This is a genomic window from Streptomyces sp. NPDC048825 (assembly GCF_043198355.1).
GTDB classification, from domain to species: Bacteria; Actinomycetota; Actinomycetes; order Streptomycetales; family Streptomycetaceae; genus Streptomyces; species Streptomyces xiangluensis.
Map to the genome: position 1 here is coordinate 6,196 of NZ_JBICUR010000026.1, position 111,191 is coordinate 117,386.

Here is a 111,191-nt window from a genome sequence, read left to right on the forward strand (position 1 = left end):
GACGGCGTATCGCCGTAACCACCCGGCGTGTCCGAATCGCCGCCGTCGTCGCCGTAGCCGCTTTCGACGTCCTCGCCGCCATAGCCACCTTCGTCGCCATAGCCACCCTCGTCAGTGGCCGGCGACGACGGCTTCGTCACCGGCGGTGCGGTGGAAGGCTGCGTCGACGGCGTATCGCCGTAACCACCCGGCGTGTCCGAATCGCCGCCGTCGTCGCCGTAGCCGCTTTCGACGTCCTCGCCGCCATAGCCACCTTCGTCAGTGGCGGGCAACGACGGCTTCGTCACCGGCGGCGCGGTGGAAGGCTGCGTCGACGGCGTATCGCCGTAACCACCCGGCGTGTCCGAGTCACCGCCGTAGCCGCTCTCGTCGTCGCCGAGCTCGCGGTCATCGCCGGAGGCGGAGCCGTGGGGAGCACCGTGCGATCCCTGCGTGCTCGCACGACTGGTGTTCACGGGAACCTCGGCGAGCGGGTCCGCCAACGCCGGAATGCCATACAGGGGCATGATGCCCGTCGCGGCGACGGCCACGACCAATCCCCTGCTCAGTTTCTGTCGCAATCTCGTAGTCTTCCTGCTCGTAGATGGGGTAAAAGCCGCCCGGAGTCGAAGGAACTGGTCCAGGACCGGACCGGGCCACAGCCCGTCGGCCGGTGCACTGACAACGGCTGATCGCTGCCGGACCGGCAGGTGCTGTGCGGAATCTGTACGTGTTGCGCGCCAGGGATCGAGTGGAAGCGCCTGCCGCAGGAGTTGGGCCTCGGGTCGTGCATCACATGCCCGCGCCGGCTGCAGGTTCCTCGTCAGCTCTTTCCCCTTCTCTTACGGCTCTGTCTCGAAATGGCTTCCCTTCTCCCATAGCCCGCCCTCCGCTTGATCTTCTGACTGGTCCAGTGATGGGTCCGGTGAAGTGCCGGTACCGGCAGGACGTGCAGCGGTAGATACGGTTCGGGATTTTCTCCAGCAATGGCTGCTTGACCAGCCAGAACCTCGCCTCGAATTCAGCACGGAACGACGCTTTACCTGTCTCAGAGCATCGCGGCAGGATGATCGTATCAGCCACATTCCCTACGAGGTGCTATTAGAATCACATTCTCTCTTCACCAGATGGGGGCAGTCTGATAGTGCATCAGCAGGAATACCATCAAACAGGTGACACCCTTACGGATGAGTAATCATCGGCTTTCATCCGCATGACGCCGGGCGGCGACTGACATGAATTGCGCCGATCGGGTGATCGTCGCGCACTTGGTCCGTGGCGTCCCCGTTGGAGGAGTTGAGGTTCCCCCGGTATGCGGGGGGTGCTGATCAGCCGGTCAGGGCGGTTTAACGGGGTTTCAGGTTCGCTCGTTCGGCCGCTGCCTGGTCGGCGTAGTACTTCTCCTCGAACTCGACAGGGCTGAGGAAGCCGAGCCGCTTCTGGATGCACCGGCTGTTGTAGAAGCCGTCGATGTACTCGGTCTTGACCAGCATTCACAAATTCTCGGCGAGGGCGTTGACATTCACCGCGAATGCGCTCGTTCCCCGCGTTGACGATGGATGTGTGCGGTTGATCCATCCGTTTCATCCCCGGTGCGGTGAGGCTTTCGAGTTCCTCTAGCGGCTTACTGCAGTTCCAGCCGTCGCCATGCCTCGCTGCCTCGTCTTCTGCCGCTTGACGCAACATAGGGGCATCTGGACCTGCGCATTCTCAAGCCGACCTGGCAACGGGTGAGATCAGCTCGGTGAACCGCCGGATGCGGGCCCGCATGTCCGGTGGTGTGCGAGGAGTGCCGGGCGACCCGGCCCTTCTACTCGATTTCGGGTCAGTTGTGGTAGCCCAGGTTCACGGCCAGGGCGGCCACGGTGGTGACGAAGAAGACGGTCCAGCCGACGAGGTCGCGGGACCCCACGCGCAGGTGGGCGATGAGCGGCAGATCAGCGACGCCTTCCGCACCCATCCGCAGGCCGCCATCATCGAGTCGATGCCCGGCATCGGCCCCATCCTGGGCGCCGAATTCTTTGTCTCGGCAGGCGACCTGGCCGCCTCCCCGGACGCTGGCCACCTCGCCTCCGCCGCCGGTCTCGTTCCCGTCGCCAAAGACTCCGGACGCCGCACCGGCAACCTCCACCGGCCCCAGCGCTACAGCCGCCGCCTGCGCAGAGTGTTCTACCTCTCCGCGCAGACCAGCATTATCCGCGACGGCCCCAACCGCACCTAGTACCTCAAGAAACGAGCCCAGGGCCACAAACACATCCCCGCCGTCATCGCCCTCGCCCGCCGCCGCGTCGACGTCCTCTGGGCTCTGTTGCGCGACAACCGCCCCTTCACCACGAGCCCATCGGCAAGGACGCGCACTGCCACAGCAGCTTGACTGGTCATGAAGACTGCGCCGACCTCAGCGCAGCATCTGCCCGTATGTCTCCCGGTTCCTGAGGGAGGAGGTACAGCCCCAAGTGCTGGCGTAGAAAGCTCTCCAACCGTGGAAGCTCGATCGCGTCGGCCGGAAGGTCACCGCGACGGGGACGGTAGAGCTCGACCAGTCGGGCCATCAGCTCTTCGTTGAGCAACGGCACCTGATAGCGATCAATCGTTCCGATGTAGAACAGCCAGCTGAACAGCCGGTTGGCCGGGCAGTGCCCTTGACCCGCGTGCAGGTTCTCCGGCTCGTGATCGTCACCCCACGAACCGACGTACAGGTAGGAGGCGCAACGCAAGCCCTCGTCCAGAGTCGGCGTCGGATCGTCCTTACAGTTCCAATGGATCCGAGCCTCGTCCTCGGGTATGGCGCTCGGCACGGCTGCCAACCACAGTCGGTAGATCTCCTCCACGGCCGCAGTCTGGCATGCCCAGTCAAGGAGATGGTGCGCCTTCCTCACTGATGGGCGGCGCACCGTCGGCTTGACTCAGTCGCGTTGGCGGCATCGGTCCAGCGCATCGCCGGCCAGGGCGACAACATGAAACGGGTCCATCACCGCGACCGCGTCGGGGACTTCTTCAGCTGCGGCGGTCTTGAAGCCGGTGAAGCCGTCCATGGTGACGATCTCGATCCCGTCGCGGAACGCTGGTGTCTGGGCCTCGAGCCAGGTCTTGAACACCTGCTTGGATCGGCCTTCGACCATGTCCAGCAGTCTCGACGGTCCGGTGCCATCGCGGACCGGGGTGAGATACGGCGGGTGTGGCGCCACGCATGCCCATCCACGCCTGAGACCTGAGCAACACAGCGTGGTCGGGATGCAACTGTTGGCCGACCACTTCCAAGCCGAGGTCATCCAGCCGGCAGAACGTCGTCAGGTCAGCAGGCAGAAGGTAGCGGCACGCGCGAGCCTAGGGCGCAACCGCTGATGATCGCCTGGTGGCGTATGTCGATCAAGCGCGGTCGTGGAGCGTGACCTGGTAGCCGTCGGGGTCGGCGAAGGTGAAGGTCCGACCGAAGGGACCGTCGATCGGTGCGGAGACGATGGTGTGACCGTCGGCGACGAGCGCGTCGTGGATGGCCTGGACGTCGGTGGCGTGGAGCCAGATCGCGGCACCGATGCCGGGCTGAGCGACGGATGCGAGATCGGTGCCGGGAATGACGTCGCGGAGTGCGAACGCGATCGGCTTCGTCTCGAAGACGACGGCGTGCGGAGGTCCGGCCGGCGAGCGGACGAGGCCCAGGTACTGCTCGTAGAACGCCTGCGAAGCGTCGAGGTCGCGTACTTGGAGCGAGATGAAGTCGGGGCCGGTGGCGGGCATGATGACGCTCCTTCTTTGCGTGTCAGCTTTCTGACATGCAGCAACCTATGTCAGAATGCTGACATGAGGCAAGAAGGTGTCGGCGTCGACCTGGAGACGTCACTGGGCTACCTGCTCAAAGAAGCGTCGAGCGCCCTCCGCGCGGCCATGGAGGAAGTGCTGCGGCCGCTCGGGATGAGCGTGACGCACTACTCCTGCCTCGAGCTGCTGGCGCAACGACCGGGCTTGTCGAACTCCGAGCTCGCGCGGGGCGCGTTCGTGACGCGGCAGACGATGAACGTGCTACTCCAGGCCCTGGAACGAGACGGCTACGTGACCAGGCCTGCGGAGGCACCCGTCGGGAAGGTGCTTCCCACGCGGCTCACGCCTCGCGGCCGACGAAGCCTCGAGAAGGCGAGCGCGGCCGTCCGGTCCGTCGAGGCCAGAATGCTGGCCGGCCTGACCGAGACCGAGCAGTCAGACGCGTTCCGGATCCTGCAGAGCATGATCCATTCCCTGCGCGGTAACAACGAGGGTTCATAGCTCGTTCCGCGGCGCACGTCTCGTCGCGCTCGGACAGGAGTGCAGCCGAGCCTGAAATCCGTGTCGGCGACCTCGAAAACCGACAGACCCCGACTACACCCTCTACTGCGATGAGCCGCCCAGATCTGAGGCACGGGTCACCTCCGCCAACTCGTCGTCACACATCGACCCCGCAGACGACCTCGCTGACGTTGTCCTACGCAGCGATCGAGTCCGCGTATCCCAATTAGCGGTCGAGTCGTCGCGGGGCACCGGGCGGCCAAGTGCTTTGAGCCATCCAACGGCGACAAGCTCACAGCCATACCCAGAACCCCTGGGCCCGACGATCTTACGAACGACCGTCTCAGACCCACGCTTGGAAGGTAGGACAAGCTAAGGCTGACGGAGAGAAACCTGAAAACTTATAGGTTGCCTGGTCTGACGAGGTACCGCAGGCTGAGGGCTCATTCCGAGAGTCTGGCAATATCCCCTCCTGTCATGGTGACAGCCTCTCTCACCGGGACCGCACTGACCGCGGGCCGACAGGGGAACCAGTGACCGGGCTCGCCACTGCATCTCAGACTGGGGGTATATGAAGATCGGTCGATCGGCACTTGCCAAGCTAGCTGCTGTGCTCGCGGGTGCCAGCCTGTTCCTTCTCGCTTCTGCCCTCCCGGCCCAAGCGGCGAGTTACTGGAGGATGTCCGTGTTCAGCAACTACGCGGGCGTCGGGGCGGACCGCCACTGGGTTGAGGTTTGCGACATGGAGGCGGACGGGGTCGGGGTCTCCGCGACGTTCTATTTCAGGACCGGATCTCCGCGCACAATCGGCGACGGAAATGGATCAGCCGGCGGGTGCGGGAACGCGACGTTCTCCGGCACCGTCATCGGGGTGGAACTGTGTTGGAACGGTTCGGATCTCGTATGTGATTACCGCTCAGTTCCTTCCTGAGGGCTGTCCCGTAATCCCCCGTGGATCAGCGCGCGGCGTCAGATGCGGTGCATCGCAATGCGGAGGGGCGTCCCCCACTGGGCGTATCCGGGCGATCCGACAACGCGGCGAAGTGCCGTTGCTGTCGTCGTGCGCCCGCCGGGGATTACAGAACAGCTCTTAGCCTCGATCTTTCGTGAGGGTCCGTCGACGGAGCCGGCGGGCCTTTTCGTTTCCGAGGCGGGTGGCGAGCAGGCCGTCTCCTTGGGGGGCTTTGTCGAGGCAGAGAAAACCGAAGGCGCTCGCCCCTCTTAAGGAGTTCAAGTTCCTTGTAGTACGCGGCGAGTTGCTCAGGGCTGCGCAATATGTACGAAGAGCACGTCGGCGAACGCCCCAGCGAGCAGGAACGGTCCGAACAGGATCCGGCTGGGCGGGCCAGCCCGGCCCGCGAGGAGAGCGAGGCCGTACAGCGCGCCGAGCAAGTACCCCACGAAGGTCCCGATCAGGACGATGGCCCAGCCGTACCAGCCCAGGACAGCGCCCAGGGCGAGGGCGAGTTTCACATCGCCGAATCCGAAGCTCCTGGGGGCGAGCAGGAACAGCACCTAGTAGCTGGCCCCAAGGGCAAGGGAGCCCAACAGTGCGGTCGTCCAGCGCCCCTCGGCACCGGGCAGCAGCGTGGCCGCGCCCAGTAGGACGAGCGTGATCACCGCGAACGGCAGGGTGACGACGTCGGGCAGCCGGTGCACTGGGACGTCGACGACGGCGAGCAGCACCCCGACCGGGACAAGTAGCAGCCAAACCACCAACTCGGGGCGAGCGCCGATGGCGGCCGCCAGAACGGCGCAGGCCACGGTTGAGACAGCGGCGAGGACGGGCGTGCCCGGGCCGTACGAGTCGCCGTCGGCGCAGCGGGCCCGCCCCAGCCATCCGTTCCCGGCACCGGCGAAGGGGTGTCCGGCAGGGCAGGCCGTTCGCCACGGTTCCCCAGGCAGCACGGAGAGTCGGTACGCGGCGCGGGGTATGAGCAGGCCCATGCTGCCGCCCCACAGGACCGCCGCTGCGGTGATCCAGAACGTCTCCACCGGACGGAGCTTAAGCAACCGTCCGGTGTTGCGGACAGTCCGTACCGTGAGGAGCACGTGCGTGCTGTTGAGGCCCGGAACGACCTGTGTTGAGGCGATCGGGCTGCTGGACCGCCTTACCGATCAGGGGCTCACGACCTCCAGCACGCAGTACCCCACCGCTTCGACGGCATCAGGGACGGCCTGCCCGGCAACTGGGAGCAGAAGTACAAGATCGAGCGGCTGAGTGCTGTGAAGAAGGCTGAGAACGAGCAGACCATCACGCTCGAGGTGCCCGACGACGGGGGCGAGTAGACCCGGCTCCGGCCGGGGCCTCAGCCGGTGGACCAGGCGTGCAGCTGCGCGGCGACCTGCTGGACGCGGGCGCTCTTGCGCTTGGCGCGCATGACGAGCGCGAGGGCTTCCTCCGGCTGTAGCGCAGGATCTGGCCGTTGGTGACGGGCAGCCGCGACCGCGCGGGGCCGCACGGCGCAGGTGGTATGGAAGGCGAGCAGCCGGGATCTCGACCTCGCACGGCTGCCGCGCGCCTTACCGCATCGCGGCCGGCCAGGGGGGTACCCGTGCCAGGTCCCAGGAGTGCCGGGCCGTGAAGGGGCGTCGCGATGGGTGTGCACGACCGGATCGCCGAGCTGCGCCGCGTCGCCCGGGAACGGTTCCGGTGGAGCGACCTGGCCGCCGAGCAGACGGAGGCGATGGAGGCACTGCTCGACGGCCGCGACGTGCTGGTCGTCATGCCCACCGGTTCCGGCAAGTCGGCGATCTATCAGGTGCCGACCGTCATGCTCGGTGGCCCCGCCGTCGTGGTGTCGCCGCTGATCGCCCTGCAGCGCGACCAGGTCGCCGGCCTGCGGGAGAGTGCGGCACCGGACGCCGTGGCTGTGAACTCCGCACAGCCGCAGTCGGCCACCGACAGGGGCTGGCGGGCGATCCGGGACGGTGATGCCGAATACCTGTTCCTGTCCCCCGAGCAGCTGACCAAAGACAGTGTCGTGGAACAGCTACGGGAACTGGGCCCCTCACTGTTCGTCGTCGACGAGGCCCACTGCGTCTCCGCCTGGGGACACGACTTCCGCCCCGACTACCTGAACCTGGGCGAGGCCGCCGAACGGCTGGGCCGCCCGCCGGTACTCGCTCTGACGGCGACGGCCGCGGCCCCGGTCAGGGCGGACATCGTCGAGCACCTGCACATGCGCGAGGCCCACGTCGTGACGACCGGGACCGACCGGCCCACCATCCATCTGGCGGTGCGCACCTTCACCGACGACCCCGCCAAACGCGAGGCCGTCACACGCTGGACGGCCCGAGCGTGCGCCCCGGGCATCCTCTACACCGCCACCCGCAAGGACGCCGAGACGTACGCGGGGCGACTTCGGCAGGACGGCGTGGACGCCGAGGCGTACCACGCGGGCATGAAGGCAGCCGACCGCCGCCGTATCCACGACGGCTTCATGGCTGGCGCTCTCGCCGTGGTGGTGGCCACCTCCGCGTTCGGGATGGGCATCGACAAGTCGGACGTGCGGTTCGTCGCCCACGCGTCCGTCCCGGAGTCGCTGGACTCCTACTACCAGGAGATCGGGCGCGCCGGCCGGGACGGGGAGCCGGCCCGCGCGGTGCTGTTCTACCGCCCCGAGGACCTGGGACTGCAGAAGTTCCTCACGGCCCGGGCCCTGGACGCCGAAGCACTGCGCCGGATCACGACCACGCTGCTCGGCCAGGACGCCCCGCAGAGCCGTAGCCGCACCGCGCAGCTGTGCGGCCTGTCGCGCCGGAAGACCAGCGATCTGCTGAACCTGCTGGAAGAGGCCGGAGCGGTGACCGTCGAGGGCAGGCGCCGCGCGGTCCGGGCTCTGCCCAGCCGCACGGCGGACGAGGCCGCCGAAGAGGCGGCACGGGTGTTCGAGCGGCGGCGCCGCGTCGACCGCTCGCGCATCGAGATGATGCGCGGCTACGCGGAGACGCCGACCTGCCGCCGCCAGTACCTTCTGGGTTACTTCGGCGAGCAGCTAGACGCACCATGCGGGCGGTGCGACGTGTGCGACCGCGAGGACGAGCACCCCGCCACTGGGGCCGGGCACCGGGACGCCGCTCCCCCGCCCGGGCACGGCGGGCTCTATGAGCCGGACGACCGGGTGCGCCACGCGGAGTGGGGTGCGGGCACGGTGATGCGCACGGAGGAGGACCGCCTCGTCGTGCTGTTCGAGCAGGTCGGCTACAAGACGCTGTCCCTGACAGCCGTACAGGAGGGCGACTTGCTGACCGGCGCCTGATGCGCCCGGCGACCGGGCCGAGCAGCAGGTGCAAACATCACAGGCGGTGTGCCCCGCCGCGTCGGGGTACCCGCGCACCGAACACTGCCGGCAGCCGCTGGGGCGGACGGACGCTGCGGCCGGTCTGCGCAGAGGAGAGCTCCATGCCCGAGACGATCAAAGAGCAGACGGTTGAGCAACTGGGCGGCCCGAGCAGCGTGCTGGCCCGGCAACGCCGTGATCATGCCGAGATGGACAGGTTGATGGACGACTGCCAGACCCTGGCGGACGGCGAGGACCGCGAACGGGTCCTGCAGGAGACCGTCCAGCTGGTCTTCAGCCATGCCTTCGCCGAGGAGACCGTGCTGTGGCCGGCCGTCCGGCGCTCGGTCGAGGACGGGCACGAGTTGACCTTGCGGGTCGAGGAGGAACACCAGCAGATCAACGATCTTGCCGCCGACATCGAACGCCTGAGTCCGGCTTCGCCGAAGCGTGGGGAGAAAGTACAGCGGGTCTTCGCACTGATAAGGCAGGACATCCGCGACGAGGAGGACCTCGTCCCTCCCCGGCTGCAGGAATCCCTGCCCGCCGCGCAGCTGCGCCGACTCGACACGGCATGGGACACGGTGCGACGGAGCGCGCCACCCCGTCATCCCGCGGCGCCCGCCCGGCAACGCGGTCCTGGGTGTGCCGCTCGGTCTCTACGACCGGATGCGCGACGCCTTCGGACTGAGCACGTCCATGGCTGCAGCCAAGAAAGTCCTCACCGGTCACGCCGGGGTCCTGGTGCTGGTCGCGGCCGTCGCGATGCGCCGCAAACGACGTGGAACCAACCGGGTGCGGCGCCGAGTGCCGAGGGCACCGCGGGCAGGCCGTCGACGTCGGCACACATCTCCTGATCGGGAGGCAGCATGTCCGTATGGTCATGGGTCCACGCACACCTCCTGGGGGGTCGCACGACCGAGCCCTCCGCAGAGGTCCGCTCGGGTCGGTCGGAGGACACGGGCGGTAAGCCGGACACCGAGGCGGCGGACCCGCACAGCACGACGGGGACGACGCCCAACGACGTCTTCGTGGGCCGGGTCGCGGGCGACGACTCCGGCTACCTGGAGACGGGCGCCGACAAGCGCGCCGAAACGGACACCGGAGAGGGCGACGAGTCCACGACATCGACATAGGGAAGGCACCACCCGGCTTCGGTGATCGCCCAGCAGGCGCCCCGGCCGATGTGGGTTGCTGCCTGTCCTGGTCGGGCCCGTGCACCGGGCTGTCGCCGTGCGCCTGAGAGCCGGCCCCTCGGGGTGCCAGTTTCTGCGTTCTCAGCCGTGCAGGCTCACCACCATCGCGTCGTACAGCGGCGCGTCCGCGAACGGCTGCACCTAGCCGAACCACTCGTAGCCCCATGCCTCGTACAGGCCGCGCACCTTCGGGTGGTCCCGCTCGACGAGGAGCCTGACCCGCTGCTCGGGCCGGCCGCGCAGCAGCTCGTCGTGTATCTGCCGCGCGGCCCCGGTACCGCGGACCTTGTCGACGACCATCGGCTCAGACAGCGCGAACGTGCGCGCCCCGTCCTCGACCGTCGCGATGATCGGTACGGGGGTGCGCAGCCCGTTCCACCATCGGTTGCCGTCCGGCAGGGTGCAGCCGTAGGCGTGGAATGGTCTTCAGTGGGCGGGCTGGCGCTGCTGCCGATGGGCACCCTCTTCTCCGCCGTCCGGATCCCCGAGCGTCTGGTGCACGCCGTTGCCGGCAGCCAGGACCGTGCCGGTAGACGCGTTCCTCGCCGCCGCCCTCCGCGGCGGCCCGGTGATCTGCGATCCGCGAGGGCGCCGCACTACGCGCTCGTACTTGCGAGCACGGCCACGAGGTGGCGCCATGCAGCCGCGGAGTGCCTCGGACGAGACACGTATCTAGGGGTGCCGCGGCTGGACGCTGTGGAGCTGTCCCTTCAGGCGTGGGCCTCGTACTGGTCGGTGCCGATGCCGTCAGCCGCCGAGCTGTGTTCGCCGGAGGCCGTGGCACAGCTCGTCGTGCTCGGGTCCTTCCGGACCGCCGAGGAGGGGCCGGAGTGAGCGGCGGCGAAGGGGTGCCGCAGGACTCCGGCAGCACCTTCGGGCGCATCCAGCACGCCGTCAACCGCGCGTACATGCGATCACAGAAGGCGTACCGCGCCTACTTCGACCACTCCGTCGGATGCGACGACTGCGACCACGGTGGGACCCGGTGCGAGAAGGCCGAGGAATTGTGGCGTGCGTACAAGGACGTACAGAGGAACCGGCGATGACGAAGCAACAGACGACGTATTGGCGCTTGTCGCAGCCCACGGCATGCTTGCCGTGGGCTGCGCCACAGGCCACTTTCTACTGCGCATGGCATGAGCATCCACGGAGACGAAGGCGGCCGACCGTCTCACTTCAACCCGTAACAGCCGGCACCCACGGATCACCTTCTGCGCGACTGCCGCCTCAAAGGCGACGGCGTCCACCACCGCGGGCATGCTGCTCCAGGCCGCCGCCATCGCGCTCCTCGCCGCCGCGACCACGTTCCCCGCCTGGGCCGTCGCCTAGATCCTGCTCGGCATCGGCATCGGCACCGCACTCGTCTACCCGACCGTGCTCGCCGTCATCGGCGACGTCGCCCACCCCGCCTGGTGCGCCCGCGCCGTCGGCGTCTACCGCCTGTGGCCGCGACGGCGGCTTCGCCTCCAGCGCCCTCCTCGCCGGGATCTCGCCGACGCCAACGGCATCGCCACCGCCTCCGGCCCGATCGTCGCGGTCCGCATGTACGAGACACGCCCTCGAACGCCCTGAGTCAGACGGAGACGCGGACGCTTCGTCTGAGAACTGTCTCCCGGATATTTTTGCGGCCATCTGTGCGGCTATTCGCGGGTGCCGACGAGCTGCACCGTCCCGGCGCGCAGGGCCGCGCTGACGGGCAGCACGGTTCCGGCCACGGCGAGCAGCGTGGACATGACGGCGATGCCGGTGATCACTGCGTATGGCACCGTGATGGGTGCCGTGCCGAACAGCTGGTGCAATGCCCCCCACAGACCTATGAGGTTGAGCGCGGTCGCGATCAGTGCCAGGCCCACCCCGATGGCGGCCACCAGGAGCGATTCAGCAATGAAGAACCGCATGACCTGTTTCGGGGTGGCTCCGGCCATCCGGAGCGCTGCCAGATCGCGTCGCCGGTCCGCGTTCGCCATGAGCAGGGTGTTGAGGATCGCGATGAAGCAGAACATCACGACGATCACGGTGGTGGAGCGCTGCCGCACCTCGGTCAGGTGGCGTGCGTACGCGCTGTCCGAGGCGACCAGCTGGTCCCTGGTGACGAAGCGGGCTCCGTTTCCGGCGACCGCCTTGCGGATTGCCGTGGTCGCGGCGGCGCGGTCGGTGCCGGACTCCAGTGAGATGTAGGCGCGCCGCGCGAGTCCGTCGCGGGCGTAGACGGCGGTCTTGGCGAACCGCTGGGGCAGATAGGCGACGTCCTCACCGCGCAGCGCATGGTAGGTGGCCGCGATGCGCAGGTTGGCCTCTTCGCCGTCGGCCATCAGGACCTTGAGCGTCGAGCCGACGTCCATGCCCCACAGATCGGCCACGACCGTGCTGTTGTCGTCCAGGGCGTCCAACGAGCCGTCGACCACCTTCAGATCCATCATCCGCTTCAGCGCGGCACTGTCCACGACGAGCCCGTCGTTGACCTCCAGCCGGCCTTCGTCGTGGGTGTAGACGGTGGTGAGGATGGGGGCCGCGACCTGCACGCCGTCGATACGGGAGACCTTCTCGATGACTTGCGGGCTGATGCCCGGCGTGCGGTCGGGGGCGAGCGCATACTCCGACTTCACCTGGTTCTGCAGCCCGTTTTCGCGTGCCGCGCCGAGCGCGTCGGTGGCGGCCAGCAGGGAAAATGTCAGGCCGACGGTGAGCAGGATGGGCGCGGCTGTAGCAGCGGTGCGCCGCCGTGAGGTCAGCACGCTCTCCCGTACGAGCATCGCGATGGGTCCCGAGAAGCGGCACAGCGGCCACATCAGCAGCCGGGTGAACGGTCCGACGGCGAGCGGTGCGAGCACGGCGGCGGCCAGTACCGGTACCAGCAGCGAGATAGCGTAGGCACTGGGCGACAGGACCATGGCCGGGCCGCCGAGCGCGATCCAGGCAGCCAGCCCGGCTCCGCAGACCAGCCCAATGGCACCGAGCAGCAGTCGCCCCGGGGTCATCCCGGAGTCGTCGACCGCCGCCTCGCGCAACGCCTCGACAGGACGGATGTTGCCGGCCCGCCGTGCGGCGACGGTCACACCGCAGAGCGCCACCAGGACGCCGACCAGGAACGCGGCGGCGAGTGGCGCCAGTACTGTCCAGTGCAGCGAGGGTTCGATACGGAACCAGGGTGGAGAGACACCCATCCCGATGAGCATATCGGCGAGCAACTGCGCGCCGAACAGGCCGAGTACCGTGCCCACCACCGACGCGAAGCCGCTGACCAGTAGCGCCTCGTTCCGTATCATCCGGCGCACCTGACGGGGGGTGGCACCCACGGTGCGGATCAGGGCGACCTCGCGGCGTCGCTGAATCACTGCGAAGGCGAAGGTGGAGGCCACCACGAACACCGCTGTGGTGCCCGCCACACTGGCCATCACCGGCACCAGGGTGACGGTGTTGTCCAGCGCCTCGCGGTCACGGTCCTCGCTGGCATCGGCCTGGTGACGGTCCTGCCCGGTGAGCACGTCGGCTTCCTTGCCGACTGCCTCGCGCACCTTGCCGATCGCACCGAGTGCCACCAGAGCGTCGATCCGTGGGGCGAGGCGGGCCGCTTCGGCGTCGGTGAAGAAGACCGCGTCCTCCCAGTCGACCGGACAGACGGTGCCGCTCACCGTGTACGATCCGACGCCCGCGGCGGTCAGCACGGTCACCTTGTCGCCGGTCCGCGCCTGGCCCGAGGCGACGACGATCTCCATGTCGGAGGCGGGCGCGCGGCCGTCCTGCAACGTGTACCTGCCGAACCGTGCCACCGGCCAGGGATGCCCGACCTGGTCTTTGGGGCCGCCTTCGAGTTGGGCGTAGAAGGCCCGGTCCGCCACGGTGCCGCCGGCGGCGGAGACCTTCCGCAACAGCTCCTGCGATACGCCCTTGGCCTGCGGCAACGAGCGGATGCCGAGGTCGTGGTGGGCGGGATCCCACGTCGGGTCGGAGGGCATCACCACGGCCGGGGCGTTGGCGAACCGTTCCACGGGCCGGTCCGGCAGATCGAGCGTCGTCATCAGCAGTAGGCCCATGGCCGCGACCTGGGCGACACCGAGTACCAATGCCACAACGGTGCCGAGGAACGACACCCAGCGACCCCGCAGGGTCTGGAAAGCCACTGCTAGCACGTCGGCACCGCCAGCTCGGTCATCCGCGCGGCGACCGCTTCGGAGGTGGGTGAGACCAGTTCGCCGACCAGGCTGCCGTCGGCGAGGAACAGCACCCGGTCCGCAAACGAGGCCACGTGCGGATCGTGCGTGACCATCACCACCGTGGTCAGTCCGTCGTCCGCCGGGCTGTCGACCAGTTTCCGCAGTACTTCCAGCAGTTCGCGTCCTGTGGTGAGGTCGAGCGCACCGGTGGGTTCGTCGGCGAAGAGCACGGCCGGGCGGGTCACCAGTGCGCGGGCGATGGCGACGCGCTGCTGCTGGCCGCCGGAGAGCTGACTGGGACGGCTCCCCGCCTTCTTCTCCAGCCCCACCTGGGCGAGTGCCTGCTGCACCGTCCGCCGATCGGGCTTGCGCCCGGCCAGCCGCACCGGCAGCGCCACATTCTGCTCGGCGGTCAGCGAGGGCAGCAGGTTGAACGCCTGGAAGACGAAGCCGGTCGACTCCCGGCGAAATTCGGTGAGTTGGGTCTCGCTCAGCCCCGCGATATCGGTCCCGTCGATGAGTACCCGGCCCGAGGAGGGCCGGTCCAGGGCGGCGGCACACTGCAGCAGTGTCGACTTGCCCGAGCCGGACGGCCCCATGACGGCGGTGAAGCTCCCCTTCGGAAGGGAGACCTGGATATCGCGCAGCGCGGTCACCGCACTGTCGCCCGATCCGTAGGTCTTGGCCAGCGACTCCAGCCGTACTGCATCGTCCATGGCTTCCTCGTCATTGAAGTGTGATGGCGGGATCAGTGCCGGGTCCGCACAGTGCTGCGGGAGGGACGATCCAGGCTGCTCAACGCACATTGTGTACGATGTCCACATTGCCGCGCCGCAATGGCACCACAATGTGAGGGCGGACGCTTCGCAGGTTACACAGCTATGTGGACGCCGTCCACAAAAGGAGGGCCGATGACTGCCAATGCCGGCGCAAGGAAGCGCGACACCTACCGGCACGGCGATCTGCGGAACGCACTGATTCAGGCCGGACTCGAGCTGGTCCGCGACGGCGGACCGGACGCGGTGGTCCTGCGCGAGGCCACCCGGCGGGTAGGCGTGGTCCCCAACGCCGCGTACCGCCACTTCGCTGACCGTAACGCCCTTCTGCGCGCCATCCGCCAGGCCGCGCTGGGCCAACTGGCCGCAGCCATGGAGACAGAGCTGGCGGCCCTGCCGCCGGCCGACGACCCGGTCGAGTCCGCCCGCGCCCGCATCCGCGCCCTCGCCACCGGCTACCTGCGCTTCGCCCAGGCCGAACAGGGGCTGTTCCGCGCCGCGTTCTCCACCACCGACATGGCCAACACCGAGAACGAATCCGCCCACGGCCCCGGAGGCTCGACCGCCTTCCAGCTTCTGGACGCGGCCCTGGATGACCTCGTCGAGACCGGAGCCCTGCCCCCCGACCGCCGCCCCGGCGCCGAATACTTCGTCTGGTCCGCCGTGCACGGCATGGCCGTACTTCTCATCGACGGTCCCCTGCGCGGCCTGCTTCCTGTACAAGCCCACGAAGCGGGACAGCGGCTCATGGACTCGATCGAACGAGGCATTTGATCCGGACCCGCAGGACACCTTCTACGACCTGGGTCTGGAACTCTTCGGACCTGCGCACCTTCAAGGTTCCAGCACCGGCTTCCCTACGTTCTCCTTCGGAACCGCGCAGCGAGGACGGGGCGCTGTGCAGGCACGTTGATCCTTGCAGTGAGGTGAAAGGCGCGGGAGACACCCGGCCGGGAGGTGCGCAGGGGGCGACGATCGCCCCGGCTCGGAACCGGGCTCACAACCGGACTCACAAGGACTGCCCCGGCCGCCCCCTCTGGAGAGGTGTCGCTCACCCGCCCGCGCCTCCACCGGTTCACGGCAGGGTTCAGGTTCACAGCCCGTGCCGGTCGGTCGGGCGCGTCTCGCGCGAGAGGTCGGCGAGCTGCTGCCACTGCTGGTCGTCGGCGCGGCCGTCCGCCTACTGCCAAGCGGTGTCCAGGTCGCCGTCGTCGAGAAGCGCGTCGATCAGTACGGGCCCGCGGTACCAGCCGCTGCGCTCCTGGAAGTCTCGTCGCGCAGAGTGGCAGGATCCGTCGAACTGCCCGCCCTGCAGGGCGCCGCCGAGCAGCTGCACGAGCACCCGGGCGGCGTGGTCGGGAACTCCATCCGCGAGACGCTGGGCCGAGTCGTCGAAGACATCATCCCGAACGGGTCCACAGAGCGTCGAAGGCACGCCAAAAGCACTTCGCCGGACGTGGTGATGAGGCGGTCCCGGGTCGACTGAGAGGTGGTGTCCCCTCCACCCGTTTCGATCACGGAGCACCAGATGGCTGAAGCGATGCGCGGCGGTGAACGCCCGGCATCCCCCGAGCTAGTAGTGGAGGCGGCGCCTTCCGCGGGCCAGCTCACCACTTCCGAGGCCGATGCCTCCAGACACTGTGCGTGTCCTCTCGGACCAGGCGCGCGAGCAGTTGGCTCGGGCCATAGACCAAGGAGGCCTTCACATCGGGCGGACGGCCAAGAAGGCCGGCCGCACGCAGGCGGAGGACATGTGGCAGAAGATCGCGAGGATGCGCTGCACGACGCGGGCGATGACACCGCAGGGGTGCGCCCTCGGTGCTTTTCGAGGTCGAATTGAGCCTTTGGATCACTCAGCCGGCTGGTGCTTGCCAGCCGCTCACAGATCCGGGTGGCCGAGGTCACCGCATTGTCGGCACTCCCGATGGCGCGCTGACCCGGTCCTGATGGCAACTACCCGGAGGGACCAGGGGCAGAGGTACGGAACCTGGCACAGCTCTTCCAGCTGATCGCGCTCGGCCGTGCCACTGTGATCATCCCCGAGTCCGCCAGCACCGACCTGCGCCGGGATCTCGCCGCCGTGCCGGTCCTGGATGCTCCGCCCGTGACAACGGTGCTCGCTTGGCCCTCGCAGAGCAGACTCCGCGCGGTCGCCGACCTGGTCCGCGTAGCAACCCGTCTTTGACTGGCTGTTCTGCATTCGCTCGCGTGGAATGCGGCCGACTGCTTGTGCAACTTGCCCGGATGCCAGCGACCACCGACACGCACCTCGACACCACGGGGTGGCCAGTAGTTGGTGATGTCGCCGTCAAAGCAGTCCAGCATCTCGCCGGTCGCGATTACGGCAGCGTCGCCGTCGTGCGGATCGGCCTCTGCCGTCGCCCGCACACCTCAGCCCACGTACAGCAGGCTCATGCGGTTCGGATTCCAGACGACCCACACCATGCGGATAGCCGACGTTGGCCAGTTGACGATCGTGAGTATGCCGCACCTGCCGTCTGGCAGGTCGCGGTACTCCAAGACGTGAGTCTTCTGCCATCGACCGTCCCATTGGAGTGTGAGCTGGAGGCCTGTGCGATTGAACTCGATCTCTCGTCCTCGCGGCACCCTCTCCGGGATCGGCAGGGGGCCACTTCCCCGCGCCACTCGCTCAAATGGTCGAAAACAGCGCGACGGGGCAAACTGGCAACACTCCCGGGCGTGGTCGGACGCTCAGCGATAGCCGAATCTCACCGCGGGTCAGTCCTAGGAAGCAGCATACCCAGGAGTCCCGTGTCGTCCATTCTCACCATTCCGGACATGAACATGAATGGGATTATGCCATGAGCCGGGAGTCGTGGACTCCTGGAATTCTTGTTTGGCGGCGGTCCAGCCTGCCTCCGTAAGCACGGCGGCTATAGCTCCAAAGATTGCAATCCCTAGCACAATGAGTGCGACAATTACTGTCAGCGGACCCAAGACCGCTAGGAGCGGCATTGCTGCTACTGAACTTGAATTCGTGATGTCGGCGGTGTCGCGGAGCCCGCTGGGCGCTGGTCGTTCGGGATCAAGTGCGTGGCTGCAGCCAGTGACGCGCGGCGACCAGTGTCACTTCGATGTCGTCGCTCCATGAACAGACTTCCAGCCACGACAGGTAGCCGCCCTGAGTGAAGACCAGGACCTCACCTGGGCACTCGCCGGCTTCGGTGGCGAGCTGCGCTTCGGCCGCCACTACCGTACCGGGGCCGGTGGGTGCAGGGTCCACCTTGCTGGTGTCGAGCTCGAAGTAGGCGGTGCCACACCCACATGCGCAGCGCGCTCGCACGCTGAGGCGCGGAACCTGCCTTCGGAGCGCGATATGAACGGGGGTGTCCCCGTTCAGGACTGCCGCAAGCACGTCCGCTACGTCGGCAGGCAGGCTCTCGTTCATCTCGTCACTGTATCTGACCAGCGACTTTAGACTCCGACCGTGCAGGACCCATCGCCGATCGGCCAGCCAGCGTGCTCACGCTTCCAGCACCAGGCCGGTGCCAGCGAGGCAGCCATTGATGACCTCCGGTCGGTACTGCAGCATCTTGAGCTTGCGCTTCACGGCGCGCGTGATCTGGCTGAGGTCGGCTGCGGCGAGGTTGCCGATCACGCCGCATTTCGTCGGTTCTCCAGACACCAGATGTGTCTCACCCACTGGTGCCGTCGTTTCAGGAGCCTGCGCGCGAGGGTGGCCACGGGAGTTTGGGCGCGTTCTTCGTCGTACACATGACGATGCGCGACCCGTTCCAGGTGAAGGCGATCGGTACGTTGCGCGAGGCTCCGTCCTTGGCGACGTAGGCCAGGCGGGGCACGTCACGGGCCGGCAACTCCTCGCTGATCGGGCGGTTCAGAACCTGGATGATCTCGTTCGGCTGCATGGTTCGGTTCCTCCTTCTCAGCGCAGTTGCTCGGCCAGTCCGACGATGATGCCCTCCGGGCCGCGGACGTAGCAGAGCAGATAGCTGTCCTCGAACCGGGCGATCTCGCCGACGAGTTCGGCGCCGTGCGGGCGCAGGCGGGCAACGGTGTCCTCGATGTCGTCGACGGCGAACATGACGCGGTGCGTGCCCAGAATGTTGTGCGGCCGGTTGCGCGGCCCGGCGCTGATCACCGCGGGGCTGCGGTACTTCGCCAGCTCAAGCCGGCTGTGACCATCCGGGGTCCGGACCATCGCGATGTCACAGCGGACGCCGTCGAGTCCGGTGCACTGGTCGGCGACGAGGCCCTCGACCTCCGCCCTGCCCTCCAGCTCCATACCGAGTTCCACAAAGAACGCGATGGCGGCATCCATGTCCTCGACGACGATGCCGACGTTGTCCATCCGCTGAATCGCCATACTGGATTCTCCTTCTTCCTCGTGCGGCCGGTGGTGGCCGCTGATGTCCCTGGGACGGAGCCGGTGGCACGTTCTCGACATCCGCAGACCGCCGAACGCCGAAAAATCTGCGGCGGGGTGACCGATGCGTCGGCACCTGATGTCTCATGAGACATCAGGAAGTCTGGAGAAGGACGGTTGCCGTACGGTGGCGCGATGGCAGCGAACGATTACGACCGCGTACGCCTCGGCGTCGAGGCCATGACCGCCTACATCTCCGGCAACGACCTCATGACGCAGTTCATGGCCCAGCGGCGCGCGTCCGACGGCAGCCTCGACCAAGTCGCAGACGGCGCGACAGCCCTGTGCGCCCTGCTCCTGGCGCAGATGTCCCGCATGACTGGGAAGCCGGAGCAGGAGATCCTCCAGGAGATCGCCCACAGCCTGAACCGCACAGAGCAGCGGGAGCAGCGGGAGCAGTAAGCGCACAACTCGGACAGCACGAGCCCTCTGCCGGACCACATCCGGCAGAGGGCTTCGCCACGGCAGGCTTTGGCCAAACGACGTCGACGAGGAGTTGGGAGGCGCCTGTAATCCAGCCGTAGTTGTGGATCTTGGTGGGCCGCCAACGACAAGCAGCCGAGTACGGGAAAGTGAGCGGAGTGAGGACTCACTCATTGACGGAGTGAGTCCTCACTCCGTAGTCTCGCGGTCATGACAGCACCTAAGGAGAACCAGACCACCCGCCGCCGCGCCCCCGGCATGTCGCCGGAGCAGCGGCGCGCGATGATCATCCAGACCGCGATCCCGCTGATCGCCGAGTACGGCGCCGCGGTGACGACCGCGAAGATCGCCCGCGCCGCGGGCATCGGCGAGGGCACGATCTTCCGGGTCTTCGCCGACAAGGACGAGCTGCTGCAGGCCTGCATTGCCGAGGCGCTCTCCCCCGAGCACGCGGTCCGCGAGCTCGACGCGATCGACGTATCCCAGCCGCTGCCCGACCGACTCGCGGAGGCGGCCGAGGCGCTGCAGGCGCACATGTCCAGGATGGGCGCGATCGTCGGCTCGCTGGGGCATCGCGGCGGCAAGCACCCCGGCACGGTGCGCGGCGCGGGCCGCGACGAGTCGACGACCCGTATCCACGCGGCCCTCGCGGAGCTGCTGGAGCCCGACAAGGCCGCCCTGCGCCGGCCTCCGGAGCAGATCGCGGCCCTCTTCTTCGGGCTGCTCTTCACCCAGCCGCGTACGGAGGACGAGCCCGACCTGACCCCGCAGGAGCTGGTGGAGGTCTTCCTGCACGGGGCGCTCTCGGGGGGCGCCAAGTGAGCGCGCGGAGAAGGCGCCTGGGGGTTACGGCCCTGGCCGTCCTGGCCCCCGTCCTGGTGTGGCTGGTCGCGGACCCCCTGCTGGGGCACCGGCTGCGGATCGCCGACGGCGAGCAGACGCTCGACATCGGCGCCGTGCCCGTGGCGGTCGTCGCACTGCTCGCGTCGCTCTGCGGCTGGGGACTGCTGGCCGCCCTGGAGCGGTTCGGGGCGCGGCGCGCCCGCGCCATCTGGACCGGGGTGGCCGGCGCCGTCCTGGCCGTGTCCTTCCTGCCGTTCATCGGCGACGGCATGGACAGCGGTACCCGGGTCTCCCTCGCTCTGATGCATCTGGCAGTGGCGGCGGTGCTGGTCCCGGGGCTGGGCGGCAGATCCCCCGGGGCGGGAGCCGGTGCCGCCAGGGGGTGACCGCCAGCACCAAGTACGCCGCGACCAGCACCAGATGGAGGCAGCCTGCCAGAGCGTCGCGCGGCCGGGGATGACCGTCACAGTGCCCACCACGACCAAGATGAAGAGCGATACCTGGTGGGTCGGGCCGAGGCCCAGCAGGAGCGGACGACCCGCGTGCCAAATCGCTGCGATGGCCACCCCCGGGAGGGTCAGGCCGGTGGCTAGGTGGGTCTTCCCGGTCCCGGGCGGCCCCAGGAAGATGACGTTCGCCTTGCCCGCGACGAAGTCGAGGGTTCCCAGCTGAGAGAGAGTCTCCGCTTGATCGACCGCTGGTGGTCGAAGTCGAAGTCCTCGATTGACTTCCGCGAGGGGAAACGGGCCGCCCGGATCCGGCCCTCGGCGCCGTGACTGTCCCGGGCAGCGACCTCCCGTTGCAGGCAGGCGGCCAGATACCTCTCGTGGTTCCACTCCTCTGCGCGGGCCGCTCGGCCAGCCGGCCTGCCGCGTCCCGCAGGGCCGGAGCCTTCAACGCCTTGGTCAGACAGATCAGTTCGGAGGTGACGTCGCGGCCGCTGCCGGCCGCCTTGCCGGTCTTGCTGGTCGGGGCCATCACGCGACTCCTTCACCGCTGCTGAGGCCACCGTCGATGACGCCGAAGATCCGGTCGTAGGTCTCCAACGGCCCTTGCTCGACCTCGAGTTCGTCGGCGGGCACGAACCTTGTCCGGGCTACCGCCCGGCCGGCCGCAGCGGCGGCTGCATGGGCCGGGTCGGTCAGGGCCTGGCGGCGGGCCCAGCAACGGGCATGCCGGGCGTCCTCCATGCCCTCGCAGAAGGCGAGAACCTGGTCCAGGTCGGCCTTGACCTCGATGCGGCGGCCGATGGCCAAGGGGCGGATGGAGTAGTCGTTGGAGTCCAGGCGTAGTGGTCGCGCGGAAGTCGCAGGCTGGATCCGCCACCAGCCGGGCGGATCGACGGGCGGGATGGACAGCATGCGGGCGGTGTCGGCGTCGATCCGGTCGGCCGGGCGGGCGGGCCTGCAGGGTGCGGTGGATGCGTCGGTTGGCCTTGGCCAGCCAGTCGGCCAGCTGGATGTTGAAGTCGGTCGGCGAGGCGAACACCCGGCCAGGCAGAAACGAGGTCTCCAGACAGCCGTTGGCCCGCTCGACCAGCCCCTTCGCCTCCGGGTCGCCCGGGCGGCACTGGATGATCCGGATGCCCAGCAGACCGGCGAACTGCGCAGTCCGGCGTCGTCGCTCAGCCTCACCGAGACGTTGTTGCCCGGGTTGTCTCCGTGTTGCCCGGCTTGTGCTCCGTCCCTGACGGCACGTCAGCGCACTTCGGCGTGAGGTCGCGCAGACCCGGATCGGGTGATCGTCGGGTCCGCGCGAACCGCGCCCGGCCGAGAGCGACCGGGCTCAGTGCGTGTTCCGGTCCTGCAGGGCGCGCGGTTCCCCGCCGTGTCCCTATCCCCCGGCGCACGCGGGCGCGTCCGCGTCGACGGACAGCGGGCTGCCCTCGGGCACGAGATAGGTGACGTACAACTCGACCGGCTCGGTGCCGAGGTTGCGGCCGATGTGGACGTGACGGGCTCCGGCCGGCTCGATGAACGATGTGCCCGTCGGTGTGACTTCCACTGAGCAGTCCTGCAACGTGCGGGTGAGTGTGCCCGACTTGACGACCGCGATGAGCTGGCCCGAGTGGTAGTGCCAGCCTGTGGAGCCGCCCGGTGCGATGGTGATGGACCGCACGATGACGTCCGTACGCCCCTTGGCCTTGACCTTCAGCGTTCCGGCCGACGTGCCCTTGGCGAGGATCGTACCGGTGACCCCGCTGCCGGGAGTGGCGAGCGCGGACGTCGACCCGAAAGCCAGTGCGGCCGCACAGCCGGTCATGACGAACGCTCTGCGGACCTTGCCTATCCGAGACGTACTGCTCACGGAAATCCCCCTCCGGATCGGTCAACTCGTCGGCTCTCCTGACGGCTTGAGCCCGACAGACTCACTGCCCCCACACCTCGCCGTCCACACCCCGGCGGTCCGGATCGCTCCGAGCCACGGGTGAGGGGCCAGGCCTCCGCGATACGCGAAGGCCTGGCCGTCCGTTTCCCCAGTTACCTTCTTCGTGGCCCCGCAACGGGGCTCCCGGCCTCCGGGACCGGCATGGCCGCGTCGGGTGACGAAATCGTCCGCCGTGCACGCGCGGCGTGGCGAACTGCGGATCCGGCAGTGCCATGACCCTGCGCAGCAGGTCATCCGCCCGGCTCCCACACCCAGTTGGGCAGCCAGACGGGAACCGGCCCGTCCTGCCGGCGCGAGCCCGACACGCTCCAGCATGTGGTTCAACCGGGTGGTGAAGCGCGCATAGGGCGCGGTCAGCTGCGCGAACCGTTCAGCCAAGATGCGGCGCGGACAGTTCGCGTCACCGCAGATGAACCGCCGAACCCGCAGCAGGATCACGACGCTCTGCCCACCGAGCGGGAGATCCCTCAACCTGCGCCGGCAGGAGACGTGCACTCGGCCCGAGAACTGACCACACTCACCGTCACCGGCCACAGTCGGTGACGGCGGAGGTCCACAGAGACCTGACGGGGCATCACTATCCGCTGTCCTGTGGTGAGGCGTACGCCGTCTCACGCGAGGCCAACCGTCCGCCGGATGGCATGCGCGCCGAGCCGTCCGTCGGGCGGCTCCGCGTATGGCGCGCCACCGCCCCGTCGGGCACTCGAACCGCAACTCGGCATACTTGTCCTGCAGTTCCGCCGCCGCTTCCGAAGGAAAGCCTTGTCGTCCTCCGGGGATGACAGCACGGTTGTCCCTCAGCTCCTGCGTGTCGAAGGGTTGAACGAGGGCAGCTCAAGGGGCAGGCACCTTTAAGGAGTGCAGTCCCGCAAGATGCCCCAACTCCCCGTAAGTTGCCATCCGGTCGCCCTCAACGATCAGATTCCAGAACGTCACCGGACGACACCGATCAAGAGCGGTTGCTCAAGATCCTCAACGATGCGAGCAGCGGGAACGCTTCACGGCTGAAGCCGATCTCAAGCTTCTTCAGCCAATGCGGCCGCTCCACGTGCCGCGAAAGCGGCGAAGACGCCGGCAAGGATGTATCCGGCACCAGGCAGCCATGCGTAGCCAGTCACCTGCACATCAGAGTGCAGTGTGGCTGCGAAGAGGCCGATCGCAGCGAGGTGAAGGGCCCCAAGCCCAACGAGGAACGCAACGACGAACCAGTGATAGACCCGGTACACGCGGCGCAGCAGGGCAACCACCGCGGCCAGGAGCAACGCCAGCAGCACGGCGATCGCAGCCGCACATATCCATTGCGACCGCACCTCGTACGGCTCGGCGTAAGGCCCCGGATCGGAGGCGATCATTATCCCTAGGCACAGCAGGGCCGTGGGCAACAACGCGACGGCAGCAGCCACAAACCGAGCCCACGACGCCCGTACTCCCGCTGTCGTTGCCAGCAGGAATGCGACGAACGACCACGCGAACACGGGAACCAGGTAGAACTGCACGACCGGGTGAATCACATCGCTGACGTAAGACTCCAGGCTATCCCCGGCATCCACGCCAGGGAAGGAGCGCTCTCCGCCCCTCGCCCACGGCAGCACCACGCTGAACGCCCCGGCCAGCGACACCCCCACCGCGCCGACCAGCCCCGCCCACCGCATCCCCCGACCTGTCATGGCGGTTACGGTAACCATCGAGGGATGTGTACACAACAAACGGTTGAACTTGTTCTCGGAGTGACACCGAATGACTGATGCTGTACGCGAGTCGGAGACGAAGCCGTCGTCGAAGCCGGGGGCTATACGGCCGTGGATGACCAGTTGGTCGCCCTGGTCCACAAGATGGCACTGGTGCGCCCACTGGCGTCGGTCATCGTCGAACCGGGGTAGGAGTGCCGCCGCGAGAGACGATCACCACACCGGCATGAGCAGGGCATGACGAGTACTGGCACTTGACGATAGTGCACCCGGACTCCTGGTAGGACTGGCAAGCCTGGACAGCCCCTCTCCTGCCAGGAGTCCGCCACCTTCCCGGCGAACCGCCCACCGATCGAGCGCGTGGGGGCCATTCGCATCGCGCGGAGGTTCCGCCCGGCATCTACACCGTTTGCCGACGCCGTCGACGAAGGTGCGTCAGTGGTGGTGGCCGTGTCGGCTGAGGGTCTTCACGGGGGTGGCGCTGGGGCGGGTCCACTGCGGCACGGGGCGGCTGGTCGGGCCCCAGGTGGCGTTCCCGTCCGCGTCCGAGCGCCAGGACCAGCACGGGCTGCGCCCCTCGGGCCAGCCCTTGGGGTAGGGGGTTGAGGAACTATGGGCGGTACACGTCGTACGCGGGGCCGACCTACGTCTACGGCAAGGCCCACTGCGTTGGCTGGGGCGGCAGCATCAACAACGTGCAGGTAACGGGCTCCAACTGCGGCGCCCTGAAGGAGCACCGGCTCGCCTTCACTCATTGACCCGCCGCTGATCACCGCGTTCTCGTGCGGCTCCCGTGGCCTGCACCATGCCGACGTCAGCTGACGGTCATCTGGACGGCACCCAAGTCCCACCGGCCGCGCGGGAGCCCCTGGTGGTCCGCTCGCCCTGGCCGAAAGTCGTGCGGTTCCGGCCCGGGTCAGCATCCCTGCAGGCCCTGTGTCACGCAGCGCTACTTGGTCGGGCGAACCTCCCCGCACCAAGTGAACCGGCGTCGGGCCCTTCGGCATCGATCAAGGTGAGCTGCTGACCTGATCTTCCCGACCACGGCCACCGCTGGCCCTCGATGAACCCTGCCAACCCGAGACCGGTGGTGGGCCTCAAGCGGCGACGTGGTCGGTCAGCCAGCTGATCAGTGGTCTGAGTTCCTCGTGCGTGGCCAGCACGCGGTCGACGACCTCCGGCGTCTGCAGCCATTCGTCATAGCCGAGGTACCGCACGGCGAGCAGCGATCGGTGGCGCAACAACGATGCTCGAGGATGGTCGGTGGGGTACTCCCGGGGCGCGCGCTTCAGAAGGTCCCCTGTGATCTCGAACCCCTTGCCACGTAGTTCCGCCACCACATCGCCCAATACGGAACCGCTTGCCTCAGCGGCGACCGCTGCCCTGAACCTGCGGATCTGATCGGAGTCGGCGTACCACCACGCACCCTGCACTTGCAGGCCGTCCAGATTGAAGCGCAGCCCGATCTCGACGTTCCGGGCGATGCGTGCCACGGCGGACTGGTTCTGCCACCACCACGGTGTCTTCCCGTACCGCCACACAGAATGGTCCTCGAACGCGGGATCCGCCCATGCCAAGTCATGGAGCAGCGAGACCATCGGCTGCCGCACGAGACGTTCGCGATCCTTGCGGATCTCGCGCATCACCTCTTGTGACGGCTCACCTTCAAGACGCAACAACACGTCGAACGCTGACTCGTCCCAACCGGCGAACTGCCTCGGCATATCCGTCAACTCTAGCCCTCTGATCTTTCCATGCCGCCAAGTCTCCACGGGGCGGCCACCAGGACTCGCGGCGTACGCAGGATGCGATGCTACGCAACCGGCAGAACGTGCCAGGTTCGCGTCCCCGCAAACGTGGCGAACCGACTGGGCGGGCGCCCTGGACGGAGTGATCCGCGTCGGCGACAAGACCAACGAAATCACCTTGTTCCAGCCACTGCTGGAGACCGTCGCCGACCTGGCGGGCACCGTCGTGACCAGCGATGCGGTGCACACCAGCGGGCGAGCACGCCGAGTACCTGCTCGGCCGGGGCGCGCACTACATCGTGATCGTCAAGGGGAACCAGAAGAAGCTCCGCAAGCAGCTGAAGTCCCGGTCGCGGAATGGCTCCAAGTACGTGTCGATCGTGGTGGACACCTCCGCATGCGCCAACAGGGCCTGCGCCAGGTGCCAGGTGCCGCCGAACTGGGCCCGGAAGTCCCGCAGTTCCTCGCCGTCCAGATGGGCGAAGCGGCGTTCACGGAGCAGCCGCCCGACCGAGAACCAGTGCAGAGCCATCGAATGGCGCAGCATGTGAGCGGTTGCCGTCATCCCGTCCAGCCCGCGCGGGCCACCCGCTCGTTGGCGGTGTCGAAGGCTCACGGGCCCACGCCTGGGCGGTCACGGTCTCGTGCAACTGCTTCTCAGTCGCCGCGTGCCGTTCCGCCGCGGAGGCATACGGCATCGCAGCGTCGACGGCGGCCGCCACCGCGTGGCGCTGATCGCGCCGGGCGTCCCGTGCTCCGTCGCAGGTCGCTCAGGAACCGCCGGTGTCCAGCCGCAGGCCTTCGTCACAGCGCACGTCGCCGCAGTCCTGCCTCTGGGGCAACCCACGGCCTACCAACCAGCCCACCGGGTCCTGGATCGGACCGCTCAGCCGCATCTGGTCCTCCAGGCGCCGGGCCAACCGGTCGGCAAGGACCTTCGGTGCGTCGGTTCGGCCGACCAGACCGCTCACCTGGACGACTTCATCGACAGCCAGTACGCCGACAAGACCGGCGCTCTGGTCTTCGGCTGCCTGCTGCACCTGGCCGGCGACAGCAGCGGCGCCCGCTTTGGTCGGGCCGCGCGCCGTCCCGAGCTGCCGGGCGAAGGCTTCGATCAGGCGGCGGGTGACGCTGGGGGCGGAGAGGGCGTCGCCGCCGTCGACCGCGACCACCGCGGCGAGCAGCCGTTCGGGCCCGGAGTCCTTGAGCAGGAAACCGCAGTCCCCGGCCTGCAGGGCCCCGTACACGTGCTCGTCGAGGTCGAAGCTGGTCAGGATCAGGATACGGGGCGCCCGGTCGGGGGCCTGCGCGAGGATGTGCTCGGTGGCCTCGATAGCGTTCACACCGGGCATCCGGATGTCCATGAGGATCACATCATGACGGCGTCGTGGAACTGTGAATCCGCAGGGCCGGCCTCCCGCGGGAAGCCGGCCCTGCTTCGTTAGCCGGCCGACAAGTGGCGCCGACTCAGCTGGGCAGTGCGTCTTCCAACTGCGTCTGCTCCGCCTCGCTCAGCTCAAGCTCGGCCGCCTTGGCAGAGTCCTGGATCGATGCCGGGCGGCTGGCGCCCGGTACCGGGATCACCGCCGGGGAGCGGGTCAGCAGCCAGGCCAGGGCGATCTGCTGAGGGCTGACGCCGTGCTCGGCCGCGATGCAGTGGAAGGCGGTGCTCGCAGCGGTCGGGCCGGAGGGTCCATCGAGGGAGCTTCGGGAGATGCCGCCCAGTGGGCTCCAGGGCAGGAAGGCCAGCCCGAGCTGCGTACTCAGCAGCAGCTCGGGCTCGCTGTCGCGGACTGCAGGGGAGTACTGGTTCTGTACGGAGACGAGGCCGTCGCCGAGGATCGCGTGCGCCTCGCGGATCTGGCCGGTGGTGACGTTGGAGATCCCGGCGGCGCGGATGGTGCCGGTGTCGAGCAGCTCGCGCAGCGCACCCACGGACTCCGCCCAGGGCACGGCCGGGTCCGGCTTGTGCAGCTGATACAGGCCGATGGCCTCAACGCCCAGGCGCTTCAGGGAAGCTTCGGCGGCGCGCTTGAGGTGGCCGGGGGTGGCGGTGACGGTCCAGCTGCCGTCGCCGGGGCGGCCGCGGCCGCCCTTGGTGGCGACGAGGAGGTGGGAGGTGTCGCCGCCGTAGCGGGCCAGGGCGCGAGCGATGAGGAGTTCGTTGTGGCCGTCTTCGCCGGCGTGCCAGTAGTAGCTGTCGGCGGTGTCGATGAGCGTGACCCCGGCGTCCAGGGCGGCGTGGATGGTGGCGATGGCCCGCTGTTCGTCCGGGCGGTGCTCGATGGACAGCGGCATGGCGCCCAGGCCGATGGCGCTGACGGTGGTGTTTGCGATGGTGCGGTACTGCATGGCGTGTCTGTTCCTCAGGCGGTGGGGGCGGCGGATGCGTCGAGGGTTTCGGCGACGGCACCGGGGAGCCAGTCGGTGGTGTGAGAGAAGGAGAAACCCAGCTCTTTCGCGCGGGCATTGCTCATGGCGTAGTGGCGGTCGAAGGAGAACGGTGAGGTCGGCTCGCCCGCGGGGGCGCTCCGGTACACGGCCTTCCTGCCGACCTGTGCGGCGATGACAGCACCCAGGTCGTAAACGTCGAGTGGACCGTCGGAGCAGGCGTTGATCGGGCCGGTGACGTCGGTGAGCGTGGCCGCCCACAGCAGCAGGTCCGCCAGCTCCTCGTAGTGGATGAAGACCGTGGGCAGCGCCTCGGCGTGCACGGTGATCTGCGTGCCCTGGGCGACGTGCTCGACGTAGTGCGCCAGTCGGCCGGTGAACTCCGCCGCGCCGCCACCGAGCACGTGGGCGCTGCGCACGGCGGCGAAAGCGAACCCGTGATGCTGAGCGAAGACGGCCTCCGCCTGGCGCTTACCTTCGGCGTAGTGCGCCTCCAGGTACGCCGCGTCGTGCCACGGCAGGTCCATGGCCACCAGCCACGTGGACGGGTCCACGAGCTCCTCCGGCAGCGGTGTGCCAGGGGGGACGGCCGGCAGTGCGACGGTCGCCGGGTCGTAGACCTCGATGGTGGAGGTCATGACGTAGCGCCGTGTGCGGCCGCCAAAGGCGCGGGCGGCGATCGCGGCCTGCACGGGGGTGTAGCAGACCTGGTCGACGACCACGTCGAAGGTGCGCGAGCCGAGTGCAGCGGTCAGGGCGGCTTCGTCGTTGCGGTCGACGACGAGGTGCTCGGCCCCGGCAGGCGGCGGGGTGGAGCCGCGATTGATCACTGTGACCTGGTGGCCGGTGGCTTGCAGGCGCTGGACCAGGAGCTTGCCGAAGTACCGGCTTCCGCCGATGACGCAGATCTTTTGCATGCCCCCATCCTGGACATCTACCGTCATCAGCAGAAGTGCCTGCTTACTGGAAACGTATTAAGGAATACTGTTGATCGATGTGCAGCGGTTGCGTGTCCTGCGAGCGGTGGCGGAGCTCGGCAGCTTCAACCAGGCCGCGGCAGCCCTCCACCTCACCCCGTCAGCCGTGTCCCAGCACGTCGCTGCATTGGAGCGCAGCCTCGGCGCCCAGGTCGTGGTGCGTAGCACACGCGGAGTCACGCTCACCCCGGCCGGCCGGATCATGGTCGGGGCCGCCGAGTCGGTCGCCGCGGAGCTCGAATACGCCAGACAGCAGGTCGACCGGCTCGGCAGCGGCCGCACTCAGCTCACCATCGCCACCTTCACCAGCGGCGGCAGGCTCCTGCTACCCGGCGCACTCGCCCGCCTCGCCACCGCCCATCCCGAGACTGTGGTCCACGTCAGGGAAAGCGAGCCCGAAGACAGCCTGCCACTGGTCCGCCAAGGCGCCGTAGACCTCGCCCTCGCCTACCACTTCGACGGCCCGCTGCCCGGTCGGCCGGGCCCGAACTCCAGCCTGGCGTGGACTGCACTCATGGAAGACCCCCTGCATGTCGTCCTGCCCGACGTCCATCCCCTGGCCGGCCGCGAGACACTCGACATCGCCGAGTTGGCCGCCGAGCCCTGGGTACTCGGCTGCCTCAAGACCGAGACGTACCTGCGCCGCTACGCCGAACGTGCCGGCTTCGACCCGGAGGTGCGCGGCACGACATCGGACTACTTCTTCGCCCGCTCGCTCGTCGCTGCGGGCATGGGGATCTCGCTGATCCCCTCCATCGCGCAGACCCCGCAGGTAGCAGGACTACGCACCGTCCCAATCGCGCCGCCGACTCCGACCCGGCACATCGGCGTTGCCACGATCCTCCGCCGCAACCACGCCCAGGTCAGGACACTGATACAGGCACTCCAGGGACAGGCAGCAACGCTGGATGAAACCTGACCCACACAGCACTATTACGGGGTGAACGTGCGGTCGCGGGCGGGCGGAGACGCACGTCCACTGCGCCGTACCGTCGATGCGGCTCTCGACTCGCTCCGGGCCCCGGGCTGAGACCGCCGGGGGACTCACCTCGCGGTGGTCGCGCCCGGCTGTCGCGGAGAGCGCCCGTTTGCGCGACGAAGGAATCCTCGCCCAGCTCAACTACGACCTGAACCTGGCCCGCGTCAAGGAAGGGCGCAAGCCCGAACCGACCGCCTCCGTGATCGACACCCAGAGCGTGAAGACCTCCACCAACGCGCCCCTGACCAGCCAGGCAACCAATGCAGGAAAGAAGATCGTCGGCCGGAAGCAGGGCATCATCACAACACGCTCGGCCTGCTCCTCGCCATCACCGTCACCGCCGCAAGCCTGTAGGAAAACGCCGGGAATACGACTCGTCGTGGGCTTCGGACTTTGTCAGTCGTGCACCGCCTCAAGTTGACGCTGCATCAGGCGAGGGTCACCTTGCGGGTGAGGTTATGCGCGACCGCCATGGCCGGTGTCGGCCCCGTACGACGGGCACAGTAGCCCGGCCCGGTCGCTGAGTGTGCCGGTCGTTTGCCCCACAAGGAACGGCCGCCGCGCACACCGGAATACGGGCAAGGCGGCGGTCGAGACCGCCTCTGGTTTACAGCCGCGACTTTGTTGAGCTCGACTGCCGCTACCGCTGGGACCACGAGAAGCCGCCCTACGGGTCCGTCAGATCCGTGGCTCGCAGCGAAGGCGCGGGTCATCGCGGAGGGCGGAGGGCTGGGGTATTGGGGGTGTTGGTTCGACAACTTTCCGACGGCATCGCGCAGCTTCTCCACGATCTGCTCGTACCGCTGGACGCTGACGTTGCCGATCTTCTCCGTACTGGGCACTGTGCCAACCCCCTGCCGGGCCCGGCTACCCCACCTAGAGTGAAGCCGTGCTCGCCTCCATGTCCGCCATTGCGGACGACGTTGGCCGCGTCGGCCTTGACGCCGCCTTGGTAGGTCAGAACCGGTCCGTGGCCGCCTTCACCGCCGCGCGCTGACCCTGGGAGGTTCAGTCACAACGTAGACACCGGAGTCGGCGGACGTCTCCTGGACCTCCCCCGTAGTTCCTCCATGTCTGTGTCGCGTGGCCAGCGGGTGCCGTCCAGCGACCAGAAGATGCCGACCAGATCGGTTCCGGTGAGGTCGACTTCGCTCAGGTCATCGTCGGTGAAGTCGTCCAGGGCGCCGGAGAGGAATGCGTCGACAAGGCCGGTGCTGATGGCCAGGCCGAGCAGGGCGGCGATGGCGCGGGCGAGATCGCGGCTGCGGGTGCGGGCGCGCAGAAGGTCGCGCACCCGGTCTTGGTCCCGGGTGCGGACCACCGGTCGAGGTCGTCGGCCAGGGTGGCGTCGACGCCACCCGCGAGGGTGTGGGCGAGCGTCAGGGCCTTGTCGCCGGCAATGCTGCGGGCGAGACCGGCACCGAGTCTTACCGCCTAGCTCGCTCCAAAGCCAAGCAGAACGGCGCGGGAAAGTAGACCATCGCGACGCATCGCGGCTTCGTCAGCGCGCGGAAGACGATGCCCTCTTGCCCGCGCACAAGGGTCCGAACGGCCCTCCCGCTATTGTCGCGCGATGGCTTTGAGCCAGTCCCCGACGGCGACGACATCTGCCCACTGCGGGAACAGCTTTTCGGTGAGCATCCGGTGCACCTCGGGGTCGGTGTCGAGGCAGGCATCCGCCAGCACGGTGAGACCGAAGTCCAGGTCGATGGCGTGGCACAGGGTGGACAGCACTACACCGCTGGTGGCAATGCCGGTGAGAACAAGGCTGTCGATTGCGCGAGCCCTGAGTACCAAGTCGAAGTCGCTGCCCGAGAACGCGCTCCCCCGCCTCTTGGTGACCACCACGTCAGCCCTGCTGGGGCGCGATGTCGTGATGGATCTCGGTGCTGGGGTCACCTTCGGTGAACAGGCCGGCCCGCACAGCGTTTGTGATCACCTTGTTGCGGGGGCTGACCTCTGGATGGCCCGGCCGTAACCCGATGACCACGTAGATCACGGGGATGCCCGCGGCGCGGGCACCGTCGATCGCCCGGCGCAGACGCGGCAGATATCCGGAGCCGTCGTCGGCGACGTCCACCATGTGCTGTTGGACGTCCATCACCAGGAGCGCGCTGTTCGCCATGCTTGCCGTCCCTTCGTCACTGGGGAACGAGAGCAAGTCTGGTGGATCAACCGAGCCGCGGTGGAGACTTCCGAGATCCTCATCGCCGAGTGATCCCGGCTCAAGCCACTCCCCCGGGGCCAATTCAGGACGTCAGGAACCCCATGGAATCATCACCAACTGCGGCCGCTCGAAGCCGTCATACCGGGACCGCTGAACAACGTCACAGCCAGCGCACCGCCCGGTCCCCTCATGAGATGGCTGCGGCAGCGGGGTGGCGAGGCGCCCGGAACGTCCGTGGCGGACGGCTAGGCAGGCACGGCCTCCACAGCCCAATACCTGAAGTTGTCTGCGGTCAATGTCCAGAACGCGCAGGGTTTGCCCTCATCCTCAGGTTACTCACCGATGATCCGCGGTCGAAGCGTCGGGCCAGGGAGAAAGTGCCATCAGCCCGGCGAATACCTGGCGCGCTTGGGAACTACGGGCGATGGACTGGGGGCTCCGCCACGGCCGGGGCAGCTCACCGGCGTGGGCCAAGCCCACAAGAGTGGTGACGGCGAAGGAGGGATGGGTACTCAGGTTGAACTCGTGGAGTCCGCGTGCCCCGTGACGGTTCTTGATCGTTGCGGTACGGCGTCGTCATGCGGTACGCGCATGGGGCCGGGCTGACGCCCAGGGGCAGGAGAAGCCGGCCCCGGTTCTTTTCTTCAAGCTGCATCTGGCACGGGCGCCGGGGGTGACTCCCTACATCACGCTGCGGGTCTCCCGGCATGATGGGTGGACCTTGGGACCGCGGGAGACCTACCGGCCAGGGCGCGACGCCGCACCGATGGAGCCGACCTGGCAGTACAGGCCGTGTGGTACCCGAGGTGCAGTTACGCAAAGTGACTCTGGTGGATGGACGAGTGCCTGGTGCGAGTGAGTGAGCAAGGTGAGATGTGCCATGCCGAAAATCGGTAGGCGTCAGATTCCCGGACTTCTGCTTCGCATGGTCCCGGAGTCCCGGGCCGCCATCGAGGCCATGTCGGGACTTCCCGTCGAACGGGCCGTGACCGGGAACGTGGAGTGGTTCGACCTCTATGACTTCCTGCGCGAGGTCGTCTTCTGGGGCGTGGTCCGCCCGGCGCTCCAGGCGAGAGAACAGGACGCCGGACTGCTCAGTCGCTGTGCCGAATTCACGGAGGCCCTCCTTCTGAACTCCACTGAATCCGTCAGTGCCGCCGCGTACTTCCAGCTGGTGGAACCTCTCTATGGCAGTGAGGAATTCCTCACCGCCGCGGTTCCCTTGATGAGGCCGGAGACCCTGCGGATCACCCTCGGCGAGCTGGACCCCGACCGTCTCTCCGCGCAGACGCGGGCCGAGCTGGCGGATTTCCTGCCCTGACTCGTGGGTTACTCAGGTTGAACCGTGGAGTCCGATGATCTGATCGCGTCGTAGTCCATGGTCAGGCAGGTGGGCGGCAGGCAACCGTCGATCAGGTGGGGCCGGTACTGGATCTTCTTCAGCTTCCGTTTGATCACGCGGGTCAGGTGGGCGAGGTCGGCCGCGGCGAAGTCGGCCAGGTGCCGCTTCAGGAGCGACCAGATCGCGTCCCTGGAAGCGGGCGATGGCGTGGCGGATCCGGGTGGTGATGTCCGCCGCGCTGTGGATCGGCGTATGGGAGAGCCCCGGGATGTCGGGGACGGTGAGCGCACCGTGCTCAGGCCCCTGCCGGAGCTGGAAGTGCTACGGAACTGGCGATGGTCCGGGCGCAGCAATCCGGAACTGGGCGACCGGCGCAGGCGCTACCGCGACGACGTCTCCCTGAGCTTCAACGCCGACGGCACCCGCCTCGCCGGCGCCGACGCCGACGGCACCATCTCCCCTGGAACATCACCTGACCGTCGCCCCGGTTCCGGCATCCACGATCAACAGCCGGTCATGGTCGTGCTGTTGGGGACAGGGACTGGGCGTGGCCCGATACGACACCTCGGTGTGCTCCCGTACGACGCAGTGGGTGCTCTCCATCAGCAGAACCCGGTCCCCGCAAGGCGTCACTGGCACCAGCGAACAGTGCGGCCGCCGCCACAGCACCCGTCCCTCGGCCAGGGCGACAAGCGTCCGCTCCCGGTCGTTCTCGACGCGGGCGTACACATGGTCGTCCCCCGACACGAGCCGGGGTTCGTAGCGCATGGTCCGCCAATCGGGCCGTAACGCCTCAAGCGCGCCCGCCCGGAACAGCGGGCGTGGCACACGGGGCAGACGGCGGATGTCGGTGCGGTGGGTCCAGACCCGCTGCCGGCGGTCGACCGCGTACAGCCAGCCTCCCGCCGTGGCCAGGAGGCCCCGGTCGGAGGAACCGGCGACGAGGTCATCGGTCGGGGAAAAGAAGCGTCGCCTGGGGCCGCCGGGCAGGGTCGGGAAGCGGTGCACCCAACGCCGTGGGGACGGCCCGTGCGGGGGTCGTACGCGTGAAAGCGCAGTTTCTCAATGGCCATTTCAACCTGCGGGAGCGTGTCGCTGTGCACGACGAGCGCGCCGTCCACCAGCCGCAGGTACTGGGTGTCGGACGGCATCGGGCGCGTCCACAACGCGTCCCCACCAAAGACGTCGTAGCCGCTCAGCGCCCAGTTGGGGTCCGTGAAGTGCGCCGCGATCACGGTCCGCCCGTCGCTCACGCAGCTGAGCATCCTCGGTACGGCGATGTGGCGCAGTACGGTACCGGACTCGGTCTCCAGGACGGTGACCGTGACCCCCTCGGGGAGGGACGGTCGCGGTGTCCACTCCCACGGCACCACGACACAGCCACCCGCCACGGTGAACGTCCACTCGCGGCGCGGCGCGGTGTCGCGGTACGGGCTGCGCCACCGTTCCTCGCCGGTGTCCAGGTCAAACGCGGTGATCCGCCCACCGACCGACAGGTACACCCGGTCCCCCACGACCACGGGCCGCGACAGGCTGTCCGCGGGTGCCGTGAGGGTCCACAGCCGCGATCCGGGTTCCTGTTCCAGGCGCGTGACGACCTCGTCCTCGAAGTCCCCGACATCCTCCGGCACGGTTCGGCCCCCCTTCCCACCGTCATGGTGCCGCGCGCGCCAGCAACCCGTCGACCACCGCGGCCAGTTGCTCAGCGAGGTCGTACCGCGCCGCCACCTCGCCCTAAGGGCACCTTCGGCGGCGCTCCGCGCCGGCCTTGCGGCCACCCGGGACAGCCCTGACCAGCTTGAACGACGGTTGGGTATCGGGCGGCCCGGGAACCTCTCGCGCCCTGGGGATCCCGACGCACGGTCATCGTCCCCATGTCCACGACGATCGCGACGTCACCGTCCCCCTGACCCATTACGTGACGTTCGGGGCGGGGAATTGGCTGGCTGACCGTCGACAACCGGGAAGACGCCGCCAGCATGGTCGAGCAGTACGAGGCGGACAGCCGCAAGTACCGGCGGATCCACAACCGCCTGCAGACCCTCATCATGGTCGGCTCGGCTGCCACAACCACGATCGCCGCGCTGGACACCGGCCGACAGCTGACCTGGCAGAGCATGTGCCTGACGTTCATCAGCTTCGTGGTTTTGTATGTGGGAGCCGGCTCTGGTCCACTTCTTGTGGAATTGACCTGCCTCAGGTAACTGCCGGCAAGGTGAGGTTCTGACCTGCGAGCCTGCGCCTGGGCAGACCATGTAGGTGGTCGTTTTCTTACTCAGCCGTAAGTGGCCGTCTCTAGGGTGTGCATCAGGAAAGTCCACTGATCCTCCGGAGGCGTCATGCCCTTACCGATGAAGTTGAGCGCGATAACCCTCGACTGCCCGGATCCGCTGGCTTTGGCGGCGTTCTATCAGCAGGCCACCGGTCTGGAACTCCACCCCAAGTCGAACGCTGACTTCGCCGGTCTCGACTGTGAGGACCAAGTCTTCATCGGCTTTCAACGAGTCGATGGCTACCGCGCTCCGCGCTGGCCTGAACAGACCGTTCCTCAGCAGCTTCACATGTGCTTCAAGGTCAAGCAGGACTTGGACCAGGTCGAAGCCCGGTTGCTGGAGCTGGGTGCGGGCAAACCGGATCATCAACCGCATGGGGCCAGGGCGCGCGTCCTCACCGACCCGGTTGGGCACCCCTTTTGCATCGTCGAGGAGGCTGATTGAGGAGTTCACGACGGCTGCGGGCCCAGCCATGCATGCTTACGGAAGAGCGGGGCTCTATCCAGCCGCCCCGCCAGCTGCCGGCCGATGCCGAGGGCACGGAGATGGCATGGCCAGCATCATGGCGAGAGTGACGAGCAGCCGATCCCTGGAGGCCGATCATTCAGGTCGTACGGCTGCTACTGCTCCTTGACGGAGGGCCGTCGCACCTCGAAGTGGAAGCATCCGTATTCCAGTGCCCTGACGTGTACGAGCATCACGTCCGGATCGTTGAACGCATCGTCGAAGGCTGCATCGAAGCCAGTCGTGGCGTCGGCCGGAATCTCCAGAAGGCGGCCACCTGCGATACGGCCCCGGGTGTCATAGCGGCGCACGGTACGCAGTGCGCCCGGCCGAGCGAGGGGATAGTTCTCGCCGGGGGTGAACCCGCCGCAGTCATCGGCATGGATAAAGACGGGACCCTGTTCGTCGTACGCGCCCGGATCTGCACCCCTCGTTGCGGCCCAGCGACGCAACGGGGCGTACGAAACAAGGGCAATCCGCTCGCCGAGCGTGATGGGGCGCAGGCAGCAGCGCGTCGGAGAGCCCACGTCGTCGCCGGTCGCGACGTACGGGGCGCAGGGACGGCCTGCGTCGTCGACAACCCGCAGTTCCTTCAGGACGGCTGTGTCAACGGGGAGCACGGTGTATCTGGTCATGTGCCCATGCTTGATCGACGCACGGGCGGTTGCTGGCAGGAAACGGACGTCACGTTGGGCGCGCCCACGCAGAAGGCTGGCCGGAAACGTCACACCCGCTGAACGCAGGCCGCCTACGATCGCCGACCCCTTGGAATCGATCATCTAGGGTCTCTTGCGAGGCCCGCAGCGCCGTGGGCCTCATGTACAAGTTCCAGTTCCCGGCGCCTGGTCGATTCCCCGCTGGGGTGTCCGACCTGTCTCTGAGCAGGAATCATCACGGCGGCTGTGGTTGGTGTGCGCGGCGGCTGCGGCCGCGCAGGGACGGCCCCATGCACATGGCGCCGTGTCCGACCACGGTAGGGCCAGTCGGCGAGGAGTACGGATAGTACGAGCGAGTACCACCCGTACTCCTCGATGCGTACGGGTTCCAGCGCCGGAGGCAGTCCTGGCTCCGAGCCAAACGTCGCGGACACCTGGCCGTTGGCCACCTCGTATTCGGAAGCGATCCATTCGGTTGTCGGTGACGGCCGTCGATGCGCGGATGATTGCGGTCTCCTCGTGGGCGGTGGCGAGTTCACCCTGGAGGGTGTTCAGCGTCGAGGTGAGCTTCTCGCATTCGGCGAGCGAGGAGTCGAGGGAGCTCTGCAGGCGTGCGGCGTGTTCGTGGGCGGAGGCGGGCCGTCTTGGCCGCGCGCGCGGTCGTCACGCTCGGTCTGCAGACTCTCCGCCTTCACTTCGGCAGCGCCAGCGTCGGCGCGGGCACGTGTGGTCTCTTCGCGTCCAGCGGCCACATCGACGGCGGCCGACGGATCCGGTCGCGACCGCGGAGGGTCGGCGAGTACTTCGCCGCAGAACAGCCGCTGGAAGCCCTACTCACTGCCAGGGGGACGTCGTTGTGCCGTCCGGATCCAGCCCGTAGGGCCACCAGTGCTCGGGCATGAACCTCTCATCGCCCATCACCCGCCTCAGGTCGGCCTTGCTGAGGATGATGAAAGTGCCTCCGGCGTCGGCGACTTGCCGAGCCAGGGCCTCCGCGCTCGCCCGCTGACCAGCGCTCTCTCGCATCGCGGCCAGGCCGTGCAAAACGTTGGTGTAGCCCTGGTCGGCGGCTTGTTGAGCCAGAGTCTCGGCACCCGCCTTGTCCCCGGCCTCTTCCCGGGACCATGCCAGCTCCTTCAGGGCGCCGGTGTCACCCGCGGCAGTCGCGCACCGGTACAGAGCTTCAGAGGCCTCTCGGTCTCCTTCGCTCTCCCGCATCCAAGCCAGCCGCATCAAGGGCCCGGTGTTGCCGTCGTCGGCCGCTCGCCGGGCAAGAGCCTCAGCGCCCTCGCCGTCTCCCGCCCTCTCGCGCAACGCAACGAGGCTGGTCAGCGCGTAGGTGTCGCCGGCATCATACGCTTTCCGATAGAGGGCCTCAGCAGCCGCGAAGCCCCCGTTCTTCTCCAGCAGCACGGCCAGACTGCTCAAAACGCTGGTGTCGCCGGCTTCATGTGCCTTCCGATAGAGGGCCTCAGCAGCCGCCAAGTCCCCAGCTTGCTGTCGCAGTGACGCCAGACGCTGCAGGGCATTGGTTTCGCCCGCGGCAACCGCGCGCCGGTACAAGGCCTCAGCGTCCGTCGGGTTCCCGACCCGCTCCTGGCTCCGCGCCAGGTTGTACAGCACGTCGGCGTATCCGTGGTCTTCGGCATGCTGGGTCAGAGCTTCGGCGCCCGCCTCGTCCCCCGCATCCACACGCATCTCGGCCAGGCTGTGAAGGAGGCTGGTGTAGCCGTGTTCGGCAGCCTGCTTGGCCAGAGCTTCGGCGCCTGCCTTGTCTCCCGCCTCTTCCCGCATCTCGGCCAGCTGGAAGAGCTCATAGCCGTGTTCGGCCTGCTTGGCCAGAGCTTCGGCGCCCGCCTTGTCCCCCGCCTCTTCCCGCATCCGGATCAGCGGCCATTGGGCAAGAGTGACGCCCGCATCGAAGGCTTGCTGGTAGAGGGCTGTGGCAGCGTCGCTTTCCCCGGTTTGGTCCCGTACGAGCGCCAGTTGATACAAGGCGTGGAGATGGCCTGCATCGGCGGCCTGCTGGTAGAGGGCTGCAGCGCTCTCACGGTCCCCGTTCCTCTCCTGCAGCTGGGCCAGACTGGTGAGGGCGCTGGTGTCACCGGCATCCAGTGCTTTCCGGAACAGCGCCTCCGCAGCTTCGCAGTCCCCCTGCGCCTCCCTCGCTCGAGCAAGAGCATGCAGGAGGCCGGCGTCTCCGATATCGGCTGCTTGCTGGGCCAGAGCCTCGGCCCCCTCCCAGTCCCCGGTTCTCTGGCGTGCGTCCATCAGACGGCTCAGGGCGTAGATGCCGCCGGCCTCGGCTGCGCGGAGGAGCAGATGATGGCCCCACTCAAGACGCCGCCGCTGCTCGGCCGCGAGGGCGAGGCTGAGGAGGTCGTCGGGGTTGTCGAGATGGGTGTGGGCCGCCTGCCAGAAGGAGGCGGGCGGGCAGGTGCGGCGGCGGATCGTGCGGCCGTGCTGTTCAAGGTAGTCGGCGAGCCGGAAGAGCGGTACCGCTGCCGGAAGAGGCGTGGTGGTCGGTGCCGAGCTGCCGGGTGGACGGCGCTGGGGACGGCTGGTGGCGCGGCGCAGGGCGGCTTGCTTGCCGTGGACAGGGCGGGCGAGTTCGGCGAAGGCCGCCTCCGCCCAGTCCTCGCGCAGATGAGCGAGGTCGTAGTCGCTGAGGTAGTCGATCGCTGCGTCGGTGAGAAAGCCCTGCGGGAGGCGGAGGCCGACGTCGAGGCGGCGTGCGTCCATCGCTGCCTCGAGTATGGCCCTGGCGGCCGGAGTGCTGCGTTCGTAACGGCGCAGAAGCTCGGGGGCACCCGCCAGGTCCTGTGTCACCTGCCCGTCGGCGCGGGCGCGGGTCAGAGTGTCGGCCAGCAGCCGGTCCCCGCCCTCGGCCAGGGCGATCGCCATGGACATTGCCTGTTCGTCGAATGTCTCGGGGACCGTGAGGGTGCGTCCGGCGAGCAGTTCCCGCACCCGGCTGTGCGGGTCCGGGCTGCTGGGGGCGGGCAGTGCGGTGTATGTCTCGGCGAACTCCGGCCAGAGAGTGCCCAGGACCAGGACCGGTTGACGATCGGGGCGTATGAGCAGGCTGTGGACGGCGGCCGCGATCTTTTCGCCGGCTCCGGGGGCGCCGAGGTAGTGCTGGGCGTCGTTCATCCAGACAACGGTGCGTGGCTGGACGCGGTGCAGGTCTTCCAGGGCGGCCTCTGCTCTGGTCGGAGCGAAGGGGTGCCACAGCCGCCACCCTTTCTCGGTGAGCGGCTGGACGGCCTCCCAACAGGCGCGTGTCTTTCCGGTTGATGACGTACCGACGAGGATGACCATCCGGCTGCTGCCCTCGGCGGCCTCGCGCACCGCCTCCGCCAGCACGCGGTCGTGCGCGCGGGGGACATAACCGGGCAGCCTCCGCCTCTCCATCGTGCCTGAGTGCCGCCCGCCCGGAGCAGATGTCGCAGGGTGGACCTCCAGATCGTGCGGATCCCACTGGTTGATCGGCCTGCCCGGCCCTGACTCGCCCCCTACAAAGGGTCCGGCTTCTGCTGCGGCGGACCGCCGCAGTCGCAGCATCTCCTGCTCCGGCAGTTTCAGCGCGCGGGCCAGTGCCGATACCGTCCTCGCGGACGGAGTAGAGGCGTCGTCCTGGAACGCCAGCTGCACGGTCGTGCGGCTCAGCCCCGTCCGGCGGGCGAGTTGTGTTTTGTCCAGCGGTGAGCGAGCCAGACCGTCGTGCAGACTCCTGCGCAACTCGTTGAGTGCCGCCGCCTGCTCGGTCTGCTCGTCCTGCACCTGAACGCCCCCGGCACGTGGTGTGTACGCCTGTGTTCATCTTCGTCCGGCCGTACCCCGGCGCGCTCCCCTTTCGTGACCTTTGGCCATGTCAACTCTCCATAACTCTGCGCAGGGAGCCTGTCGTGCCCGTCTTCGCCGCTGTTCTACTCACCACTGGCCTGGTCGTCGTGTTCGCGCTGCTGGCCGCTGCTGGAGCAGCCAAGCTGGCCCGGTTGGACGGTGCCGGCTACCCCGCTGCCCTCAGGCAGGCCGCCACTGCCTTTGCCGCAGTACTCACCGTCGCCGCCGCCGTGACCGCCGCCCTTGCCGCGATCTGCTCCTGAAGCGCTTGGTACGCCCACCGCACCATGTCGGCGATCGGGGTGGTGATGGGCAGGTTGGTCATCCGGGAACGGGTTGGCTCCGCCGATCCTCGACCACGCCGGTGACCGGGCAGGAACTTGGAACTCGCCTCCCTGCTGATGGCCCAGATGCCCCGCGTCGACCTCGCCGCGCTGCACGACGACTACGCCGCGGCACTTGAGCAGGTGGCCGCGGCGAAGGAATCCGGAGGCCTCCCCGGCCCGGTGGGCGAGCGCCTGCGCAGCAACGCCATCCGGCTGCGCGACCTCGCCGACAGCCACCACCGCACCCGCGCCACCCTCCAGGACGACACCGCATGAGCCCCGCACCCGACGAACGCGACCCGTATCCGCGGCCATGGACCGCATCCTGCACGGAACCGCGCAGCACTCCAACGGCGCGCTGACGATCGTGGCCCGATCTGCGGCGGTACGACCTGGGACAGCGCCCGGGAAGGGATCGGCGCCGATGGCGCCGTCGAGGCATGGATCCGGCACCTCAGCGAGGGGCCGGGGCCACCGTGCCTTGTGCGCGCAGCACGGCGATGTCGTCCTCGGTGACGCCGAGTTCGGTGAGCAGGGCGTCGGTGTGCTGACCGAGTGCGGGGATCCCACCCATCGGTGGCTCGTAGCCGGCGATGACCGGAGGTGGAAGCAGAGCGGGTACCTGACCGTGAGGTGTGTCGATCCGGCGCCAGCGGTCGCGGGCCATCAGATGCGGATGGGCTATGACCTCGCTCGGTGTGTTGAACCGGGCATTCCCGATCCCTGCGGCATCCGCGTCGCTCTGCACCTGCGTCAGGTCATGGCGTGCGCACCAGTCGGCGATCTCCGCGTCCAGGAACTCACGGTGCTCGGCCCGGCCCGAGGTGGTACGAAAGCGTTCGTCGTCGGCCAGATCGGGCCGGCCGAGAAGGTCACGCGCGAAGCGCCGCCATTCGCGGTCGTTCGTCGTACCCAGGACGACGGTCTGGCCGTCCGCTGTGCGGTAGGCGCCGTACGGCGCCACCGCGGGCGAGCCCATGCCGACCGGCTGCTGGTCCACACCCGTGTGCAGTGTGTAGGTGAGCTGATACCCCATCAACTCCGTCATCGTGTCGAACAGGCTCACCGCGACCGCGGCGGCGCCGTGACCATGGCCGCGCTCCTTGCCGCAGAGCAGTGCCAGAACCGACAACGCGGCATACAGGCCGGTGCACACGTCGGCCATCGGCGGACCGGGCTTGGCCGGTGCACCGGGAAAGCCCGTCATCGCGCATGCGCCCGACTCCGCCTGGGCCAGCAGATCGTAAGCACGCTTGTGGGACAGCGGGCCTCCCGGCCCGTAGCCGTCGATCTCCACGGCGATGAGTTCCGGGTGGCTGACGGCCAGGTCGGCCGGCGCGATACCGAGCCTCGCCGTGGCACCGGGAGCAAGATTGGAGACCATCACATCGGCGCGGTCGAGCAACCGGTGGAGTACCGCCATCCCGGCCGGATCCTTCAGGTTCAGTGTGACCGACTCCTTGCCTCGGTTGACCCATACGAAGTGCGCCGCCATGCCGCCCACCACGTCGTCGTAGTGCCGGGCGAAGTCACCGCCTTCCGGGTTCTCCACCTTGATCACCCGAGCGCCGAAGTCACCGAGGGTGCGGGTGCAGATGGGAGCCGCCACCGCCTGCTCCAGGGACACCACCGTGATGCCCGCCAGTGGTCCGGCCGGCTTGGCCGCGTCACGAGCGGTTCGCCTCGGGTCGGAGCGTTCCGCCCGCTCGGTGTCTGCCATCCGCTCGGTGTCTGCCCCGTTCACCCGATCACCCTTCGGGGTCCGGGAAGGAAAGCCGGGCCTCGCCATAGGTTTCTCCTCGACCTTGTCGTGCCTGCTGTGCCGGGCGCGTCGGTGCTGTGGCCCCTGCCGCCCGCCTCATGCCCGCTCCGTCGTGGTCGGTCCGGTGAACCGCGGAGCGCGTCCGACCTAGAACGCGCTGCTGCCCTCGGCGAAGTCCGCACCGGCCGGCAGTTGCGGCTGTGCCCGTACCTCCTCGGCGAGTTCGGCGTCGAGTTCGGCAGGCCAGGACGCCAGGATCCGCTTGGTCTCCGCGAATCGAGGATGGAGCGCCTTCGGCGAGCCGCCCGGCCGGCCGTACCGCTTTCTGCCGTGCGGATCCGGGCTCGCAGAGGACGTCGGCCAGACCGAGAGCGGCCGCCTCCCCCGCGTCCAGGACGTCGCCGAACAGCAGCAGGCGCTTCGCCGTGCCCAGCCCGGCCCGCGCCGGCAGCGACCAGAGCAGTCCAGCGTCCGCGATCAGCCCGATCCTGCCGAAGGCGCACCCGTACCGGCCCGTCGTCCTCCACGAGCAGGGCGGCGCCTGGGGTCCGGTCGCTCATGGCGGCCCCGTTGCCGGCCCACGACCGCGCAGCGACGGCCGGTCGCCTTCCCCGTACGGCCCGGTGGCCTCGCGCGCCTCGCTCATGGGGCCGCCCGCGCCGCCTGTCACGCGTGCTCCCGCAGCAACTGCCTGCCCACGATGAGCTTCTGGATCTCGCTCGTCCCCTCGTAGATGCGGAACAGTCGCACGTCCCGGTAGAAGCGCTCGACGGGAACGTTGCGCATGTATCCCATGCCCCCGTGTATCTGGACGGCACGGTCGGCCACCCGGCCCACCATCTCGCTGCAGAACAGTTTCGTGGAGGACGGCGCCAGCCTGCGGTCCTCGCCCGAGTCGTACGCGCGGGCCGCCTCCAGCACCATCGCGCGGGCCGCGTACATCTCGGCGTGCGACTCGGCGAGCATGGCCTGGACGAGCTGGAACTCGCCGATGGGACGTCCGCCCTGCCGGGTGACCGAGGCGTGCGCGACGCTTTCGTCCAGGATGCGCCCGGCCAGCCCCACACACATCGCCGCGACGCTCAGACGTCCCCTGGCCAGCGACCGCATGGCGGTGCGGAATCCCTCTTCCTCGCGTTCTCCGACGAGGGCACTCGCCTCAAGGCGTACGTCGTCGAAGAAGACCTCCGCGCTCAAGGCCCCCGACTGGCCCATCTTGTGGTCCCTCGGTCCCACGGTGACGCCGGGGCTGTCCGCGTCGACGGCGAAGACGGAGATCCCCTCGGCGCCCGTGCTCTGCGGCCCGGTGCGGGCGAACACCATGAAGACACCGGCGAGCGGGGCATTGGTGATGAACCGTTTGCTGCCGTTCAGGACGTAGCCGTCCCCGTCGCGTACGGCACGGGTCCTGATACCGCTGGGGTCCGAGCCCGCCTCCGCCTCCGTGAGCGTGAACGCCGCGATCAACTCCCCGGCGGCCATCCGCGGCAGATAGCGCCGCTTCTGCTCCTCGGTGCCGGAACTCGCCACGAGCTGGCCGGCGACCCCGTTGTTGATGCTGAACATCGAGCGGAACGCGGGCGTGGTGTAGCCGATCTCCAGGGAGAGGCGTACGTCCTCCGTCATGGAGAAGCCCAGCCCGCCGTACTCCTGGGGCAGTGCGTAGCCGAACAGGCCCATGGCCGCGGCCTTCTCGCGGAGGTCCGCCGGGATCTCGTCCTTCTCCTCGATCTCGTTCTCGCGCGGGACGACCTTCTCGCGCACGAAGGCCCGCACCGCCGCCAGAACGGCGTCGAACTCGTCTGGTTCCATTGGCTTTTCGCACTCCTCGGTTGTGGGCGCCTTGTCGAGCGGGACCCAGGGCTCGGGCTGCTTGGGCCGCTTGGCCGCTCCGGCTGCTCGGGCTCAGCGGGGAAGGAGTTCCAGGACGGTGGCGTTCGCCATGCCGCCGCCCTCGCACATCGACTGCAGGCCGTAGCGGGTGCCGGTGGCTCGCATGTGGTGGAGCAGCGTCGTGGTCAGCCGGGCGCCGGAGGCTCCCAGGGGATGGCCGAGGGCGATGGCGCCGCCGTCGGAATTGAGCCGGTCCGGATTGGCGCCGGTCTCGGCGAGCCAGGCGCAGGTCACGCTGGCGAACGCCTCGTTGATCTCGAAGGCTCCGATGTCCTCGATGCCCAGACCGGCGCGCTTCAGGACCTTCTCGGTGGCCGGGATGGGGCCGGTCAGCATCGTCACGGGGTCGACTCCGACAACGGCGAAGGAGTGGAAGCGGGCGATCGGGCGCAGACCGAGTTCACGCGCCTTCTCGCCGCTCATGACCAGCAGCGCCGAGGCACCGTCCGATATCTGCGAGGAGTTGCCGGCCGTGACCACGCCGTCCTCGGTGAAAGCGGGCTTCAGACCCGCCATCGTGGCGGCCGTGCCGCCCCGCCGTACTCCCTCGTCCGTGTCGACGGTGCGTACGGAACCGTCCTCATCCGTCACGTCCACCGGCACGATCTGGGACTTGAACCGCCCCTCGTCGATCGCTGCCGCCGCGTTGGCGTGCGACCGGAGGCTGTGCGCGTCGAGTTGCTCCCGGCTCAGCCGCCAGCGCCGCGCGATCTCCTCCGCGCCCAGCCCCTGGCTGAACCGCGAGACGCCGTACCGGGCCCGCACGGCAGGGCCGAAGGGCTCGCCGGGGCCCCGCTCGCGGCCGGAGCCCAGCGGTACGCGGCTCATCGACTCCACGCCGCCCGCGACCACGATGTCGTACTGGCCGCTCATCACTCCCGCGGCGGCGAACTGCGCCGCCTGCTGCGAGGATCCGCACTGCCGGTCGATGGTGACGCCCGGCACCTCCTCCGGCCATCCGGCGGCCAGGACGGCGAAACGGCCGACGCAGCCGCCCTGCTCACCGGTCTGCGAGACGCAGCCCCACAGCACGTCCTCGACCAACGCCGGGTCCAGGTCGTTGCGTTCGGCGAGGGCGCGCAGCACCACGGCGGACAGGTCTACTGGGTGCACAGTGCTCAACGAGCCGTTCCGCTTGCCCACGGGAGTACGGACGGCGTCCACGATGACCGCGTCACGCATGTCAGACCTGCCTTTCCGCCGTGTCCGGCGCGCTGGTTTCCTGTGTGCCCGAGGGGGGTTCGCCCGGGCCCCGAGTCGTCCGGGCCAGGCGGCGGAGCTCGGTTTTCAGCACCTTTCCGGCCGGGGACAGGGGAAGTTCGTCGACGAAACGGACCTCTCTGATCCGCTTGTACGGCGTCACGCGCTCCGCGACGTACTCCATCAGCTCCTCGGCCATCGCGCGCGGCTCGGCGGCGGGGACCACGAAGGCGACGGGGACCTCGCCGACGGCAGGCACCGCCCTCCCGACGACCGACGCCTGGAGCACTGCCGGGTGTCCGCCGAGGATGTCCTCCAGCTCGCGCGGGTACACGTTGTAGCCCTTGTAGATGAGCATGTCCTTCGACCTGCCGGAGACGTACAGGAAGCCGTCCGCGTCGAGGTGGCCGGTGTCGCCGGTGCGCAGCCAGCCGTCGACGAACTGCGCGGCGGTCTCGTCCGGGCGGCCGAGGTAGCCCGAGGCCACCTGAGGGCCCCGCATCCAGATCTCGCCGCGCTCGCCCCGCGGCACCTTCCGGCCGGGATGCAGCGGGTCCCGGATCTCCACCTCGGTGTCGAACAGGGGGACCCCCTGGCTGCCCGGCTTGCGCAGCCCGGCCTTCGCGATCGGGCCGCTGGACACGGTTGCTGTCGCCTCCGTCAGGCCGTAACCCTCGATGACGGCGGCGTTGGGGAAGACCTCGGTCAGCTTCTCCAACGAGTCCGTGTCTATGGGGGCGCCGCCCGACACCACGGCCTTGACCGAGCTGAGGTCCCGCGTGCGGATGCCCGGTGTCGCCAGCAGGGCGTGATAGAGCGCCGGGGCGCCCGGGATGTACGCGATCCGGTGCCGTTCCACCTGCTCCAGGTACGACTCCGCATGGAAGCGTCCGCTCAGGATGGTGGTGGCGCCGCACAGGAGGAAGAAGTTGAGGCTGATCAGGCCAAGGGCGTGGAACAAGGGCGAGATACACAGCGTGGCGTAGCTGCCCGGTGCCAGGGCGTAGTCGGCGGAGGTCTCCAAGGGGTCCAGCACCACACCGCCTTCGCTGTCGAGCCCGGGGAGCGCCCCGGAGCGCCAGCAGGCGACCTGGATGGTGTTGGCGACGATGTTGCGGTGCAGTATGCGCACTCCCTTGGGTGCTCCGGTGGTTCCGCCGGTGTACCCGTACTGGGCGACGGAGTCGGTGGGGACCAGCACCTCTGGCGGGTGGGTGCTCTGGCCTGCGACGAGGTCCGCCAGGGCGGTGCCCGCCTTCCCGAAGAGCTTTGCGCAGTCATCCGGCCTGTCGGCCGGGGCCGATGCGCTGGGCGGCACGATGACGACCAGCCGGACCGGCAGCCCGTCGATCGCCTCGGCCAGCACCGGTGCCGGCTCCGGATGGGTCACCACGGCTGCCGCGGAGCAGTCGGCGAGCTGGGCGCGCAGGGCCCTGGCCGGCTGGGCGGGGTTGGCCGGGCATGCTGTCGCGCCGGCGAGCGTGATGCCGTAGTAGGCGACGGCGAACCACAGGGTGTTGGGCAGGTGAAGGGCGACCACGTCACCCTGCCGTATGCCGTGCGCCCTGAGGCCGTGTGCGAACGCGGCAGCCTGTTCGTACAGGCCGGTGAAGGTGAGAACCTGGTCGCCGTCGCGTATGGCCGCCCGGTCGCGGTAGCGGCGGGCCGAGCCGGCGAGCACCGCGCCGAGCGGGACATCGGGGTAGTCGAGGCGGCGAGGCAGTCCCGCGGGCCAGTAGTCGGTCATGTGCCGCTCCCTTCACGCGCTGGCCTGCGTCCGGCCATGCAGGGCTTTCGCGCTTCACGCCGGCTCATCGCACGACCTCCGCATCGAAAAGCTTCTTGATCTGCTCGGGGTTCCGGCCTGTCTCGGCGAGGACCTGCGCTGTGTGCTCGCCCGGAAGGGGGGCCGGCCGGGTATGCCGGCGAGGGGTGGAGGAGCCGAACCGGGGGGCCGGGGCGGGCTGGAGGACTCCGGTGCCGTCGGTGAGGAAGGTGCCGCGTGCGGCGTTGTGAGGATGGCGCGGTGCCTCCACCAGCGACAGCACGGGGGTGACGCACGCGTCGGCGTCGGCGAACACGGCGGCCCAGTCGTCGCGGGTCCGGGCGGCGAAGACCTCCGCCAGGCGCCGCCGCATGACCGGCCAGCGGGAACGGTCCCACTGCCCGGTGAAGTCGGCGTCCGCGGCCAGGCCGAGCCGTTCCAGGAGGGTGACGAAGAAGGGCGCCTCGATCGCGCCGACCGCGATGTACTCGCCGTCGCGGCAGCGGTAGACGCCGTAGAACGGGGCTGTGCCGTCCAGGTAGTTGACGCCCCGGTGGTCGGTCCATCGCTCCTGGTGCAGGCGGCCGTAGATCATGGCCAGCAGCTGAGCCGACCCGTCCACCATGGCGGCGTCCACGACCTGACCTTTTCCGGTGGCGCGTGCCTGGACGACCGCGCACAGCACACCGAAGGCGAGCAGTGCGCCACCGCCGCCGAAGTCGCCGAGCAGGTTGAGCGGCAGGACCGGCGGGCCGTCGGCCGGTCCGATGGCCCCCAGGGCTCCCGACAGGGCGATGTAGTTGATGTCGTGCCCGGCCCGCGGCGCGAGCGGCCCGTCCTGCCCGAATCCCGTCATCCGTCCGTAGACCAGGCGCGGGTTGCGGTCCAGGCACGGGCCGGGGCCCACGCCGAGCCGTTCGGCCACCCCCGGCCGGAAGCCCTCCAGGAGGACATCGGCATCCGCCACCAGGTCGAGGACGGAGCCGACGCCTTCCGGGTGCTTGAGGTCGATGGCGACCGAGCGCCGGCCCCGGTGCAGGACGGGATCGGGCTTGCCGCCCACGTCCGACGGGCGCTCGACACGGATCACGTCCGCACCGGCGTCGGCGAGGAGCATCGCACAGAACGGCCCCGGCCCGATGCCCCCGAGCTCGACGACCCGCAGCCCGGTGAGCGGCCCCGGGGCCGCATCGGGTACGGCGCCGTTCGCACGTTCCTGGTCTTGTTCTTCGTTCACCGGCGGCTCACCGGCCTCGCCAGACGGGAGCGCGCTTCTCGGTGAAGGCCGACGCGCCTTCCCGAGCGTCATCCGAGTTGAACACCAGCTCGACGATCGGCTTCTGACGGTCGAACAGCTCGTCGCGTGGCCAGCCGGGAGACTCCACGAGGATACGTTTGGTGACCCGTACGGCGAGCGGACCGTTGGCGGCGATGGCGGAGGCCAGCAGCCTCGCCTCCTTCAGCGCGCCGCCGGGCGGGGTGAGCCGGTTGACCAGCCCGTAGTGGTAGGCCCGGTCCGCGGTGAGGGCATCGCCGGTGAGGGCGAGTTCCATCGCGATCTGGTACGGGATCCGGCCTGGCAGTCGCAGCAGTCCCCCGGCCACCGCCACCAGACCGCGCTTGACCTCGGGCAGCCCGAACTTGGCGTCCTCGGCGGCGACGACCAGATCACTCGCGAGGGCGATCTCGCATCCGCCCGCCACGGCGTAGCCCTCGACGGCGGCGATCAGCGGCTTGCGCGGCGGGGTCTCGGTGAGGCCGGCGAAACCGCGCCCCGGCACGTGGGGGCGCTCGCCCCGCAGGAACGCCTTGAGGTCCATGCCCGCGCAGAAGGTGCCGCCGGCGCCGGTGATGATGCCGACCGCGAGGTCGTCACGCTCGTCCAGCTCGTCCAGCGCGGATGCGATCGCCTGCGCGACGGCTCGGGTGACCGCATTGCGGGATTCGGGCCGGTTGATGGTGATGACGGCGATGCCGTCGTCGCCGTACTCGACCAGTACTTCGTCTGCCACGGAAGCTCCTTTGCGGTGGCCAAGCGGTGGTCGCGGTTGGGGAGTAGCGGTTGAGCGCCGGCCTTCAGCGTGGGGCCAGGCGGATCGCGCCGTCGAGGCGGATGGTCTCTCCGTTGAGCATCGGGTTGTCGATGATGTGCAGGGCGAGTTGTGCGTACTCGTCCGCCGCGCCGAGGCGCGGCGGGTGCGGCACCGCGGCAGCGAGCGCGTCGAGCTTCTCCTTCGGCCTCCTGCCGAGCATCGGTGTGTCGAACAAGCCGGGCGCGATGGTGACGACCCGGATGCTCCTGCTCGCCAGATCCCGGGCCGCACACACGGTGAGGCCGGCCACTCCGGCTTTCGACGCCGCGTACGGGGTCTGTCCGATCTGCCCCTCGAACGCCGCGACCGACGCTGTCATAACCACCACTCCGCGGTCGCCGTTGAGTGGTTCGTTGCGGGCCATGCGGGCGGCGGCGAGCCGGAGCACGTTGAAGGTGCCGATCAGGTTGACGTCGACCACGGCGCGGAAATGGTCGAGATCACCGGCGGTGCCGTCCTTGTTGACCACGCGGAGCGGACCGCCGCGGCCCGCGCAGTGGACGACCGCGCGCAGCGCTCCTGTGCCCTCGGCGGTGTCGAGGACGGCGGTCATGTCCTCGGTGCTCGTCACGTCGGCGGGGACGAAGACGGCCTCGGGGCCGAGGTCGCGGACGGCGCGGTCGCCGTCCGAGGAGGGCAGGTCCGCGATGGTGACGCGGGCGCCGGCCTTGAGCAGGCGCCGTGCCGTCGCCAGGCCGAGCCCCGACGCGCCGCCGGTCACCACTGCGGATATTCCGCTGGTCTGCATGGACGCTCCAGTCGGTCGAGTCGGTGTCGGATCTGCCGCCGCCCGGCGCCGCGAAGGCTCGGCGACTGCCGTCGTACGCCGGGCTGCGGGCCCGGCCGTTGCGGCCGGGACCGCAGCCGATACAGAGAAGGTACTTGTCGAACGATCGTTAAGTTAGGTCGCCGTCTCACCCACTGTCAATGACCGCGACGAAAGTGCGGGCGACCTACCGGGCCGGCGCCTCGCCGTGCCCGACCAGTGCGAACGCCAGCCGCACGTACCGGTCGCACAGCTCCGTCGTCCCGAGGTCGCCGGACGGGTCGTACCACTGGGCGACGGCGTTGCACATGGCCATGACCGCCCGGCGGGCGTCGTCCGGGTGCGGGGTCCGGAAGACTCCGCCGGCCATGCCGTCGTCTATGGCCTTCTGGAAGAGTCCCGATACGGCGTGCCGCCTTTCGATGATGGGGTTGCGGTACTCGGGCTCCAGGTAACGGAGTTCCTGAAGGGTCAGCAGACTTTCCACCCGCCGCCGGACCCGGTAGTCGACCGTCACCCTGACCAGGGCGGCCAGCCGCGCGGCGGGGTCGTCACCGGCCTGGGCCAGTTCCTTCTCGCAGTGACGGAAGTAGTCGTCGAGCGAGTCCTCGATCAGGGCGTGGAAGAGCTCCGCCTTGCCGGAGTAGTAGTAATAGAGGGCGGACAGACTCATGTCGGCCCGCTTGGCGATGTCACGAATGGAGGCGCCGAAGTAGCCGCGCTCCGCGAAGACATCTCGTGCCGCGTCCATGATGGCCTCCCGGCCGTTTCCCCGGGAGCTGGAGGGACCGTTGTCCGCCGCCTTGCCGCTCTTGCCCGCTGCCTTGCCGCTCTTGCCCGCCGCTTTGCCGCTCGTCGTTTCCATGGCCCCAGCCTCCCAGAATGAACGAACGATCGACAAAGCCGGCTCTCCTGCCATGCGGAGCCGAAGGCCGGCGCACCGCCACCGCCGGCCCGCCGGGCACAGTCCCCAGTGTCATCCGGCCGACGGAACCTTGTACTCCTTCGCCAGGTCCGATGCGAAGAAGTCACCGCGTGCTTTGACTCCGGCGAAGACACCCTTGTCCACACCCAGCACCTGGGCCTCGCGCGAACTGGGCTCAGCGGGATCGGAGAAGTCCTGAGGCGGGAGCAGGCCGGGTAGCGAGAAGTCGGTGACAGAGCTGCGGGCCTTGAGCACACCCGGGCGGGTGAGGTCCTCGCAGCTCTTGCCGAGTATCTCGGCGTACAGCTTGGTCATGGCATAGGCGTGGACGACTCCGCTGCTGGCCTCCGGCGCCTTACCGTACTGGTCCGTCCAGGCAGCGGCCAGCTTGCGAGCGGCGGCGTTGTCCGCGCCGAGTGCCCCCAGCCCGGAGAGCCTGGAGTAGTGCTCGGTGAGCGCGGGCGCCGCAGACGTCCTGAGCAGGCTGGTGGCGAAGGTCGACACCCCGCCCATGATCGGCACCTCCATGCCGGCCGCCTGCGCCACTGCCGCCACCGAAGCCGCCTGCTTGGGCGTCGAGTCGACCAGAATCGCCTTGACCTTCGCCGACTTGAGCGCGTTGACCTGGCTGGTGAGGTCGGTCGCAGTGGGGTCGATCTGCTGGCCGACGATCTTCAACCCCAGCTTCCCCGCAGCGAACTTGCTGCCCCGCAGGCTGTTCTCGCCGATCTCTCCCTGGAGGTAGATATGCCCGACGGAATCGCCGCTGCGCAGTTCACCCTTCCTCACGAGCCAGTCCAGGCCGTTGATCGTCTGGATGTCGTACGTGGCACCCAGGACGATCAGGTGCTCGTCCCCGAGCAGGGTCGACGCGAACGTGGTCAGGCCGGCGAGTTCGTCCTTCGCCTCGATCTTCTCCCGCAGCGCCGTGACGACCGGTGAGCCGAGGATGTTCAGATAGCCGAGGACCTGCGGATCCATCTCGTCGTACGCGGCGACGGCCTTCTGCGGGTCGTAGCCGTGGTCGCGGGTGACCAGTGCCAGCTTCCGGTCGCAGACACCGCCTGCCGCGTTGATCTCCTTCACGGCGACGTTGCTCGCGTCGAGGATCGTCTTGCCGGTGCCCGCGAACGGGCCCGACAGATCCATCAGGACCCCGAGCTTGATGGTGGAGTCGCTGACCCCGGGCGCGGCGGTCCCGGCCGTTTCGGCCTTGGTGGAGCAGCCGGCAACCGCCAGCGTGAACGCCAGGGCCGCGGCCGCCAGGCCGACTGTGCGCGATTTGTGCATCGGTGTGTCTCCTCGCTGAGAAGCGGATGAGGTGGTTGACAGCACACGTCCGGCAAGGTGGGGGGCGGGTCTGGAGTGTCTGAGGCGTCGGACGGCTGGGGGGCGGGGGTTCAGGGAGTGGCGGCCGGGGCCGGGCGGCGGCTTCGTAGAGGTCGTACGGCGCCGGCCAGCGCCGCCAGACCGCCCGGCTGGACGATCACGGCAACGATGACGACCGCGCCGTACACGAACTGGGCCGCTGTCGACGCGTCCAGTCCCTGCCCGCCGGCTCCGGTGACGAACGGCAGGGAATCCGCGTAGCGGGAGAACAGCAGGGGCAGCGTCACGACGAAGACCGCACCGGCGATCGCGCCACCCACGGATCCGAGGCCGCCCAGGATGACCATCACCAGATAGCTGACCGACAGGTGGAGGCTGAAGTAGTCGGGGACGGTGCGCTGGAAGGCCAGTGCCGTGAGCACACCGGCAGCGCCGGCATACATCGACGACAGTACGAAGACGGCCGCCTTGGTGCGTCGTATGTCGACGCCCATGGCGCTCGCGCCGATCTCGCTGTCTTTCATGAGCCTCATCGCCCTGCCGGGCCGGCCGCGCAGGACGTTGCGGCCGAGCAGCGCCGCCCCGACGGTGACGACGAGGAACAGATACCACTGGCTCTCGGCGGCACCGAACGGAACGCCCAGGACGGTGACGTCCGCCTGGTCGGAGAAGGAGAACCCGCCGATCGACAGCGGCACGACGGTCCGGCCCTCGAAGCCGCCGGTCACCGGCTTCATGTTCTGCAGCAGATGGTGGCCGAGGAACACCAGGCCCAGGGAGGCGATGCCCAGGTAGATGCCGCGCAGGCGGCTGGAGACCGGGCTGAACAGCAGGCCGCAGACGCCCGCCAGCAGGACTGCCAGGACCGCGGCAAGAAGCGGGGGGAGGCCGAGACCGGACACCCCGCCGCCGCTTTCTCCGGCCAGGAAGGCATAGCCGTATGCGCCGACGGCGACGAAGAAGGCGTGTCCCAGGGACAACTGTCCCGCCGCGCCGAGCAGGATGGTGAGGCCGATCGCGCCGACCGCCGCCGCCATCGCGAACAGGCCCATGTTCAGCCAGAACGCGGAGACATACAGGGGCAGCGCCAGGAGGACCACCAGGGCGGCGGTCAGCGCGCACAGGGCCGGCAGGCGCCCTGCCGTGGGGAGCCGGGACGTCTCAGGCACGGCTGACCTCCTTCGCGCCGAACAGGCCCGAGGGCCGGCACAGCAGAATGCAGATCATGATCACGTAGGCCACGACGTCCCCCAGCCCTCGCCCGAGGAAGGAGAGGGCGTCCTGGTACTCGGCGACGGTCACCTCGGCGATGCCGATGACCAGGCCGCCCACGATCGCCCCGCCGAGCGAGTCGAGGCCGCCGATGATCGCGGCGGGGAGCGCCTTGATGGCCGCGGTCCCAGTACTCACGGCCACGCCAGGGCTGGGGAACGACGCGAGACCGATGCCGGCCGCGACGGCGAGGATGCCGGCCGTGATCCAGGCACCTGCCGAGACCCGCTTCAGCCGGACACCGGCGAGCGCCGCGCCCTCGCGGTCCTCGATCGAGGCGCGCATGGCCAGGCCCCAGCCGGTGTGGCGGAGGACCGCGGCGAGACCGGCGATCAGCAGCGGCACGGTGAGGATGGTGATGATCACGGACAAGGGCAGTACCACTGAGCCGAAGTGGACCACGTGTCCGTCCCAGGGAGCGCCGAGTGGCAGCACGCTCTCCCCGATGCGCCAGCTGAGTTCCGCGGTGAGCACCACGTTGACCCCGATGGTGAGGATCGCCAGCGCGTCATGCTTGCGGCCGTCGACCCGGGACAGCAGCAGTCGCTCCACCGCCAGTCCCAGCGTCCCGGCCGCGACCAGGCCGAGCACCACGGCGGCCGCGAAGCCGATGTGCGGGCTGGTCTGCGCCACCACCCACACACCGAAGAGCAGAAACGAGGCGTGCGCGAAGTTCACCGTGCGGGTCGCCTTGAAGACGATGACGAAGCCCAGTGCGATCAGGGCGTACAACAATCCCAAAGACACACCGCTCAGCAGGATTTCGACTCCGCGGGTCATCACGACAACCTCTCCGCCACCTGGTCGTTTCCGGATTCCATGGGCGCTCCCAGATAGGCGCTGATCACTTCCGGATGCTGCCTTACGTGTTCCGGCGTGCCGTCCGTGACGACCTTGCCGAAGTCGAGGACGGTGATGCGGTCGGCGATCGACATGACCACTCCCATGTCGTGCTCGACGAACACCACGGTCAGACCGAGCGCGTCACGTGCCGCGGAGACCAGCCGGGCGAGTTCCGCGCTCTCCGCGGTGTTCATCCCGGCGACCGGTTCGTCGAGGATGAGCAACCGCGGCTCCAGGCACAGAGCCCGCGCGAACTCCAGGCGCTTGAGATCCCCGTAGGCGAGGCTCGCCGCCGGGCGGTCCAGAACGCCGGACAAGCCGGCGAACTCCGCGATGTCGCGCACCCGCGCTTCGTGGACACGCTGTTCACCGCGGCCCAGTCCCAGGGCGGTCGCGGCGATGCCGGACCGGGTCAGCCGATGCCGGCCGACCATGAGGTTGTCGAGTGTGGACTCGACCGGTGACACGACGATGTTCTGGAAGGTACGGGCGACTCCCCTGCGTGCCACCCGGTCCGGACGCAGGCCCGTCACCTCCTGACCGTCCACCATGATGCGGCCCGAGGCAACACGGTAGATCCCCGACAGGGCATTGAGCAGCGTTGTCTTCCCGGCACCGTTGGGACCGATGACGGCATGGATCGTTCCGGGCCGCACGGTGAATGACACACCGTCAAGGGCGCGCAGTCCGCTGAACACCACGCTCACGTCCTCGACGCGCAGTTCCGCTGCCGTTTGCGTTTGAGTCGTCGTCATCCGGACCACCTGCTCAGCGTCGGCGTGTTTCCGGTTCCGGGCCCGGGCCCCGGTGCGGATCCGCCGGCGCTCTGGCCGGCGTCCGCGTCCGCGCCCAGGTAGAGGCGTCGCACGTCGTCGCTCTGCGCCAGTTCGTCCGTCGGTCCGCTCAGTACGACCCGGCCGAGGTCGAGCACACAGGCCGAGTCGGCGACCGAAAGCGCCATCGCCGCGTTCTGCTCCACCAGCAGGACGGGCACCCCCTCCCGGCTGATCTCGCGGATGGTCTCGCCCACGAGATGCACCAGCCGCGGCGCGAGGCCGAGGGACGGCTCGTCGAGAAGCAGGAGTCTTGGCTGCGCCATCAACGCCCGGGCGATGGCGAGCATTTGCTGCTCGCCGCCGGACAGCGTCCCGCCACGGGCGCGTCGCCGCTCGGCGAGCTGTGGGAAGAGTTCGTACATCCGACGGCGTGTGCGCTCACGCACCGCCGACGACCGCACGGTGAGCGCACCGGCGTTCAGATTTTCCTCCACCGTCAGACCGGCGAAGATGTGCCGTCCTTCCGGTACCTGTACGAGCCCGTGCAGCACGGTGCGGGCCGTGTCCGCACCGGTGATCCGTTCGCCGCGGAACCGGACGGAGCCTTCGGTGACCCCGCCGCCGTACAGGCCGAGCGTGCCGGAGACGGCGCGCATGAGCGTCGTCTTGCCGGCGCCGTTACTGCCGAGGAGCGCGACGACGCCGCTGCCGCCGACGTCCAAGGACACCCCCCGCAGAACGGGTGCGCGAGCGCCGTACCGGACGACGAGTCCATCGATTTCGAGCACTTCGGCCTCCCTTGCCACCCTGAAGCGACGCCATGCGTCACTCATCGATCGTTCGTTAAGGCCAGCGCGAACGTAGGGTGAGCCACGTCACTCGGTCAAGGTCTCTGCACATGATCGCTTGAAACAACACGGGGTGAAGGGCTGTGAGGTCGCCCGGTTCCGCCTGGGCAGGAAGGCCGGTACGGTGTTAAACGATCGTTCGATAAAATGTCAGTCGGTCAGAAGACGAGGGGCCTTCGCATGCGTATCGGTATGACAATGGATTACAGCGGCGACTTCATCGAATCGGTCCGTGCCGTAAGGGATTTCGAGGCGGCAGGCGTCGAGATCGCCTTCGTGCCGGAGGCCTACTCGTTCGACGCCGTCAGCCGACTGGGCTACCTCGCGGCTCGTACCGAACGCCTGGAGATCGCCTCCGGGATCCTCCCGGTCTTCACCCGTACGCCGTCGCTCCTGGCGATGACCGCCGCCGGTCTGGACGATCTCTCCGGCGGCCGGTTCACGCTGGGCCTGGGAGCGTCGGGACCGCAGGTGATCGAGGGCTTCCACGGGGTGCCGTACGACGCGCCACTCAGCCGCACCCGCGAGGTGGTGGAGATCTGCCGTCAGGTGTGGCGGGGCGAACCGGTGGTGCACCCGGGGCCGAAGTACCCGCTTCCGCTTCCCGCCGAGCGGGGCACCGGGCTCGGCAAGCCCCTGAAAATCCTCAACAAGCCGGTCCGCTCCCGCATCCCCATCACCCTGGCGGCGATCGGACCGAAGAACGTCGAGCTGACGGCCGAGCTCGCCGAGGGCTGGCTGCCCGTGTTCTTCCATCCCGGAAAGGCCGCCGAGGTGTGGGGAGCGGCCCTGACCGCGGGGCTGGCCCGGCGCGATGCGGCACTGGGCACGCTCGACATCACGGTGACGGCGCCTCTGGCCGTCGGCGACGACGTGGAACACCTGCTGGACCGAGCTCGGCCACAACTGGCCCTCTACATCGGGGGGATGGGCGCGAGGAACAAGAACTTCTACGCCCGGCTCGCCAGTCGGTACGGCTACGAACGGGAGGCGGCGCACATCCAGGACCTGTACTTGTCAGGAAAGAAGAAGGAGGCCGAAGCCGCCGTTCCCGAGGGACTGTTGAAGGCCATATCCCTGGTGGGGACGAAGGAACAGATCGCCGGACAGCTCGATGCCTTTGCTGCCGCCGGAGTGACGACCCTGTGCGTGAAGCCGCTGGCCGGCACGCACCAGGAACGCCTCCACGCCGTCGAGCGAGTGCGCGACATGCTGGGCTGACGCCACGCGCGTAGCACGAGGCGGGCGTGGGAGCCCTCAGTGCAAGGCCCGGTGGACCACGGACGATGCGAACCGGCGGGTCGGGCAGCAGGTCGAGACGCCCGTCACGCCGCAGGAGAAGATCACCGCGATCCACTCGTTGGCCCAGGAGCCGGAGGTCGCTGCGGCGGTGACCACCGACTTCCTGAAGCGTCCGCAGGTCGCGGCCAAAGTGTCGGTGGAGGACAAGGTCCGGGCGGTGGAGGAGTTCACCCGCGACGTAGGCGGTCGCAGGGACGGCCGCAACGAGCCTGTTGCGCCGTCCGGACGTCGCGTTCAAGGCAATGGGCGACGACAGGGCCCGGTTCCACTTGCCGTCGCGAACCTGGACGGTCGCCGCGTCGAGCGAGCACGCGCAAAGGCGCGCTCGCTCTTGGCGAAGCGTCGGTCGCTAGTCGTCCAGGCTGCCCATGGTCAGGTTGACGGTGGTTCCCGTCATCCCGCTCGCCTTGTCGGACGCCATGAAGACCGCAACGTCAGCCATCTCCGCGAGCGTCATGAGCCGTCGCGGGTGGGTCCTGCCGGCGAGCAACTCCTGCCACTGTTCCCAGGTCATGCCCGTTGCCTTGGCGCGAGGCTCGAAGGCTTCCTTGATCGTGCGTGTCTCCGGCATGCCCTGTGGGCGCAGACCGACCACGCGGATGCCCTGAGGTGCGAGCTCGGCGGACAGGTCTCGAGTGAGTGCCTCCTTGGCAGCCTGCGCCGGACCGTAGCCTCCCACCAATGGGAGGCCCGTCCGCGAGTGGAGCGCGGTGACGGTCATGATCACCCCCGATCTGTTCGGGATCATGTGCCGTGCGGCCAGGCGCGCCGTCAGGAAGTACGACGTGACGTAGGCCGTGATCGGCAGGGAGAACTGCCCGGCGTCCAACTCGGCCAGAGGGACACCCACAATCTGTGCATTCGGGATGCCGACCGCGTTGAACGAGATATCGACGCGGCCCGTCTGGTCGATCACGGACTGCAGATGCCTGTCCACGGCCTGCTCGTCGAGCGCGTCGACCTCGGCCGCCTCGGCGGATCCGCCGGCGGAAACGATGTCCTTGGCAACCACCTCGACCGGTGCTTGGAGGCGCCCGGTGAGAAAGACCTCGGCCCCCTCGCGCGCAAAGGCGCGTGCGACAGCACTGCCGATCGCGCCTCCGGCTCCGTAGATCACCGCAACCTTGTCCTTCAGCATCATCTCTCTGGTTCCCTTCTGTGCAGTGGGTGGTCACACCTGCCCACCTCATGAGTGACGACCGACGGCTGAGACTCATCTGCGGGTCTGCCTTTTCACCATCAGCCGGCGACCGGATCGTCCGAGCCGTCGATGATGTAGACACCGCGACGTCGGGGAAGGGGGCACCCGGCAGCCGCCCCCTTCGCCCCGCTGCCGGTGTCCATACAGGATGGAAGTGCGACACGGCGTGGGAAGAAGGTGAGATGGCGGTGAGGGTGGTGCCAGCCGACCTGATCTCAAGGGCGCGGGCAGGGGACGGTGAGGCGTTCCGGGAGCTGACCGGGCCGTACTGCCGGGAGCTGCAGGTGCACTGCTACCGGATGCTCGGATCCTTCCAGGACGCCGAGGACGCCCTGCAGGACACGCTGCTGGCTGCCTGGCAGGGCATCGGAGGGTTCCAGGGGCGCGCCTCGATCCGCACCTGGCTCTACCGGATCGCCACCACACGGTGCCTCAACGCGCGCCGCTCGGCGAGCCGACGCCCGGCCAAGGAGTGGGATGTGCCCAAGGTTGAACCGCCGGAGCCGACCCGGCTCGGCGAGGTCGTCTGGCTGCAGCCGTTCCCCGACGCCCTCCTCGAGGGTGCGATCGGTGTGCCGCTCGGCCCGGAGGCCCGCTACGAGCAGACCGAATCCGTCTCTCTGGCCTTCGTGACCGCACTGCAGGTCCTGCCGCCTCGCCAGCTCGCCGTCCTCATCTTGCGCGACGTCCTCGGATTCGACGCGAACGAGGTGGCCGGCATGCTGGACTCGAGCGTCGAGTCGGTCAAAAGCGCCCTTAAACGTGCCCGCGCCGGCCTGCAGCGCCGGCGGCCGCCGACCGCCGAGCGCGAACCGGCTCCCGCCTGCGACTCACCCGCCGAGGACGCGCTCGTGGCGAAATTCGTCCGCGCGTGGGAGTCCGCCGATATCGACGCGCTGGTGGCCCTTTTGACCGACGACGTATTCATGTCGATGCCGCCGATGCCCTTCGAATACCAGGGCCCAGACGTCGTGGCCCGCTTCTGCGCCAGCATCTTCGGCGCGGGCCGAAGGTTCGACCTCGCGCCGACCCGAGCCAACGGTCAACCGGCGTTCGGAGCCTACCTGCGCGCCCCTACCGGCGTCCGCCACGGGACCGGCCTCATCGTCCTCACCCTCACGGGCGACCGGATCTGCGCCATGACCCACTTCGAGACCAGTGTGCTCCCATCGTTCGGGCTGCCGCGATCGCTCCCGAGCCGATAGCCGGCTTCCGAGCAGTGGATGTGCGCGGCAGCGGAACACACTCCGGCGACGTGCACCCCAGCCGCACCGGCGACGGCCTCCAGTCGCGGGTCCGGACAGGCGGTCAGATCCGCCAGGAGCGGATGCGGTCGGCCGCGTCGTATCCGTCGGCGCGGCTGGTGTCGATGTCGCGGGCGAGGTCGATCAGTGCGCCGTACGGCGGGTCGACGGCCTCGCCTGCGGCGTCCATGTACGCCGTGACGATCGCGGCGCCGTACAGGGCGTTGCGGGCCGGGAGGGGGCGCAGCCGGATGATGGCGTGCATCAGGGCTGCCGCGCGCCAGGCGTTGTCGACGGCGACGCCGACCTGGGGGGTGTTGACCCGGTGACGGGCGACGGCGGCCACGAGGTTGGAGAAGTCCTGAACCGAGGGGTGCTTGGGCAGCACTTCCGCCTGGCGTTCCAGCAGCCAGCGGATGTCGATGTGGAGCTCCATCGTCAGGCGGCAGCTCGTCCGGAGGCGTCCAGCCGGGCGGGAGCGTCGTCGGGGAAGGCCGCGTCGAATGCGGCCGCATTGTCGGCGACGAACGCGCGGAAGACGTCGGCGGCGCTGTCCAGGCGGGGGTCTCGGACCGCGTTGTGCGCGGCCTCGGTGATGAGCGCGGTGACCGTGGTGCCCTCGACCTCGGCGCGCTCCTGAAGCTGCGCGTGGAGCTCTTCGGGGACCCGGATTGTCACTGACTTCGACATGCTCCGACCGTACAGCAAGGCGTACAGCGCTGGGGGGATATAGCGGAACCGCACTCGGACGAGGACGCTTTCCCGAATCACGCCTCGGGTGCCGATGACACAGATCCCGGCCCAAGGATCCAGGTGGACCCAGGTTCGACGGCGTAGCTGGGTCCCGCGTCAGCGGCCGGGCGGGGTCATTGGCCGGCCTGCGGCAGGCGTTCCACGAGCTGGGTGACGACGTCCAGAATCATCTGTCCGAACGCGGTCGGTGCGATCAGCACGCCTAGTGTGAGGACGATGACCACGGTCGTCTTCTCGTCGAACCGGCTCCGGGCTTCCGTACGACGACGCAGCCGCACGACGACGATGATGGCGAGCAGCACCGCCACGTTGAAGGTCACCACCACGCGCCCGGACCTCCCGTCAGGTCACAACTGCCTTGCCAACAACGGACGTTCACTCCGGCCTTCTTGTGTAGCGCGAAACGACCTGTACCGCGCCGGGGTTGAGCGGGGGGGGCGGCAAAGCGGCCCTCCTGGCTTGATTGCGCGCAGGTCAGGGACACGGCGGGAGGTGGTGAGCGAGGCCTGCGAGAGCGGGCACGGACCGTGACTGTACTGTGCCATCGAACTCTGAGCGGGTGCCACCGAACTCTGAGCGGCGAAGCCTCTGGCGAAGTTATGTCGCTGGGAGGGCTGAGCGGGTATTTAAGTCCCGGTGGGTGCCTCCCAGTCGACTCGTGCAGTTCCGGACCCTACGCTGCGGTGCGTCCTCCGCGAGAGCTCTGGAATGGCATGGCGCGGGCCGGGCAGGACCACCCGCAGCAGACGACAGCGATGACCCGGGGGGGCAGGGCCGATGGAAGAAGTGCAGGACAGCCTCCGCAGCGGGCTGTACTGGTGCGTGGCGTTCTCGGTGATCTTGCTGCCGGTCGGATACGCAACCGGGTTGTGGGTGTGGGTCACCCTGGGCTACGCGGCGATCATCTGCGTCAGCGTGATAGTGGGCGTGGTATTGGCCCTCGGCGGCAGGATGCTGACGGTAGCGGCCTTCCTGCTGTGGCTGCTCGTCTTGGGAGTCGGCACGGGCCTGGTTGCCTTCGGGGTACACGCCGTCGTGACGTTCGAGCCGTACTGCACTCCGTCCGAGACAGTCGACTGCCGCCTGCTGCTCAACGGGCAGGACGTGGGCGAGGCGAGCGTGGCCGACCAGCGCAGGAGCATGGTCACCGACTCGTTGGTGCCCATCGGGGGCGGGGCGGTGATCGCCATCGCCGCGCTGGTCTTCGGGACTGCGCGCGTGCGCGACCGCCTCCCACGGGCTAGGTACCTGTTCCGCCGCCGGTGAATCTTCAGTGGCAGGAACTCACCTCAATCAAGGTTGATTGGCACACGCTCATAGTTCGACGACATCGGACAGTGACGCCCCGGGCGGCCTGGCGGGGCAGCCTGTTGTCCCGTCTCATGCGATTTGGCCCCTGTCTCAAGTGACCTGGTCCGATTCGCTCGTCGTCTCAGGCGATCTGGTCCGTTGGCCCTACTCATGTCACGCGAGACCTCGACCCGCACGGCGATGAAACCCGGGATCTCGGTGAACAAGCAGGCCCCAATATGGTGGACCGATGACATCGATCAAGAAGTTCCAAGTCACCTTCGACTGCGCAGAACCTGAGCGCCTCGCTCGTTTCTGGTGCGAGGTGTTGGGGTACGTCGTACCGCCGCCACCAGAGGGGTTTGCCACTTGGGACGATTTCAAGCACTCGCAGCCACCTGAGCAGCGGGATTCATGGTTCGCCTGCAGTGATCCCTCAGGTGTGGGCCCGCGACTGTACTTCCAGCGCGTCCCCGAAGGGAAGGCCGCCAAGAACCGGCTGCATCTTGACGTGCGGGTCGGCACCGGACTCGTGGGTGAAGAGCGCCTCGCCGCACTTGAGGCCGAATGCGTACGACTTGTCCCGCTCGGCGCGGTACACGTGCGAACGCTGTATGACGGCAATGATTCGTGCATCCCGATGCAGGACATCGAGGGCAACGAGTTCTGTATCGACTGAGGGGCCGCGAACCAGTCCGCGTTCAGTCCCCATGGACCGAGACGAAGAACCGCCCCCGACTTGTCAGGTCGCTGTGGCAGCCGCAGCGACGTCTCGTACAGGTCTCGTTGACGTGCTCCCTGGCCGAAAGGCCAGGGATTCCGGGCCTGGGTCGGCTGACCCTTCCGGGGGCTTCCTGCTTCACCGCGCTGTGCCGGGACTTTCGCCCTGGTCTTACCGGCGCTCCACGAGGCGTTTAGCGTCTCCGCCCGTCCGGCGGCGACGATTCGGCGTCCTTCGAACAGGACGTTGCGTGCTGCGTTGTGGTCGCGGTCATGCACGGTGGCGCACTCGCCGCACGTCCACTCGCGGATGTGCAGGGGCTTGGGTCCGTCCCTAAACCCGCAGGCCAAACAGACCTGTGAGGATGGGAAGGCCCGGTCCACCTTGGCGAAGGTGCGGCCGTGCTTGACCGCCTTGTGGTGCCAGTCCCGGCGCCGGCTGGCCACCTTGGCGTACTGGCGCGCGATCTGGAGGCGGGCCTTGGCCCGGTTCTTCGACCCCTTGGCCTTGCGGGACAGTTCCCGCTGAAGGCGCTTGAGCTTCTTCTCCGCCCGGCGCAGGAAACGCGGGCTGTCGATCTTCGTCCCGTCGGACAGGACACCGACTGAACCCGCGTTCGTCGCGTCAGCTCGGCTTGAGGATGATCGCCTGGCCGCCTGCGGGAGCCATCGCCACGTCCAGCGTCGTGGCCGAGGTGACCGTCCGGGTGCTGACCACGACCGGCGTCTGGTAGGGGCTGGTGCCCGGAGTGCCGTCGGCGTAGACGGTCGCCGTGTATGTTCCGCTGCCCAGGAACGTCAGCGGGAGCGACAGGGTCCGGGACGTCTCGTTGGTCATCGCCCCGACGTACCAGGTGTCGCCGTGGCGGCGGGCGACGGCGACGTGCTGGCCGATCGATCCGGCGAGGGTGCGGCTCTGGTCCCAGGTGGTGGGGATGGCGTCGAACCATGGCAGCCCCGGCCAGTTGGACGTGTTGGCGTACCTGGACGGCGAGTCGTACCAGTACAGGAAGTTCAGCGGCTGGTAGAAGACCGCCGCCATGGCCATCTGGTGGACGTTGGTGGTCCGGTCCCGCGACTGGCCGTAGCAGATGGTGTAGTCCATCGGCCCGCCGATGTTGCGGGCGAACGGCAGGGTCACGTTGTGGCTCGCGGTCGGGAAGCGCTCGTTGCCGCGCACGCCCTCCATGTTGACCCAGTTCGGGTACGTCCGCTCGTAGCCGAACGGCCGCACGTTGTCGTGCATGTCCATCAGCAGGTTGTACTTGGCTGCCGTCCTGACCCAGTTCGTGATCTGGTTCGTCATCGCCTGGGTGCCGTCGTTGATGAATCCGAGCTTGACGCCTTTGACGCCCCAGCTCTTGTAGAGGCTGAACAGGCTGTCGGGGTTGGCGGCCGCTACGCGGTCGACGTAGAGGATGACGCCGATGCCCTTGCTCGTGGCGTAGGAGATCACCGAGGGCAGGTCGATCTCCGCTATCGGCTTCGTCGCGTCGGTGCCTCTGACGTCGCCGTACCAGCCGCCGTCGTACTCGATGAATTGCAGGCCACGAGCCACGGCGAAGTCGACGCCCGCCATCCCGGCGGCGGTGGTCAGCTGTACACGGAAGGCCTTGCCGGGCTTGATCCACGAGGTGTCGGCCAACGCGCTCGCGGGGGCCAGGTTGAGCACCAGCTCGGCGTTGTCGACCAGTTCGGCGTGGGTGGAGCCGGTCACTACCGCCCGCCAGGGCGTGGCGAACGGCGTGGTGACCGTCGAGGTCGTCTGGACCCTGTCCGAACCGCGGCCGGTGTGCTCCATCAGGTAGGCGGCGAGGGTGCCCGGCTGCCCGGACACGGAGCTGAGCATCAGCCGCGGGAAGTTGAGACGGGAGGATTCGCAGATGCAGGCGATCAGGCTGCCGTCGGCATAGGTGGCGGTCAGCGGCAGGTCGGTCAGCGGGCCGATGTCCGTGGTCGAGGTGCCCGTGGAGGGGATCGAGCCGGGCGCGACCGGGTTGTAGGGGTCCTCGTCACGCGCGCTGTAGACCAGGGTGCTGTCGGGGAAGACGAACGTGGTCAGCTCGTCGGCGATGGTGGCGGTGCCCTTGCCGAGCAGCACGTACCGGAAGGCGACGCCAGTCGGGTAGGCGCGGATCTGGATGCTGAAGTTGATCAGCGAGGCGGTGTCCTGGAGGTTCCAGCGCATCTCCTGGTACCGGTCGCGGACGGTCGCGTTGCGGCCGTACACCGGAGTCCAGGTGTTGTCGATGGTCCAGTGCTGGTAGTTGGTGATCACCGTGCCCGCGGCGCCGAGCACCGTCCCGTTGCTCAGCTCGAGGCCGAGAGCCGAAGTGTCGACCACCGTCACGCCTCTTCGCTTCGCCGACCAGCTGAGCGCGCCCGAAGTCAGCGACATCGTGATGGTGTTGCTGCCGTCGGGGGCCGTCGCGGTGACCGAGGCGTCGGCCGCCGCGGCCGTCCCGGCGGCGCCGGCACCCAGCGCCGCGGCCCCCATGGTGACGGCGGCGCCCGTGAGGAGTCCACGCCGCGAGAGCCGTCCCGGGGCGCCGGCCGACGGCTGTTCAGGTATGGCCTGGCTCGCTGAATCTGCCATGACTCGTACACCTCTCCGTTGCATGCATTTCGATTTGGGCACAAACAAACAAGGTCCAACGTTCTTGATTGCAGGCGCAGTTGGGCATGCCCGGGAGTTCCGTGTCCTCAAGCTGGAGCCGCTCACAGCAGGAGTGTCAGGACAGGAATCCTTCCAGGACGAGGGTCGCCGCGCCGAGGCTGACCGGGTTGCGGTCGATGGGGCAGAGACTGATCTCGGTGCCTTCCCAGGGTTCGGCGAGTGCGTAGCGGGCGGCGGTGGCGCGCACGTGCGGCAGGACGGCGCTTCCCAGACTGTCGGCGACCCAGCCGGTGAGCACGATGATCTGCGGGTTGCACAGGTTGATCAGGTCGGCGATGGCGATGCCGAGGTAGCGGCCGGTCGTGGCGATCACCTGCTGTGCGACGGGGTCGCCGGCCGCGTGGGCGGTGGCCAGGGCGTGGATGGTCGCCGTCTGGTCGTCGGGGTGCAGGAGCGGGCTGTCCGGGTCGGTCTCCGCGAGGTGCTGCATGATGCCGGGTGCGCCCACGTAGGTCTCCACGCATCCGACGCATCCGCGGCGGCACTTACGGCCGTCGATGACGAGGTTGGTGTGGCCCCATTCGCCGGCCGTGTTCGTGGCCCCGCGGTAGAGCGTCCCCTGCACGGCCAGGCCCGCGCCGACACCGGTTCCCAGGGTGAGGACGGCGACGTTGTCGTGGCCGCGGGCGGCACCGAACCACAGTTCGGCGACCGTGCTCGCACGCAGCGGGTTGTCGAGGAGGACCGGCACATCAGGGACCCGATCGGTGAGCAGGGCCTGCAGCGGTACGTCGTTCCAGTTCCAGTTCGGGGCGAAGACGGAGGCCGTGCCGTCCGGCCGTACCTGGCCGGGAATGCTGACGCCGATCCCGAGAATCCTGCCGCGCTCCACCTGGGCCTGCGCGATCGCGTCGTCGATGCCGCGGACGATTCGGTCCACGACGTAGTCCGGCGGGTTGGTGTGCGGGTGCAGTTCGTACTCGGCTCTGGCCAGGACCCGCAGAGCGGGGTCGAAGATCTCGACGTGGACGTAGGTCTCGGCGATGTCGACGCCGATGAGCCGGGGGCCCTCGAGGGCGGGCGCGAGAAGATTCCGCGGGCGTCCGCCCCCCGAGGCCTGCTGTCCGATCTCGGCCAGAAGCCCCAGCTCGTGCAACTCGCTGACGATGTCGGAGGCGGTGGCCACCGACAGGCCCGTGGCTGCGGCGATGTCGCGCCTGACGACGGGCGCCGAGGCGATGAGATGCCGCATCACCGCGAAACGGTTGGTCCGGCGTATGTCCTGGTACGTCCGCTTCAACGACGCTGTCCTGTGCTCGATGGGGCTGGGGCGCCTGATCGTAACCACGGGTGGTACGCCGTTGGAACTGCCGTGCACAGACTTTTTCTGACTTGTTGACGAAGGGGTGTAGCGCGCATAACCTGCGTCTCGCTCAGCTCGCTGCAACCCCGTCAGCGGCAGGAACTTCCCCCTCCGATTGCGCGCCCCCTACCCCGCGGGCTTCGCGTCGCGCTCTCACCGGCCGCACTCCGCGGCCGTCCACAGCGTCATCACCCGCCGTCGCGGCCCCGTCCCCAAGGCCCGGTCCCACACCCGTTCTTCAGAGCAGAGGTGCCCATGTCCCCTGAGCAGAACCCCAGCAGATTGTTCGGCCGCAGATCCTTCCTGCGCGCCTCCGGCACCGTGGCGGCGGCGGGATTCCTCGCCGCGTGTGGCGGGAACACCGGTCGCGACGGCGGCTCCACCGGCGGTAAGGCGGCGATCAGCCAGTGGTACCACCAGTACGGCGAGGCGGGCACCCAGCAGGCGGCGCTGCGGTATGCGAAGGCGTACAGCAAGGCCGACGTGTCGGTGCAGTGGATCCCCGGTGACTACGCCTCCAAGCTCTCCAGCGGCCTGGTCTCCAGCAACGGGCCCGACGTCTTCGAGTTCCACCCCGACGTCCAGATGGCCAAGTCCGGGCAGATCGTGCCGCTGGACGACATCATCGCGGACGTGAAGTCCGACTTCACGGAGAAGGATCTGGCCGCCAACTCGGTCGACGGCAAGGTCTACGGCATCCGCATGATCGACGACCCGCAGTTCCTGTACTACCGCAAGAGCCTGCTGGAGAAGGCGGGCGTCCAGCCCCCGACCACCTTCGACGAGCTGATAGACGTCTCCCGCAAGCTCGACAAGGGCGGGGTCAAGGGCCTGTACCTCGGCCTGAAGGGCGGCAGCGACATCCTGGCCAGTCCCCTGGTCTGGGCCACCGGCAGTGAACTGCTGACCGCCGACCACAAGGTCGCCTTCGACACCCCGGCGACGGTCGAGGGCCTGAAGAAGATGCGCGAGCTGTACACGAGCAAGACGCTGCTGCTCGGCGCGCCCACCGACTGGTTCGACCCGTCGGCGTTCATCCAGGGCCTGACGGCGATGCAGTGGTGCGGCTTGTGGGCGATGCCCGGCATCCAGAAGGCACTGGGTGACGACTTCGGCATCGTCCCCCTGCCCGGCATCGGCAGCGCCGGCCGCCCGGTGGTCTACAACGGCGGCTGGTCCACCTACGTAAGCGCCAAGGCCAAGGACGTCGACGCGGCCAAGGCGTTCGTGAAGTGGCTGTGGATCGAGCAGACGAAGCTCCAGGAGGACTGGTGCACCTCCTACGGCTTCCACATCCCCCCGCGCAAGAGCCTGGCGGCGAAGGCCACCAAGCTGCAGAGCGGTACCGCCGCCGAGGCGGTGAAGCTCTTCGAGACCAAGGGGCACTACGACGACCCGTACTGGACCCAGGCCATGATGACGATTTCCCAGGACATGGTGAACAACGCCGTGGTCAGCGGAAAGAACCCCGAGTCCGAGGTGGCCAAGGCCCGCACTCGGGTCGAGGCCGAACTCAAGAAGATCGCCTGAGGGGCCCTGACAGGCATGACGACCATCACCACCGGTGGCGCCCGTCAGGGCGCCACCGCGCCACCCGGCCCCGCGGCGAAGGCGAGACGTGACAGGCACGGGACGCGAGGCAGCACCCGCACCTTCTGGCTCTTCGCGGGCCCCTTCCTGGCCGGTCTCCTGCTGTTCGTCTACGTGCCGGTCGGCTGGAGCTTCTACCTGAGCCTCTTCCAGGCCCAGAACACGGTCACCCCGACGAAGTTCGTCGGCCTGGACAACTACGCGGACATCCTCACCGAAGGGCCGTTCACCGACAGCCTGTGGACCTTCACGCTCTTCGCGCTGATCGTCGTCCCTCTCACCTACGTCCTGGCTCTGGCGCTCGCGCTGCTCGTCCACCGCATCCGCGTCGCCCGTGCCTTCTTCCGTTCGGTGTTCTTCATACCCACCGCGTGCTCCTACGTCGTGGCCTCGATGGTGTGGAAGCTGTCGATCTTCAACGGGGTGCGCTTCGGTCTCGCCAACACCGTCCTGGGCTGGTTCGGGATCGAACCCGTCGCCTGGATCGGCACCGTCTCCCCGCCCTGGTACTGGCTGGTGCTGGTCACCCTACGACTCTGGCTCCAGCTGGGCTTCTACATGATCCTCTTCCTGGCCGCCCTCCAGCAGATCCCCAAGGAACTGTACGAAGCGGCCTGGACGGACGGCGCCCGGCCAGGCTGGCAGACCTTCCGGCACATCACCCTGCCGCAGCTGCGCACCACCTCGGTCGCCGTGGTGCTCCTCATGCTGATCGCGGCCTACCAGGCGTTCGACGAGTTCTACAACCTGCTGCCCAACACCCCCTACGCACGGCCGCCGTTGGTCTACCTCTACTACACGGCCCTCGGGCAGGGTCAGGACTTCGGCCACGGCAGCGCCGGGGCGCTGGTGCTGTCGGCACTCATCACGATGGTGACGCTGCTGCAGGGCAGGATCTTCGGCTTCGGAAAGGCGGACAGCTGATGGCCACCTCCTCCACCACCCATGGCCGCGGCCGTCCACGCGCGGGGAGCGGACGGGCCGGCAGCGTCGCCGTCTACACCGTCGCCGTCGTCGCAGCGCTGCTGTTCCTGGTCCCCTTCTACCTGCTGATCCGCAACAGCCTGGCCACCGACGCCGACATCACCGGGGCGAACTGGAAGCTCTTCCCGACCGTGTTGCACTGGGAGAACATCTCCGAGCTGTTCAACGACCCCGCGGTTCCCATGGCGCGCAGCATGTGGAACTCCCTCGTCGTCGGGGTGCTCGGCACCGCCGGACAGCTGCTGGTCTGCTCCCTGGCGGGCTATGCGCTCGCCCGCGTCCCGTACCGGCACGCCAACAAGATCTTCTATGCGGTGCTGGCCACCCTCATGATCCCCAGCGCGGTCACCTTCGTGCCCAGCTTCGTCCTCGTGTCGTCACTGGGCTGGGTCTCCTCCCTGCAAGGTCTGATCGTGCCCGGCCTGTTCAGCGGCTTCACCGCCTTCCTCTTCCGGCAGTACTTCCTCGGCTTCCCCAAGGAACTGGAGGAGGCCGCCCGGATCGACGGTCTCGGCAGCTGGGGCACGTACTGGCGGATCGTCGTCCCCAACTCCCGTGGCTTCTTCTCGGCGATCGCGGTGATCACCTTCATCACCAACTGGAACGCCTTCCTGTGGCCGCTGGTCATCGGCCAGGACCAGTCCAGCTGGACGGTCCAGGTGGCCCTGTCGACCTTCACCACCGCGCAGACCGTCAACATCCACGAACTGTTCCTCGCCGCCACCGTGTCCATCCTGCCGCTGGTGCTCGTCTTCCTCTTCCTGCAGCGATACCTGGTCGAAGGCGTCGCACACACCGGCATCAAGGGCTGACCGCAGAGCACCCCGGCAACCGTACAGAACTCCACTCTTCGCACCGATCCACCCCGGAGTGACCCATGCCCGACCCCGCCAGCCACCCGCCGCTCGCAGGAGCCATACATCTGGACCCCAACTTCACCATTGCTGAGGTGAATCCGCGGCTGTTCGGATCCTTCGTCGAGCACCTCGGCCGCTGCGTCTACACCGGCGTCTTCGAACCGGACCACCCGAGCGCCGACGAGGACGGACTGCGCACCGACGTCCTGGCCCTGATCCGGGAACTGGGCGTCACCATGGTCCGCTACCCCGGGGGCAACTTCGTCTCCGGCTACCGCTGGGAAGACGGAGTCGGCCCGGTGGAGCAGCGGCCCCGCCGTCTCGACGGCGCCTGGAGGACCGTCGAGACGAACCGGTTCGGGCTGAACGAGTTCATGCGCTTCGCGGCCAAGGCCGCCGTCGAGCCCATGCAGGCCGTCAACCTCGGCACCCGCGGCCTGCAGGAGGCACTCGACCTCCTGGAGTACACCAACCACCCCGCCGGCACGGCCTTCTCCGAGCTGCGCCGCTCGCACGGCGTGGACAAGCCGCACGGCATCCGGCTGTGGTGCCTGGGCAACGAGATGGACGGCCCCTGGCAGCTCGGTCACAAGAGCGCCGACGAATACGGCCGCCTCGCCGCCGTCACCGCCAAGGCCATGCGCGACGTCGACCCCGGCCTGGAACTGGTCGCCTGCGGAAGCTCCAACCGCTCCATGCCGACCTTCGGCGCCTGGGAGGCGACGGTCCTGGAGCACACGTACGACCTCGTCGACTTCATCTCCTGCCACGCCTACTACGAGGAGAGCGACGGCGACGTCGACAGCTTCCTCGCCTCGGCCGCCGACATGGAGGCCTTCATCGACGGGGTGGTCGCCACCGCCGACCACGTCGGGGCCAAGCGCCACTCCGGCAAGCGGATCAACCTCTCCTTCGACGAGTGGAACGTCTGGTACCAGAGCCGGCCGGTCAACAACACCGACACCCCGGACTGGAGCGTGGCCCCGCGCCAGCTCGAGGACGTCTACACCGTCACCGACGCCGTCGTGGTCGGCAGCCTGCTGATCACCCTGCTGCGCCACTGCGACCGCGTCACCGCAGCCTGCCTCGCCCAGCTGGTGAACGTCATCGCCCCCATCATGACCGAGCCCGGCGGCCCGGCCTGGCGGCAGACCATCTTCCACCCCTTCGCCGACGCGGCCCGCCACGGCCGCGGCCAGGTGCTCCGGCTCGCCCTGGACAGCCCCGTCCACGACACCGCCCGTTACGGCGAGGTGCCCCTGCTGCACGCGACCGCCGTCCAGCAGGAGGACGGGACGCTCACCGTCTTCGCCGTCAACCGGGACACCACGAGGCCGCTCGAACTCACCGCCGACCTGCGGGCGTTCAGCCCGGTGGCCGGGCAGGTGACGCATACCGCCCTGGCCGACCCCGACCGCCACGCGGCCAACACGCTCCAGCACCAGGACCGCGTGACGCCGAAGCCGGTGACCGGCACCGTCACGGACGGCGGACGGCTGAGCGCCCTGCTGCCTCCGATGTCCTGGAACACCATCACCATCCCGCTCGCCCCCTGAGCGGCCCCAGGATCCCACCGCTCGACCCGCACCCCCCGCACTATCCCGGACCTCAACGGAGAGGTGACACCATGCCCGACACCACATCGCACCGTACACCGCCACCGCGCGCCCGATGGCGGACGACCCTCGTCACGCTCCTGACGGTGCTCGGCGGCCTCGCCGCCCTGCTTGTACCCGCCACGCAGGCACAAGCGGCCTCGGTGACGTTCACGACGGGTGCCGACCGGACCGACCAGAACGGCAACACCCTGCAGTTGCACGGCCTGGGCATCATCAAGGTGGGCAGCACCTGGTTCGGCTTCGGCGAGGACAAGACCGGCAAGACGTCGGGGAACACGTCGTTCGAGGACATCACCTGCTACTCCTCGACCGACCTGGCGAACTGGACCTTCCAGCGTCAGGCCCTGAGCCGGCAGGCCGGCGGTGACCTGGGCCCCAGCCGCATCGTGGAGCGGCCGAAGGTCATCTACAACGAGTCGACCAGCACGTACGTGATGTACATGCACATCGACAGCACCAACTACGCCGAGGCCAGGGTCGGTGTGGCCACGAGCAGCACGCCGTGCGGCCCGTACACCTACCGGGGCAGCTTCCGGCCGATGGGCAACCTCAGCCGGGACATCGGCCTGTTCCAGGACACCGACGGCACCGGCTATCTGCTGAGCGAGGACCGCAACAACGGCCTGCGCATCTACAAGCTGTCCGCCGACTACCTCTCCGTGGACAGCGCGGTGGCGGTGCTGGGCAGCAGCGGCAGTGGCAGCGTCGAGTCGCCCGCCATGGTGAAGATCGGTGGGATGTACTACGTCTTCGGCTCCCACCTGACGGGCTGGAGCCTGAACGACAACGTCTACGCCACCGCCACGTCACTGAACGGCACGTGGTCGGCGTTCCGGAACTTCGCCGCCCCCGGCACCCGCACCTACGGCAGCCAGACGGCGAACGTCATCACGGTCCAGGGCACCGCCGGCACCACGTACATCTACGCGGGCGACCGCTGGGACACCTCCAACCTGGGCGCCTCGAAGCTGATCTGGCTGCCGCTGACCATCCGGGGCACGACGGTGAACCTCGGTCAGTACCCGACCTGGTCCCTCGACGTGGACGCGGGCACGTGGACGGCCGGCAGCGGGATCCCCTCGGAGGGGGTCCACACCCTGAAGAACGTCAGCAGCTCCATGCTGATGGACGTGTCGAGCGGGTCCACCGCGACCGGCGCCAAGATCATCCAGTGGCCGTCCAACGGCAGTACGAACCAGCAGTGGACCCTCACGCGGGTGGCGGACAACATCTACACGCTCAAGAGCGTCAAGAGCGGGCTGTGCCTGGACGTCCCGAGCAAGTCGACCACCGCCGGCGTTCAGTTGCACCAGTGGACCTGCAACGGCGGGACGAACCAGCAGTGGGCCCTCGACCTGACCGGCAGCTACACCGGCAGCAACTACATGCTGGTGGGCATCGGCAGCGGCCTGCACATCGGCATCGCGGGCTCGACCGCCCAGGGAGCGGCGGTGGACCAGGAACTCGGCGGCAGCGCGAGCGCCAACAGCGAGACCTGGACTTTCTCCTGACCGCGTGCCCCGGCGACCCCGCCATCGAGCGGGCCGCCGGGGCACGTCCCATACAGGGGAGCCCGCAATACATCCCATGCTGCTGGTACGAGATGCGCGCCTCCGTATGGCTCCGGTGCGCGTCGCCGTTCCCCACGCGACTCATTCCTGTTCGGCCCGGACGCTGAGCCGCAGTGTCTGTGCTGTCCTGCGGACAATTAAGGGAGAATCCGCATGCCAGAACCGATCACCCGACGATCAGTGCTCGTCGGCATGGCGGCCATGACGGTCGCCGCCGCAGTGACCCCCACGCTGTCGGCACCCGCTCATGCCGCCTCCAGCCAGCCGCTGCCGCTCCCTCCGCTCCGCATACCCAAGGTGGACCTGGGTCTGGAGCAGCAGCCGGACGAGAAGACCCGGTGGCTGCAGGACGCGAAGCTGGGCATGTTCATCCACTGGGGTGTCTACTCCGGCCCGGCCAAGGGCGAGTGGTACATGGAGAACGCCGCCGTCACCCCGGAGAATTACAAGAAGTACTTCACCGACGCGACCGGCGAGCAGTTCACGGCGAGCGCCTACGATCCGGCCTACTGGGCCCAGCTGGCCAAGGACATGGGCGCGAAGTACACCGTCCTGACGACACGGCATCACGACGGCTTCGCCCTGTGGCCGTCCACCCACCCGAACGCCTTCCACGCCGGACAAGCCCCGATGCGGCGGGACTTGATCGACGAATACGTCACCGCCGTACGCAACGCCGGGCTCAGAGTGGGCCTCTACTACTCCCCGATGAGCTGGCGCTACCCCGGCTACTACGACGTCACCGGCACCAACTGCCTGCCCAACAAGTGGGGATACACCACTGATCCCGCGCACAAGGAGAACGCGCGGATCATGAAGAACGAGGTGTACCAGCAGGTCAAGGAACTGATGACCCAGTACGGCAAGATCGACGACATCTACTGGGACGGCGGCTGGCTGGGTCAGCGCGGCACGGACGCGGACGCCGCCTTCTTCTGGGAGCCCGGCAAGTTCCGCGACAGCGCCAACGACTGGCCGGTGGACGCCACCTACAGCGAGACCGACTCCGCCACCGGCCGCCCTCTCGGCCTGATGGGCATGGTGCGCAAACACCAGCCCGAGGTCACGGTCAACCTGCGCACCGGCTGGATGGGTGACTACAACAGCGAGGAAGGCCCCTCCATCCCGACCGGCGCCATGCGCACCGGGCACGTGGCCGAGAAGAACTTCACCATCTGCGGCGCCTGGGGCTACAAGGCCGGCGCCCCCGTGATGAGCTTCGGCACGGTCATGAACATCCTGGTCAACTCCTGGGTGCGCAACATGACCTGCCTGGTCAACGTCGGCCCTGACCGTACGGGTGCGATACCCGCCGACCAGCAGGCCCTGGTGCGCAGGATCGGTTCCTTCCTGACCACCTGCGGCCAGGCCGTCTACGGCACGAGCAGCGGACCGTGGCAACCGGTGGACGGCCAGTACGGCTTCACGTGCAAGAACAACACCTTCTACGTCCACATGCTGCCCGGCTACAGCGGTACGTCCTTCATCACTCCCCAAATCGGGGACGCGCAGGTCACCCGGGTCTTCGACGTGGCGTCAGGCGCCGACCTGCCGTACAGCGTGGACGGCGACGGCAAGGTGACCGTCACCGGCATCAACCGCACCCGCATCCCCGAGGACAGCATCGTCGGCGTCACGCTGGACCGGACGGTGTACCCCACCGACATCGCCGCGGGCAGGGCCGCCACGGCAAGCAGCGAGCAGACCTCCCAGGGCAACACCGCGGCGAAAGCGGTGGACGGCTCCACCGCGACCCGCTGGTGCGCGGCCAACGGCAACACCGGGCACTGGCTGAAGGTGGACCTCGGGGCGGCCAAGTCGATCACTGGTACGCGGATCGCCTGGGAGGCCGCCGCCACAAACTACCGTTACCGGATCGAGGGTTCCACCGACAACACGAACTGGACCACACTGGCCGACCGCACCGGCACCACCAGCACGAGCCAGGTGCAGGTGGCCGTGTTCAGCGCACAGGCACGGTACGTGCGGGTGACGGTGACCGGACTGCCCTCCGGTACATGGGCCTCCCTCCGCAGCCTCGAGGTCTACGATCGGCCCTTCGCCGCGGACCTGGGGAGCTACCGGCTGGTGAACCGCAAAAGCGGCAAGGTGCTGGAGGTCAGCGACGCCTCCGGCGCCGACGGCGCGGCCGTCGTCCAGTGGCCGTGGTCCGGTGGTACCAACCAGCAGTGGAAGCTGGTGCCGAACACCGACGGCTCCTACCGGCTGTCCAACGTCCGCAGCGGCAAGGTCCTGGACAGCCCCAACGGTTCCGCCCAGGGGGCGGGCCTCGACCAGTGGACTGACACCGACAGCAGCAACCAGTGGTGGAAACTGGTCCCCGCAACCAGCGGCTACTACCGGCTCGTCAACGTCGGCAACGGATGGTGCGCCGACGTCAAGGACGCCTCCACCGCGGACGGCGCGAAGGTCATCCAGTGGCCCAACACCGGCGGGACCAACCAGGAGTGGCAGATGACCGCCCTGTAGTCGGCGACATGCGAAAGGGCCGGTGCCGTGCCGCACCGGCCCTCGGCCAGGCCCCCGGCCTCCCCTGCTCCCTGCCTGGCCGTGGACAATGCCGTATCGATGCCGATCTGTCTCTACGGCCAAGTCTCCTACGAGGGAAGGACACATTGAAACACCTCGGCGGGGCGAGGGCGGAGTCCGGCGGGCTTACGGCAGGCGTACTGCTCGCAGGACGGCGTCTTGGGTGTGGTGCGCGCCGGCGGGGGTCGGGGTGGCACGAGGGCGGGTCTCGTTGGTCAATACGTTCCAGGCGGTGAGGTCGAGGAGTTGGGCGATGTCGTCGGGCTGGTAGTAGTCGGCGGCGTCGAAGTCCTCGCGCCGTGTGAAGTCTGCGCGGGCGTGGGTGGCGAAGAGCACCGTGCCGCCTGGGCCGACAGCGCTGAGAAGGCCGCCGTGCAGCGCCGTGTGGCCGGGCTGGCGGTGGAGTGGGAAGTAGTGGATGGACACCAGGTCGAAGGCGTCTGCTGGGGGCGGCGTGGTGGTGAGGTCGGCCCGTGCCCACGCCACGCGGCCGTTGACGCTGGTGGTAGCGGTGGCAACGGTGGCGGCACGGTGCAGGACGATCTCGGAGATGTCGACCGCGGTGACCTGCCAGCCGTGCTGGGCCAGCCAGACGGCGTCGGCTCCTTCGCCGCATCCGACGTCGAGCGCCTGGCCCGGTGGCAGGTCGGTGTCGCTGCCGGAACTCAAGGACTGACCGGGAGCGGCTCAGCAACTGCAGCCGCAGTCGCACCCGTCGCAGCCGCAGCCGTCGTCGCCGCAACAATTCCCGCAGCACTCACAGCATTTGCAGCAGTCACCGCAGCCGCTGCAGTCGGCGTTGGTACATAGTCCTTCCCGGCGTTCCCGGCTCCACGGGTCGTCGAACCCTCCGCAGCACATCTGGCAGGTACAGGCGAGCCCCATCCACACCGCGCACCCGGCGAGCAGCCCGCGCCGGTCGCGGCGGGGCGGCTCCGGGGGCAGCGGGGCCCACGGTCCGCCGGGCGGGGCGTACGGTCCGCCCGGCATCGCTCCCGTCGGCGCGGGTCCGTGCGCGCAGGCGGCGGTGCCGAAGGCCCGGTCCACGGAGGTGCGCAGCTCGTGCACGAGCAGCCGGTGCGCGAGCTTCGGGTCCGTGAAGTCGGCCTCCCGCAGCGCGAGCCGTATCCCGTGCACGGCGTCGTCGGCGAGCCGCCGGGCCTCCGTGAGCGGCGTCCCGGTCGCGGTGAGCGGGTTCCAGGCACCCGACGCGGCGTCAGCCTCCTTGTCCTCCACGGCGTCCAGGAGATGCGCGAGCCGCCCGAAGAGGCGCCCGGCCTCGGCGAGCGGTTCCGCGTTGCCCGGCCGTCCGGCGAGGACCGCGGTGTGGGCGAAGGCGGCGGCCGTCGCGGTCTCGGTCGGTTCGGTGACCGTGAGAAGGGGCGTTCCGAGCCCGGCGAGTGCCTCGATGCCGACCTGCCGGTCCACGGCGTCGACGAGCAGGGCGGTGTCGAAGCCGACGTCCGAGCCGGTCCGCTCCCCGGCCCGGCCCCAGCTCGCGGCGACCCGGCGCGCGGCGAGCGCCACTGGTTTGCGGGCCAGCAGCCCGTCCTTGTCGGCGACATGGTCGCGCACCTTGGCGGAGGCGAGCACCAGCGAGACGGCGGCCGCGAGCCGCGCCCCCTCACCGTGTGCGACGGACGCGCTACGCATTCCGCGCAGCGGACACGGTCCCGCCGTGCGCCGCCCGCCGCCGTCCTTCTCGGCCTGAGCCTCCGTCAGAACGGATATCAGCAAGCCGTCGTAGTTCGTGACGACCCTCGCGAACTGTCCGTGGTCCTTGCGCAGCGCGAGGCACAGCCCGCACAAATGCGCCATCCACTGGGTTTTGAGACTCTCTCCGAGCCGGTGACGGCAGGGCCTGACGATTCCGAACACGACGATCCCCCGTGGTACGTGCGGCGTTGAACTGCTGTGAGCTGCGGCATCGTACCGATCCCCGGGTTCATCCGTACGCACGCCCCTCACCCATACGCCATGAAGAATCATATTTCACTCACAGTCAGCAGCCGTGTGCGGAACGATCCTTGGGACGCATGGGCCAGCCGACGAAACGCGGCTCGTGCGTGGGGTGACGGAATGCCCAGGTGGGTCAGCTGGCCGGACGGCCGCCGCGTGTTCGTCGGCGCTCGCGCCGCGCTGGGTTCCCAGACCGGCAACGCGGGACCTGCTCGGTGATCTTGGGTCGTTCCTGGAAGGTGACTCGGTGACCAGCGCCAGGGCCGTGGCGGGCCTCCTCGGTAGTGGTGGAGGGCTGATTCCGCTGTCGAGCGTGGCTGTGGAGCGCTCGGACGAAGCTCTCCACCCCACCCGGTGAACCGCGCCCGCTCGGCCGGATCGTCGCGATCGTCGATGGTTTCGGCGATTTCGCCGAGCCCGTACATTGCCCAGCTGCCCAGGACGATGCCGTCGCGGTGCTCCAGGAGCGGCCAACTCTGGGGTCGGGTCATCTGATTCCTCCGTGGATACTCCCGCCCTCAGGTGGGGGAGGAAACGGGTTCCTGCGGAGCAGGGCTAGGTGCTGGGATTCGCCGTGAGGGCGGATTGCAGTGTTCTGACCCGCAGGTTTGATCTCTACATTACGGTCTGGCTAGTTTGCGAGCGTGGCTGTGGACCATGTGAAGCGGGCGTTCAAGTACCGCTTCTATCCGACTGATGCGCAGGCAGCGGAGCTGTCGCGCACGTTCGGATGCGTGCGCAAGGTCTACAACCTCGCTCTGGCCGCCCGTACCGAGGCGTGGGCGCGCCAGGAGCGGGTCAACTACAACCAGACCTCGGCCATGCTGACAGCGTGGACGAAGACCGAGGAGCTTGCGTTCCTCAACGACGTGTCGTCGGTGCCGTTGCAGCAGACGCTGCGGCACCTGCAGAGCGCGTTCACCCACTTCTTCGCCAAGCGGGCCAAGTACCCGCGCTTCAAGTCGCGCAAAACGTCGCGGAAGTCCGCGGAGTACACCACCAGCGGGTTCCGCTTCCGGGATGGTCGGCTGACCCTGGCGAAGATGGCGGATCCCCTGGACATCGTGTGGTCGAGGCCGCTGCCCGAAGGCGCCAAGCCGTCCACGGTGACCGTGTCCCAGGACGCGGCCGGACGCTGGTTCGTGTCCCTGCTGTGCAACGACCCCAGTGTCAGACCGCTTCCCACCACCGATGCGGTGGTCGGGGTCGATGTCGGCCTGGACCACCTGCTGACCCTCTCCACCGGGGAGAAGATCACCAACCCCCGGCATGAGCGCCGTGACCGCGCCCGTCTGGCCAGGGCCCAGCGGGAACTGTCCCGCAAGGCCAGGGGTGAGGGAACCAACCGGGCCAAGGCGCGGCGCAAGGTTTCCAGGGTCCACGCGCGGATCGCCGACCGGCGCCGTGACCACCTGCACAAGCTGACCACTCGTCTCGTGCGTGAAAACCAAACGCTCGTGATCGAGGACCTGACCGTGCGCAACATGTTCAAAAACCACCCGCTCGCCCGGGCCATCTCGGACGCGAGCTGGAGCGAGTTCCGCTCCCTGCTGGAGTACGAGGCCGCCTGGTACGGGCGGGAAGTGATCGCCGTAGACCGGTTCTTCCCCTCCTCCAAGCTGTGCTCCGCCTGCGGCACCTTGCAGGAGAACATGCCGCTGGGCGTCCGTACCTGGACGTGCGACAGCTGTGGTACGGCCCATGACCGGGACGTGAACGCAGCGAAGAACCTTCTGGCCGCCGGGCTGGCGGCGTCTGTCTGTGGAGCCGGTGTAAGACCTCAACGGAGTTCTCCGGGCGGGCAGTCGGCGGTGAAGCAGAAAACCCCACGGCGCGAGCCGTAGGAATCCCCCTCGTTCACGAGGAGGAGGAAGTCAACACTGATCTGTTCGGGTGGTGGTGGGGTGAAGGCGGAACGAGGCCGGCTCAGGTGAGCGGGGGCGGGCCGCTGCGCTGGAGCGGATGAGCGCGCAGCCCGGCCCGGCTTGGCTGCTGTCTATTCCAGTGGCTTGGCGCGTGTCTCGGGGCTGGTGAGGATGACCAGGGCGCTCACGAGCAGAAGAGCGATGTTGTAGGCGGTGAAGTAGCCCTGTGCGTTGTGGCTGGCGAGCCAGGTCTGCAGGTGGGGGGTGGTTCCGCCGAAGAGTGCCACGGCGATCGCGTAGGGCACGCCGGTGCCGGTGGTGCGCACGTGAGTGGGGAACAGTTCGGCGAAGACCGCGGGGGCGACGGACGCGATCATCGCGATGAAGAGCAGGGCGATGGTCATGGCCAGACCGAGCTGCCAGACTCCGCCCGATCGGGCTAGAAGCAGCAGGGGGTAGGCGAGGACCGCCATGCCCAGTCCGAAGATCAGCACGTTGGGGCGGCGTCCGATGCGGTCGGACAGCGATCCGCACAGCGGCAGGACCGCGATGAAGATCAGGAGTGCGACGACCTCGGCGAGCAGCACGGCTGTCGAGTCCAGCTTCGTCACGCTGATGGCGTAGGTGGGAGCAGCGACGGTCCAGGCCTGGTAGGTCACCGTGAAGCCGGCGGTCAGGCCGATCACCCGCCCGGCAGCAGCACGGTTCTGCCAGATGCCGCGCAGCACGGACGGGCGCTGCGGGGCTGTGCTGTGGGAGGTGTGCTCCTCCTCGAAGGCGTGCGTCTCCGTGAGTCTGCGCCGCAGGAACAGAGCGTAGATGCCGAACAGGCCGCCGAGGATGAACGGCACCCGCCAGCCCCATGCCTCCAGGCCCTCGGTGCCGTACAGAGCCGCGAGGCCGACGCCCAGCACGGTGGCGATCACCATGCCGCACGCCCCGGAGACGTAGATGGCGCTGGTCCACCGGCCGCGGCGCTCGGGTGGGGCGGTCTCGGCGAGGTAGGTCTGGGAGGAGGGCAGTTCGCCGCCGTGGGCCAGGCCCTGGGTGAGTCTGGCCAGGAGCAGCACCAGCGACGCGGCGGCGCCGATGCTCGCGTAGGTGGGGGCCAGGCCGATCGCCAGACTGCCCGCAGAGCCGAGACCGATCGAGATCACCATGGCCAGGCGCCGGCCCTTGCGGTCCGCGAGCCGGCCGAAGACGAAGGCGCCGATCGGCCGCATTCCGAAGCCCACGGCGAAGATGGCCAGCGTGGACAGCACCGCCGACAGCTCGTTGTCCGGGTTGAAGAACTGCTTGGCGAAGAACGGCGCGAAGATGCCGTAGACGTGCCAGTCGTACCACTCCAGCGCATTGCCGATGCCGGTGCCGATCAGTGCGCGCCGCTGATCTCTGCTGGAGCGTCTGTGGCCCGGCGCGGTGCCGGGCTGCGCCGCCTCTTCGGGGGACGATTCAGGCACAGGACGGGTCGAGGGTGTGGATGGCAAGGGGAACCTCCGGGGTGAGGGACAGGGTCAGGAGGCCGAAGCGATTGCTCCGGCAGGCTGTGCGGCCAGTCGGCGGATGGCGAGATCGGCGTAGAGGGCAGCGCCGTCGCACAGCACGCTTTCGTCGAACTCGGCACATGGGGAGTGGTTGTTCGCGACCGTCGCGGGATCCGCGCCCGCCGGGGCGGCGCCCAGCATGATCAGGCTGCCGGGCACCTCGCCCAGGATGCGGGAGAAGTCCTCGGCGCCCGTGAGGGGGTGGCTGAGCGGCTGGAACCGGTGTTCGCCGAACGTCTCGTGGACGGTGGACCGGACGAAGGCGGTCTCGTGCTCGTCGTTGACGGTCACGGGGTAGCGCGGGGTGAACTCGACCTCGGCGCGAAGGCCGTGGGCGGCGGCGATCTGTCGTACGACGGTCACCACGGCGTCTTTCATCCGGCGCTGTGCCTGTGCGGAGAAGGTGCGCACGGTGCCCTCGAAACGGACGGTTTCGGGGATCACGTTGCGGCGGGTACCGGCGTGGAATGAGCCGACGGTGAGGACGACCGGATCGAACGGGTCACAGGTGCGGGACACCATCGTCTGCAGTGCGGTGACCATCTCGCATGCCGCGGGCACCGGATCCTTGGCCCGGTGCGGCGCCGAGGCATGACCGCCGGCCCCGATGACCGTGACGTCCACGTCGTTGGTGGCTGCCATGGTCGCACCACTGCGGGCCATGAACACGCCGGTGGGGAAGCCGGTGGTGAAGACGTGCAGGGCATAAGCCGCGACCGGCCGGGATCCCGCCGCGTCGAGAACGCCTTCGGCCAGCATCACACCGGCTCCGTCGCACCCCTCCTCGCCGGGCTGGAACATCAGCACCACGTCTCCGGCGAGATACTGCCGCCGGGCGCAGAGCAGTTGGGCGGCACCGATCAGCATCGTGGTGTGCAGGTCGTGACCACAGGCGTGCATGACGCCCTGCGTCCCGGAGGCGAAGTCCACACCGGTGCGCTCCGTCACCGGGAGGGCATCCATGTCCGCCCGCAGCAGCACAGTCGGCCCCGGCCTCCCTCCGCGCAGCACCGCGGTGACAGAGGACAGCCGGCGGCCGGTGGAGATCTCCAGTGGCAGGCCGTCCAGCGCCGCCAGCACCTTCTCCTGAGTACGCGGCAGGATCAGCCCCACCTCGGGATCGGTGTGCAAGCTGCGACGCAACCGGACCAGGTCATCGCGCAAGGCGGTCGCATCCTCACAGGTCGCCATGACTGCGGGTACCTCCAGGGCTGGGCATGGTGCCGAACGGCGGATGTCCCTAGGGTGGACAGACACGCGACAGCAGCGCCGAAATGCCCAAGAACGTTCACAGGATGCGATCCAATGCAAGATTCGTTCAGTCTCGACGAAGCTGACCTGTCGCTGATCAACGTGATGCAGATAGCACCGCGGGCCACCTGGACCGAAGTCGGAAAGGTACTCGGCCTCCATTCGGCCACCGTGGCGCGGCGCTGGGAGCGCTTGACGGAACAAGGCGTTGTCTGGGTCACCGCCTATCCGAACCTGTCACTGTGGACCGAACGGCGCTGTTTCGCCTTCATCGAAGTCGACTGTGAGCCCACCGCCCGCAAGCAGGTGGTGGACGTACTCGCCGGCGTGCCGCAGATCGTCTCGGTCTCCCAGGCCGCCAGCGGCCGCGACTTGTTCCTCGTCGCCCTGTTCACCGACCTGCAGGCGCTGTCGCGGTTCGTCCTTGACTACCTCAGCCTGCTGCCCGGGGTACGCGGCACCCGTACCCGCACTGCAACCCGCTTCTACAGCGAAGGCAACAACTGGCGGCTCCAGGCCCTCTCCCCCGACCAGCGCGCCCACCTGACCCGCCATAACCGGAAGACGTCTCCAGGCAGTGGGGCATCCCACGAAGCGTTCCGGGACCTTCTGCTTCCCCTGTCCTCCGACGGCCGCCGCACAACCGCCGAACTTGCCGCCCTCACCTCGACGAGTGTGTCCACCACCCGCCGGCGCCTGGAACGCATGGTCCGAGAGGGCCTGGTGTCCTTCCGCTGCGAAGCGTCCGACATCATCAGCAGCTGGCCGGTCATCGCCCACTTCTGGGCCCGCGTTCCCGCCCACGAACTCGACGGGATCGCCCAGGCGCTGCTGGCCCTGCCGGAAATCAGGATGTGTGCCGCCATCACCGGAACGGACAATCTGCTCGTCATCGTCTGGCTGCGCTACCTGGGAGAGAGCCAGCGTCTGGAGACCAGACTCGCAGAGCGTTTTCCCACCTTGACACTGACCGAACGCGCCATCGTCCTGCGCATGAGCAAACGGATGGGCTGGCTACTCGACAGCCACGGCCGATGTACCAGTCCGGTGCCCGTCAATCCCTGGGCGGACATCCCCCACGACACACATCGGGACACGTGCCTGGACGAGCGGCCCAAACGTTGAAGAACGTTTTGTCCCGGCAGAAGTATTTGCTTCCAGGTTCAGGTGTCGCGCCAGTTGGGGGTGGATTTGCGGTGAGTGGTCGGCTAATGAGATTCATCAACGGGCGGGGATCAACACGCTGCGTGGCCAGTGACGGAGCGGGTTCTCCGGCGGTCGCGTAACGAACCGAATACCACCTGCACTTACGCCCCTGTCTGATCGTGTCAGCTCATGCGCGGATCATGCCGGACGATTACAGACGGTGCTTCCCCTGACCTTCCTCACGGCGCCCGAATCGACCTGGTTTCCTCAGTCCGTTCTCCGGGTTCGCGGCCGGGCGGGGGCGTACGCAACATGGCACCGCTGGTGACGGTGAACGTCCACGTCGGAGCCTCGGACCGAAAAGGGTGAGCGACGGAGTCTCGTTCCGGATCGATACACCCTCGCCTCTCGCCAGAGCGGCTCCGCCGACACGGGCCGCAGCGACCACGGATCCGATTCCAACCTTCGACCCCGTTGATCAGCGATTCGATTCCGTCAACTTTGGAGCGTGCTTCCTCAGCCCACAGGGACTGAGCTCTTTCAGCGTTGCCGCTCCAGGGTGAGGTCGGCGGCGGCGATTGACGTCATTCGATTGGGGCTGCATCGGGACCTGCGGAAGATCCGCCACGACTTCAGTCGTGCGACGCCACGCTCGACCGGTGCCCGTGCCGCGGACAGCGCGCGGTTGACGGTTTGCTGAGTCGGTGTGAGCTCGCGGCCCGGTGGGCGTCTGAGGGGTTCGTCACCCACGAGCCGGCGCCCATGTAAGCGCGGTCGGCGAGGACGGGGACGCCCCGGCGTTCGCAGATCCGGATGATCCGGTGCGTGCGGGCCGCGGTCAGGTCGTGGGCACGGCCGGGCAGCACCAGCGCCTGGCTGGGAAGGTCGACTTCTACATCGACGGTGAGGGCGAGCCCGCGTTCGCCGACCTCCTTCGCACCCTCAACGACGTCGACCGCGCCGAGATCAGCGGACACATCGACGGGGTGAGGCTCTGGCGGACACCACGGACTTGGCCGCTCGCGCCTGCCTGGCCGCCCTGCGCAAGGCGCGCGTCGGCGTGGGCGGCGGCAGCCTGATCGAAGCGCTGGTGCCCGAGGGTGCCGAGTACCACCGCCTGATGCTCTCCGAGATCTTCCGCGTCGACCCACCGGAGGCCCTGCGCCAGACTGCGGGTTTCAACCTCGCCCTCTTCCTGGGAGCCGTGCGCCGACGGGAGGACGTACGCGATCTTCGCCGCTTCCGGCGCGCCGTAGAAGGCGTACGGGAATTCGTCCTCACCCCCGCTCAGCAGCGCACCTTGAACACGTACCTCCGTCAATTCGGCGCTACTCCCTGGGGTGTTGGACGGCTCCTCACGAAGGTCCGCCTGCCTGATATCGTCCGGCAAGTCTGAATGTCTCCCGGCTCGGGCAGCGCCCCGGCGCCCACCGGAACGGAACCCCCACAACGTGACCAGCGCTGACCTCGACCGCCGCCTCGCCGCCCTCGGCCGACCCTTCCGGCTGATCGTCACGGGCGGCGGGACCGGCGGCCACACCTACCCCGCGCTCACCGCGATCCGTACGACCAGCGCACGGCTCGCCCGCCTGGGCATCGGCCTGGACGTGCTGTGGGTCGGCACGGCGACCGGTCTGGAGGCTCGCGTCGCCGAGCGCGAGGGCATCCCGTTCAAGACGGTCGCGACCGGCAAGATCCGCCGCTCCAGCAATCCGCTCAAGTTGGTCTCTCCGGCCAACATCAAGGATATGGGGCGCGTCCCGCTGGGCGCCGCGCAGGCTCGTACGATCGTCTCCGACTTTCGGCCGGATGTGGTGCTGTCGACCGGGGGTTACGTGGCTGTCCCGGTCGGCTTGGCAGCCAAGTTCTGTCGGCGCCCGTTGGTCATCCACGAACAGACGGTCCGCCTGGGCCTGGCCAACCGCGCCTTGGCCCGCGCCGCCACCCGCATCGCTGTGTCCTCCGAGTCGACGCTGCCGCTACTGCCGGACTCGGTGCGCGACTCGGCGGTCGTCACTGGCAACCCCGTACGCCCCGAGGTCCTGACCGGCCAGCCGGACCAGGCGATCAGCGCGCTCGGCCTCGCCGGCTTCGACCGGACACTTCCGACGGTGTACATCACGGGCGGCGCCCAGGGCTCGGTCCAGATCAACACCGTGGTCCGCGCGGTTCTCCCGTGGCTACTCACCCAGGCCAACGTCATCCACCAGTGCGGCGCCACCTCCATCGAGGAATCCCGCAGGTACGCCGCCGAGCTCCCGGACGACGTCCGACACCGCTACCTGGTCACCGACTTCGTCGGCCCGGAACTCCCTGACGTCCTGGCCCTCTCCGACGTCGTCATCTCGCGCAGCGGCGCGGGCACGATCGCCGAACTTACCGCCCTCGGCAAGCCGTCCGTCCTCATACCGCTCGCGACTTCGGCGGGCAACGAGCAGGAGCACAACGCGCTCCACCTTCAAGAGGCGGGGGCCGGGGTCGCCTTGCTGAAGGACGCGGTGACCGCGGAACGTCTCCGCGCGGCGGTCGGCCCGATCCTCGCCTCCGCCGAGCAGAGCCAGCACATGGCACAGCAGGCCCGCGCCCTGGGCCGCCCGAACGCAGCAGAGCGCCTTACTGACGTCCTACTCGGCGTGGCCGTCTGACGGATTCGCCTCAGGACAGGGCCGCTGCGCTGGACAGGCTGCCTGATCATGCTCGGTCACACCGCCGGTCACACTCAGGGCGCCGCGTTCTCGGTGAGTTCTCGGAGAGCCCGACATCTCACCCAGAACGGACAGAGGCCCGCCGGACACACGTCCGACGGGCCTCAGCGTGGCCCTGGCCGCTTTCCTCGACCCCGCCGGCCATCCCGACGCGCTGTGGGCCACCGCCGCGGTCACCGACTACCTCACCACCAACCGCAGCCACCAGCGCCCAGAGGTGGTCACCACACACCAGGCCGACAAGGCCGTTCGACTACTACACCGCTACGGGCTCCTCACGCACACCCGCCAGGACGGCGCCCGCGCCTTGCGCACGCAGGCACTGACTGCCCGCGCCGCCCGGGAAGCCAGGCAGACCACTCTCGACCCGGCGGCCGTCGCCCGCACCGCCGCCGATGCGTTGCTTGAAATCTGGCCCGACGTTGCCCATGCCGCCAGCAGCCTCACCGAGGCTCTACGAAGCAACACCGCGGTTCTGACCACCCACGCCGGGGACACGCTTTGGCAGCCCCACCTACACCATGTCCTGTGGAAGGCGGGCAGAAGCCTGTACGACGCAGGACTACACAACGCCGGAATCGCCTACTGGCAACACACAGCCGACAAGGCCGAGCGAATTCTCGGTCCCCACCACCCCGACACGATCACCGCCCGCGCAAACCTCGCCCGCACCTATCGGCAGGCGGGACGCGCCAATGACGCCCTCAACATCGACGAGCAGGTTTTGGCCGACCGGGAACGGGTTCTGGGCCCCGACCACCCCGACACCCTCTGGTCACATCGCCACCTCGCCGGAGATTACCGAGGGCTGGGCAGATATCAGCAAGCTCTGGCTCTCGACCAACAAGTTCTGGCCGACCGGGAACGGGTCTTGAGGGCTGACCATCTCGACACCCTCTGGTCCCGCGCAGCCATAGCCGAAGATTACCGAGGGCTGGGCCGGTACGAGGAGGCCCTGGCCTTGGAGCAGCAGGTTCTGGCCGACCGCGAACGCATCCTGGGCCACCGACCAACCCAGCACGATCAGCGGTATCGATTTATCGCGGCAGTGGACGAGTGAAGTGGACGGACACTGATCGGCGACGCAGTCGGGTACGGCCCCATGGTCGTCGGAGCCCGCGCACGTGAACCGCTCCGGCTCTGATGGAGGTGGTATGTCCCGGTTCTAATGGAGTCGAGTACCTGGAAATCTTCCACAACCGACAGCGCAGACACTCCGCGCTGGGCATGCTCAGCCCGGTGGAGTACGAACTCCGCACGTGGAGTACGAACTCCGCACCCCACCGGTAGCGTGAAACCAAGCAACTCGACTCCACCCAACTCGGGACAGTCCGGAGCCTCCACCGATCCCGGAGCGGTTCGCCGTGTCGTGCGACGTGCCACCCAACGTGCTGAGGACGTGCGAAACCCCGGGGCGCTCGCCGTGTGGGGGCGGGCGACCCGGGGCTCGTGCTGGCCGATCAGGCACGGAACCGATCAGCTCACCGAACCGGTCAGTTCACGGAAACGGTCAGCTCACGTCGCCGATGCGCTCCACGCGCTCGTTGACGCCGTTGCGGAGTTCGCCCAGGGTCGTGCCGGGCGGGGCCGTCTTCGGTGTGGTGGACGGCGGCTGGGTCTCGTCGGCGCAGGTCGTGCCGGACGCCGGCACCTTCAGATCGACCAGGTAGCCGACGACCGCGTCCGTCGCGCAGGCGCTGCGGCCGAAGGCGGTGTGCCCCTCGGCCTGGAAGGTCAGCAGCGAGGCGTTGTCCAGCTGCCGGCTGAGGGCGACCGCGTCCTGGTACGGGGTATCCGGGTCACCGGTGGTGCCGATGACCAGGATCGGCGCCGAACCCCTCGCCCGGAAGGAGCCGTCGTAGCGGCTGACCTTCTCGGCGGGCCACTGCACGCACGCGGTGGCGTGCTGGTGGTCGTACGTCGGCGGACCGTACGCCATGGCCGGGCCCAGCAGCGGCGCATCCTTCGCGTTGGCCGTCACGTTCCGCTGCAGCTTGCGCAGGCTCTTCGGGTAGTCCTTGTCGACGCACTCGACGACCACGTTCGGGCCGAGGAAGTCGTAGGAAGCCGGGGACGGCGGCCGCAACAGGAACGAGGTGTTGTCCCGCAGCTGCGCCTTCTTCAGCGCCGCGCCGAGGGAGGGCCAGATGACCTTGCCCTCGTTGATGTTGAACATCAGCCGGTAGACGAGGGTGTAGCCGTTGGCCTGCCCGCCGTTCGCGGTCGGCACCGGGTTCGCGTCGAGGTCGCTCTTCAGCTTCTCGAACGCCCCGTGCGGGTCGCCGTCGCCGAAGCCGCAGGTGACCTGGTCGGCGGCGCACCAGTCGAGGAAGCGGCTCATCGTGCCGTCCAGCGCCAGGTACTGGGCCCGGTCGTAGTCGTAGGGACGGTTGGCGTACTTGTACGGGTCGTACGCCCCGTCGAGCGACAGCGCCCGCACCCGCTTCGGGAACATCGCCGCGTAGACGGTGCCGATGTACGAGCCGAACGACCGCCCGTAGTAGGTCAGTTGCTCCTCGCCGAGCGCCTGCCGGAGCAGGTCGATGTCACGGGCGACGTACTCGGTGCCGACGTACGGCAGCAGCTGGCCCGAGTTGTCGAGGCAGGCCTGGTTGAACTCGGCTGCCTCGCGCACCGCCGCGCCGAAGGCGTCGGGGCCGGGAACACCCTTCGCGTCGGTGACGGCCTTGGTGTAGCGGGCGTCGTCGAAGCAGGTGAGCGCCGCACTGCGGCCGACACCGCGGACGTCGTAGCCGAAGACGTCGAACGAGTCGCGCAGCGCGGTCGGCAGGTCCTCGTAGTTGTTGCGGACGAAGTCCACCCCGGAGTTGCCGGGCCCGCCGGGCTGCATGAAGAGCGTGCCCTTGCGCTTCGCCGGGTCAGCCGCCTTCTTGCGGACCACCGCGAGCGTGATCGTGCGGCCCTGCGGCTCCCGGTAGTCCAGCGGAACATCGGCGTTGGCGCACTCGAAGCCGCCCTGGCAGTCGGACCAGGTGAGCGTCGGCACGGGCGGCGGCGGTGTCTTGGCCAACTGTGGCTTCCGCGCCGTGTCCTGCGCGGCCATCGCCTGTGTCGCGGTCCCCGTCGCCGCGAGGACGAGCGCGGTCACCGCGGCACCGGCGAGTCTGAGACGCCTGGGACGTCTCGGTGTGTGGCGATACGTGGTCATGGGTGTGTTTCCCCCCTGAGCGGTCGAATCCCCGAGAACCCACTGGTCACTGTGGGGTCGAAGAATGTCTAGCTGAGTAGAGGGGGAAAAGGCCAGAGAGGTTCGACGAGGTGGGCAGTGGACACCTCAAAATCGGCCGCCAACTCCCCCACATGCAGTGGACACCTCGAAATCGGCAGCTAACTCCTCCACATGCAGCGGATCTCCCAGGCCATAGACGCCGAAGGCAACGCGTCGGCGAACGACGTACTGGACGACGGTGATCATCTGAATGCTCCGTGGATACCCCCGCCTTCAGGTGGGCCATACGCACCTCATGGCCAGGGATCAAAAGCACCTGCTCAGTGAAGTGGTCCCAGGGCACGCCGACGCCCCGGCCGTCCTCGATCGCCTTCAGCTGTCCGGCGTCGGTCTGATCGCGCAGGTACTGCCTCAACTGCGCGCGCAACACCGCGGCCTCGCCAACCACGTTGACCAGGCTGTCCTTCGGCTGCTTCGGGTTCCCGGCCCACGTCTGCGCGTGCTCCAGCACGAGGAAGAGCTCCTGCGAGGCCGGGAACCGCTCGTACGCCGGATGCCCGCCCAACTCATGCAGCTCCCGCAGGCGGTTGACGACTCGACCAGTCTTGATCTCCTCGAGGCGGATCGGTGGGCGCTTCGGACGGGGCTTCCCGGCGGACTTCGCGGTCTTCCTCACCACGCTCGATGTCTTCGCCACCAGCCGATTCCCCATCTGGGAACCCGCCTTGACCACCAAACCGACGAGGTCGTGTGACTGAGCACGCTGAGGCTGACGAGGGTGCGGCGGCATCGTCGGCTCAGGCTCGCGCGCCGCCGTCGACTCGCAGGACCGTGCCGGTCACGTAGGAGGAGCGGTCGCTGAGCAGCCAGGCGGCGGCCTGGGCGATTTCGTCGGGGTCGGCTGCGCGGCGCAGCGGGGTGTGCGTTGTGAGCCGCTCGACGAGTCCGGGCGAATCCGCTTCCCAGGTACGGATCATCTCGGTCGCCGTGTGGCCGGGGGCGATGGCGTTGACGCGGATGCCTTCCGGGCCGTAGGTGACCGCGGCTGATTCGGTGAGGCTGTTGACCGCCCGCTTCATGGCGCCGTACGCGGGGAGTTCGGGGTTGCCCATCAGGCTGCCGACGGATGAGTTGTTGACGATGGCGCCCGTCCCGGCGGTGGCGCGGATGGCGGCGATCTGGGCGACCATGGCCAGCCAGACGCCCTTGAGGTTCACGGCGTAGACGTGGTCGAAGTCGGTCTCCGGCAACTGGTCCATAGGGCCCGGGGTCTGGATCGTGGCACCGTTGTTGAACGCGACGTCGAGTCGGCCGTACAAGTCCACGGTGCGGTCGACGGCGGCGCGCACGCCGGCCGCGTCGGCCAGATCACACACCACGTAGTCCGCCGTGCCGCCCGCCGCCCGGACTTCCTCGGTCACCGCCTTCAACTGTGTCTCTGTCCGGGCCGCGAGCAGCACCCGGGCGCCCTCCCGGGCGAACAGCCGCGCCGCGGCGGCGCCGATCCCGCGTCCGGCACCGGTGATGAAGGCGACCTTGCCGGCCAACAGGCCCAGGGCGGCGGGGGCGGACGTGTCGGTGGTCGGTGTGTTGTCCATGGCAGCAAGCCTGCGACCGTTCGTGGAGCCGATCCAGGCACTGGCGGTACCTGGATCGGCTCCGCGCCCCCCGCGCACACTGGGGGTGTGGACAGACGAGAACTGGCGGCCTTCCTGCGCAGCAGGCGCGAGCGGATCACCCCGGCCGACGTTGGTCTGCCCACCAGGCCGCGCCGCCGCACCCCGGGGCTGCGCCGCGAGGAGGCAGCGCAGCTGGCGTTCATCTCGACCGAGTACTACACGCGGCTGGAGCAGGCCCGCGGCCCGCGCCCGTCACGCGAGGTGCTGGCCCAACTGGCCCGGGCCCTGCGCCTGTCGGACGCCGAGCGCGACCATCTCCACCACCTCGCCGGCGCACCGCCGGGCCCGCCGCCCGGACCGTCGCGCGAGGTGCGGCAGAGCATTCTCGACCTGCTGCGCCGGCTGCCCCAGGCCGCCGCTATCGTGACGTCCGCGACGTTCGAGGTGATCGCCTGGAACGATCTGGCGGCCGCCCTGATGGAGGACTTCTCAGCCCTGCCGCGGCGTGACCGCAACCTGGTACGTCGTGTGTTCCTCGGGCCGCACCCGCAGGGGAGGCGGTTGTACGGGGTGTCGGACGCGGACGCGTTCGCCCGCAACTCGGCGCAGCGCCTGCGCGCCGCCGCCGCCCGTTACCCCGACGATCCCGAGATGAACGAGTTGGTGGGTGACCTTCTCGCCGGCAGCGAGGAGTTCACCCGGCTGTGGGCCTCCCACGATGTGCGCGCCGAGCCCACCCTGTGCAAGACCTTCCAGCACCCGCTGGTCGGCCCGGTCACCGTCAACTGCGACGTCCTCGACGTCACCGACCGGGACCAGCAGGTCGTCATCTACACCGCGGCACCGGGATCGCCCTCCGAGGAGGCGCTGCGGCTGCTGTCGGTCATCGGCACACAACGCATGGACGTGGCCAACTGAGCCGCACCAGGACCGGGTTGATGATGCCGGTCCGCACCACCCGTCCCCGGCTGCGCAAGAGCGGCGGGAACGGGCAGCCGCGGCCCGGTGACGACGAGTCGGCCGAACGCCACGCGGCTGCTCCTGAGTCCAAAGCGGCCAACGACACCGCTCAGTGGCTTCCCAACGAGGTTTGTCAAACAGTCTCGATCACCGGGTGCTTGACCTCGTAGCACCGTCGGTCGCGGATCAGTGCCCAGAGAGCGTTGACGCGTCGGCGGGCGAGGGTGAGGACGGCTTGGACGTGTCGCTTGCCCTCCCGGCGTTTGCCTTCGTAGAACTGACGGGAGTTGGCGTCGTAGCGGATGCTCATGAGGTCGGACATGCTGCCCATCCAGCACCGGACGGCAGAGCAGGATGCCCGCAACCCCTCGGCCATGAGCGGTCTCGTCGGATGGCTTCCCACCAGCGGTTTTCGGGTGAGTCCGAAAGGTGGTGTCAGGCGGCCAGTGTTCCCGCACCCTGAGAGACAACCATGCGTTCTGCGCACGCGCGGGGGCGTCGTGACGGTGGGCGGCCCAGGGGAGAAAGCGCCGGCCGTCCAGGCCGGAGCGGCGCGGTCCGGGACCGGGCGAAGTGCCACGGTCCAGCCGATGTTGGGCACAGACGGCCGCACACGTGCCTGGCGCACTTCCGCGGAGCGCGCAGACCGCACCCTTCACCGTGCAAGGAGAAATAGATGGCCGCCCATAGGAAACTGTCTGTCGCCCTGGCCTCCGCCGCGCTGGCCGCGGGCTTCTTCGCCTCGGCGGGACCCGCCGCCGCCTCGCCGGCCGACGAGCCCGGCAGTGTCCGTATCACCGGCGAGGTCCTGGCCGACGAGCCCGGCAGCGTTCGCATCACCGACACCCCGGACAACCGGGAATTCTGACACCACCGAACCGCCCAGCCCGTGGCCCTGCCGGACAGCGTCCTGCAGGGCCACGGGTTTGCGTGAACGCGTGCACAGGCGCACCGGATTCTGGCCGGTATTCCATGCGCTTGATTCTGTCGGCAGTCGGCCAGGGCACCGACGCCGCGAAGCAATGATCCACCTAGCCATGTCCGACCTGATGGCCCGCCGCCTCACCGGCGAGGCGACCGTCTCCTGGCACGATCCGGCATCCCGGGACCAAACAGCAATTCCGGGATGAAACGTCGGGAAAGAAGCGACCTCTTAGCCGGCCGGGGGGTGAGGTGGGAGTTCGCCGTGGAGGAGCGCGGTGCCCAAGGGGGTGAGGGTGTGTATGACCTGGGCGCCGGCGCGTTGGCTGTGCGTGAGGTTGACCTCTCGCAGGGCAGCGACGTGTTCGCTCGCCGAGGGGGCGGAGATATTCAGGCGTTGGGCGAGTTCTCCGGTGGTGGCGGTGGTGTCCAGGGCGGCCAGCACGCGTGCCCGGGTCCGGCCGAGCAGGGTGGCCAGAGCCTCGGGGCGGCGGTCGTGGGTGACCGCCGGTGCCCAGGCCGGGGGGTGGGCGACGGGGTAGGCCAGGACTTGCGGCAGGGTGGGATCGGCCAGGGCGATCGGAGTGTTCCAGCAGAAGTGCGAGGGGATCAGTCGCATGCCGCGTCCGCCGAGGTGGAGGTCCCGGTCCTCCGGGTAGCGCACGTGCAGCACGGGCGGCCGCCAGTCCATCAGGGGGCGGAAGGAGTCAAGCAGTCCGTGGACGCCGCGATCGAGCAGGACGCGTGTCCGCAGGGCCCGGTCGGCCTCGGTGGTTCTGGCCGTCCCGGTCCAGTCAGGCGTGATGATCGTGCGGTGCACCAGCCGGAATGCCGTCGCGACCTCCTCCATCCGGTTCCGTTCGCCCCGGGCCAGACGGTGTGCCCAGCGCGGCAGCGGGTGGGTGTCGGCCAGCCGGTTCATCTCTTGGCGTAGCTGCAGTTGGGGGGTGGCTTGCAGTGCCTCCAGCGCGGTTTCCAGGCCGTCGGCCGAGGCGCCGGGGGTCAGGAAGTCTGGCCAGTAGCCCGCCGAAGCGGGTGCCAGGGCGGAGAGCATCCGGACCGGGCCCGCCAGGTGATCCTCGGCCAGCCTGGCGCGGGCGCTGCGCCGCCAGAGAGCGAAGACCGGCAGACCGCGACGTGGCGCGGTCAGTTGGTGCAGGCCCAGCAAGGTCTCCCAGACCGGATCCGGCTCCCGGGCCAGATGGACGCGGGCCAGGTCCCCGTCCGTGAAATGAATGCGCAACACCTTGTCTCCCCGTGTGTTGATCGCTGTTGGGACACGCCTTCCGGCCGGTGTGTTCTGGGTGACGCGGACTGCCCGTCGCCGTAAGGAACGGATTGCGCGGACAGCGGCGTTCGCCGCCTGTGTGGTGAGCGTGGCGATGGACCGCCGGTGCGGACTCGCGAGAGCGGAGGTTGTGGGCCGTGTGGTCCGGCAGCGGTCGGCCCGTCCGCAGCCCTCACTCCGGCGGGACTTTGTGCCCGATCCGGCAGGCCAGGGGCCCCTTGCTGGTGGAGAGCCGGGTGCGTGCGCGAGTGCTGCGCGGCGTTCCTGCCCGCCTTGCCGCCGGGCCGCCCTTGGCGCCGCCAACACGGCCCGGCGGCAAGGCCGGTACGAACAAGGGCACCAACGTGATGGTGACGCAGAGACTGCCGGCCTGAAGAAAGCCGGCGGGCAGCACACAGTGCACGCCAGACAGCAGGCGTGTCTTCATTCCGTCTCCCCCTCGATCCACAGCTGCGACCACCCTGCCCGTCTCGGTGGTCAGCCCGATCGGCGGAGCGGCCCCCACAGAGTCATACGGGGACATCGCATTTGTCAGGAGGCGGATGATGAGAAATTAGGCCTGATCGATGCAGTGGCCGCTATAGCCGCAGGTGGAGGATGTCTGTTGTGCCTGATTCGGTGGGACCAGCGGAGCCGAGTATCCATCAGCTGCGGTTGTTCCTGGTGCTGAGCGAGGAGCTGCACTTCGGCAGGGCGGCGGCGCGGCTGCACATGACCCAGTCGGCGCTGAGCCGTCAGATACAGGACGCGGAGAGGCGGCTGGGCGTCGTCCTGTTCTCGCGGGACAGTCGCACGGTGTTCCTCACGGATGCGGGCCGTGCCCTAACGGTGGAGGCGCGTGCCACCGTGGAGGCGATGGGCCAGCTGCGCGTTCGCGCCGACCAGTGGGCTCGTACCCTCGCCGGGCATGTGGTGGTCGGGACGATCGGCGCGGAGGCGGCGATGCCCTACACCCACGCGATCCTTGAGCACCTCCACGCCCGCCACCCCCGCATCACCGTCGAGATCCGCACTCTCAACTTCACCGAACACCTGGCGCAGTTGCTCTCCGGCGACATCGATATCGCCTTCCTCCGGCCGCCGGTGCCGCCGACCATCGAGCTGCTGGAGCTGGCCACCGAACCCCGCGTCGCCTGCCTGCCGGCCACTGACCCCCTGGCGAGCAGGGCCGAAGTCTCCCTCGCCGACCTCACCGACCGCGCCTTCGTGGACGTCCCCCCGGAGGTGCCCCGGCTATGGTGGGATTTCTGGGCGGTGGACCCGCGCCCGGACGGCACACGCGTGCGCTACGGCCCCGTCGTCTCCGACATGGAAGGGCTACTGCTCGCGGTGGCCCGAGGCGAAGGAATGTGCTTCCTGCCTGCGGCAGCCCGGGACTTGTTCCCCCGCCCGCGGGTCCGCTACCTCGACGTGGTGGATCTGTCCCCGTCGGTGTCAGCCCTCGGCTGGCTGGCCCAGCACCGCCACCGCCCGGGCGTACAAGCCATGCGGGAGACCGCGGCCGCCGCCATGGCCGCCCCCGGCTGGGAGCGCGGCCCGTCCCGCTGAGCATGGCCGACCCGGTCCCCGGCCAAGAGGGCTTCTCGGCCTGGGACGCAAGCGTGCTCGCAACTTCCCCCGGCACTGGCACGCTGAGGAACGATCAGCAGTTCACAGGGGCGATCGTGGGATGTCGTATCACGACCGAGCCGGACGCCCGCCGGCACGCATCCCCGAGGTAGGGCGGGCCCGACCCAGTGGCGGTGGTCTCCCGGTGGCGCTCCCTCGCCGGTCGTCTCAGGTCGCGACGGCCGCCCAGACGGCCGTGCCGTACCGCCCCACGTCCAGATGGCTGTGCCCGGGTCCAGGGCGGCCGACGCCGTCGGCACGGCGCGAACCATGCCAGGTGGCGGCGTACACGACGACGTCTGCGGGCCCGCAGGCCGCGTGTATGGGTGGCGGTCTTCCCCGGTAGCTGCTGACCAGCCGCTCCGGCGACAGGCGGGCGAGCGTGGACGCGACTTTGCCTCAATGTGGCGGGATGTGAGGAAACTGCGGGGTTCCCAGGTCGGCGTAGCACGTCGGCCGACGCTGGGAACCCGCATGAGGCAGGGCCGCGCGCAGCTGCCTTCAGCGGCGGTGCGCCGGTCGCTGTGGCGACTCGTCACACACTGGATGGAAGGCGTGCGTCGCGCATCATTCCGGTCTGAGGGTGACAGTTGATGTACTCGAAGCTCTGCTCCTTGCCGTCGGACACCGAAACCTCGTGATAGAGCCGCAGCTTGTCCAGCCCGGCGGCAACCCGGAAGAACGTAGTGAAGATCCGCAGATGGGTCGGGTGGGACTCGGCCCACCTCTCCAGCTTGTCCAGCGACCTCCAGTGGCCGATGTTGTAACTCTCATCGAGCTCGTTGCCGTCCAGATCGATGCTGCGCACGAACCGGTTGCTGTAGCAGCCCAGTGTCGCGCCGTCGTCGCGGAGGAAGTCCATGCCGTCCTCGAGCGTCGGGAGGATCTCGTCGAGGTACAACGAGCGCTCCTCGCCCTCCGCATCCCTCCAGTCCTGACCGGACCGGATGAGCGCAATGTTGTCGTGCCCGCGGACGACCACCCTGCCACCCTGGGCTGGGTCGCCGAGTACGACGGTCAGCTCACGATCGGGTTGCATCCAGTCGGTCTGGGACAGCGGGAACCGCTCCCGCATCGATCCCCAGTAGCCGTGCTCGTTGACTTCGCCGCTGATCCGGCCCATCACGGCGCCGACGCCCGGAAGGTTGTCCTGGAATGCGTACAGCGTCTCGAACTGGTCTACGCGGGGGGCGACGATCTCGCGGAAGTAGCCGAGGCCGTCGGAGAGGCGGTCGCCGGAATCCCACCAGTCCTTGACGTCGGCCGACCGGAGCCAGCGACAGTAGGCCGCGGGGTCCACCCAGTACCCGACCACCATGAGGTTGTGATGGTTCTGGTTGTCGACGTGGTGAGTGAGGTCATGGTGGACCGCTCCGTCGGGGCCGTCGAAACTCGCGACAATGTGGCGCATCGCGGCGAGTGCGTCAGGACGCTGCGACTGATCCGTGTACTGGACGCCGAGATAGGCCATCACGACCTGCTGCAGCGCGGCGTCCGCACGCCCGACCCACATCGGGAACGGCGGCTGATAGTCGTCAGGAACCCGACGTGACAAGGCGCGGGGGCACTGCAGGTAGGTATCGATCGCGGATTCCATGGGCGACTCCTCCTGTGAGGGAACTTGCGATGGGCCGGCATTGCGGGCTTGGAGTTGGGCGGAAGGAACAGACGATTGGGGTTGGCATGTCACCAACCAGCGGAGCTGACTCGCCTGAGCCCGGCGGCGGTGTGGACCTGACCGAGTTCTTCTGATGGGTCGGCGACGCCCGGGCCGCCACGTCGCACCCATGCGGCGATGGCGCGGGCGCGTTCAAGGGTGTTGACCTCGGTGATCCAGGCGGGCCGGGCGCCTTGCCGGCGTACTTGTGCGCTGGGGTTCACCACGACGACGTTCGACAGATCGCATGCCCAGAGGCAGTCGACACGCAGCAGTTGGACACCCGGGCCAGTCGTGTGTTCGAGAATCTCGGCAATGCCGTCGTGATCAACGTCGGGATGCTTGCGTGCGGTGCCGCAGCAGCAGCCCCGGCACATTCTGATCCGCGGCCCGGGGCCCCCGAGTTCGGTTAGCTCCGGCACTGGTGCTGTGCTCACCTCGGCCGCTCAGACCTCAGCGACCGAGGCCGGCTGCAAGTGTCGACGCCGTCCAATTCGCATCGGCGGGCCGGGGGACGTACGAGTAAGCACCTGGGAAGGCGCGAGGTAGGCGAACACGGCCCCGAGAACGAGCCACATCAGTCCGAGCTGCGTCAGCGATCCAACCCGGAACTCCCATACCAGGTCGGCCGGAACGTTGGCCGACACCGGATCCGCAGCGTTGGGAAGGGCCCAGACCAGGACCAACGACCCGACGATCCCCACAGCCGTGGCAGCAACTGCCCGCGACCTGGGCATCAGGTCCTTCGCGCGTGCGAGAACCGTGACGATCGTTGTCAGCCCGACAGCGCACACGATCGTCCCGAGGTAGGTGACCGCCCGGAGGCTGACGGTCTCGGGATCACCGACCGCGGGCGGGTTCGCCGGCACAGTGATCCCCGGGGCAAGCGTGAACGCGACGAATCCGAGGCCGGCGAGCGTCATCGCCGAGCCCGCTGCGGACTTGCCCGGGAGCCTCGTGCCGAGGACCCGGTGGGCCAGCGCGAAGGCGATGCCGATCAGGATCCCGACCAGCAGGACCGTGACCAGCGCGAAGACGACCTGTTCGTCTCGCGGCACCAGTGCATCGGCCGCAAGACTATGGCTGCCCGCGTGATCACCGCCGGCAGCATGGCCGTGACCGCCGGCCTCCCGCGCAGATGTCCCGGCTTCCTCGATGGCTATCGCGGCGCGAATCGAAGGCTCGACGAACCAGTACAACGCAATGGCACCCACACCGCCAGCTGCGGCGCCCGCGACAGCGCCGTGGCCGACGGTGCGACCGAGTGTCATAGAGACCATCGGAGACCTACTCCCTCATCAGTGACACGGGACGCCGAGGGCGTGCCGCGCGTCGTGGGTGGCCTCATGGAGATAGTTGGCGGCTTCGGGTGAGATAAGCAGCCCGTTCTCCTGGAGGAGGAACAGGACGCTCAACAACGCGTACACGGCGAGCGCGACGCTGAGGGCGGTGGTCGCGAACTTGTTGCTCGTGACTGCGGTGTTGCTCAGTGCCATGAGTGTGTCCCTTCGGAATCAGACGTGAACGGTGCGCGGGAGATCGACGGCGATCGGTTCGGTGTGCGCCTCGTGGTGGTTGCGGTTAGGCGGCAGTGCCAGGAGCTCTTGGGTCTGCACGTCGACCTCGGTCCGACTCAGCAGGCCGGCGTCCGCCAGGACGGCCTCCAGCGCCGCGACCCAGTGCTGGTAGTACGACCACGGGCTCTCACCGACATCGGGGTTGGCTGTCTGCCAGTCCTGGATGGACGCGATCAGGGCCTTCTGGAACTCCGACCAGTCGAACTTCAGCTCCTGATGGGCCGCGACGGCCATGGCAAATGCCCGTATCTCCCAAGGGTGTTCGAACCCCATCTGGTCGGGATCTCCACCGGGCATTCCACAGACCAGGTTTTCGATCTCTCGACGCACTTCGCCCAGCTCTGCTGCGCTGGAACCCGGCGCGGACAGGGTGGTCCGACTGGTCATGACGCGACCACGCCGACAGGACCGACGCCGATCATCGAGTCACGCGTGACCAGAGGCAAGAGCTGCTCTTCTGTCCATCCCTCGGTACCGGCCGGACGCTGCGGGAGAACCCAGTAGCGCATCTCGCTACTGGAGTCCCACACGCGTACCTCGACGCTGTCAGGCACCGTGAAGTTGAACGACTCGCGCAAGACCTGACGCGGCTCCCGGCTGATCGCCGCCCGGTACTGCGGATCCTTGTACCAGTTCGGCGGAAGCCCGAGCACCGGCCACGGATAGCAGGAACACAAGGTGCAGACGATGACGTTGTGCACGCCCTCGGTGTTCTCCAGCACGACCATGTCCTCGCCCTGCAGGCCGCCGATACCGAGCTCCTGGCACGCCTCGGTGGCGTCTGCGATCAGCCGGGCCTTGAAGTCGGCGTCACTCCAGGCCTTCGCGACCACCTTCGCGCCGAGCTGCGGCCCTACCTCGTTCTCGTAGATCTCGACCATGCGGTCGATGGCCGGGGTGGTCATGACGCCTTGCTCGATGAGCATCGATTCGAGCGCCTTGACTCGGGCAGCGATCTCTTCCTGGGTGCGAATCTTGGCGCTCATGCGTGCGCTCCTTCGGGGGCCGTTGCGGAGCGTTCGGGGGAAGCGAGCTCGATGTAGGGGTCCCAGACGTCGAAGTAGACCGATCCGTTGGGCTCGGCGTGCTCGGCTCCCCACAGCTCCGAGTTGGTGAACCTGACCGTGTAGACGTGCTCGGGGTTCTCGCCGAGTCCGTTGCCGGCAGTGTCGGGGTAGATGAAAACTCCGTGGGCCCTCACGATCTCCCCGACGGCACCGCGGATGTACCTGGCGCGGCGGGTGTGCCCCTTGGGGGCCGAGCGGTCGACCCGGACGATGTCGCCGGCCTTGAACCGCGCGATCTTGTCCGACTGCCGCTTGGCGGATGCGCCCGCCGGGACGACCGCCTCGACGAACGCCAGCAGTTCAGGGTCGTCCGCGTGCTCGGGGAGCGGAGCATCGGGGTTGGCGAGGTAGTACTCAGTGCGTCGGTCGAGCTCAACCATGTCGAGCTTGCCGAGTTGCTCGCCGAAGTGCTCGATGGTGTGGACCCAGTGCTCGTAGTAGGGCGACTTCAAGTAGACGGCCGGGTCGATCAGTTCGATGCCGTGGCGGAACTGGTCGACGCCGAAGAAGCCGGCCCGGAAGCACATGGCGAACATCGGGAAGACGGCCTTCTCCCACTCGGCGCGGAAGACCGGCTCCTCCTCGGGAACGATGACCGGACCGACACCGTCGGTGCCGGCGAGGTCGAACACTCCATTCATGCGGTGAGCTCCTTCTGGTGGTGGGGGGCGGTGAGCGTTCCGAGCGCGCGCTCGAAGGCGTGGGCAGCACGCAGCACGCCCGCGTCGTCGTACTTCTTGCCGACGACCATGAGGCCGACGGGCAGGCCGTCGGAGAGACCTGCGGGAATGGAGCAGGCCGGGTGCCCGGTCACGTTGAGCGGGGCGGTGTTGGACACCATCTCCAGAGCTCGAGCGATGACTTCGCCGACCGGTGCGTCCGGCGGCGGGATCAGACTCGCGGTGATAGGGAGGGTAGGCATCACCAGGACGTCGTAGGACTCGAGGACCGCGTCGTAGGCGGCCGCGAGCGTACCTTCCAGGTTTCGGGCCTTGGCGTAACTGGCGCCGTAGCCGTTGCGAAGCGCGTAGGTGCCGCCGAGGGCGACCAGCTTGACCGTCTCGGAGAACGCCGAGGGATCGTGTCGCCATCGCCGTCCGTAGTAGGCCATCTGGTCGGGGTCGTAGGTGCCCTTCCAGTTCAGGCCGTAGGCGTTGCCCTGCACCATCTGCCAGGTGGCACCCTCCACGGAGATGACGTCCCAGATCGCAGCACCGTGCTTGTGCCAGGGGATCGACACGTCCTCGGCCACGTGGCCCGCCGCGGTCAGGCTCTCGATGGCCTGCCTGACGACGGCGTTCACACCGGGGTCGGAGTTGGCCTGGTCGAAGCCCTCGGTGACGACACCGATGCGCAGACCGTGGTCGAGCTGATCGAGTTCGGTGACGTAGTCCTTCCCGGTGACGCCGGTCGGCTGGCGGGGGTCCTTGCCGTCGGCGCCCGCGATCACGGTCAGCATCGCGGCGGCGTCGGCGACGGTGGGTGCGATGGGGCCGAGATGGTCAATGGACTGCTCGATCGGGAACGCGCCGGTATACGGCACCAGCCCGAAAGTCGGCTTGTGGCCCACAACCCCGCAGAAGGATGCCGGTATCCGGATCGAACCGCCCTGGTCGCCGCCGATCGCGAGGTCGACAGCGCCCGAGGCGACCAGGGCCGCACTGCCGCTGGACGAGCCGCCGCTCGTGCGGTCGCGGTCCCACGGGTTGCGGACCGGGCCGGTCTTGGACGTGTGTGAGGCCCCGGAGAAGCAGAGGTCCTCGCAGACCGCCTTTCCGGCGATGGTCGCGCCTGCGGCGAGCAGACGCGTGACGACGGTGGCGTCTGCGTTGGGGACGAAGCCCCGGACCGTCTCGGACCCGTTCATCAGGGGGATGCCGGCGACGGCGACGTTGTCCTTGATCGCGACGCGTCGGCCGGCCAGCGGGCCGTCAGCGCGATCGGCGAGTTGGGTGGTCACGTACCAGGCACCGAGCGGATTGTCGGCCGGCTCGGACCACTCACGCGTCGGGACGGTCGGGGCCGCCTCATGGTCGTAGAGGTTGTCAACGACCGCCCACGAGCCGAGCAACCCCGAGGTTGTCGCGTGGTAGACGTCCAGGTCCTCCGCGGTGATGCCGAGCAGCAGCTCGTCCGCGAGTTCCTCGACGACGGCTCGCGATGGAAGCTCCATGTCAATCCTCCTATGTGTGAAATCGGGTCGGCACACGCATGGGTGACGTCGCCAGGCCGAACCAGTTGGGCCACCGAAGTGGTGCGGGCCGGGCCGTAGCGGCGGCGAGCAGACCGCGGTCGAGGACCGCCGGTAGAACACCACTCGTGACGAGTGCCGCCGGCTTCCCGAGGGCTGCGTTCCCTTCTGATGGTGTGGCGGCCCTGGCGCTGACGCCGTAGTGCGCGAAAGGCATCGTGGTGGCGCCTTCCGGGCAGGTCGTGCACCACGCCTCGGAACGTGGCCCCTCGGACGCTGACGCGGATGCAGCGGGGAATGGCGGTCGCCTCCTGGTGAGGTTTCTCCGAGAGAATCGGGACATTAGTGGCCGCGCAGTGAAACTTCTTGACCCCGAGAGACACCCCCTTGACCGTCCGCGCCATCCGCCGGGAGCCGCGGAAGGAGCTGGTCAATCGCCCTTGGCGGGTCTATCGTGCGGCTCCATGGAGGACATCGCGTTCGCTGCAGGAGGCGCCTGGATAAGCGACGTGCGCACCGTAAGCGCATGGAAGGACACCATCTGTGACCACTTCGTCTCACTCCACATAGCACCGCACTCACCCCGGGAGTTCGTCGGCACAGTCGAGACGCGACGGCTGGGTCACATGACCGCCTCGTCGGTGGTCTCGACACCTCAGACTTTCACCCGCACGCCCAACCTGTTCTCGAGGGACGGCCGGCATCTCCTGCAGGTCGGGCTGATCACCCAGGGCCACGGCGTGCTCGTCCAAGACGGACGTACCTGCGTCCTCTCCGCCGGCGACTTCGCCGTCTACGAGACCGCCAGGCCCTTCACGTGGGCGATGACCGGTGATTGGCGGCTTCTCGTTTACACCTGGCCCCGTGATGCGGTCGTCCTCTCAGAGCCGGAGAGCCAGCGGGTCACCGCGACAACGATCTCCTCCCAGAACGGCGTCGGCCGCTTCCTTTCACCGGCCCTCCGAGAACTCGTGCACTCGTCCGACCCGCTCTCGGCAACCACCGCCGTCCGGGTCGCCGACCAGGTCGCCGAACTCACCGTGACGGCTGCCCTGGAGGCAGCCCGGCCCGAGGAGGGCATCCCCGAGGACGACAAGTTCAAGCGAATCCAGGTCTTCATCGAGGACAATCTCGGCGACCCCAGCCTGACGCCCCAGATGATCGCCCAGCAGTTCTACCTGTCCCCTCGGACGCTGCATCGGCTCTTCGCCCGACGAGGACTCACCGCCGCCGGCTGGGTCCGAACCCGTCGGCTGGCGGCTTGCCGTCGAGCCCTCGTGGGAGAGCCTCGGGTGCCGATCACCGACATCGCAAGCCGTTACGGTTTCAGCAACCCGGAGGTGTTCAGCAGAACCTTTGCGGCAACCTTCGGGACCAGTCCGAGCCAGTACCGCAGGTCGCACCTGGGCTGAGCCTGCCGGCCATGCGGCGGGCGACTTTATCGTGGTCGGCCTCCGGCGACGCGGGATCCCAGGAGGCAGGCAGGAACAGCCGCCAGTTCACCGGGACCGATGCTTGCACATGCCGAGGCATCCCCGTCCTTGAGGAAACCGGTGTCGCCGACGATCAGCGCTTCCGGCCCGATCGCCTCGTGCATCCCCACGCCAGCCGGGGCGGACGCGGACGGCGAGCAGTCATCTTCAGCCCCCAGCCAGGCAGTTGGCTCCTATCACCGGCCTACGACCAACCCGGCCCGTCGTCAATCCACACCACCGCCGGATTTAACGGACTACCGGTAGGTGAGCTCTTTCATCTGCTTGCGCGGATCAGAAGGGCGTGAAGGGCACGGACGATGCGGCCTGCGGCACGGGATGAAAGAGGCTCAGTAACCAGATCGGACACTCGCCAACTAAGGTTGTCCCGCAATCTCGGGCCGCTTGTTCCGATGGCTGCTTACGGGCGCGTCAGTCGTTGCCTCTTGGCCCTCAGGTGTCTTCGCATGGTCAGGGTTGTTCAGCCAGTCGCGGATGAGTGTGATGGCTTGGTCCACGATGGTGGGTGGGGCGCCGGAGGACTCGATCGATGTGCGGGCTATCGCGGCGAGTTGGTGGTCGCTGAGGGCGAAGGCTGTGCGGGCCGTTTCGTACTCCTCCAGCAAGCCGGGGCCGAACAGGAGGGGGTCGTCGGCGTTGAGGGTGCAGCGGATGTCGGCGTGCAGCAGCAGCGGGAGGGGGTGGGCGGACAGGGACTTCACGACGCCGAGGGCGACGTTTGAGGTGGGGCAGACGTCGAGGACTACGCCTTCCGCAGCCAGGCGGGTGAGGAGTGCCGGGTCCTCCACCGCTCGTACGCCGTGGGCGATGCGCCGCGCGCCGAGGACGTCGAGGGCGGCGCGTACGCTGGCCGGGCCGGCGAGTTCGCCTGCGTGAGGGGCGGAGATCAGCCCGGCGTCCCGGGCGATGGCAAAGGCCCTGGCGAACGGCTCCGGAGGATATCGGGCTTCGTCCCCGGCGAGGCCGAAGGCGACCACGCCGTTGTCTGCCCGGCTGGCCGCGAGCCGGGCGGTCTCGGTGGCCTCGGAAGGATCGGCGTTTCGCCGGGCGAACAGCATGACGCCGAAGCCGATGCCCAGCTGGGCAGCCGTTCGGCGGCCTTCGTCGATCACCGCGTCCAGCACGTCGAGTGCGGCGTGCGGATCGGCCTCGTAGGTCAGGGGGTTCACGTGTGGCTCGATCCATACCGCTCCGTCCGCGGCGGCGTCCTCGACTACCTCCCGCACCAGCCGCAGCAGGTTCTCCCGTGGGCCCTCGCGGACCAGCCGCGCGGCGACACGGTACAAGGGCGTGAAGTCCTCGAACGACGCGAAGTCGCCGCGCAGGTCCGGCGGTTGTTCGCCATGCTCGTCGGCGAGTTCCGCGAGGGTGGCAGGGCGCATCGCGCCCTCGAGATGCAGATGGAGATGGGCCTTCGGCAGACTGGCCAGGCTTCGCATGGCGCATCACTCTACGGCCATGGTGATGAGGAGTATGTGAAGTGCGACGATCACCATGTGGCTGGTGTGATTGCGGCGTCGAAGTCTTCCTGGATAGCCCCGTTCTCCGGGTTGAGCCCGCGGTTGTTCCGCAGGCTGGTGACCGCACTGCGCCGTGAGGGGGTTGATGCGGTGCGGTGAGGCCGGGCAGGCCCTGGAGCCTGCCGTTGGAGGACTGGGTCCTGCTGGTGGCCGCCTACTAGCGCACGAACCTGACGCTGCGGCAGCTTGCCCCTCTGTTCGGCGTCTCGAAGCCCGCCGCCGGACGAATCATCGGCGACCTCGGCCCTCGCCTGGCAGTGCAGCAGCCTGCCTGCCGTCCCCGCCCCGCCCCGCCCCGCCGCGCCGCGCCGCTCACGCAAGGCCGACTCACAGGCGGCCAGCCACTAGAGGGCGAGTTCTTCGAGCAACTCGCCGAAATGTGCGCGGGAGACCCCGGACAGGGCAGGGTGGAAACAGGCCGGACGGGCCCAGGCTTGCTTCACAACTTGCCCAACCCGTGCGGACCTTCGTCTGTAACGGCCTAGGCGCCTGCCATGATCGTCATCATGGGGATACACATCGCGTCGGCCGGGGTGGCCGACTTCCACCAGGTCCTGGCTGATCACCCCCGTTACTGGGGCGAACGCGACCTTCGGTCGCTGCACCTTCTGGCTCTGGTACAGGAGTTCGGTTCCACCTGCTTGATTGCCCGAGCCGAGGACGGAATCCGCGGGTACATCTTCGGGTTCGTCACCCCAGATGGCACCGGGTATGTACACCTGATCGCCACGCGGGACGACGCCCGTGGCACCGGTCTCGGGCGTCGTCTGTACGCGGCGTTCACTGAAGCAGCGGAACGTCACGGTGCACGGCAGTTGAAGGCGATCACGTCAATCGAGAACACCGGCTCAATCGCCTTCCATCGCAGCCTCGGTTTCGATACGAAGATCGTCGACGACTACAACGGCCCCGGCCAGGCTATGGCCGTCTTCCACCGAGATCTGCCGCTCAACGTCTCGCGGCCCTGACCCACCAACCGTCACCGGTAATCGCTCCCCAGGTCGTAAGCAAGGCATACCACAGGCCAGCCCGCATGCGTACGAACCACGTCCGCGAGGCGGGATCGAATCCGGCGACGGAGCGCAGCAGTTGCCGCTGCTCCTGGAAGGCGGTGGAGTCTGCGGGGGCTGCGGATGCCGTGACCTCCAGCAGCCAGCGCGCGGAGTCGGGGTGAGGGATCGACGTCACTGCGGACGGTATCCGCCGCCACGTGTGCGCGGGGCGCAGGACCTGCTGTCGAGCAGGTCCTGCGTCCAGGTCGCTGGGCAGGTACATGTAGCCGTCCCCCGGCCGGCGTTGGGCCAGCAAGTCGTTGACGGTCACTTGTGTGAACTCCATGGCGGCCAGTGAAGCGCACCGCACTGACATCGGGCCCCTCGGGATCCAAGACAGCAGGATCCGCGTCTCGCAAATTAGGCGGGCCCGGTCACAGGGCGCCGTCGGCTGACCGCTCACTCCGGCCGGGCCAGCGCCGAGCATGGGCACTGACCGCCCCGGCCGCCACTTTTGCCGCTCGCTCGACCAGCGAGATGCCGCTCCGCATCGAGGCGTTGTCGCTGCTGAGGACCGAGATCAGACAGCGGCGCCCGTGCACCTTGACCTGTCCGATGGTGTTGATGTCCCACAGCCCGGTCGTGCTGCGCTTCAGCCAACCGTTCTTGAGGGCCCATCCGCGGTCCGCCACCGCCGACACCCCCCAGTCCTGGCCTTCCGAGATCTCGCTTATCAACTGTCGGATGTACGCACGCGACTCCTGGTTCAGCCCCGCGGACCCACGGGAAGGCACCTTGCCCTCACCACCGAACACCGCGCGCAGCAGCCTGACCTGGTCCTTGGCCGTCGTCTGCGTCAGGCCCCAGTGGACGCCAGCGCCACCCTGCGTCGAGGACAGTCCCAGCTGCTCATTGGCCGCGTTCAGGCCCGGCGCCTGGCCGATCGCCCGCCACAGGACGTTCGCCGATTCGTTGTCGCTCTCCTGGATCATCGCCTTGGCGTGGCTGTGCTCATCGTCGGTCAACTCGCGCTCCTCCTCCTGCGCCTGAAGCAGCAGTGCCGCGAGGATGTCGACCTTGACGATGCTCGCCGTGTCGAACGTCGCCTCGTCCCCGTACGACGCGATCTCCCTGCCGGCATCATCCAGGCGGAGCACCGCCACCGACAGCCGCGCATCGTCGTCCGGCAACACCGGCCTGAGAGCCCTGGCCAGCGACGCACCGAGGGCCTCGCGCGGCTGTGGCGCTCCCATGGCGGGCGCCTTTGCAGCCGATGTCCGCACCTGAGGTGAGTTGAGCGTGCCGGCCGGGGAGCAGCCTGCCAGCGACACCACGAGGGCGGTGGCTGTGGCGGTGTAAACCATCAGAGCCTGCCGTCGGCGGCCAGGGAGCTCCATGATCTCTCTGAACGTCCGGTTGAGCCTTCTGTACGACATGACTGGGCAAGCCTCAGCATTCCTGAAGGAGTGGATATGACGATACGAAACTATGACAAATAGACCGGGTCTTGACGTCACATCAGGAGTGCCGCAGCTGCCACGGCGGGCCGTCACGGGCGCATACACCGTGCGGGTGGGCGTGCCACAGGTTGGAGGAGCCGGGTGAGGTTTCCCCTCGTTCGGGGGAACGGCGGCCGCTGACGGGTGGAGGGCAGCCAGCCGACCGCGGCTTTCGCTTGCTCTTGCGGCGAGCGAGCGTACGGGAGTGTCAGCGTCGCCGCTTCCCGGGACCGGGACGGAAGATCGTTGGCAGAATCCCGCCGCCGGAAAGAGCACGCGTGGGGTCTTTTGGTCTTTTGCGAGGCCCGTCCTCTGAGGGGTGCGCGGCGGGTCAACGAGACCATCCACGCCACTTCCACTGCTCTCGCCATGTTCCTTGAGGACGGCGACCGCTTTGAAGAAGGCCGGGCACTTAACAACCTTGCCGGCGCCCTTCAACAGGCACGGCGGCACAAAGAGGCCATCGATGCTGCCACGCAGGCCGCGGCCATCGCGCTCGAACTGAGGACGAAGATCGCACTGCCCCAGTCTTGATCATGACGGCGATCGAAGGCTGGCGGTCCCCCGTCGATTAGCTGAGGGAGTTCGGGCGAACACGATCACGTCCACCTCCTGGTGCACTACCCGCCCAAGGTCGCCGTCTCGAAACTGGTCAACAGCCTCAAGGGCGTCTCCGCCCGCCGGATACGGCAGGAGTTCACCGGCCGGATCAACCGCGCCATCATGCACGGGCACCTGTGGTCGCCCTCGCGCTTCTCCGCGTCATGCGGCGGAGCACCGTTGGCGATCGTCCGCCAGTACATCGAGCAGCAAAAACGTCCACTCTAAGGTGCACACCAGAGCAGCCTTGACATGCGTTTCATCCACGGCGTGAACCCCCAGGCTTTCTGCAAGAGTCCCGGTAAGCCGACCAAGTAGGTCCCGCTGATCAGTAACCCGCCTCCGAGCCTGTGGGGCTGATTGCGGTGATCGGACGAAATGCTTCGGCGATCCGATCGCTCAGGTTGTTCCGGATCTTTTCGAGGCGAGGTCGTTCAATGGGGTTCAAGACGAGAACGGGGCAGCGTACGCAAGCGTGTTCGTGGCTGCAATCTGTTCTGTAGGCCCGTCCGCATTCTCCGAGTGCGAGGTTCCTGGGTTCGAAGTGGCTGAGGAATTCGTCCCATTCTTCCGGGGGGGCGGCGCGGTACTCGTCGGCCGGCCTGGTCGCGCGGCGGCGGGTCATCGGGGGATCGACTTCTCCGAACCAAGTCTTGGGGTGCACCGACTAATGCATCGCGGGCGTCCGGCGCCGCGATTTATGATGATCGGATGTTGACGTTCACCGATGTCATTCTCGACTGCCCCGACCCCTGGAAGCTGGCCGAGTTCTACGCTGAGCTACTGGGCTGGGAGATCAACACCGACATCAGCCAGAAGGACTGGGTCAACCTGCGCAACGACGGCGTCGAGCTGTCGTTTCAGCGGGTGGAGAACTACCAGCGGCCCAGTTGGCCGGGACAGGAGCATCCGCAGCAGTTCCACCTCGACTTCGAAGTGGACGAGTTCGAGCCTGAGCAGCGCCGGGTGATCAAGCTGGGCGCCACCCTCCAAAAGAGCTTCGTCGGCGAGTCCGGCTACGGCTGGCAGGTCTACATCGACCCGGCCGGACATCCGTTCTGCCTGTGCCGCAATCCTCCCCAGTCCTGACCACACACGATGAGAAACCGCCCCGGCTCCGAATGGAGCCGGGGCGGCGGTCTCCAGCATCGGCCCGGACGTGGTCCGCGCCTGCCGCCGGCTGCTTACGGCCGGCGTGCGGATCGGCATCACCGCGGGCTGACCGGCACCCGCGCCCCGTCCCGCACCACCGAGCCGACGCGGGACGTGCCCGTGAGCGGCGAGGCAGGGCCGGAGGAGACGGGGCGGAGCAATCGGCGTCCCGCGCGTGATGCCCATCAACCAGTGGGATCCCGCAGCCCAGATGGGTTCTGCCTTCCACCAGCAGCGCCGCACCGACTACATGCACTACGCCTACCTGCAGCTCGGCTCCGACGCCGACGCGGAAGAGACCGTGGACCTGACCTTCGATCAGGTCATGGATCACTGGCTGCGGATGCTGCGGATAGAGAACCTGGAGGGCTACGCCGGACGATCCTCAAGCGGCGCATCATCGACATGCACCGCGAGCACCGGCGCCGCCCGGAGCTGATGGAGACCGCCGTGTTCGAGGCCGCAGCGGTCGGCATTGAGGGCGCGCGCCGACTTCGGTGGCCGCGAGCCCAGGGCGTTGTCAGTGGTGGCAGGCAAGATGGCGGGCATGACCACACCAGTTGCAGTGATCGTGGATGCCGTCGCGTACGCGCAGGCGGTCGAGGACGCGGTGAAGGCGGCGGCCGCCTACTACGCGGGCGGCACGTCGG

107 protein-coding genes and 20 pseudogenes (1 of these 127 running past the window's edge) are annotated in these 111,191 nt (G+C 68.4%); 52 read left to right on the plus strand and 75 right to left on the minus strand.

Annotation, left to right across the window (positions count from 1 at the left end; translation table 11 throughout):
- The 3 genes and pseudogenes from ACGFNK_RS41160 to ACGFNK_RS41170 all read right to left on the minus strand — a co-directional run.
- Positions 1-530: pseudogene (locus tag ACGFNK_RS41160) on the minus strand (hypothetical protein); the annotation flags it as partial.
- Between the two features lie 795 nt (positions 531-1,325).
- Complete coding sequence (locus tag ACGFNK_RS41165) at positions 1,326-1,472, minus strand: hypothetical protein (RefSeq protein ID WP_393425093.1); 147 nt, start codon at positions 1,470-1,472, stop codon at positions 1,326-1,328.
- Positions 1,473-1,804: 332 nt separating this feature from the next.
- Positions 1,805-1,939 carry a hypothetical protein gene (locus ACGFNK_RS41170; RefSeq protein WP_393425411.1) on the minus strand — a complete coding sequence of 45 codons (135 nt, stop codon included), beginning with the start codon at positions 1,937-1,939 and terminating at the stop codon, positions 1,805-1,807.
- Between ACGFNK_RS41170 and ACGFNK_RS41175 the strand changes: the two are divergent.
- Positions 1,907-2,353, plus strand: a pseudogene (locus ACGFNK_RS41175) (transposase); the annotation flags it as partial. The gene ACGFNK_RS41170 and the pseudogene ACGFNK_RS41175 sit on opposite strands and share 33 nt — an antisense overlap.
- Positions 2,354-2,357: 4 nt before the next feature.
- Here ACGFNK_RS41175 and ACGFNK_RS41180 read toward each other — a convergent pair.
- The 3 genes and pseudogenes from ACGFNK_RS41180 to ACGFNK_RS41190 form a co-directional block, all read right to left on the minus strand.
- On the minus strand, positions 2,358-2,810 hold the full coding sequence (locus tag ACGFNK_RS41180; protein ID WP_393425096.1) for a hypothetical protein: 453 nt from the start codon (positions 2,808-2,810) through the stop codon (positions 2,358-2,360).
- Positions 2,811-2,891: 81 nt separating this feature from the next.
- Positions 2,892-3,193 (minus strand): annotated as a pseudogene (locus ACGFNK_RS41185) (transposase); the annotation flags it as partial.
- Between the two features lie 155 nt (positions 3,194-3,348).
- Positions 3,349-3,717, minus strand: a complete 369-nt coding sequence (locus tag ACGFNK_RS41190) for a VOC family protein (RefSeq protein WP_168512773.1) — start codon at positions 3,715-3,717, stop codon at positions 3,349-3,351.
- A 63-nt stretch (positions 3,718-3,780) separates the two neighbouring features.
- On the opposite strand from ACGFNK_RS41190, the gene ACGFNK_RS41195 reads away from it, so the two are divergent.
- Positions 3,781-4,239 carry a MarR family winged helix-turn-helix transcriptional regulator gene (locus ACGFNK_RS41195; RefSeq protein ID WP_393425099.1) on the plus strand — a complete coding sequence of 153 codons (459 nt, stop codon included), beginning with the start codon at positions 3,781-3,783 and terminating at the stop codon, positions 4,237-4,239.
- Between the two features lie 1,260 nt (positions 4,240-5,499).
- Here the strand turns inward: ACGFNK_RS41195 and ACGFNK_RS41200 are convergent.
- A pseudogene (locus tag ACGFNK_RS41200) lies at positions 5,500-6,186 on the minus strand (prepilin peptidase).
- 362 nt (positions 6,187-6,548) lie between these two features.
- A complete protein-coding gene (locus tag ACGFNK_RS41205; protein ID WP_393425102.1) occupies positions 6,549-6,701 on the minus strand; it encodes a hypothetical protein in 153 nt (50 codons plus the stop codon).
- A gap of 135 nt (positions 6,702-6,836) precedes the next feature.
- Here ACGFNK_RS41205 and ACGFNK_RS41210 point away from each other — a divergent pair, with 135 nt between their 5' ends.
- The 3 genes from ACGFNK_RS41210 to ACGFNK_RS41220 all read left to right on the plus strand — a co-directional run bounded on the left by ACGFNK_RS41210 (position 6,837) and on the right by ACGFNK_RS41220 (position 9,658).
- Positions 6,837-8,501, plus strand: coding sequence for a RecQ family ATP-dependent DNA helicase (locus ACGFNK_RS41210; protein ID WP_393425105.1), 1,665 nt, complete (start codon positions 6,837-6,839; stop codon positions 8,499-8,501).
- 143 nt (positions 8,502-8,644) lie between these two features.
- On the plus strand, positions 8,645-9,379 hold the full coding sequence (locus ACGFNK_RS41215) for a hemerythrin domain-containing protein (RefSeq protein ID WP_393425108.1): 735 nt from the start codon (positions 8,645-8,647) through the stop codon (positions 9,377-9,379).
- 12 nt (positions 9,380-9,391) lie between these two features.
- Positions 9,392-9,658 (plus strand): hypothetical protein, encoded by a 267-nt coding sequence (locus ACGFNK_RS41220; protein ID WP_393425111.1) that lies wholly within the window; start codon positions 9,392-9,394, stop codon positions 9,656-9,658.
- A gap of 201 nt (positions 9,659-9,859) precedes the next feature.
- Here ACGFNK_RS41220 and ACGFNK_RS41225 read toward each other — a convergent pair whose 3' ends face one another.
- Positions 9,860-10,018, minus strand: coding sequence for a hypothetical protein (locus tag ACGFNK_RS41225; RefSeq protein WP_393425114.1), 159 nt, complete (start codon positions 10,016-10,018; stop codon positions 9,860-9,862).
- A gap of 114 nt (positions 10,019-10,132) precedes the next feature.
- Here ACGFNK_RS41225 and ACGFNK_RS41230 point away from each other — a divergent pair, with 114 nt between their 5' ends.
- From ACGFNK_RS41230 to ACGFNK_RS41240, 3 genes are all read left to right on the plus strand, one after another.
- Positions 10,133-10,552: a hypothetical protein gene (locus ACGFNK_RS41230; RefSeq protein ID WP_393425117.1), complete on the plus strand. Its 420-nt coding sequence runs from the start codon at positions 10,133-10,135 to the stop codon at positions 10,550-10,552.
- Positions 10,549-10,764, plus strand: a complete 216-nt coding sequence (locus tag ACGFNK_RS41235; protein ID WP_393425120.1) for a hypothetical protein — start codon at positions 10,549-10,551, stop codon at positions 10,762-10,764. The genes ACGFNK_RS41230 and ACGFNK_RS41235 overlap by 4 nt, the downstream gene beginning before the upstream one ends.
- A 328-nt stretch (positions 10,765-11,092) precedes the next feature.
- Positions 11,093-11,290, plus strand: a complete 198-nt coding sequence (locus ACGFNK_RS41240; RefSeq protein ID WP_393425123.1) for a hypothetical protein — start codon at positions 11,093-11,095, stop codon at positions 11,288-11,290.
- Positions 11,291-11,358: 68 nt separating this feature from the next.
- Here the strand turns inward: ACGFNK_RS41240 and ACGFNK_RS41245 are convergent, their stop codons facing one another.
- Positions 11,359-13,848, minus strand: a complete 2,490-nt coding sequence (locus tag ACGFNK_RS41245) for an ABC transporter permease (RefSeq protein WP_393425126.1) — start codon at positions 13,846-13,848, stop codon at positions 11,359-11,361.
- Positions 13,842-14,588, minus strand: coding sequence for an ABC transporter ATP-binding protein (locus ACGFNK_RS41250; protein WP_393425128.1), 747 nt, complete (start codon positions 14,586-14,588; stop codon positions 13,842-13,844). The genes ACGFNK_RS41245 and ACGFNK_RS41250 overlap by 7 nt, the downstream gene beginning before the upstream one ends.
- 195 nt (positions 14,589-14,783) lie before the next feature.
- On the opposite strand from ACGFNK_RS41250, the gene ACGFNK_RS41255 reads away from it, so the two are divergent.
- The 3 genes and pseudogenes from ACGFNK_RS41255 to ACGFNK_RS41265 all read left to right on the plus strand — a co-directional run.
- Positions 14,784-15,422: a TetR/AcrR family transcriptional regulator gene (locus ACGFNK_RS41255; RefSeq protein WP_386356142.1), complete on the plus strand. Its 639-nt coding sequence runs from the start codon at positions 14,784-14,786 to the stop codon at positions 15,420-15,422.
- A gap of 328 nt (positions 15,423-15,750) precedes the next feature.
- On the plus strand, positions 15,751-16,134 hold the full coding sequence (locus ACGFNK_RS41260) for a hypothetical protein (RefSeq protein ID WP_393425131.1): 384 nt from the start codon (positions 15,751-15,753) through the stop codon (positions 16,132-16,134).
- 381 nt (positions 16,135-16,515) lie between these two features.
- Positions 16,516-16,833: pseudogene (locus tag ACGFNK_RS41265) on the plus strand (LysR family transcriptional regulator); the annotation flags it as partial.
- 861 nt (positions 16,834-17,694) lie between these two features.
- On the opposite strand, the gene ACGFNK_RS41270 reads toward ACGFNK_RS41265, so the two are convergent.
- The 4 genes from ACGFNK_RS41270 to ACGFNK_RS41285 all read right to left on the minus strand — a co-directional run bounded on the left by ACGFNK_RS41270 (position 17,695) and on the right by ACGFNK_RS41285 (position 18,993).
- Positions 17,695-18,057: a hypothetical protein gene (locus ACGFNK_RS41270; RefSeq protein WP_393425134.1), complete on the minus strand. Its 363-nt coding sequence runs from the start codon at positions 18,055-18,057 to the stop codon at positions 17,695-17,697.
- A 75-nt stretch (positions 18,058-18,132) separates the two neighbouring features.
- Positions 18,133-18,267 carry a hypothetical protein gene (locus ACGFNK_RS41275; protein ID WP_393425137.1) on the minus strand — a complete coding sequence of 45 codons (135 nt, stop codon included), beginning with the start codon at positions 18,265-18,267 and terminating at the stop codon, positions 18,133-18,135.
- A gap of 58 nt (positions 18,268-18,325) precedes the next feature.
- Complete coding sequence (locus ACGFNK_RS41280) at positions 18,326-18,535, minus strand: hypothetical protein (protein WP_393425140.1); 210 nt, start codon at positions 18,533-18,535, stop codon at positions 18,326-18,328.
- Positions 18,536-18,552: 17 nt separating this feature from the next.
- On the minus strand, positions 18,553-18,993 hold the full coding sequence (locus ACGFNK_RS41285) for a VOC family protein (protein WP_250053425.1): 441 nt from the start codon (positions 18,991-18,993) through the stop codon (positions 18,553-18,555).
- A gap of 195 nt (positions 18,994-19,188) precedes the next feature.
- Between ACGFNK_RS41285 and ACGFNK_RS41290 the strand changes: the two genes are divergently transcribed.
- The 3 genes from ACGFNK_RS41290 to ACGFNK_RS41300 all read left to right on the plus strand — a co-directional run bounded on the left by ACGFNK_RS41290 (position 19,189) and on the right by ACGFNK_RS41300 (position 20,705).
- Positions 19,189-19,455, plus strand: coding sequence for a hypothetical protein (locus ACGFNK_RS41290; RefSeq protein ID WP_393425144.1), 267 nt, complete (start codon positions 19,189-19,191; stop codon positions 19,453-19,455).
- Between the two features lie 231 nt (positions 19,456-19,686).
- Positions 19,687-20,298 (plus strand): TetR/AcrR family transcriptional regulator, encoded by a 612-nt coding sequence (locus tag ACGFNK_RS41295; RefSeq protein WP_393425147.1) that lies wholly within the window; start codon positions 19,687-19,689, stop codon positions 20,296-20,298.
- Positions 20,295-20,705, plus strand: a complete 411-nt coding sequence (locus ACGFNK_RS41300) for a DUF6069 family protein (RefSeq protein WP_393425150.1) — start codon at positions 20,295-20,297, stop codon at positions 20,703-20,705. Before ACGFNK_RS41295 ends, ACGFNK_RS41300 begins: the two co-directional genes overlap by 4 nt.
- Positions 20,706-20,942: 237 nt before the next feature.
- Here the strand turns inward: ACGFNK_RS41300 and ACGFNK_RS41305 are convergent.
- The 6 genes and pseudogenes from ACGFNK_RS41305 to ACGFNK_RS41330 all read right to left on the minus strand — a co-directional run.
- Positions 20,943-21,328: pseudogene (locus ACGFNK_RS41305) on the minus strand (ATP-binding protein); the annotation flags it as partial.
- Positions 21,297-21,680, minus strand: a complete 384-nt coding sequence (locus ACGFNK_RS41310) for a hypothetical protein (protein WP_393425153.1) — start codon at positions 21,678-21,680, stop codon at positions 21,297-21,299. The pseudogene ACGFNK_RS41305 and the gene ACGFNK_RS41310, both read right to left, overlap by 32 nt.
- A 91-nt stretch (positions 21,681-21,771) precedes the next feature.
- Positions 21,772-22,053 (minus strand): annotated as a pseudogene (locus ACGFNK_RS41315) (hypothetical protein); the annotation flags it as partial.
- A gap of 99 nt (positions 22,054-22,152) precedes the next feature.
- Positions 22,153-22,581 carry a cupin domain-containing protein gene (locus ACGFNK_RS41320; RefSeq protein WP_393425388.1) on the minus strand — a complete coding sequence of 143 codons (429 nt, stop codon included), beginning with the start codon at positions 22,579-22,581 and terminating at the stop codon, positions 22,153-22,155.
- Between the two features lie 66 nt (positions 22,582-22,647).
- Entirely contained in the window at positions 22,648-23,322 is a 675-nt protein-coding gene (locus tag ACGFNK_RS41325) for a transposase family protein (protein ID WP_393425155.1), read from the minus strand.
- A 401-nt stretch (positions 23,323-23,723) separates the two neighbouring features.
- Positions 23,724-24,374: a hypothetical protein gene (locus ACGFNK_RS41330; protein ID WP_393425157.1), complete on the minus strand. Its 651-nt coding sequence runs from the start codon at positions 24,372-24,374 to the stop codon at positions 23,724-23,726.
- Between the two features lie 611 nt (positions 24,375-24,985).
- On the opposite strand from ACGFNK_RS41330, the pseudogene ACGFNK_RS41335 reads away from it, so the two are divergent.
- Positions 24,986-25,153, plus strand: a pseudogene (locus tag ACGFNK_RS41335) (spore-associated protein); the annotation flags it as partial.
- A gap of 339 nt (positions 25,154-25,492) precedes the next feature.
- Here ACGFNK_RS41335 and ACGFNK_RS41340 read toward each other — a convergent pair.
- From ACGFNK_RS41340 to ACGFNK_RS41360, 5 genes and pseudogenes are all read right to left on the minus strand, one after another.
- The gene (locus tag ACGFNK_RS41340; protein WP_393425160.1) at positions 25,493-26,119 is read right to left on the minus strand and encodes a DUF2461 family protein; all 627 of its coding nucleotides are present in this window, start codon (positions 26,117-26,119) and stop codon (positions 25,493-25,495) included.
- A gap of 316 nt (positions 26,120-26,435) precedes the next feature.
- Positions 26,436-26,708: a hypothetical protein gene (locus ACGFNK_RS41345; protein WP_393425163.1), complete on the minus strand. Its 273-nt coding sequence runs from the start codon at positions 26,706-26,708 to the stop codon at positions 26,436-26,438.
- A 205-nt stretch (positions 26,709-26,913) separates the two neighbouring features.
- A pseudogene (locus ACGFNK_RS41350) lies at positions 26,914-27,531 on the minus strand (response regulator transcription factor); the annotation flags it as partial.
- Between the two features lie 79 nt (positions 27,532-27,610).
- Positions 27,611-28,495, minus strand: a complete 885-nt coding sequence (locus tag ACGFNK_RS41355; protein WP_393425166.1) for an aldo/keto reductase — start codon at positions 28,493-28,495, stop codon at positions 27,611-27,613.
- Between the two features lie 14 nt (positions 28,496-28,509).
- Positions 28,510-29,451: an NAD-dependent epimerase/dehydratase family protein gene (locus ACGFNK_RS41360; protein WP_393425169.1), complete on the minus strand. Its 942-nt coding sequence runs from the start codon at positions 29,449-29,451 to the stop codon at positions 28,510-28,512.
- Positions 29,452-29,521: 70 nt separating this feature from the next.
- Between ACGFNK_RS41360 and ACGFNK_RS41365 the strand changes: the two genes are divergently transcribed.
- Both ACGFNK_RS41365 and ACGFNK_RS41370 read left to right on the plus strand, forming a co-directional pair.
- Positions 29,522-30,430, plus strand: a complete 909-nt coding sequence (locus ACGFNK_RS41365) for a LysR family transcriptional regulator (RefSeq protein ID WP_393425172.1) — start codon at positions 29,522-29,524, stop codon at positions 30,428-30,430.
- A gap of 163 nt (positions 30,431-30,593) precedes the next feature.
- Positions 30,594-30,841 (plus strand): annotated as a pseudogene (locus ACGFNK_RS41370) (IS5/IS1182 family transposase); the annotation flags it as partial.
- 661 nt (positions 30,842-31,502) lie between these two features.
- Here the strand turns inward: ACGFNK_RS41370 and ACGFNK_RS41375 are convergent.
- Both ACGFNK_RS41375 and ACGFNK_RS41380 read right to left on the minus strand, forming a co-directional pair.
- Positions 31,503-31,784 carry a hypothetical protein gene (locus tag ACGFNK_RS41375; RefSeq protein ID WP_393425175.1) on the minus strand — a complete coding sequence of 94 codons (282 nt, stop codon included), beginning with the start codon at positions 31,782-31,784 and terminating at the stop codon, positions 31,503-31,505.
- Between the two features lie 266 nt (positions 31,785-32,050).
- Positions 32,051-32,615: pseudogene (locus ACGFNK_RS41380) on the minus strand (cysteine hydrolase family protein).
- 922 nt (positions 32,616-33,537) lie between these two features.
- Between ACGFNK_RS41380 and ACGFNK_RS41385 the strand changes: the two are divergent.
- A complete protein-coding gene (locus tag ACGFNK_RS41385; protein WP_393425178.1) occupies positions 33,538-33,978 on the plus strand; it encodes a hypothetical protein in 441 nt (146 codons plus the stop codon).
- Between the two features lie 8 nt (positions 33,979-33,986).
- Here ACGFNK_RS41385 and ACGFNK_RS41390 read toward each other — a convergent pair whose 3' ends face one another.
- The 3 genes and pseudogenes from ACGFNK_RS41390 to ACGFNK_RS41400 all read right to left on the minus strand — a co-directional run.
- On the minus strand, positions 33,987-34,115 hold the full coding sequence (locus tag ACGFNK_RS41390; protein ID WP_393425181.1) for a hypothetical protein: 129 nt from the start codon (positions 34,113-34,115) through the stop codon (positions 33,987-33,989).
- Positions 34,116-34,467: 352 nt separating this feature from the next.
- The gene (locus tag ACGFNK_RS41395; RefSeq protein WP_393425414.1) at positions 34,468-35,007 is read right to left on the minus strand and encodes a hypothetical protein; all 540 of its coding nucleotides are present in this window, start codon (positions 35,005-35,007) and stop codon (positions 34,468-34,470) included.
- A 26-nt stretch (positions 35,008-35,033) separates the two neighbouring features.
- Positions 35,034-35,777 (minus strand): annotated as a pseudogene (locus ACGFNK_RS41400) (PQQ-binding-like beta-propeller repeat protein); the annotation flags it as partial.
- A gap of 201 nt (positions 35,778-35,978) precedes the next feature.
- Between ACGFNK_RS41400 and ACGFNK_RS41405 the strand changes: the two are divergent.
- Both ACGFNK_RS41405 and ACGFNK_RS41410 read left to right on the plus strand, forming a co-directional pair.
- Entirely contained in the window at positions 35,979-36,203 is a 225-nt protein-coding gene (locus ACGFNK_RS41405) for a hypothetical protein (RefSeq protein WP_393425184.1), read from the plus strand.
- A gap of 135 nt (positions 36,204-36,338) precedes the next feature.
- Positions 36,339-36,716 (plus strand): VOC family protein, encoded by a 378-nt coding sequence (locus ACGFNK_RS41410; protein ID WP_393425187.1) that lies wholly within the window; start codon positions 36,339-36,341, stop codon positions 36,714-36,716.
- A 176-nt stretch (positions 36,717-36,892) separates the two neighbouring features.
- On the opposite strand, the gene ACGFNK_RS41415 is transcribed toward ACGFNK_RS41410, so the two are convergent.
- On the minus strand, positions 36,893-37,411 hold the full coding sequence (locus ACGFNK_RS41415) for a DUF1203 domain-containing protein (RefSeq protein WP_393425391.1): 519 nt from the start codon (positions 37,409-37,411) through the stop codon (positions 36,893-36,895).
- Positions 37,412-38,266: 855 nt separating this feature from the next.
- Positions 38,267-41,215, minus strand: a complete 2,949-nt coding sequence (locus tag ACGFNK_RS41420; protein ID WP_393425190.1) for a helix-turn-helix domain-containing protein — start codon at positions 41,213-41,215, stop codon at positions 38,267-38,269.
- Positions 41,216-41,340: 125 nt separating this feature from the next.
- On the opposite strand from ACGFNK_RS41420, the gene ACGFNK_RS41425 reads away from it, so the two are divergent.
- Together ACGFNK_RS41425 and ACGFNK_RS41430 are read left to right on the plus strand one after the other, a co-directional pair.
- Entirely contained in the window at positions 41,341-41,541 is a 201-nt protein-coding gene (locus ACGFNK_RS41425) for a hypothetical protein (protein WP_393425193.1), read from the plus strand.
- A gap of 117 nt (positions 41,542-41,658) precedes the next feature.
- A complete protein-coding gene (locus tag ACGFNK_RS41430) occupies positions 41,659-41,880 on the plus strand; it encodes a hypothetical protein (RefSeq protein ID WP_393425196.1) in 222 nt (73 codons plus the stop codon).
- A gap of 178 nt (positions 41,881-42,058) precedes the next feature.
- Here ACGFNK_RS41430 and ACGFNK_RS41435 read toward each other — a convergent pair whose 3' ends face one another.
- The 14 genes and pseudogenes from ACGFNK_RS41435 to ACGFNK_RS41500 form a co-directional block, all read right to left on the minus strand.
- The gene (locus ACGFNK_RS41435) at positions 42,059-43,324 is read right to left on the minus strand and encodes a CaiB/BaiF CoA transferase family protein (protein ID WP_393425394.1); all 1,266 of its coding nucleotides are present in this window, start codon (positions 43,322-43,324) and stop codon (positions 42,059-42,061) included.
- Between the two features lie 28 nt (positions 43,325-43,352).
- Positions 43,353-43,868: pseudogene (locus ACGFNK_RS41440) on the minus strand (hypothetical protein); the annotation flags it as partial.
- A 164-nt stretch (positions 43,869-44,032) separates the two neighbouring features.
- Positions 44,033-45,178 (minus strand): acyl-CoA dehydrogenase family protein, encoded by a 1,146-nt coding sequence (locus tag ACGFNK_RS41445; protein WP_393425199.1) that lies wholly within the window; start codon positions 45,176-45,178, stop codon positions 44,033-44,035.
- A 93-nt stretch (positions 45,179-45,271) separates the two neighbouring features.
- Positions 45,272-46,441: a thiolase family protein gene (locus ACGFNK_RS41450; RefSeq protein ID WP_393425202.1), complete on the minus strand. Its 1,170-nt coding sequence runs from the start codon at positions 46,439-46,441 to the stop codon at positions 45,272-45,274.
- A 1-nt stretch (position 46,442) separates the two neighbouring features.
- Positions 46,443-48,206 (minus strand): class I adenylate-forming enzyme family protein, encoded by a 1,764-nt coding sequence (locus ACGFNK_RS41455; RefSeq protein ID WP_393425205.1) that lies wholly within the window; start codon positions 48,204-48,206, stop codon positions 46,443-46,445.
- A 64-nt stretch (positions 48,207-48,270) separates the two neighbouring features.
- Positions 48,271-49,461 carry a CaiB/BaiF CoA transferase family protein gene (locus tag ACGFNK_RS41460; RefSeq protein ID WP_393425208.1) on the minus strand — a complete coding sequence of 397 codons (1,191 nt, stop codon included), beginning with the start codon at positions 49,459-49,461 and terminating at the stop codon, positions 48,271-48,273.
- Between the two features lie 7 nt (positions 49,462-49,468).
- Complete coding sequence (locus ACGFNK_RS41465) at positions 49,469-50,236, minus strand: crotonase/enoyl-CoA hydratase family protein (RefSeq protein WP_393425211.1); 768 nt, start codon at positions 50,234-50,236, stop codon at positions 49,469-49,471.
- A 64-nt stretch (positions 50,237-50,300) separates the two neighbouring features.
- Positions 50,301-51,065 carry an SDR family NAD(P)-dependent oxidoreductase gene (locus tag ACGFNK_RS41470; RefSeq protein ID WP_393425214.1) on the minus strand — a complete coding sequence of 255 codons (765 nt, stop codon included), beginning with the start codon at positions 51,063-51,065 and terminating at the stop codon, positions 50,301-50,303.
- Between the two features lie 205 nt (positions 51,066-51,270).
- Complete coding sequence (locus ACGFNK_RS41475; protein WP_393425217.1) at positions 51,271-51,948, minus strand: TetR/AcrR family transcriptional regulator; 678 nt, start codon at positions 51,946-51,948, stop codon at positions 51,271-51,273.
- Positions 51,949-52,059: 111 nt separating this feature from the next.
- Complete coding sequence (locus ACGFNK_RS41480) at positions 52,060-53,298, minus strand: ABC transporter substrate-binding protein (protein WP_393425220.1); 1,239 nt, start codon at positions 53,296-53,298, stop codon at positions 52,060-52,062.
- Between the two features lie 110 nt (positions 53,299-53,408).
- Positions 53,409-54,506: a branched-chain amino acid ABC transporter permease gene (locus ACGFNK_RS41485; RefSeq protein ID WP_393425223.1), complete on the minus strand. Its 1,098-nt coding sequence runs from the start codon at positions 54,504-54,506 to the stop codon at positions 53,409-53,411.
- Positions 54,499-55,389 (minus strand): branched-chain amino acid ABC transporter permease, encoded by an 891-nt coding sequence (locus tag ACGFNK_RS41490; protein ID WP_393425226.1) that lies wholly within the window; start codon positions 55,387-55,389, stop codon positions 54,499-54,501. The genes ACGFNK_RS41485 and ACGFNK_RS41490 overlap by 8 nt, the downstream gene beginning before the upstream one ends.
- A complete protein-coding gene (locus ACGFNK_RS41495) occupies positions 55,389-56,207 on the minus strand; it encodes an ABC transporter ATP-binding protein (protein ID WP_210569232.1) in 819 nt (272 codons plus the stop codon). The genes ACGFNK_RS41490 and ACGFNK_RS41495 overlap by 1 nt, the downstream gene beginning before the upstream one ends.
- Positions 56,204-57,061 carry an ABC transporter ATP-binding protein gene (locus tag ACGFNK_RS41500; RefSeq protein ID WP_393425230.1) on the minus strand — a complete coding sequence of 286 codons (858 nt, stop codon included), beginning with the start codon at positions 57,059-57,061 and terminating at the stop codon, positions 56,204-56,206. Before ACGFNK_RS41500 ends, ACGFNK_RS41495 begins: the two co-directional genes overlap by 4 nt.
- A 195-nt stretch (positions 57,062-57,256) precedes the next feature.
- Between ACGFNK_RS41500 and ACGFNK_RS41505 the strand changes: the two genes are divergently transcribed.
- The 3 genes and pseudogenes from ACGFNK_RS41505 (at position 57,257) to ACGFNK_RS41515 (ending at position 58,731) form a co-directional block, all read left to right on the plus strand.
- Positions 57,257-58,297 (plus strand): LLM class F420-dependent oxidoreductase, encoded by a 1,041-nt coding sequence (locus ACGFNK_RS41505; protein WP_393425233.1) that lies wholly within the window; start codon positions 57,257-57,259, stop codon positions 58,295-58,297.
- Positions 58,298-58,394: 97 nt separating this feature from the next.
- A pseudogene (locus tag ACGFNK_RS41510) lies at positions 58,395-58,496 on the plus strand (DUF6192 family protein); the annotation flags it as partial.
- A 94-nt stretch (positions 58,497-58,590) separates the two neighbouring features.
- Complete coding sequence (locus ACGFNK_RS41515; protein ID WP_393425236.1) at positions 58,591-58,731, plus strand: hypothetical protein; 141 nt, start codon at positions 58,591-58,593, stop codon at positions 58,729-58,731.
- Here ACGFNK_RS41515 and ACGFNK_RS41520 read toward each other — a convergent pair.
- Positions 58,728-59,519 (minus strand): SDR family NAD(P)-dependent oxidoreductase, encoded by a 792-nt coding sequence (locus ACGFNK_RS41520; RefSeq protein WP_393425239.1) that lies wholly within the window; start codon positions 59,517-59,519, stop codon positions 58,728-58,730. The genes ACGFNK_RS41515 and ACGFNK_RS41520 overlap by 4 nt on opposite strands.
- A gap of 248 nt (positions 59,520-59,767) precedes the next feature.
- Here ACGFNK_RS41520 and ACGFNK_RS41525 point away from each other — a divergent pair, with 248 nt between their 5' ends.
- Positions 59,768-60,784, plus strand: coding sequence for a sigma-70 family RNA polymerase sigma factor (locus tag ACGFNK_RS41525; protein WP_393425242.1), 1,017 nt, complete (start codon positions 59,768-59,770; stop codon positions 60,782-60,784).
- Between the two features lie 103 nt (positions 60,785-60,887).
- Here the strand turns inward: ACGFNK_RS41525 and ACGFNK_RS41530 are convergent, their stop codons facing one another.
- The 3 genes from ACGFNK_RS41530 to ACGFNK_RS41540 all read right to left on the minus strand — a co-directional run bounded on the left by ACGFNK_RS41530 (position 60,888) and on the right by ACGFNK_RS41540 (position 61,899).
- Entirely contained in the window at positions 60,888-61,259 is a 372-nt protein-coding gene (locus ACGFNK_RS41530; protein WP_393425245.1) for a toxin Doc, read from the minus strand.
- Positions 61,260-61,261: 2 nt separating this feature from the next.
- The gene (locus ACGFNK_RS41535) at positions 61,262-61,513 is read right to left on the minus strand and encodes a ribbon-helix-helix protein, CopG family (protein ID WP_393425248.1); all 252 of its coding nucleotides are present in this window, start codon (positions 61,511-61,513) and stop codon (positions 61,262-61,264) included.
- Positions 61,514-61,689: 176 nt separating this feature from the next.
- Positions 61,690-61,899, minus strand: coding sequence for a hypothetical protein (locus ACGFNK_RS41540; protein ID WP_393425396.1), 210 nt, complete (start codon positions 61,897-61,899; stop codon positions 61,690-61,692).
- Positions 61,900-62,353: 454 nt separating this feature from the next.
- Between ACGFNK_RS41540 and ACGFNK_RS41545 the strand changes: the two genes are divergently transcribed.
- Both ACGFNK_RS41545 and ACGFNK_RS41550 read left to right on the plus strand, forming a co-directional pair.
- Positions 62,354-62,842 (plus strand): hypothetical protein, encoded by a 489-nt coding sequence (locus tag ACGFNK_RS41545; protein WP_393425251.1) that lies wholly within the window; start codon positions 62,354-62,356, stop codon positions 62,840-62,842.
- Between the two features lie 274 nt (positions 62,843-63,116).
- The gene (locus ACGFNK_RS41550; RefSeq protein ID WP_393425254.1) at positions 63,117-63,545 is read left to right on the plus strand and encodes a VOC family protein; all 429 of its coding nucleotides are present in this window, start codon (positions 63,117-63,119) and stop codon (positions 63,543-63,545) included.
- Positions 63,546-63,567: 22 nt separating this feature from the next.
- Here ACGFNK_RS41550 and ACGFNK_RS41555 read toward each other — a convergent pair.
- From ACGFNK_RS41555 to ACGFNK_RS41565, 3 genes and pseudogenes are all read right to left on the minus strand, one after another.
- Positions 63,568-64,186: pseudogene (locus tag ACGFNK_RS41555) on the minus strand (zinc ribbon domain-containing protein); the annotation flags it as partial.
- A 25-nt stretch (positions 64,187-64,211) separates the two neighbouring features.
- Positions 64,212-66,182: a glycoside hydrolase family 97 catalytic domain-containing protein gene (locus tag ACGFNK_RS41560; RefSeq protein ID WP_393425257.1), complete on the minus strand. Its 1,971-nt coding sequence runs from the start codon at positions 66,180-66,182 to the stop codon at positions 64,212-64,214.
- 136 nt (positions 66,183-66,318) lie between these two features.
- Positions 66,319-67,503, minus strand: a complete 1,185-nt coding sequence (locus ACGFNK_RS41565; RefSeq protein WP_393425260.1) for an ROK family protein — start codon at positions 67,501-67,503, stop codon at positions 66,319-66,321.
- A 318-nt stretch (positions 67,504-67,821) separates the two neighbouring features.
- Here ACGFNK_RS41565 and ACGFNK_RS41570 point away from each other — a divergent pair, with 318 nt between their 5' ends.
- The 6 genes from ACGFNK_RS41570 (at position 67,822) to ACGFNK_RS41595 (ending at position 76,677) form a co-directional block, all read left to right on the plus strand.
- Positions 67,822-69,096, plus strand: a complete 1,275-nt coding sequence (locus tag ACGFNK_RS41570) for an ABC transporter substrate-binding protein (RefSeq protein ID WP_393425263.1) — start codon at positions 67,822-67,824, stop codon at positions 69,094-69,096.
- A gap of 15 nt (positions 69,097-69,111) precedes the next feature.
- On the plus strand, positions 69,112-70,080 hold the full coding sequence (locus ACGFNK_RS41575) for a carbohydrate ABC transporter permease (RefSeq protein ID WP_393425266.1): 969 nt from the start codon (positions 69,112-69,114) through the stop codon (positions 70,078-70,080).
- Positions 70,080-70,952 carry a carbohydrate ABC transporter permease gene (locus tag ACGFNK_RS41580; RefSeq protein WP_393425269.1) on the plus strand — a complete coding sequence of 291 codons (873 nt, stop codon included), beginning with the start codon at positions 70,080-70,082 and terminating at the stop codon, positions 70,950-70,952. Before ACGFNK_RS41575 ends, ACGFNK_RS41580 begins: the two co-directional genes overlap by 1 nt.
- Positions 70,953-71,017: 65 nt before the next feature.
- Complete coding sequence (locus ACGFNK_RS41585) at positions 71,018-72,553, plus strand: alpha-N-arabinofuranosidase (RefSeq protein ID WP_393425272.1); 1,536 nt, start codon at positions 71,018-71,020, stop codon at positions 72,551-72,553.
- Positions 72,554-72,624: 71 nt separating this feature from the next.
- The gene (locus ACGFNK_RS41590; protein ID WP_393425275.1) at positions 72,625-74,127 is read left to right on the plus strand and encodes an RICIN domain-containing protein; all 1,503 of its coding nucleotides are present in this window, start codon (positions 72,625-72,627) and stop codon (positions 74,125-74,127) included.
- Positions 74,128-74,340: 213 nt separating this feature from the next.
- Positions 74,341-76,677 (plus strand): alpha-L-fucosidase, encoded by a 2,337-nt coding sequence (locus ACGFNK_RS41595; protein WP_393425278.1) that lies wholly within the window; start codon positions 74,341-74,343, stop codon positions 76,675-76,677.
- Between the two features lie 186 nt (positions 76,678-76,863).
- Here ACGFNK_RS41595 and ACGFNK_RS41600 read toward each other — a convergent pair whose 3' ends face one another.
- Both ACGFNK_RS41600 and ACGFNK_RS41605 read right to left on the minus strand, forming a co-directional pair.
- A complete protein-coding gene (locus ACGFNK_RS41600) occupies positions 76,864-77,406 on the minus strand; it encodes a class I SAM-dependent methyltransferase (RefSeq protein WP_393425281.1) in 543 nt (180 codons plus the stop codon).
- Positions 77,407-77,424: 18 nt separating this feature from the next.
- Positions 77,425-78,615: a DUF5685 family protein gene (locus ACGFNK_RS41605; RefSeq protein ID WP_393425284.1), complete on the minus strand. Its 1,191-nt coding sequence runs from the start codon at positions 78,613-78,615 to the stop codon at positions 77,425-77,427.
- Positions 78,616-79,340: 725 nt separating this feature from the next.
- On the opposite strand from ACGFNK_RS41605, the gene ACGFNK_RS41610 reads away from it, so the two are divergent.
- Complete coding sequence (locus ACGFNK_RS41610; RefSeq protein WP_393425287.1) at positions 79,341-80,540, plus strand: RNA-guided endonuclease InsQ/TnpB family protein; 1,200 nt, start codon at positions 79,341-79,343, stop codon at positions 80,538-80,540.
- Positions 80,541-80,692: 152 nt separating this feature from the next.
- Here ACGFNK_RS41610 and ACGFNK_RS41615 read toward each other — a convergent pair whose 3' ends face one another.
- On the minus strand, positions 80,693-82,021 hold the full coding sequence (locus tag ACGFNK_RS41615; protein WP_393425290.1) for an MFS transporter: 1,329 nt from the start codon (positions 82,019-82,021) through the stop codon (positions 80,693-80,695).
- Between the two features lie 54 nt (positions 82,022-82,075).
- A complete protein-coding gene (locus ACGFNK_RS41620; protein ID WP_393425293.1) occupies positions 82,076-83,296 on the minus strand; it encodes a M20 family metallopeptidase in 1,221 nt (406 codons plus the stop codon).
- Between the two features lie 54 nt (positions 83,297-83,350).
- On the opposite strand from ACGFNK_RS41620, the gene ACGFNK_RS41625 reads away from it, so the two are divergent.
- Positions 83,351-84,481, plus strand: a complete 1,131-nt coding sequence (locus tag ACGFNK_RS41625) for an Lrp/AsnC family transcriptional regulator (RefSeq protein WP_393425296.1) — start codon at positions 83,351-83,353, stop codon at positions 84,479-84,481.
- Positions 84,482-85,042: 561 nt separating this feature from the next.
- Here the strand turns inward: ACGFNK_RS41625 and ACGFNK_RS41630 are convergent.
- Positions 85,043-85,365, minus strand: a pseudogene (locus ACGFNK_RS41630) (transposase family protein); the annotation flags it as partial.
- Positions 85,366-85,514: 149 nt separating this feature from the next.
- On the opposite strand from ACGFNK_RS41630, the gene ACGFNK_RS41635 reads away from it, so the two are divergent.
- From ACGFNK_RS41635 to ACGFNK_RS41650, 4 genes are all read left to right on the plus strand, one after another.
- Complete coding sequence (locus ACGFNK_RS41635) at positions 85,515-85,898, plus strand: hypothetical protein (protein ID WP_393425299.1); 384 nt, start codon at positions 85,515-85,517, stop codon at positions 85,896-85,898.
- A 55-nt stretch (positions 85,899-85,953) separates the two neighbouring features.
- Positions 85,954-87,147: a glycosyltransferase gene (locus ACGFNK_RS41640; protein ID WP_393425302.1), complete on the plus strand. Its 1,194-nt coding sequence runs from the start codon at positions 85,954-85,956 to the stop codon at positions 87,145-87,147.
- A gap of 169 nt (positions 87,148-87,316) precedes the next feature.
- Complete coding sequence (locus ACGFNK_RS41645) at positions 87,317-88,267, plus strand: tetratricopeptide repeat protein (protein ID WP_393425305.1); 951 nt, start codon at positions 87,317-87,319, stop codon at positions 88,265-88,267.
- An 83-nt stretch (positions 88,268-88,350) separates the two neighbouring features.
- Entirely contained in the window at positions 88,351-88,497 is a 147-nt protein-coding gene (locus tag ACGFNK_RS41650; protein ID WP_393425308.1) for an IS3 family transposase, read from the plus strand.
- 220 nt (positions 88,498-88,717) lie between these two features.
- On the opposite strand, the gene ACGFNK_RS41655 is transcribed toward ACGFNK_RS41650, so the two are convergent.
- Positions 88,718-90,376, minus strand: coding sequence for an alpha/beta hydrolase (locus tag ACGFNK_RS41655; protein ID WP_393425311.1), 1,659 nt, complete (start codon positions 90,374-90,376; stop codon positions 88,718-88,720).
- Between the two features lie 818 nt (positions 90,377-91,194).
- On the minus strand, positions 91,195-91,995 hold the full coding sequence (locus ACGFNK_RS41660) for an SDR family NAD(P)-dependent oxidoreductase (protein ID WP_393425314.1): 801 nt from the start codon (positions 91,993-91,995) through the stop codon (positions 91,195-91,197).
- Between the two features lie 87 nt (positions 91,996-92,082).
- On the opposite strand from ACGFNK_RS41660, the gene ACGFNK_RS41665 reads away from it, so the two are divergent.
- Positions 92,083-92,934, plus strand: a complete 852-nt coding sequence (locus tag ACGFNK_RS41665; RefSeq protein WP_393425317.1) for a helix-turn-helix transcriptional regulator — start codon at positions 92,083-92,085, stop codon at positions 92,932-92,934.
- Positions 92,935-93,109: 175 nt separating this feature from the next.
- Here the strand turns inward: ACGFNK_RS41665 and ACGFNK_RS41670 are convergent.
- Positions 93,110-93,295: pseudogene (locus ACGFNK_RS41670) on the minus strand (IS110 family transposase); the annotation flags it as partial.
- A gap of 357 nt (positions 93,296-93,652) precedes the next feature.
- Here ACGFNK_RS41670 and ACGFNK_RS41675 point away from each other — a divergent pair.
- Positions 93,653-93,844, plus strand: a complete 192-nt coding sequence (locus ACGFNK_RS41675; RefSeq protein WP_386356391.1) for a hypothetical protein — start codon at positions 93,653-93,655, stop codon at positions 93,842-93,844.
- 285 nt (positions 93,845-94,129) lie between these two features.
- Here ACGFNK_RS41675 and ACGFNK_RS41680 read toward each other — a convergent pair whose 3' ends face one another.
- Entirely contained in the window at positions 94,130-95,143 is a 1,014-nt protein-coding gene (locus ACGFNK_RS41680; RefSeq protein WP_393425321.1) for an ArsR/SmtB family transcription factor, read from the minus strand.
- 278 nt (positions 95,144-95,421) lie between these two features.
- Here ACGFNK_RS41680 and ACGFNK_RS41685 point away from each other — a divergent pair, with 278 nt between their 5' ends.
- Together ACGFNK_RS41685 and ACGFNK_RS41690 are read left to right on the plus strand one after the other, a co-directional pair.
- Positions 95,422-95,559 (plus strand): hypothetical protein, encoded by a 138-nt coding sequence (locus tag ACGFNK_RS41685; RefSeq protein ID WP_393425324.1) that lies wholly within the window; start codon positions 95,422-95,424, stop codon positions 95,557-95,559.
- A gap of 223 nt (positions 95,560-95,782) precedes the next feature.
- The gene (locus tag ACGFNK_RS41690; RefSeq protein WP_393425327.1) at positions 95,783-96,733 is read left to right on the plus strand and encodes a LysR family transcriptional regulator; all 951 of its coding nucleotides are present in this window, start codon (positions 95,783-95,785) and stop codon (positions 96,731-96,733) included.
- A gap of 595 nt (positions 96,734-97,328) precedes the next feature.
- Here the strand turns inward: ACGFNK_RS41690 and ACGFNK_RS41695 are convergent.
- From ACGFNK_RS41695 to ACGFNK_RS41730, 8 genes are all read right to left on the minus strand, one after another.
- On the minus strand, positions 97,329-98,390 hold the full coding sequence (locus ACGFNK_RS41695) for a phenylacetaldoxime dehydratase family protein (RefSeq protein WP_393425330.1): 1,062 nt from the start codon (positions 98,388-98,390) through the stop codon (positions 97,329-97,331).
- An 89-nt stretch (positions 98,391-98,479) separates the two neighbouring features.
- Entirely contained in the window at positions 98,480-98,674 is a 195-nt protein-coding gene (locus ACGFNK_RS41700; protein WP_393425333.1) for a (2Fe-2S) ferredoxin domain-containing protein, read from the minus strand.
- 222 nt (positions 98,675-98,896) lie between these two features.
- The gene (locus ACGFNK_RS41705; protein ID WP_393425336.1) at positions 98,897-99,730 is read right to left on the minus strand and encodes a CbtA family protein; all 834 of its coding nucleotides are present in this window, start codon (positions 99,728-99,730) and stop codon (positions 98,897-98,899) included.
- A gap of 18 nt (positions 99,731-99,748) precedes the next feature.
- The gene (locus tag ACGFNK_RS41710; protein WP_393425339.1) at positions 99,749-99,946 is read right to left on the minus strand and encodes a CbtB-domain containing protein; all 198 of its coding nucleotides are present in this window, start codon (positions 99,944-99,946) and stop codon (positions 99,749-99,751) included.
- 18 nt (positions 99,947-99,964) lie between these two features.
- Complete coding sequence (locus ACGFNK_RS41715) at positions 99,965-100,414, minus strand: nitrile hydratase accessory protein (RefSeq protein ID WP_393425342.1); 450 nt, start codon at positions 100,412-100,414, stop codon at positions 99,965-99,967.
- Positions 100,411-101,013 carry a nitrile hydratase subunit alpha gene (gene nthA / locus ACGFNK_RS41720; protein ID WP_393425345.1) on the minus strand — a complete coding sequence of 201 codons (603 nt, stop codon included), beginning with the start codon at positions 101,011-101,013 and terminating at the stop codon, positions 100,411-100,413. Before nthA ends, ACGFNK_RS41715 begins: the two co-directional genes overlap by 4 nt.
- Positions 101,010-101,735, minus strand: coding sequence for a nitrile hydratase subunit beta (gene nthB / locus ACGFNK_RS41725; protein WP_393425348.1), 726 nt, complete (start codon positions 101,733-101,735; stop codon positions 101,010-101,012). The genes nthA and nthB overlap by 4 nt, the downstream gene beginning before the upstream one ends.
- Entirely contained in the window at positions 101,732-103,267 is a 1,536-nt protein-coding gene (locus tag ACGFNK_RS41730) for an amidase (RefSeq protein ID WP_393425351.1), read from the minus strand. Before ACGFNK_RS41730 ends, nthB begins: the two co-directional genes overlap by 4 nt.
- A 527-nt stretch (positions 103,268-103,794) precedes the next feature.
- On the opposite strand from ACGFNK_RS41730, the gene ACGFNK_RS41735 reads away from it, so the two are divergent.
- Complete coding sequence (locus tag ACGFNK_RS41735; protein WP_393425354.1) at positions 103,795-104,697, plus strand: helix-turn-helix domain-containing protein; 903 nt, start codon at positions 103,795-103,797, stop codon at positions 104,695-104,697.
- Positions 104,698-104,710: 13 nt separating this feature from the next.
- Here the strand turns inward: ACGFNK_RS41735 and ACGFNK_RS41740 are convergent.
- Positions 104,711-104,896: pseudogene (locus ACGFNK_RS41740) on the minus strand (IS701 family transposase); the annotation flags it as partial.
- A 238-nt stretch (positions 104,897-105,134) separates the two neighbouring features.
- Entirely contained in the window at positions 105,135-106,217 is a 1,083-nt protein-coding gene (add, locus tag ACGFNK_RS41745; RefSeq protein WP_393425357.1) for an adenosine deaminase, read from the minus strand.
- Between the two features lie 57 nt (positions 106,218-106,274).
- Between add and ACGFNK_RS41750 the strand changes: the two are divergent.
- Positions 106,275-106,561: pseudogene (locus ACGFNK_RS41750) on the plus strand (transposase family protein); the annotation flags it as partial.
- A 231-nt stretch (positions 106,562-106,792) separates the two neighbouring features.
- Positions 106,793-107,266: a GNAT family N-acetyltransferase gene (locus ACGFNK_RS41755; protein ID WP_393425360.1), complete on the plus strand. Its 474-nt coding sequence runs from the start codon at positions 106,793-106,795 to the stop codon at positions 107,264-107,266.
- Here the strand turns inward: ACGFNK_RS41755 and ACGFNK_RS41760 are convergent.
- Both ACGFNK_RS41760 and ACGFNK_RS41765 read right to left on the minus strand, forming a co-directional pair.
- A complete protein-coding gene (locus ACGFNK_RS41760) occupies positions 107,247-107,636 on the minus strand; it encodes a hypothetical protein (protein ID WP_393425363.1) in 390 nt (129 codons plus the stop codon). The genes ACGFNK_RS41755 and ACGFNK_RS41760 overlap by 20 nt on opposite strands.
- 88 nt (positions 107,637-107,724) lie before the next feature.
- Positions 107,725-108,543 (minus strand): serine hydrolase, encoded by an 819-nt coding sequence (locus tag ACGFNK_RS41765; protein ID WP_393425366.1) that lies wholly within the window; start codon positions 108,541-108,543, stop codon positions 107,725-107,727.
- 615 nt (positions 108,544-109,158) lie between these two features.
- On the opposite strand from ACGFNK_RS41765, the gene ACGFNK_RS41770 reads away from it, so the two are divergent.
- From ACGFNK_RS41770 to ligA, 5 genes and pseudogenes are all read left to right on the plus strand, one after another.
- Complete coding sequence (locus ACGFNK_RS41770; protein WP_393425369.1) at positions 109,159-109,323, plus strand: hypothetical protein; 165 nt, start codon at positions 109,159-109,161, stop codon at positions 109,321-109,323.
- Between the two features lie 54 nt (positions 109,324-109,377).
- A pseudogene (gene tnpA, locus ACGFNK_RS41775) lies at positions 109,378-109,617 on the plus strand (IS200/IS605 family transposase); the annotation flags it as partial.
- A 483-nt stretch (positions 109,618-110,100) separates the two neighbouring features.
- Positions 110,101-110,478: a VOC family protein gene (locus tag ACGFNK_RS41780; protein WP_386356408.1), complete on the plus strand. Its 378-nt coding sequence runs from the start codon at positions 110,101-110,103 to the stop codon at positions 110,476-110,478.
- A gap of 241 nt (positions 110,479-110,719) precedes the next feature.
- A complete protein-coding gene (locus tag ACGFNK_RS41785; RefSeq protein WP_393425373.1) occupies positions 110,720-110,980 on the plus strand; it encodes a hypothetical protein in 261 nt (86 codons plus the stop codon).
- Positions 110,981-111,088: 108 nt separating this feature from the next.
- Positions 111,089-111,191, plus strand: the 5' portion of a protein-coding gene (ligA, locus tag ACGFNK_RS41790) for an NAD-dependent DNA ligase LigA (RefSeq protein ID WP_393425376.1). Its footprint extends 1,997 nt past the window's final position; 103 of the gene's 2,100 nt are visible here — the first part of the coding sequence; its start codon is at positions 111,089-111,091; the stop codon falls past the right edge of the window.

Excerpts from the sequence above, each read along its gene's own strand:
- ACGFNK_RS41165 (WP_393425093.1), bottom strand. The coding sequence starts at position 1,472 with ATGCTGGTCAAGACCGAGTACATCGACGGCTTCTACAACAGCCGGTGC.
- ACGFNK_RS41170 (WP_393425411.1), bottom strand. The coding sequence starts at position 1,939 with ATGGGTGCGGAAGGCGTCGCTGATCTGCCGCTCATCGCCCACCTGCGC.
- ACGFNK_RS41190 (WP_168512773.1), bottom strand. The coding sequence starts at position 3,717 with ATGCCCGCCACCGGCCCCGACTTCATCTCGCTCCAAGTACGCGACCTC.
- ACGFNK_RS41195 (WP_393425099.1), top strand. The coding sequence starts at position 3,781 with ATGAGGCAAGAAGGTGTCGGCGTCGACCTGGAGACGTCACTGGGCTAC.
- ACGFNK_RS41210 (WP_393425105.1), top strand. The coding sequence starts at position 6,837 with ATGGGTGTGCACGACCGGATCGCCGAGCTGCGCCGCGTCGCCCGGGAA.
- ACGFNK_RS41215 (WP_393425108.1), top strand. The coding sequence starts at position 8,645 with ATGCCCGAGACGATCAAAGAGCAGACGGTTGAGCAACTGGGCGGCCCG.
- ACGFNK_RS41220 (WP_393425111.1), top strand. The coding sequence starts at position 9,392 with ATGTCCGTATGGTCATGGGTCCACGCACACCTCCTGGGGGGTCGCACG.
- ACGFNK_RS41225 (WP_393425114.1), bottom strand. The coding sequence starts at position 10,018 with ATGGTCGTCGACAAGGTCCGCGGTACCGGGGCCGCGCGGCAGATACAC.
- ACGFNK_RS41250 (WP_393425128.1), bottom strand. The coding sequence starts at position 14,588 with ATGGACGATGCAGTACGGCTGGAGTCGCTGGCCAAGACCTACGGATCG.
- ACGFNK_RS41255 (WP_386356142.1), top strand. The coding sequence starts at position 14,784 with ATGACTGCCAATGCCGGCGCAAGGAAGCGCGACACCTACCGGCACGGC.
- ACGFNK_RS41270 (WP_393425134.1), bottom strand. The coding sequence starts at position 18,057 with ATGAACGAGAGCCTGCCTGCCGACGTAGCGGACGTGCTTGCGGCAGTC.
- ACGFNK_RS41280 (WP_393425140.1), bottom strand. The coding sequence starts at position 18,535 with ATGCAGCCGAACGAGATCATCCAGGTTCTGAACCGCCCGATCAGCGAG.
- ACGFNK_RS41285 (WP_250053425.1), bottom strand. The coding sequence starts at position 18,993 with ATGGCGATTCAGCGGATGGACAACGTCGGCATCGTCGTCGAGGACATG.
- ACGFNK_RS41290 (WP_393425144.1), top strand. The coding sequence starts at position 19,189 with ATGGCAGCGAACGATTACGACCGCGTACGCCTCGGCGTCGAGGCCATG.
- ACGFNK_RS41295 (WP_393425147.1), top strand. The coding sequence starts at position 19,687 with ATGACAGCACCTAAGGAGAACCAGACCACCCGCCGCCGCGCCCCCGGC.
- ACGFNK_RS41310 (WP_393425153.1), bottom strand. The coding sequence starts at position 21,680 with ATGCTGTCCATCCCGCCCGTCGATCCGCCCGGCTGGTGGCGGATCCAG.
- ACGFNK_RS41320 (WP_393425388.1), bottom strand. The coding sequence starts at position 22,581 with ATGACCGGCTGTGCGGCCGCACTGGCTTTCGGGTCGACGTCCGCGCTC.
- ACGFNK_RS41330 (WP_393425157.1), bottom strand. The coding sequence starts at position 24,374 with ATGACAGGTCGGGGGATGCGGTGGGCGGGGCTGGTCGGCGCGGTGGGG.
- ACGFNK_RS41340 (WP_393425160.1), bottom strand. The coding sequence starts at position 26,119 with ATGCCGAGGCAGTTCGCCGGTTGGGACGAGTCAGCGTTCGACGTGTTG.
- ACGFNK_RS41345 (WP_393425163.1), bottom strand. The coding sequence starts at position 26,708 with ATGACGGCAACCGCTCACATGCTGCGCCATTCGATGGCTCTGCACTGG.
- ACGFNK_RS41355 (WP_393425166.1), bottom strand. The coding sequence starts at position 28,495 with ATGCAGTACCGCACCATCGCAAACACCACCGTCAGCGCCATCGGCCTG.
- ACGFNK_RS41360 (WP_393425169.1), bottom strand. The coding sequence starts at position 29,451 with ATGCAAAAGATCTGCGTCATCGGCGGAAGCCGGTACTTCGGCAAGCTC.
- ACGFNK_RS41385 (WP_393425178.1), top strand. The coding sequence starts at position 33,538 with ATGCCGAAAATCGGTAGGCGTCAGATTCCCGGACTTCTGCTTCGCATG.
- ACGFNK_RS41405 (WP_393425184.1), top strand. The coding sequence starts at position 35,979 with ATGGTCGAGCAGTACGAGGCGGACAGCCGCAAGTACCGGCGGATCCAC.
- ACGFNK_RS41410 (WP_393425187.1), top strand. The coding sequence starts at position 36,339 with ATGCCCTTACCGATGAAGTTGAGCGCGATAACCCTCGACTGCCCGGAT.
- ACGFNK_RS41415 (WP_393425391.1), bottom strand. The coding sequence starts at position 37,411 with ATGACCAGATACACCGTGCTCCCCGTTGACACAGCCGTCCTGAAGGAA.
- ACGFNK_RS41435 (WP_393425394.1), bottom strand. The coding sequence starts at position 43,324 with ATGGCAGACACCGAGCGGGCGGAACGCTCCGACCCGAGGCGAACCGCT.
- ACGFNK_RS41445 (WP_393425199.1), bottom strand. The coding sequence starts at position 45,178 with ATGGAACCAGACGAGTTCGACGCCGTTCTGGCGGCGGTGCGGGCCTTC.
- ACGFNK_RS41450 (WP_393425202.1), bottom strand. The coding sequence starts at position 46,441 with ATGCGTGACGCGGTCATCGTGGACGCCGTCCGTACTCCCGTGGGCAAG.
- ACGFNK_RS41455 (WP_393425205.1), bottom strand. The coding sequence starts at position 48,206 with ATGACCGACTACTGGCCCGCGGGACTGCCTCGCCGCCTCGACTACCCC.
- ACGFNK_RS41470 (WP_393425214.1), bottom strand. The coding sequence starts at position 51,065 with ATGCAGACCAGCGGAATATCCGCAGTGGTGACCGGCGGCGCGTCGGGG.
- ACGFNK_RS41475 (WP_393425217.1), bottom strand. The coding sequence starts at position 51,948 with ATGGAAACGACGAGCGGCAAAGCGGCGGGCAAGAGCGGCAAGGCAGCG.
- ACGFNK_RS41480 (WP_393425220.1), bottom strand. The coding sequence starts at position 53,298 with ATGCACAAATCGCGCACAGTCGGCCTGGCGGCCGCGGCCCTGGCGTTC.
- ACGFNK_RS41490 (WP_393425226.1), bottom strand. The coding sequence starts at position 55,389 with ATGACCCGCGGAGTCGAAATCCTGCTGAGCGGTGTGTCTTTGGGATTG.
- ACGFNK_RS41495 (WP_210569232.1), bottom strand. The coding sequence starts at position 56,207 with ATGACGACGACTCAAACGCAAACGGCAGCGGAACTGCGCGTCGAGGAC.
- ACGFNK_RS41500 (WP_393425230.1), bottom strand. The coding sequence starts at position 57,061 with ATGAGTGACGCATGGCGTCGCTTCAGGGTGGCAAGGGAGGCCGAAGTG.
- ACGFNK_RS41505 (WP_393425233.1), top strand. The coding sequence starts at position 57,257 with ATGCGTATCGGTATGACAATGGATTACAGCGGCGACTTCATCGAATCG.
- ACGFNK_RS41520 (WP_393425239.1), bottom strand. The coding sequence starts at position 59,519 with ATGATGCTGAAGGACAAGGTTGCGGTGATCTACGGAGCCGGAGGCGCG.
- ACGFNK_RS41530 (WP_393425245.1), bottom strand. The coding sequence starts at position 61,259 with ATGGAGCTCCACATCGACATCCGCTGGCTGCTGGAACGCCAGGCGGAA.
- ACGFNK_RS41535 (WP_393425248.1), bottom strand. The coding sequence starts at position 61,513 with ATGTCGAAGTCAGTGACAATCCGGGTCCCCGAAGAGCTCCACGCGCAG.
- ACGFNK_RS41545 (WP_393425251.1), top strand. The coding sequence starts at position 62,354 with ATGGAAGAAGTGCAGGACAGCCTCCGCAGCGGGCTGTACTGGTGCGTG.
- ACGFNK_RS41550 (WP_393425254.1), top strand. The coding sequence starts at position 63,117 with ATGACATCGATCAAGAAGTTCCAAGTCACCTTCGACTGCGCAGAACCT.
- ACGFNK_RS41560 (WP_393425257.1), bottom strand. The coding sequence starts at position 66,182 with ATGGCAGATTCAGCGAGCCAGGCCATACCTGAACAGCCGTCGGCCGGC.
- ACGFNK_RS41570 (WP_393425263.1), top strand. The coding sequence starts at position 67,822 with ATGTCCCCTGAGCAGAACCCCAGCAGATTGTTCGGCCGCAGATCCTTC.
- ACGFNK_RS41575 (WP_393425266.1), top strand. The coding sequence starts at position 69,112 with ATGACGACCATCACCACCGGTGGCGCCCGTCAGGGCGCCACCGCGCCA.
- ACGFNK_RS41580 (WP_393425269.1), top strand. The coding sequence starts at position 70,080 with ATGGCCACCTCCTCCACCACCCATGGCCGCGGCCGTCCACGCGCGGGG.
- ACGFNK_RS41585 (WP_393425272.1), top strand. The coding sequence starts at position 71,018 with ATGCCCGACCCCGCCAGCCACCCGCCGCTCGCAGGAGCCATACATCTG.
- ACGFNK_RS41590 (WP_393425275.1), top strand. The coding sequence starts at position 72,625 with ATGCCCGACACCACATCGCACCGTACACCGCCACCGCGCGCCCGATGG.
- ACGFNK_RS41595 (WP_393425278.1), top strand. The coding sequence starts at position 74,341 with ATGCCAGAACCGATCACCCGACGATCAGTGCTCGTCGGCATGGCGGCC.
- ACGFNK_RS41620 (WP_393425293.1), bottom strand. The coding sequence starts at position 83,296 with ATGGCGACCTGTGAGGATGCGACCGCCTTGCGCGATGACCTGGTCCGG.
- ACGFNK_RS41650 (WP_393425308.1), top strand. The coding sequence starts at position 88,351 with ATGGAGGTGGTATGTCCCGGTTCTAATGGAGTCGAGTACCTGGAAATC.
- ACGFNK_RS41655 (WP_393425311.1), bottom strand. The coding sequence starts at position 90,376 with ATGACCACGTATCGCCACACACCGAGACGTCCCAGGCGTCTCAGACTC.
- ACGFNK_RS41660 (WP_393425314.1), bottom strand. The coding sequence starts at position 91,995 with ATGGACAACACACCGACCACCGACACGTCCGCCCCCGCCGCCCTGGGC.
- ACGFNK_RS41675 (WP_386356391.1), top strand. The coding sequence starts at position 93,653 with ATGGCCGCCCATAGGAAACTGTCTGTCGCCCTGGCCTCCGCCGCGCTG.
- ACGFNK_RS41690 (WP_393425327.1), top strand. The coding sequence starts at position 95,783 with ATGTCTGTTGTGCCTGATTCGGTGGGACCAGCGGAGCCGAGTATCCAT.
- ACGFNK_RS41695 (WP_393425330.1), bottom strand. The coding sequence starts at position 98,390 with ATGGAATCCGCGATCGATACCTACCTGCAGTGCCCCCGCGCCTTGTCA.
- ACGFNK_RS41705 (WP_393425336.1), bottom strand. The coding sequence starts at position 99,730 with ATGGTCTCTATGACACTCGGTCGCACCGTCGGCCACGGCGCTGTCGCG.
- ACGFNK_RS41710 (WP_393425339.1), bottom strand. The coding sequence starts at position 99,946 with ATGGCACTGAGCAACACCGCAGTCACGAGCAACAAGTTCGCGACCACC.
- ACGFNK_RS41715 (WP_393425342.1), bottom strand. The coding sequence starts at position 100,414 with ATGACCAGTCGGACCACCCTGTCCGCGCCGGGTTCCAGCGCAGCAGAG.
- nthA (WP_393425345.1), bottom strand. The coding sequence starts at position 101,013 with ATGAGCGCCAAGATTCGCACCCAGGAAGAGATCGCTGCCCGAGTCAAG.
- nthB (WP_393425348.1), bottom strand. The coding sequence starts at position 101,735 with ATGAATGGAGTGTTCGACCTCGCCGGCACCGACGGTGTCGGTCCGGTC.
- ACGFNK_RS41730 (WP_393425351.1), bottom strand. The coding sequence starts at position 103,267 with ATGGAGCTTCCATCGCGAGCCGTCGTCGAGGAACTCGCGGACGAGCTG.
- add (WP_393425357.1), bottom strand. The coding sequence starts at position 106,217 with ATGCGAAGCCTGGCCAGTCTGCCGAAGGCCCATCTCCATCTGCATCTC.
- ACGFNK_RS41755 (WP_393425360.1), top strand. The coding sequence starts at position 106,793 with ATGATCGTCATCATGGGGATACACATCGCGTCGGCCGGGGTGGCCGAC.
- ACGFNK_RS41760 (WP_393425363.1), bottom strand. The coding sequence starts at position 107,636 with ATGGAGTTCACACAAGTGACCGTCAACGACTTGCTGGCCCAACGCCGG.
- ACGFNK_RS41765 (WP_393425366.1), bottom strand. The coding sequence starts at position 108,543 with ATGGGAGCGCCACAGCCGCGCGAGGCCCTCGGTGCGTCGCTGGCCAGG.
- ACGFNK_RS41770 (WP_393425369.1), top strand. The coding sequence starts at position 109,159 with ATGTTCCTTGAGGACGGCGACCGCTTTGAAGAAGGCCGGGCACTTAAC.
- ACGFNK_RS41780 (WP_386356408.1), top strand. The coding sequence starts at position 110,101 with ATGTTGACGTTCACCGATGTCATTCTCGACTGCCCCGACCCCTGGAAG.
- ACGFNK_RS41785 (WP_393425373.1), top strand. The coding sequence starts at position 110,720 with ATGCCCATCAACCAGTGGGATCCCGCAGCCCAGATGGGTTCTGCCTTC.